This window comes from Arthrobacter rhamnosi (assembly GCF_054510855.1).
In genome coordinates, this window is record NZ_JBTNDT010000005.1 from 57,672 (window position 1) to 168,226 (window position 110,555).

Sequence of the window (110,555 nt, forward strand, 5' to 3'; positions counted from 1 at the left end):
CGACGACGGCGTCGCCGAGTTCATCCGCGAGTTGCGCGAGCTTCTCCTCGGACCGGCCGGAGAGCGTGAGCTGGGCGCCCTGGGCCGCCAACTGGCGTGACAGCTCCCCGCCGAGCACCCCGGTAGCGCCGACGACGAGGACGTGGGACCCGCTCAGCTCTGTCATCGCCCGAGTGTAGCAACGCCCTCCGGGCTTCTCCGCGCTTCGCAGCCACCGCTCATCGGTTGCGCCACCGGGCGGGAAGCGGGGCGCCGCTACAGTGGGGGCATGAGCGGAATGCGGAGCTGGCAGCCGATGGTGGACACGAATGCCGCGCGTCTCCTCCGCACGACGGGCCGGACGCCCGCGGAGTGGGCGACGGCGGCACGCGAGGCGGGGATCACCGGGCGCGACGAGCTGTCCCGCTGGCTGAAGGACCAGGGTGTCACCGGGTACAACCTGATGAGCGTGGACTGGGAGGTCTTCGGGCTCCCGGAGTTCTTCCTTCGAACCGCCGACGAACTCTACGACGGCCAGTACGCGGACCGGCCGCTCCTGAAACCCATCGCGGACCGGCTCCTCCTGTGGGCCGCCGAGACCCCCGGCACCGTCATCCAGATGCGCAAGACCTACGTGTCCCTGCAGACGTCGCGCCGGAAGTTCGCGCAGGTCACGCCCAGCACCAGGACCGCGGTGGACCTGTTCTTCCGCCTGGCGGTGCCGGATCTGCCAGGGCTCGAACCGGTCCGCACCAGTGATCCGTTCGCGTGGCGCATCCGGCTCCGCCGGGAGGAGGACGTCGACGACGCAGTCCTCCGGGCCCTCAGTGCTGCCCTGGAGGATAGCCTCGGGAGTTCCTCCGCTTGAGGTCCTCGAGCTCCTGCTGGGCGGCCGCCTCGGCTTCGAGCTCCTCGAAGGCCTGCTGGAGTCGCGGCGACGACGGGTCGGTCCACGACAGTTCCTCGCGTGCCTGGGCCTGCGCCTCGAAGCGCCGGACCTCGAGTTCGGCGCTGCGGCGCGCGGCGTCGATCGCCGCGGCCTCCCGCGACGAGGAGGCAAGCGCATCGTGGACGCCGATGGCCGCCTGTGCTGCCGCACGGCGGGCGCGCAGGGCGTCGTAGTCCATCGCGTTCTGCCTCACGCGCTCCTCCAGCCGCTGCACGTCGTCGTGGAGCCTGCGGGCCTGTTGCTCCGCTTCGCGCAGCTGGCCCGTGAGTGTCTCCAGGCGTCGCCGTGCGGTCATCGATTCACGGATCGCCGCGCGGGCGGCGTCGTCGTCACCGCGCTGCGCCGCGGCCGCAGCCGCCGCCTCGACCCGGTTGAGGTAGTCGGCAGCGTCATTGGCTGCCAGCCCTACGCGGTGGTGGTGGGCCGCGACGTCGGCCGCCCCGCGCCGCGCCTGGTCGAGCAGCCTGCGTTGCGCCAGCTGCGCGTCCTGCGCCTGGACGCTCGGATCCTGCTTGGACTCGGCCGCCGCGGAACGGTTGGCCTGCACGATGCGCGTGATACGGCGTCTGATCGACACGTCGGACCCCCCGGGGACTGGTTGGAAGAAGGCTACCTGGTGAAACCGATTACCAGGCCTGCCGGTTCCCGTAGCTGTCCCGCCAGGTGGTCATCGCGGAGATCTCCGTGCGCAGCCGATGCGTGGCCTGCTCGAGCTGGAGCGTGTCGATGGAGCGCGAGGTCTGGAGGAGGGAACGGCGCAGGTCGGCCGAGAGCTCATCGAGGGCATGTGCCTGTGCGGCGAGGTCCGCGGTCCATTCCTGCTTCAGCGCACGGTTGGGCTCGCGGTCCGCGGCCCGCAGGAGGTGGTCCAGCGATGCCGCTGCCTGGTCGATCTCCGCGGCGGCGCGCGGGAGGTCGCCGACGGGACGGCCCTGTGCCGTCGCCTCGGCCAGGGCCAGATGCGTCGCGCGGGAGGAGCGCTTGAGGTCACCGATGAGCCGCGCAGGCTCCCGGGTGAGTCGATCCGGTGCGTAGGCGCGTGCGGCGAGGAGACCCCGGTCCTTCGTGCGCTCGATGATCCTCGACCGCTTGACCTTCCGGACCACCAGCCAGCCGGCCACGCCCGTGCCCGCGCCCAGCGCGGTGAGTACGCCGGCACCGATCGCCAGGGCCTCGACGAAAACTTCAAACATGGGGCATCTCCGGGGTGGATTCCATCTGACCAGTCTGCCCGCGTCCCCTGACAAATTCCACCAGGGGCCGGCGTCGTGCTGACCTAGCGTGCCGTGCGGGCCGCGTCCGGTCGCCACACGACGAGCGCCTGGCTGCGCGGGCGCGGACGCTGGCCGCGGGCCAGCGTGACCACGTCGCCGGCGAGCCCGGCGGCGAAGATCCTGCTGGATTCGGCCTGGACCCGGCGCGCGGCCAGTTCGGAGGACAGCTCGGTGACGCGCGACTGCAGTGCTGACACCTGGTTCTCGAGTTCGAGGATGCGACGGATGCCCTCGAGCGACACCCCTTCCTGCGACAGCCTCTGGATCTCGCGCAGCGTGCTGACGTCCTTCGGGGAGTAGCGCCGGGCACGGCCCGGTGCCCGGCTGGGCGTCACCAGGCCCAGCCGGTCGTACTGCCGGAGCGTCTGCGGGTGCATGTCAGCGAGCTCGGCGGCCACGGAGATGACGTAGATGGGCACCGTGTGGTCCATTGCATGCCTCCTTCCGCTGCCGGTGCTCCCGGCGGTTGCTCAAATGTACTGTTACAGCCGAGCCTTCGCAGCGAGGCCGGCACGCGGATCGGCGTCCTTCGTCGCGTCCCGGAACGCCTCGACGGCGGCCTCGGCGTCCTTCGACAGATTCTGCGGGACGACGACGTCGACGGTCACCAGGAGGTCACCTGTCGCCTTCGCGGTCTTCACGCCTCGGCCCTTGAGCCGGAGGGTCCTTCCGGACGGTGTTCCGGCGGGGATCCTCATCTTCACCAGCTCACCGGTGAGGGTCGGCACGTCGATCTGCGCTCCGAGCGCCGCCTCGGGAAAGCTGACGGGCACGTGGACGCGGATGTTGTCGCCGTCGCGCGTGAAGAGCGGGTGGTCCTTCACGTGAACGGTGACCATGAGGTCACCCGGTCCGGCCTGGCCGGGTTGTCCCTTGCCCTTGACGCGCACCTTCTGCCCGTCCCGGATGCCGGCAGGGATACGCACGTCGATCTGCTCGCCCGAGGGCTCGCGGAGGCCGATCGTGGTCCCGTTGATGGACCCGCCGAACGAGATGGACGTGCTGGCGGTGCGGTCGGCGCCCTTCTGCGGACGCGTCGACTGGAAACCACCGGGGAAGCCGCTGCCACCCATGCCCCCGCTGCCGAACAGGTCGGCGAATTCGGGAGGCAGGTTGCCGTTCGAGAAGCCGGTGCGCTGGCGCGTGCCCGTGGTCTGGCCGAACAGGTTCCCGAAGATGTCCTCGAATCCGGCACCGCCTGCACCGCCGCCCGCGCCGCCCGCGGAGAACCGTGCACCGCCGCCCATCGCGCGGATGGCGTCGTACTGCTGGCGCTGCTCGGCGTCCGACAGGACGGAATACGCCTCCGATACGTCCTTGAACGTCCGCTCGGAGCCTGCATCACCCTGGTTCTGGTCGGGGTGATGCTTGCGGGCGAGCTTCCGGTAGGCCTTCTTGATATCGACGTCGGACGCATCTTTGGAGACACCGAGGATCTTGTAGAAATCCTTGTCGACCCAATCCTGACTAGCCAACTGGCGTCTCCTTTCGTAGTTCTTCCAATAGAGAGGTGAGTAAGCGGCGGGAGCCGGGGCAGTCCCCGAGGAAGGCGGCTTCAATATTCCAAGGGCCGCCAGGCCCGCAGGAATTTCGTTGCCGCCGTTCGGGGACCGTCCCGGCGCTCATGGTGCTGGTTACTCCGGAACCGCCACGATGACCTGCGCGGCCCGGAGGACGCGCTCGCCCTTGCGGTAGCCCGCACGGAGGATCTGGCTGACGCTGTCGGCCTGGACGTCCGCACTCGGCTGCTGCATGAGCGCTTCGTGGATGTTCGGGTCGAACGCGACGCCGACCTCATCGATGCGGGTGAGCTCGTACGCCTTGAGGACGTTCTCGAGCTTGCCCGCGATCGCCGCGAACGGGCCCTCGGCCAGGTCGCCGTGCTGGCGTGCGGCGTCGATGTCGTCGAGGACGGGCATCAGCGAGTTGATGACGCCGATGACCGCCTGGTCCCGGGCGACGTCGCGGTCACGCTCGACGCGCCGCCGGTAGTTCACGTACTCGGCCTGCAGGCGGAGCAGATCATCACGGAGTTCCGCGATGACCTGCTCGGTAGGGTCGGTCTCGCTGTCGGCGCCGGCCTCATTCAGGATGGCCTCGGCCTGAGCCAGGGCGTCTCCCTCGGAGGCATCACCGGTGGGGGCGGCCGGCCCTCCGGCCGCGGATTCCTCCGCGGCCGGAGCACCGGTGTCGTTCTGCTGCCCACGGACTTCGCCCGTCTCGGGGTCGATCTTCCGGTCGTCGGGTGAGCTCACCGGCTCCGACTGGTGCTCTTCTTCATTTCCGTGGTGCGGCATGGCTACTTCTTCTCGCTGGCGTCTTCGTCAACCACCTCGGCGTCGACGATGTCCTCGTCGCTGCCTGCGGAGGCTGACTGGTCATCGGCTGGGGCGCCCCCGGCGGAGCCGGCGTCCTGCTGGGCGGAGGCGTAGATCGCTTCGCCGAGCTTCGACTGGGAAGCCTGCAGTTTCTCGAAGGCCGACTTCACCTCGTCGTCGTTGTCCTGCGACTCGAGCGCCTTCTTCAGTGCGTCGACGTCGGCCTGCACATCGGTCCGGACGTCCTCGGGAAGCTTGTCCGAGTTGTCCGCGATCAGCTTGTCCACGGAGTAGGCGAGCTGCTCGGCGCCGTTGCGGGTGTCAGCGGCCTCGCGGCGCTTCTTGTCCTCGGCTGCGTGCTCCTCGGCCTCGCGCACCATGCGGTCGATGTCCTCCTTGGAGAGGGACGAGCCACCGGTGATGGTCATCGACTGCTCGGTACCCGTGCCCTTGTCCTTGGCGGACACGTGCACGATGCCGTTGGCGTCGATGTCGAAGGTGACCTCGACCTGCGGGACGCCGCGGGGGGCCGGTGCGATACCGGTCAGCTCGAAGGTGCCCAGCGGCTTGTTGTCCCGGGTGAACTCGCGCTCGCCCTGGAAGACCTGGATCGCCACGGACGGCTGGTTGTCGTCCGCCGTGGTGAAGGTCTCGCTGCGCTTGGTGGGGATGGCCGTGTTGCGCTCGATGAGCTTGGTCATCATGCCGCCCTTGGTCTCGATGCCGAGGGACAGCGGGGTGACGTCGATCAGGAGGACGTCCTTGCGCTCGCCCTTCAGGACACCGGCCTGCAGAGCGGCGCCGACGGCGACGACCTCATCGGGGTTGACGCCCTTGTTGGGCTCCTTGCCGCCTGCGAGTTCCCTCACGAGTTCGACGACGGCGGGCATGCGGGTGGAGCCACCGACGAGGACGATGTGGTCGATGTCGGCCACCTTGATGCCGGCCTCGGCGATGACGTCATGGAACGGCTTCTTGGTGCGATCCAGCAGGTCCTTGGTGAGGTCCTGGAACTTCGCGCGGGACAGGTGCTCGTCGAGGTGGACGGGACCGTCCGCCGTGACGGAGAGGTACTGCAGCGAGATGTTCGTGGACGTCGCCGAGGACAGTTCCTTCTTGGCCTGCTCGGCGGCTTCCTTCAGGCGCTGGAGGGCGATCTTGTCCTTGGACAGGTCGGCGCCCTTGGCCTTGGCCTGCGAGAGCAGGTAGTCGACGACGCGCTGGTCCCAGTCGTCGCCGCCGAGGCGGTTGTCACCGGCGGTCGAGCGGACCTGGATGGTGGAGAAGGCGTCCTCGTCCTTGCCGACTTCGAGGAGCGAGACGTCGAACGTTCCGCCGCCGAGGTCGAACACGAGGATCAGCTCGTCTTCCTTGCCCTTGTCGAGGCCGTAGGCGAGAGCTGCCGCGGTGGGCTCGTTGACGATGCGCAGGACCTTCAGGCCCGCGACCTCGCCCGCCTCCTTGGTGGCCTGGCGCTCGGCGTCGTTGAAGTACGCGGGGACGGTGATCACGGCGTCGGTGACCTTCTCGCCGAGGTAGCTCTCGGCGTCCGTCTTGAGCTTCTGGAGGATACGCGCGGAGATCTCCTGCGGCGTGTACTTCTTGTCGTCGATGGCGACGCTCCAGTCGGTGCCCATGTGGCGCTTGACCGACGAGATGGTGCGGTCGATGTTGTTGACGGCCTGGCGCTTGGCGATCTCGCCGACCAGGACCTCGCCGGACTTGGAGAAAGCGACGATCGACGGCGTGGTGCGTGCGCCCTCGGCGTTCGCGATGACGGTGGGTTCGCCACCTTCGAGAACCGAGACGACCGAGTTGGTGGTTCCGAGGTCAATACCTACTGCACGTGACATGCAATTTCCTTTCGACTGCCCGGGATTTGCGAGGCGCTCATCCGCCGGGCGCGTAGATTGAGCGTTCTGCACTCAAGTATAGGCGCAGGGCGTCACAGGTCAAAATGAAGTTGAGTCTGACAGACTCAACTTCTTCTGTTCAAGCTGCCGGCACCGCGGTGATGAGCCCCTCGCGGAAGGCGTCGACGAAGAGGGCGTGGTCCTGCCGCACGGTATCGGCGTAGGTCTCGCCGAAGTCGGTGATGTCCTCGATGAACTCGTCCCGCGAGGGGTCGACGGCGGCCAGGATGGCCGTCTCGGTGCGGAACGGCACCAGGTCGTGGTCGCTGTCCTCGTCCGTCGAGCAGTGGATCTTCGCCGTCGCCTTCCCGAGGGCCTCGAGGACGGGCTTCATCTGCTCGGGCTCGATGAGGTCGTCCCAGGACAGGTCCCGCTTGTACGGCGAGAGCTCGGAGACCACGAACGAGACGCCCCCGATGCTCGTGTAGCCGAGGAACGGATCGGTGTGCGGCTGCAGCGACCGCTGGCTGATGACGGCGCGGTGTCCGTCGTCCGTGAAGTAGCTGCGGACCCGCTCGTCCTGGACGATCCGGCTCGGCGCGGCGACGGTCGACTGCTTCATCGTCAGGATGATGTCGTTCTCCTGCGCCTCGTCGAACCCCTCGATGAGCACGTTGTAGGTCGGCAGCCCGGCGCTGCCGATCCCGAAGCCCTTCTTGCCGACGATGCCCTTGACCCGGTAGAACACGCGACGGCGCGATCGCCCGCTGTCGGGAATGGTTTCGAGGTAGCGCTCGAACGCGTCCGCCACCTCGGCGCGCTCCTCGTCGTCGAGGATCCGGATGGATCCGTCGTCACGGAACCGGCGCTCGTAGCCCTCGATCGAGGTCAGCGAGTCGAGCAGCCCTGTCCGCCGCGCCGCTCGGGCCTCCTGCAGCACCGTGTGGATGGTGCCCTCGGTGTTGTCCAGCCGAAAGGCGAAGGCCGACTGCTCGTCCTCCACATAGTCCTCGACGGCACCGAGATAGGCATTGAGATAGGTGTGCGCCAGATCGCGCACCGTCCGGGTCGGCAGGGCCTTCTGCCAGCAGAGCAGGGTCAGCGAGGCGACGAAACGGCGCAGGTCCCAGGAGAAGTGGCCCACGTAGGCCTCGTCGAAGTCGTTGACGTCGAACGTCAGCCGCCCCTCATTGCTCATGTAGGTGCCGAAGTTCTCGGCGTGCAGGTCGCCGTGGATCCAGACCCGCCCCGTGCGCTCGTCCGCCCACCGGTCGTCGAGTTCCCCCATGTCGGTGTAGAACAGCGACGCACTGCCGCGGTAGAAGGCGTAGGGGTCCGCCGCCATCTTGCGGAAACGTGCGCGGAAGGCGAGCGGATCCGCGCCCATCAGGTCCTGGTGGGCCTCGACGAGGGTGCTGACGATGTGCTGCTGACGCGGGTCTGGGGCGGTCATCCGCCCACGGTACGCGCAGCCGCAGAACCGGCATACCCCTGCGCCCTGATCTGCGCCCCTGTCTGCGGCGGCCACCTGCGGCCGGCCCGGCGGTGCACACTCGGACAGGACCGATGGCATACTTCCGGCATGGACCTTGAACAGTGGTGGACGGCCGTGATGCCCCGGACGCGGGACTGGCTCATCGAGAACAACGGGAGTGCCCTGACGCCGGAGGTGGCCGCCGACATCAGCCGTGCCGGCGGCCTGATCGCGTCCGACTCGTGGTGGATGGGCGAGCGCGGGCCCGACGGCCTCTTCCTCTCCGACGCGGCGATCGACTGGATCGAGGAACGGGCGAACGGCGAGCAGTAGGGCGAGCAGTAGTCAGGTGGACGCGCCGAGGGACGGTTGCCGGCTCTCCTCCCGTTGCTGATCCGCCTGCCGGACCGCGGCATTGGTCGGGGCGACGGCGAGGATCAGCAGCGCTCCGCCGATGATGCCCAGGCCGATCCATCCTGCGGCGGCGAGCCGTTCACCGACGATGACGACGGCGAGGACCGCCGCGATCGCCGGTTCCGTGAGGGTCATGGTGGTGGCGGTACTCGCGGAGATACGGGTGAGGCCGAACCCGAACAGCAGGTAGCCGAGGAACATCGGCACCAGCGCCATGTAGGCCGCGACCAGGAACGCCTCCGTGGTGGCGACGAGCGGGGCGCCGGTGATGAGGAGGACCGGCATCAGCAGGAGCCCTCCCCCGCCGAAGACGGCCCCCATCGAGGCGGCCCGGCTGGTCCGGCGGGTCATGAGGCGATGGACCGCCCACGAGTAGGTGGCGTAGGTGCCTCCCGCTATCAGGCCCAGCCCCGTGCCGATGACGGTCCCGGCGGCGTCCCCGGCCGGGCCCTGCATCTTCGACAGGCACAGCAGCGCGCTGCCCAGGACACCGAGCCCCGCGGCCAGCATCCACCACCGGCTCAGCGGGTGGCGGTCGATGAGCCGCTCGAGGACTCCGGAGGCCAGTGGCGCGGAGGCCAGGGACACCACCGAGCCGACGGCGACTCCGGCGTAGTGCATGGAGCTGTAGAACGCGAGGGGATAGATCCCCACCGCCACCGCGCCCAGGAGTACTGTCGGCAGGTTCGCCCGCAGCGCCGGGAGGGCAGCCCTCAGCGCCGGGAGGGCGATGAGGGCCTGCAGCAGGCCGCCGATGCCCAGAGCGGCGGCTCCGATCGCCAGGGGGCCGGCGCCCGGGGCGAAGGTCGCGGCAGTTCCCGTCGTCCCCCAGAGCAGGGACGTGGCACCGATGGCACCGAGGCCGACGAACCGGTTCCGGTTCACAGGGAACCGGCGAGTCCGCGGGCGACGGCCCTGGCACGCTCGAGGCGGTCCGGCCGGCCTTCGAGGTCCGCCCGGCTCATCGCCCCCTCGAGCAGGAACGTGCATCGAGGTACGCCGTCGGCGGAGAACAACCTCGACGCCGCACCCAGCGACCGCTCCCGCGCCGATCCCGTAGTCCCCTGCATTCGATCCCTTCCGGCCTGGGTAGACCAGTCTACCCAGGCCGCTGGCGGAAGGAGGGGGGAGGTCGGCATCCCCCAGTTCTACGGAGCGGCCCTGTGGCTGCCGTGTGCCGCTCTTATGTCGGGGCTGTGAGCCGCCCGCGGTGCCCCGGAGGACGAGCATCATTGCGGGTGCAATGGCACCACGGGCAAGGGGTAGACGTGCTCCCGCAGGTTGCTAAAATCATCGGGCGGGCAGCCGCTCGTCGATAAAGGCAAACCCGGTGTGAGCCGGGGACGCAAAGCCACGGGACCCACGAGGTCAGCCGGGCCGCCGAAGAGAACAGGTCCAGAGAATATGCCTCGGACACGCAAATCCATCAGCGTCGCCTCCACCATGGCCGCAGCAGCCGGCTACCGTGCCCTCGCACAGGCATCGCCGGCCGATCCACCGGGCGCAGCGCTCCAGCACCATGGGGAAGCATCAGGCCATGAGTAGCTCGAGCGATCGCCGTGCCGCCGTCGTCATCGAGGACGATCTCGACATCCGCAACCTCGTCTCCGCCGTCCTCGAGCAGGGTGGCTTCCAGGTCACCGGCGCGACCACGGGGCGCGAGGGCGTGGACGTGGTCCGCCAGGAACACCCCGTCGTGGTGACGCTGGACATCGGGCTGCCCGACATCGACGGGTACGAGGTCCTGCGGCGGATCCGCTCCACCAGCGACTGCTACGTGGTGGTCCTGAGCGGACGCACGGACGAGACGGACATCCTCACGGCCCTCCAGGCGGGCGCCGATGACTACATCCTGAAGCCGTTCCGGCCCCGCGAACTGAGGGCGCGCATCGACGCGATGCTGCGCCGGCCGCGTATCGCCCAGCACGCACACTCGACGCCTGCGCCGCCGGCTCCCGTCGCCGCCACCCCCTCGGCGGAGACCGGAGCCGGGACGTCGTCGGACCGTCTCCTGCGGAACGGCAGCCTGGTGGTGGACGGCGAGACCCGCACCGCGACCTGTTCGGGCATCGAGCTGCCGCTCACGAAGACGGAGTTCAACCTGCTGCACGAACTGATGCGCAGCAACGGTGCCGTGCGGACCAAGGAGGACCTGGTGCGCGTCTCCCGTGGCCGGGACTACCGCGGGTACAACTTCGTGAGCCGGACCGACGAACGGGCCATCGAGGTGCACATCGCCAACCTCCGCCAGAAGCTGGCCCGCGCCGACGGGAATCCGGAGCTCATCATCACGGTCCGCGGTGTCGGGTTCCGGATCCTGCCCGGGCAGGCCCGGTCGCGTTAGCGCCCCGCCGTCGGACGGGGTGTCGGGTCGGTCGTCGGTCAGGGACGTCCCGGATAGATCTCCTGCAGTTCGCGGATAGTGTCGTCGGCGCACGCCCGGAGGAGTGCCACCGACCGCTGCGCGGCCTCGAGGTCATCGGCCACGATGAGCCGCTGCGTCGCGATCGCGGCATGGGTGAGGCGGGTGGCGCCCACCATCGCCGCCGACGTCGAGAGGCTCAGGACGGCATCCTCGGCGCGGGGTGCATCGCCTTCGCCGACACGGAGGTCCAGCCGGTCGAGCTTCCCCACCAGGGTCTGCGCGAAGTCCCGGGCGAACCGCTCGACGACGGACGTGCCCGGGAAGTCCCGTTCCATGTCCCGGAGGATGGCAGGATCGAGGAGCGGTGCGGCCTTCCCGGGCGCGTTCGGAGCCGGGACGGCGTCGTTGCGCGAGGCTATCGTCCCGCCGTCCTGGCGCTGGCCAGGACGTGGCGGAGTCGGATGGGTGGGCACACTCCCAAGGGTAGCGACGGTCCGTACCCGTGGTGCTGCATCCACAGGTTCTTGCGCAAAGCTTGCGGAAGGACGGCGCAGGTGCCGCGAGAGGCTCGCGGGCATCCGCCCGTTCAGCCCCCGTCGTCGGCCAGGGCCTCCGTCCGCCGGATCGCCTGTCCCCGGCGGCGGTGATGGCAGCGGGAACGAGGAGCGGTGGGCGGGGCACCGTGTCCTTCAGGTTCGGCTGGTGAGATCCACCTCGACCCTCGCGGGTGTTGCTCTGCCGCCGCCATGCATTCCTGTACGGGAGGATGCAGCCGAACGGGCCGGCGTCGGAACGCGCGGAAGCCGGCTGAGGACCTCCTCGAGATCGTCGAGGACGGCGAGGAGCGGCGCGTCCGCAGCGATCCGGTGGAAGGAGGCCTGCTCGGGGAGCCCGAGATAGCCGTCCCGGTAGGCACGCAGGTCCTCGATGGTCTCGGTATCGGTGCCGCGTGCCACGATGCGGCGGTACGCCTCCTCGGGGCTGACATCGAGGAACACCACAGCGTCGACGGCCGGAAGCAGGCGCGTCATGGCCGCCACGAAGCGGCCGCGGCCCAGCCCGCGTGCGGCGCGCAGCGCCTGCTGGCAGTGCAGGTGCCGGTCCAGGATGACGACGCCCTCGAACGTCCGTGACCGGAGGTGGTTCGAGATCACATGAACCGATCTGATGACGGACTCCGCGAGGTCCAGGACCTGGGGCGGAACGGAGACGCCCGTCCTCTCGAGCCAGGACGTCATGGTGCGCCGTCCCGAGTGGTTGGCGAGGACGAGCGTCGGCGTGGTCGGCCCGAGGAGCCGGCTGAGGGCGCGGGCCGCCGTCGTCTTGCCGGCACCGTCGATACCCACGAGGACGACTACACGGCGGGCGGAGGAGCGGGATCCGGGGCGCATTGCTGACATGGTCATACTCCACTTGTAGTCGGCGAACCTAGGAATGCTCTTGGTCCGGGTCGTGACCAGCCTGTGAGACCGGGAGGTCCACGCGGAACCGCGTGCATCCCGGCTCGCTGGTCACACTGATGCTCCCGCCGTTCGCCTCGACGAGCGCCTGCACGATCGCGAGTCCGAGGCCCGTGCTGCCCGCGCTCGCGGACCGCGCTGCGTCCCCCCGGCTGAACCGGGTGAAGATGGTGCCGAGGAAGGCCGGATCGATGCCCGGACCCGAATCCGTGACGGTGATGCTCGCGCTCCCCTCCCCCACTGCGAGGGCTGTGGAGATTCCCGTGCCCGGCGGCGTGTGCTTGTGCGCATTGGAGAGCAGGTTGATGAGCACCTGGCGGAGCTCGGCCTCGACGGCCCGCACCTCGACGGGCTCGTCCGGCAGGTCCAGGCTCCAGGTGTGGCCCGGTGCGGACACCTGCGCATCGCTCGTCGTCTCGATCACGAGTTCGGTGAGGTCGACGTCGGATGCCTCGCCGCGCTGGCCCTCGTCGAGGCGCGCGAGCAGCAGGAGGTCCTCGACGAGGGACGACATGCGCTTCGACTCGCTGTCCACGCGTTCGAGCGCTGACCGTCCGGACGGGCTCACGGCCTCGCTCATGAGCACCAGCTCGGTGTAGCCGCGGATGGAGGTGAGGGGGGTGCGGAGTTCGTGGCTCGCGTCCGCCACGAACTGCCGCACCTTCAGCTCGCTCGCATGGCGTTCCCGCAGGGCGCACGTGACGTGGTCGATCATCTCGTTCAGGGCCAGCCCTACGGTGCCGACCTCCGTGCCGGGCTGGGCTGCGGCAGGGGGGACCCGTACGGGGATGGCCACTTCGCCGGAGGACAGGGGAAGCTGCGAGACGGACGTCGCCACAGCAGACAGTTCCTCGAGGGGGCGCAGTGACCGGCGGATGATCACGGTTCCGGCGAGCCCGGTCAGCGCCAGTCCGGCCAGCGAGAGCCCCGCCACGGTGAGGTCAAGGGAGACGAGGGTGCTGTCGCGCTCGGTGGTGGACAGGCCGGTGACGAGCACGGAGCCGTCGGGGGTGAGGCCGCTGGGCAGGGCCGCGGCATCGACGCGGTAGTGCCCGCTCGAGAGCTCCAGTTCCGCGGGTCCACTGCCGGGATCGACGGCCGCGAGCACGTCGAGGTCGGCGTGGGTGAGCGGTTCCGTGGTGCCGTCGTCCTGCACCAGCGCGGAGTTCTGCGCCTCGCCATCAGAGAAGACGGCGTTGAGCGTGCCCGGTCGCTGGCCTGCCGCGTTCTCCGGATCCACGTTCCGGAAGGGCCGGTCGCCGTCGCCGAATGGACGCCCGCCGGGGAAACCGGCGCGCCCGGCGGCGGGCGTGAGCGCGTCGTCGAGCTGCCCCGTGAGGTAGCTGCACATGGCGAGGTGGCTGAGGACGCCGATGGCCACGCAGATCGCCGTGAGCAGTGCGAGGGTCGCCAGGATCAGCTTCGTGCGGAGGTGCAGCGGACGGCGTCCCGGTCGGGGGCCCGCGGGATGCGGAGGGGTCACGGAGCCGCGGGTTTGAGCACGTACCCGGCGCCGCGGACGGTGTGGATCATGGGAGTGCGCCCGGCGTCGATCTTCTTGCGGAGGTAGGAGATGTACAGCTCGACGATGTTCGCCTGGCCACCGAAGTCGTAGTTCCACACGTTGTCGAGGATCTGCGACTTGCTGACCACGCAGCGCGGGTTCTCCATGAGGTAGCGCAACAGCTCCCACTGGGTGGAGGTCAGGGCGATGTCCTCTCCCTTACGGGTGACTTCGCGCGTGTCGACGTTCATCACGAGGTCCCCGACCACCAGTTCCGCGGAATCCGACGCCGCGACGCCGGAGCGCTGGACGAGGCGGTGGAGGCGCAGCAGAAGCTCCTCCATGCTGAAGGGCTTCGTGACGTAGTCGTCGCCGCCGGCCGAGAGCCCGGAGATGCGGTCCTGCACGGCGTCCTTCGCGGTGAGGAACAGGGCAGGGACATTCGGTGCGAACGTGCGGATCCTCCTGAGCGCCTCGATGCCGTCGACGCCGGGCATCATGACGTCGAGGACCAGGACGTCGGGGCGGAAGGTCCGCGCCGCGGACACGGCTGCGGCGCCGTCACCGGCCGTCGTCACGCTCCAGCCCGCCATCCGAAGGCCCATGCTGACGAGTTCCGCGAGGCTCGTCTCGTCGTCGACGACGAGGGCCCGGATCGGGCTGCCGTCGGGGTGTGCAAGGCGCGGCAGGTTGTCGGTCATGGAGTGGGAGGCGTCGGCCATCGGTCTTCCTGGTGTCTTGCGGGAGTACCGGCCGGAGCCGGAGTGGATTGCAGGCGGAGCGCTGCGGTCCAGTATCCCGTACGGGTCCTGCTGGGTTCCCCTACCTTCCCTCGCCGACTTGGGCCCCCGCTTTCCAGAACCTGTGCAGTTGCTGTGCAGGAAGCTTTCAGGAGGAGACGGGCGAAAGGACCGCCGGCAGGGTCCTTCTGCGTACTGCGCTACCGCGCCGACGGCACCGCGCCCAGCTTCGAGGGCCACCAGATCCTCGGACCGATGTCGTACGCCAGTGCGGGAATCAGCAGCGAGCGCACCAGCACGGTGTCCAGCAGGACACCGAACGCGACGATGAAGGCGATCTGCGCGAGGAAGAGGATCGGGATCACGCCGAGCGCCGCGAAGGTCGCCGCCAGCACCACGCCGGCGGAGGTGATCACGCCTCCGGTCACCCCCAGTCCGCGGAGGATCCCCGGCCGCGTACCGATCCGGAGCGATTCCTCCCGCACCCGCGTCATGAGGAAGATGTTGTAGTCCACGCCGAGTGCCACCAGGAACACGAAGGCGAAGAGCGGCACCGATGCGTCCGCGCCCTCGAACCCGAAGACGCCGTTGAACACCAGCGCGGAGACGCCCAGGGCCGTCGCGTTCGAGAGGGCGACGCTGGCCACGAGGAGCACCGGCGCGAGGATGGACCGCAACAGGACGACCAGCACTCCGAGGATGACGAGCAGCACGATCGGGATGATCTTCCCGAGGTCCGCCAGTGCGGTGTCATTGGTATCCACCGCCACCGCCGTGACTCCCCCTACCAAGGCATCCGGGCCGGCGTCGTCGAGGGCGGTCCGCAGGTCACGGACGACGTCCTCGGCCCGGTCCGAATCCGCCTGGTATTCGAGCGTCCCGCTGATGAGCACCCGCCCGTCCTCGACGACGGCGGCGCCACCGGGGTCCGTGGTCAGCGCGGCATCGGAGACGCCCTCCTGCGCGGACACGACGGCGAGCGCGGCGTCGGCATCGGCCTCCGGTGCGACGACGTAGACCGGGCTGCCGGACCCGGCGTCGAAGTGGCGGCCGAGCGCCTCCTGACCGTCGACCGCGTTCGACGGCGCCAGGATCAGGGCCGACTGCGGCACCCCACCGGCCTGCAGCTGGGTCAGTCCGAGGGCCCCGGCCACCAGGAGCAGCAGCGAGGCGATCCACAGGACGCGGGGGCGGCGGGCCACCAGCAGGGCAACCCTCCGCCACAGGCCTCGGACCTGCTCGAGTCCCCTGTCGGGTGCGGCGTCGGGTCCGGCGTCGGGTACGGCGTCGGGTACGGCGTCGTCTCCGGCGGCTGCCGCATGCCTGCCCCCGGGGGCGGCGGCCGCGGTCCGAGGACGGTAGCGCGGCCGCAGCGGCCAGAAAGCGCCCCTGCCGAAGAGGAGCAGGAGGGCCGGGAGGAACGTGAGTGCTGCGCCGAGCGAGAAGGCGATGCCGATCGCGGCGATCGGTCCGAGGCTCCGGTTCGAGTTGAGATCCGAGAAGAGCAGGCACAGCAGCCCGAGGATCACCGTGGCACCGGACGCGAGGATCGGCGCCACCGACGTCCGGTAGGCCACGCGCATCGCGTCCCACTTCAGCTCGTGCTCCGCCAGCGCTTCGCGGAAGCGTGCGACGAGCAGCAGCGCGTAGTCCGTGGCCGCGCCGATCACGAGGATCGACAGGATGCCCTGGCTCTGGCCGGTCAGCTGGATCACATCGAGCTTCGCGAAGGCGAAGACCAGCAGGATCGACGTCGCGAGCGCGAACACCGAGGTCAGGAGGACCAGGAACGGGAGGACGACGGAGCGGTAGACGGCCAGCAGGATGACGAACACGGCTCCGAGCGCCACGCCGAGCAGGATCCCGTCGATGCCGCCGAACGCATCCACCAGGTCGTTAGTGAAGCCTGCCGGTCCGGTGACGTATCCCGTCACGCCGTCGGGCAGTTCGTCCGCCAGGACCGCCCGCAGGTCTCCGACGACGTCGGCGAGTTCGGCGTCGGCCGAGACGAAGGCGATGTACTGCACCGCGAGACCGTCCTCGGACGGCACGGGCCCGGCGACGGCGGGCGCTCCGGCGGCCGGCGGTTCGAGTCCCTCCACCTTGCCCAGCTCCACCCCGATCTCCTCGTACAGGCCGAGGTTCCGCGGCTCGATGGCCGTGTCCGATTCGGCGACGATCACGCCAGGGATGGCATCCGAGTCGCTGAACCGCTGCTGCAGCTCGCCCGCCTCGGTGGATTCGGCGCTCGCGGGCAGGAAGGACGCCGCGTCGTTGCTGGAGACCTCGTCGAGCCGCCCGAAGGTCGGGCCGCCCACGGCCGCGCCCACCAGCCAGATCAGCACGACGACAACGGGCAGCAGCACCCTCAACCAGCTGTTCCTCATGACGCTCTCCACTCTTCGAAATTATCTCTGCGATAAAGTATATCCATGGTGGAGATAATAGGAACCGACCTAAACTGGAGGAAAAGGAGGCGGGACCCATGGCGACGAAGGACGAACTCCTGGCACTCCTGCGGCAGTTCACCATCGAGACGGACCGCTACGTCGAGGCCGCCAGCGAGCGCGACAGCCTCTACCGCACCGACCTCCAGGCCCTGGGCATCATGATGGGCGCGGCCAGCGCCGGGCTCACCGTCACCCCGGGGTTGCTCCGGGAGGAGCTGAACCTGAGCTCGCCGGCCACCACGGCGCTCGTCGACCGCCTCGATTCCGCAGGCCATGTCACGCGCCGCCGCAGCGACGTCGACCGCCGGCAGGTGCACCTGGAGATGACCGAGAAGGCGCGCGCCACCGGCGCGATGCTGTTCGCCCCGCTCGCCCGCCACATCAGCGGCGTGTTCGACCAGTACTCGGACGAGCAGCTCGCCCTGCTGCTCGACATGATGCGGAAAATAACCGACGCGACGGTTGCCGCCAAGAATGAGGCGCAGGACGACGTCGGTGCTGGCTGAGGCCCCTGCTCCGGGTTAGCCTTCCGGAATGAACGATGAGGTCTATTCCCACGGACACCACCCGAGCGTGACCACGGCGCACGCGGCGCGGACGGTCGCGTCCTCGGCCGCCTACCTCGAGCCCTACCTGGAGGCGGGCATGGACCTGCTGGACATCGGGTGCGGCCCCGGGAGCATCACCGCAGGGTTCGCTGACATCGTGGCACCGGGGTCGGTGATCGGCATCGACAGCTCGGCGGACGTCGTCGCCCAGGCGGCCGAGACGCACCGGGACCTCGCGAACGTGGAATTCCGTGAGGGGAACGTCTACGACCTCGACTTCGCGGACGAGTCCTTCGATGTCGTCCATGCGCACCAGCTCCTCCAGCACGTCGCCGACCCGGTGGCCGCGCTCCGCGAGATGCGGCGTGTGGTGCGTCCCGGCGGCATCGTCGCCGCGCGTGACGCCGACTTCGGGGCCATGGCCTGGCATCCGGCGGTCGAGGAACTGGAGGAGTGGAGGACGCTGTACCGCGACCTGGCCCGCGGCAACCGCGGCGAGCCGGATGCGGGACGGAGGCTGCCGGGCTGGGCGTCCGCCGCCGGCTTCGCGCACGTGGAGGTGTCGTCGTCGAACTGGACCTACGCCACCCCCGAGGAGCGCCGCTTCCACGCCGGGTCCTGGGCGGATCGCGTCCTGCACTCGGCCTTCGCGGAGCAGACCCTCGACCGCGGGCTCGCCGACCAGCAGACGCTCGAGCGCCTCGCCGAGGGCTGGCGCAGGTGGGCGCGGATGGACGCCGCCGTGTTCCTCATGCCGAGCGTCGAGATCCTCGCGCGGGACTGAGCGCGGGCCCCCGGTCGGGCGGCGATCGCCCCGCCCGGGCAGTAGGTGCAAGCGCGGGATCCGCGGCTAGGCTGGCGGGATGTACCGCATCGTCACCGTCTGCACCGGCAACATCTGCCGCTCCCCCATGGCCGAGCTCATGCTGACCCACGCCTTCGCGAAGGCCGGCATGGCAGGCGACGTCGTCGTGGATTCCGCGGGCACCACCGACTGGGAGGCGGGCCGCCCCATCGACGAGCGCGCGGCGACGAAGCTGACCGAACTCGGGATCGAGAGCCACCTGCACCGGGCCCGCCGTTTCGAACCGGGCTGGTACCGCGAGCGGCACCTCATCCTCGCCCTCGACCTGGACCACTACCGCCAGCTGCGGTCGGAAGCGCCGGACGACGACGCCCGTGACAGGATCCACCTGCTACGCGAGTTCGATCCCTCGACGACGGACACCGACCTCGAGGAGCTGGGCATCTACGACCCCTGGTACGGCGACGCGAGCGACTTCGACGCCACCTGGCGGATGGTCGACGGCGCGGTGGACGGCGTCGTCCGCTACGTCAGCAACGAGCTCGACGCCGACGGTTCGGACGGCTGACCCGCGGCGCTTACCATGAACGGGTGAATCCCTCCCTCTGGCTGGCGCTGCTCGGCGCCGGAACGCTGATCAGCTTCGTTCCCGGCGCCGGTGCCGTGAACACCATGAGCAATGCCCTGACGGTCGGCTTCCGCCGTTCCATCTGGGGCATCCTCGGGCAGCAGGCCGCGTTGCTCGTGCACATCGGTATCGCCGCGGCCGGCGTCGGGATCCTCGTCGCCAACTCACCCCTCGCCTTCAACCTCATCCGGTACTCGGGCGCTGCCTACCTCGCGTACCTCGGCGTGCGGAAGTTCCTCCAGAAGCCCGAGCACAGCGACATCCGTGCACTGCAGGGCGACGAGGGCGTCCTCTCGATGTTCCGGCGCGGCGTCTGGGTCAACCTGCTCAACCCGAAGGCCATCGTGTTCTTCCTCGCCCTCATCCCGCAGTTCATCCGGCCGGAGGAACCGCTGCCCGCCCAGTACGGAGTGCTCGCCGCGACCGTCATCGGCATCGACGTCCTGGTCATGTGGTTCTTCTACGCCGGAACCGCGCGCTCCTTCCGCCGCTTCACGCAGGACGACCGCGGGCAGGTCCTCCTGAACCGCACCTTCGGTTCCCTCTTCGTCGGCGTCGGCGCGCTGCTCGCCCTGGCCTGAGCCGTGCCTGCCGAGACACCCCTGCTCATCGCGATCGACGGCCGCTCCGGTGCCGGCAAGACCACCCTCGCCGTGGAACTCGCGGCACTCCTCCGCGAGCACCACACCGTCACCCTCTTCCACCTCGAGGAGATCTACCCCGGGTGGGACGGGCTCGATGACGGCATAGCCCGCTACGTCGACCAGGTGGTCCGCCCCCTGAAGGCGGGACGGTCCGCACGATGGAACGCCTGGGACTGGAAGGAGGGCCGGGACGGGCCCGAGCGCACGACGCCGGCCGCCGAGATCGTCCTCCTCGAAGGAGTCGGCGCCGCGGCCGCCGCTGCCCGCGCCCACCTGGACGTCGTTCTCTGGGTGGAGGCCGACGAGGAGATCCGGCGCCGCTCCGCCCTCGAGCGCGACGGCGAGACCTACGCGCCCTTCTGGCAGCGCTGGGCGGACCAGGAATCGGCATGGCTGGCCGCCGACGATCCGTGCGCCGCCGCCGACGTCGTCGTGCAGGGCCACAACGGCCCGCAGCCCCGCGCGATCCGGCTCGCGCTCACCGCCCTACCCGCCTGCGCCGCCCTGATGGCGCCGGAGCGTGCGGGACGGCGCGGGCTCACGGTCGACTGCGAGGGCATCGACGCGGTCCCGGACCCCGCCGCACTCTTCTCCGCGCTGTACGGCAGCGCCCCCGCCGCCGCATGGCTCGACAGCTCCGACGCCGGCACCGCCCCCACCACCGGGGGCCGCAGCAGGTTCAGCATCCTGGCCGATGCCGGCGGCGTCTTCGGGCAGCAGGCACTGCACCAGGCCGGAATCACGGAGGTCACCGCCGGAGCAGTGACCACCCGCATCCGCGAGCCCTTCTTCCGGTGGCTCGAGGACGTCTGGGGGCGCAGGGCCGTCCGGAGGCCCCAGGTGCCCGGATGCGAGTTCGGGCTCGGGTGGCTGGGCTACCTCGGGTACGAGCTGAAGCGGGAGACGGGGGGCTCGGACTCCGAGCAGGCCGGCGATGCCCTGCCCGACGCCGCGCTCCTCTTCGCAGGCCGCGCCGTCGTCATCGACCACGACCACGGCGCCGTCTTCCTGCTGTCCCTCTCGGACGGGCGGCCGGATCCGGAACGCGACGCCTGGCTGCGGCAGGCACGGGACGCCGTCGCGGCGCCGCCCCCCGCTCCGCCGTCGCCCCCGCTGGGCGTACCCCCCTTCGCCGTCCGCGACTCGCGCGAGGAGTACCTCGGCAAGGTCCGCCGGGCGCAGGACGAGATCGCGGAGGGGAACACCTACGAGGTGTGCCTGACGACGTCGCTGTCCGCCCGCGTGGAACGGGCCGACCCGCTCTCCGCGTACCTCCGCCTGCGCGCCGCGAGTCCCGCGCCGTTCGCCCACTTCCTCCGCTTCCCGGGCTTCGCCATCGCGAGCACCTCGCCCGAGCGTTTCCTGGAACTCACCGCCGACGGCCGGATGCGGGCGGAACCGATCAAGGGGACCCGGGGCCGCTCGGCCGACCCGGACGCCGACGCCGCGCTCGCCGAGGACCTCAGGACCTCGGAGAAGGACCGCGCGGAGAACATCATGATCGTGGACCTCCTCCGCAACGACCTCTCCCACCATGCAGTGCCGGGCTCGGTGACGGTCAGCAGGTTGTGCGCCATCGAGACCTATGCCACCGTGCACCAGATGGTCAGCACGATCGACGCCCGGCTGCGGCCCGGAAGCGCCCGCGCAGGCGTCATCGCGTCGGCATTCCCCGCCGGCTCGATGACCGGCGCGCCCAAGATCAGCACCATGGCCATCCTCGACCGCCTCGAGGGAGCCCCCCGCGGCCCGTACTCCGGAGCCGCGGGCTACTTCAGCCTCACCGGCGCCGCCGACCTCGCCGTCGTCATCCGCACCCTGGTCCTGCAGGACGACGACGAAGGCACCCGCCTGACGCTCGGCGTCGGCGGGGCGATCACCGCCGACTCCGACCCGGCGGAGGAGTGGGACGAGGTGCGCGTCAAGGCCCGCGGTGTCCTGTCGGCGCTGGGGGCCACCTTCCCCGCCCCCGACTGAGGCCGGTTCCACGGATATCCGTCCGATGCTTGTGCGAGGTCTCCTCCGTCCCCTACAGTGGTCCGAAATAATGAATGCCATTCATTTTAGGTCCCCGGCAGATCGGTCTGCCATGCGGCGGACCTCCGGCCCCGCGAAGGAATTCCCGTGAACTCCGTACGATCCCCCCGCCCCGCTCCGGCCGACGAGGTGCCGGACCTGGTGCCCGCCGGCGGAACGATCCCTGCCGGCGGAACGATGCCTGCCGAATGGGCGAGGCACGACCGCACGTGGATGGCCTTTCCCCCGGCCAATGACACCTTCGGGCAGCCCGGCAGCACCACGCTGCACCGGGCCCGGGCGGCGTGGGTCCGGGTCGCGGAGACTCTCGCCCGCTACGAGCCGGTCACGGTCCTCGCCGATCCAGCCGACGTGCAGACGGCGCGGACCATGCTGGGAGCGGGCATCGGCATCGAGGCCGTTCCCCTCGACGATGCATGGCTCCGCGACTCCGGACCGACGTTCGTCCACGGGCGCGACGGGGCAGTGGACGCGGTCGACTGGGTCTTCAACGGATGGGGAGCCCAGGACTGGGCCGCATGGTCCCGGGACGAGCACGTCGGCCGGGCCGTCGCACGGCTGGCCGGGGTGAGCGCCTCGCAGAGCGCGCTCGTCAATGAAGGCGGCGGATTCCACATCGACGGCCGCGGCACGGTCCTGCTGACCGACACCGTGCAGCTCGACCCCGGGCGGAACCCGGCGGCGACGAAGGAGTCCGTGGAAGGCGAGGTCCACGCGCGCCTGGGGACGCGCCACGCGGTCTGGCTTCCGCGCGGCCTGACGCGGGACTACGGGGACTTCGGCACCCGGGGACACGTGGACATCGTCGCGGCGTTCACCGCGTCCGGGACACTGCTCCTCCACCGGCAGGACGACCCCCGGCATCCGGACTTCGAGGTGACCCGCCTCCTGCGCTCCGCGCTCGGCTCGGCCGTCGACGCCGAGGGCGCGCCGCTGACGATCGTCGATGTGCCCGCACCCACGGTCATCCGCGACGACGACGGATTCGTGGACTGGTCCTACATCAACCACTACGTCGCCAACGGCGTCGTGCTCCTCTGCGCCTTCGACGATCCGAACGACGCGGTGGCCGCCGACATCCTGGCCGCCGCCTATCCGGACCGGACGATCGAACTGGTGGACGCCCGCGACATCTTCGCCTTCGGCGGAGGAATCCACTGCATCACCCAGCAGCAGCCGGCCCCGCGAACCCTTCAGGAGATGGACTGATGCCGATCGATGTCGTCGAGGCCACCATCCGGGACCTCCGCGAGGCCCTGGTGGCGGGCCGGACCACCAGCGAAGAACTCGTCACCGCCTACCTGCAGCGGATCCAGGCCTACGACCGGGACGGGATACGGCTCAACGCCGTCGTCGTGATGAACCCCTCCGCCCTCGATGAGGCATGCGCCTCGGACGAGCGGAGGGCGCGCGGCGAGGCACGGGGACCGCTGGACGGCATCCCGTACACCGCGAAGGACAGCTACAAGGTGAAGGGCCTGACCGTCGCCGCCGGGTCGCCGGCGTTCCAGGACCTCGTGGCCCAGCAGGACGCCTTCACCATCGGCCGGCTGCGCGACGCCGGAGCCATCCTCCTCGGCCTCACGAACATGCCCCCCATGGCAAACGGGGGCATGCAGCGCGGGGTGTACGGGCGGGCGGAAAGCCCCTACAACGCGGACTACCTGACCGCCGCGTTCGCCTCCGGATCGTCCAACGGGTCGGGGACGGCGACTGCAGCGAGCTTCGCCGCCTTCGGACTCGCGGAGGAGACCTGGTCCTCCGGCCGGGCGCCGGCCTCGAACAACGGCCTCTGCGCCTACACGCCCTCGCGCGGCGTGATCTCCGTCCGCGGGAACTGGCCCCTCGTGCCCACCATGGACGTCGTCGTCCCCCACTCCCGCACCATGGCAGACCTGCTCGAGATTCTCGACATCATCGTCGCCGACGACGACGAGGCACGCGGGAACTTCTGGCGCGTCCAGCCGTGGATCGCCATCCCTCCGGCGTCATCGCTCCGACCGGACTCCTACCCGTCCCTCGCCCCCCGCACTCCCGACGACGCGCACCGGCACCTCGCCGGGAAGCGCCTCGGCGTTCCGCGCATGTACATCAACAGGGACCCCGACGCCGGCACCGCCCCCGCGCCGGGACTCGGCGGACCGACCGGGCAGCGCATCCGGACGCGGGACTCGATCCTGGACCTGTGGGCGGCGGCCCGGGCCGACCTCGAACGCGCCGGAGCGGAAGTGATCGAGGTGGATTTCCCTGTCGTCTCCAACTACGAGGGTGACCGCCCCGGCGCACCGACCATCCGCACCCGTGGGCTGGTGAGCGCCGGATACCTGCGGAGCGAGATCATCGACCTCTCGGCGTGGGCCTGGCACGACTTCCTGCAGGCGAACGGCGACCCGGACCTCGATTCGCTCGCCGACGTCGACGGCGCCAGGATCTTCCCTCCGGACAGCCGCGCGCTGCCCGACCGGTACTCGGGCTTCGACGACGACATCGCAGGGTACCCCGCGCACATCCGGGTTCACGGGGCAGTCGATCTCACGGACATCCCGCACCTGGAAGAGGGACTGCAGGGGCTCGAGGAGACGCGACGGGTGGACCTCGAGTCCTGGATGGAGGGCCTCGGACTGGACGCCGTTCTCTTCCCGGCCGCAGCGGATGTCGGGCCGGCCGACTGCGACACGAACCCCGCGTCGGCGGACGTCGCCTGGCGCAACGGCGTGTGGGTGTCGAACGGGAACCTCGTCCCCCGACACCTCGGCATACCGACGGTCACCGTACCCATGGGGATGATGCACGACATCGGGATGCCCGTGGGGCTCACGTTCGCCGGACCCGCCTACCGTGACACCGAACTGCTGCGCCTCGCTGCGGCGTTCGAAGCCACGGGATCACCGCGACGATCAGCGCCACCGCGGACACCTCCCCTGGAACGGCCCGGACACCCCTGACCGGTGTGGGCCGGGGCGCTAGCTCGCGTCGGGGACGCTTCCCGGCAGGGCCATGTCGGGAGCCACCGAGGTGAGGTCCTCCAGGCTGGGCAAGGGCGGCTGGTCGACGGAGCCCTTCAGCTCGAGGACCTTCTCCGGCTCCAGATCAACCACCTCCGCGATGACCTCCGGGTCTTCGCCGTGCTCGAGCGCGACCACGATGGCTTCCTGGAGGTTCAGTTCGGCATGATCCAATTCGAACGCCGCTGCCTCCTTGTCCGCTGCTGCGACGGCAAGCCGGTGACGGTCCTCTGCTGACATGATGCGCCCAGCCCTTCTCTTCCAATGGCGAACACAGGGAGAGCGACGATGGGAACCGGAGGGCCCTGTCGTCGCTCGTGGCATTCGTTTGCACCTCCATTGTGCCTGTCCAGCCCTCCAACACCAGCGCGCGTCCCACTTCGTTATCGAAGCGGCGCTCCTCCCGGACGATGGACAGGCGCGACGCGCCGCGCCCGCCGGGCCCTGATGGCCGTTCAGCGCGCCGGGTCAGTAGGATGATGATCAACCGGCGGTGCCGGCGACGGTTCAGAAGCGAGCCGGGTATCCACCGTGCTCGTTTCCCGAAGACAGGTGCTATGAACTCCCGGCTTACCCCTTCCGAACCCTTCCCCGAGGATCTGACGCCCCTCGAGCTGTCCGAGGTCGAAGTCCTGAACAGCAGGATCCAGCGCGAGATGGCGCATGAGTACGTCCACGACGGCGAAGTCGACCCCGAGACGGATCAGCGCAACGAGGAGCTCACCGAGGAACTGGACCGACGCGACGACGCGGATGCCGCGCGTGCGTCGACCTCTACCGCCGACGCCGCCCAGCTCTAGCCACCCTGCGACTGCCACAGGTACGACCCGGGTACCTCAGGGAAGGCTTCGGGGGCCGTTGATCTCGTCCTCCACGGCACGCGCCAGGGCCCGCAGCTTCCTGCCGTCGCGGTGGGAGTAGTCCCGGGGTTCCTGGTCGATCACGCAGAGGGTGCCGACCGTCCACCCGCCCGGACCGCGCAGCGGGTAGCCGGCATAGAAGCGGATGTAGGGCTCCCCGAGAACGAGCGGGTTGTGCCGGAAACGATCGTCCTCGAGTGCGTTCCGCACGATCAGGGCGCCTGCGTTCCGGATGGTGGCATTGCAGAAGGAGATCTCCCTCGGCATGTTCTGCTGGATCGGGCCGATCACGGATTTGAGGAACTGCCGGTGGTCGTCGATCAGCGCGATGATCACCGAACTGCACTGGAAGTACTCCCTGGCTTCCCTCGTGATCCTGTCGAAGCGCTCCTCCTGCCCCGTATCGAGCAGTCCGGTGCGCGACACCGCGTCGAGCCGATCGACCTCCTGCTCCTCGTCGGTGAACAGGAAGGCTCCGGCGAGGCCGAGTGCCCGGCGGGAATCCAGCGAGGATTCCTCTGCTGCGTCCAGCCGGTGTTCGGAGCACCGGGGAACCCGGAAGCCTCCTTCCCCCGGAACCTCTGCCAGGAGTTCGTTCATCGCGTCGGCCAGCAGGTCGCACTCCTCGACGGGCAGCTCCAGCACGCCGCCCACATACGCTTCGATCTCGAACTGGGAGACGAGTCCGCCCAACGAGTAGTAGCGAAGCCACACGTCCTCGAAGCCCAGGCCCGTGCTGGACAACGCCTCCCTGATCCGCTGCACGTGTGCCTGCCGATTCATTCCCAGTCCTCCGCGCCGGCCGCCGGAAGTACGACGCCGCGACGCCTGTTGTGCGTCCCTGTCCCGCGATTCATCAGCAGGCTTTCTACTACCGTACTGCCGTATCGGGCAACGGATGACCGCGGGCAGCTTCGAACCCCTCGTTGCGAGGCACGTCCGTCCCATCCCGGCCGGGCCTCCAGCGGCCCGCGGGCACACGGTCGTCGTCGCACTTTCCGCTCGTCAGGCCACTGTCGGGGCCCCTACGATAGTGCCGGTGCCAGCGTCCGTCCGGCGCCCTACCGACCCGGCGGACGGGGACACGTCCGGCCGACACGAAGGGGGAAGCGCCATGAAGTCCTTTGCCTGCGGTGACGTGGTTCCCGGGTGTGATGCCCGTTGGGTCTGCGCCTCGGACGACGAGATCCTGTCCAACGTGCGGAGCCATGCGGCGACGGCCCACGGCCTGACGGATCTTCCCTCCGAGGTCAGGGACGCGGTCCGGGCCCACACGCTGCCCGCCTGACGTCGTTGCATCCGATCCCACGCGTCCGGTGCCTTCCATGACCGAGCCGGATGACCGCTGGAGCGAGCACCTTGCTGCGGCATGCCGGGGCGAGGGCATCGTCTCGATGTACCAGCCCATCGTGGACACGGCGCGGGGCACCATCGTCGGGTTCGAGGCCCTCCTGCGATTCCCGGGCTTCGCCGAGCAGGACCCGGAGGTCTGGTTCGCCCGATCCCGGCGAGCCGGCTGCCCCGCCGAACTGGAAGCGGCGGCCTTGCGGACAGCCCTGGCCCATCGTCCGTCGCTGCCCCGCAATTGCTTCCTCACGGTCAACGTGTCGCCCGACCTCCTGCCGGCACCGGCCATCCGGGACGTGTGGGACGAGACCGGACACCTGGGCGGCGTGATCATCGAACTGACCGAGCACGCAGAGATCGAGTCGTACCTGGAGTTGGAGCCGGACCTCAACAGGCTGAAGGCGGCGGGAGCGTTGATCGCGGTGGATGACGCCGGCTCGGGGTACGCGGGACTGCAGCATCTCCTGGCCCTCAGGCCGGCCTTCGTCAAGGTCGACAGGGACTTCATCACGGACATCCACCACGACGAAGCCAAGCGTGCACTGGTGGACATGCTGGGAGCCTTCGTGGGCAGGCTCGACGCCTGGATCATCGCCGAAGGCGTCGAGCGGATCGAGGAACTCGACGTCCTCGCCTCCCTGGGTGTCCCCCTCGTCCAGGGCTACCTGCTGGGCCGCCCGGCCCCGCCCTGGGGTGAGCTCGACCCCGAGATCGCCCATCGTCTCGCCCGCCGGGTCCCGGCCCGGCGCCCGTCCGTCGGTTCGGTCCTGGAAGTCGCGGCGACCGTGACGAGCATCGATGATGCGCGGGCCGCGTTCGCCGGGGACCCCTCGCTGACCGAGGTCGTCCTGGTGTCGGGGCGCCGGCCGGTCGCGGTGCTGACCCAGGACGCGGCGCTTCTGGGGGTGCTCGGCCAGGGCATGTGCGTGAACACGGACACCCCCATTCCCGAGGCCCTGGAGCGGTGCGTCACGCGCGATATCCCGACCCGCTTCGATCCGGTGCTGGCGACCGACGACGCCGGCAATTTCGCGGGCCTCGTGCGTGTGGAGCGGCTCATCACGGCACTCACCCGATCGGGGACTCCCGTCAGCTCCTGAGGGGGTTGTCAGGGACCGTACGGATGTTCGGTGAGCCAGGCCAGCGCCTCGGCCGGGCACTCGAAGTAGCGCGTGGGGTACGGGGGGTTGTGCACCCGGGCGAAGAAGTCCGCCAGTGTCCTGTCGACCGCGCTCGGGCCGACGATGGCCATGGCTGCGATGTTCAGCGCAGTCGCGAAACCGTGAAGAGCGCTCCGCGTGAGCGACACCATGCCGTTGAGCTCCACCAGCATCGGCGGGCAGACGTCCCGGCACAGCGCGTTGGACCGCTCGATCAGTGCTGCGGCATCACTGTCGCCGACGCTCGTATTGCGCCGCCACTGGACCCACAGGACCTCGGTGCGCAGCTCGGCCACGAAGGCTTCCGGGGCGGCATCCCGTTCTTCCGCCATGCTCCCCAACCCCCTGTGGTGATACCCGAGTGCCGGACATCCCCTCGCACACTACAGACAGGGGTGGTCGGGCGCGAGCGGATACGCTGGGGGCCATGACTGTTCTCGTGTTCCTCGACCCGGCCCACGACGACGGCAGGGTCGTCGATGCCTCGCAGCCCCAGCTCCTTGCCACGGACCTGGGCGCCACCCGCGGCGACGGGGTCTTCGAATCGCTCCTGGCCGTCGACGGGTCTCCCCGCAAGGAGCAGGCACACCTGACGAGGCTCGCGTCGTCGGCAGCGGCCCTGGACCTTCCGGTCCCCGACGCCGAGGCGTGGAGCCGGGCCATCCGCACCGGCCTGCGGGAATTCGCGGCAGCGGAACCGGAGCGCCATGACGCCGTCGTGAAGCTCATCGCCACGCGCGGGGCCGAAGGCGCCGGGCGGGCCACCGCGTGGGTCCAGGTCGCGCCCGTGCCGGCGTCGACGATCGAACAGCGCAGGACGGGACTCCGGGTCCTGTTCCTCGAACGCGGGTACGACAGCTCCGTGGCGCAGCGCGCACCTTGGCTGCTGCTGGGCGCCAAGACCCTCTCCTACGCCGTCAACATGGCGGCCATCCGTTACGCGAAGGCCCACGGGGCCGACGACGTCATCTTCACGTCCTCCGACGGCAAGGTCCTGGAGGGCCCCACCTCGACCGTGCTGCTGGCCTCCGACCGCGACGGACGGAAGACACTCCTGACACCGCAGCTCGAGAGCGGCATCCTCGCGGGCACCTCGCAGAGCGCGCTGTTCACGGCGGCCAAGGAGCAGGGGTGGGAACTCGGCTACGGCCCCCTGGAACCGCACCACCTCCTCGACGCCGACGCGGTATGGCTGATCTCGAGCATCCGGCTCCTCGCACCCGTGCTCTCGATCGACGGCCAGGCCGTCCGATCCTCGCCCGCCCTCACGGCCGAGCTGACCGACCTCGTGGACCGCTTCGTGTAATTTTCGCCACAAAAGCCTGCCCCACAGGCCGTTTACCGCGTCAAACGCCGATTTCCGCGCAATTTCGTTTTGACCGGGCACTTCGTGCTGCCATAGCGTTTTCTTGGAATCAAGAGCTCCAGCCCTCGGCCCTGGCCGGCTGGACAGCAACCCTCTCCCGTAGTGGGGTGCTCCAGGTGAAGATTCGGCCGCCGGGACCAGTCCCCCGGTTGGCAAGTACGGCGTCGTGCGGACCACCCCGAGGTAACCGGGACAGCAGCCGCCACACCGCGCCCGGCCAGAACAGCGAGCGTGTCACCAGCAGCCTCCCGGCACCTATTCGTTCCTCCCCGAGATCCACCTCATCCAGTCGGCCCGCACCCCGGGCCAGCATCGAAGAAGGACCCCATGAACATCTCCCGCAAAGTCCTCGCGGCACTCGCCGTCCCGCTCCTCGCGCTGACCGTCTCCTGCGGCAGCAACACCAGTAGCAGCAGCGAGCCGACCGCGACCACCGACGCCCTCGCCGGCAGCGACCAGCAGTCGCTCGACCAGTACACGACCGAGGACACCACGCCGGTCGACGAGATCGACACCTCCAAGCTCGGCCTCATCACGGAGGGGACCCTGCGCGTCGGCACCCTCTCGGACGCTCCGCCGAACATCTTCATCGAGAACGGCGTCTTCACCGGCTACGACAACGAGCTGCTCCGCGCCATCGGCGACAAGCTCGGTCTCGAGGTCGAGTTCGCGTCCACGGACTTCTCCGCACTGCTCGCCCAGGTCCAGAACAAGCAGTTCGACGTCGGATCCTCCTCGATCTCCACGACGGCCGCCCGCCGCGAGAACGTCGGCTTCACGAACGGCTACGACTTCGGGTACATGGCCGTCGTCACGAAGAACGGTTCCTCGGTCACGGGCTTCGACTCCCTCTCGGAGAGCACCCGCATCGGCGTGGTGCAGGGCACCGTCCAGGACGACTACGTGACCAACACCCTCGGCCTCGAGCCCGTGCGCTTCGCGGACTACAACACGGTCTACGCGAACGTGAAGAACGGCCAGGTCGACGCGTGGGTCGCCCCGTCCCAGCAGGCCACCGGCCAGGTGAAGGAGGGCGATGACACCACCATCGCCGAGACCATCATCAACACCGAGAACTTCACGGCCTATGCCGTGAACAGCGAGAACCAGCCCCTGATCGACGCGCTCAACTCCGGGCTCGACGCCGTGATCGAGGACGGCACGTGGACCGAGCTCACCAAGGAGTGGTACCCGGACCGCGAGATGCCCTCCGACTGGAAGCCCGGCAGCAAAGCCGTGGAAGTAAAGTAGCGGTCCCTGCATGAATGCCCTTGAACAGCTCTCGCAGACCTTCTTCGACTGGGGGGCGATGGCCGCCGTCCTGCCGGAACTCCTGGCGGTCGGACTGCGGAACACCCTGATCCTCGCGATCACGTCCGGCATCATCGGGTCGGTCCTCGGCATGCTCCTCGCGATCATGGGGATCTCCCGGAACCGGCTGCTCCGCTGGGTGGCGCGCATCTATACGGACATCTTCCGTGGCGTCCCCGCCGTGGTGATCATCCTGCTCATCGGCATCGGCCTCAGCCCGATCTACCGCCAGGCCACCGGCAGCACGAGCCCGTTCCCCATGGGCATCCTCGCGCTGTCGCTCATGGCGGCGGCCTACATCGGCGAGATCTTCCGCTCCGGCATCCAGAGTGTGGAAAAGGGACAGCTGGAGGCCTCGCGCGCACTGGGCTTCAGCTACCGCTCCTCCATGCAGCTCGTGGTGGTTCCCCAGGGCGTGCGGCGCGTGCTGCCCGCCCTGGTGAACCAGTTCATCGCGCTGATCAAGGAGTCCTCGCTGATCTACTTCCTCGGACTCCTGACCAGCGAGCGTGAGCTGTTCCGGATCGGCAACGATGCGGCCAGCAACACGGGCAACCTCTCGCCGCTCATCGCCTCCGCCGCCCTGTACCTGTGCCTCACGATCCCGCTGACCCACCTGGTCAACTACATCGACAACCGGCTGCGGGTCGGCAAGCGGGAGAAGCCCGAGCCCGACGAACTGGCCGCGAAGATCGGTGAAGGAGCGAAGGCATGAAGACTCTCGAATCGGGAACCCTGACCGGTAGGGACCTCCACCTCTCCTTCGGCTCCAACCATGTGCTGCGCGGCATCGACCTGCACGTGGAGCGGGGTACGACGGCGTCGGTCATCGGCCCCTCCGGGTCCGGCAAGTCGACGCTCCTGCGGGTGCTGAACCGCCTGATCGAACCGGACAAGGGCGACATCCTGCTCGACGGCCGGTCGGTACTGAAGGACAACCCGGACGAGCTGCGCCGCCGCCTCGGCATGGTGTTCCAGCAGTTCAACCTCTTCCCGCACAAGACCGTGGTGGACAACGTCTCCCTCGCGCTGCGCAAGCTCCGGAAGATGTCCGCCGACGAGGCCCGGGAGAAGGCCCTCGCGCAGCTGGACCTGGTGGGCCTCAAGCACAAGGCCGACGTCCGTCCGGGCAACCTCTCCGGCGGCCAGCAGCAGCGGGTGGCCATCGCCCGGGCGCTCGCCATGGACCCCGAGGTCATGTTCTTCGACGAGGCGACCTCCGCACTGGACCCGGAGCTCGTGAAGGGCGTCCTCGCCCTCATGGCGGACCTCGCCACGGCGGGCATGACGATGGTCGTCGTCACCCACGAGATGGGCTTCTCGCGCAACGTCTCGGACACCGTGACGTTCATGGACGGCGGTGTCGTCGTCGAGTCCGGTCCGCCGGCCGCGGTCTTCGACAACCCGCAGACGCCGCGCCTGAAGTCGTTCCTCTCGGACGTGCTGTAGGCGCCACCGCAGGACCAGCAGGACACGACGGCGGTCGTCCCGGTCAGGACAGGAGGAAGTTCCAGGTCCCGGCCAGGACGGCCGCCGTCACTGCACCTGCGGCGATCAGGAGGCCGACGGCGGCGACAGCGGCGTCGAGCGGAGCCAGCTTGCTCTCGCGCGCCCACGTGCGCGTTCCTCCGCCGAATCCGCGGGCCTCCATCGCCGTCGCCAGCCGGGTGGCCCGCCGGATGGCCTGCACGATCAGCCCGAAGGACTGCCCCAGCAGGTTGCGGGTCCGCGCGACGATCGAGCCGTCCGAGCCGATGCCCCGGGCGTGCCGGGCCAGCCCGAGAGCCTCCCACTCCTCGACCAGGAGGCCGACCAGTCGCAGCGACGCCAGCGCCCCCAGGACGAACCGGTGCGGCAGGTGCAGCTTCTGTGCGAGCGCGTCGGCGAGGTCCGTGGGGTCCGTGGTGAGCAGGAGGAAGATGCCCGGGAGCGCGAGCGCCAGTCCCCTCAACCCGACCGCGATGCCGGACGCCACCGACCCCTCGGTGAAGAGGAGCGGCCCGACGTCGAGCAGCACGCGCCCCGTCTTCTCCGCCAGCAGGGCGGTCCCGTAGCCGCCGATCGCCGCGGCGACCAGCAGCGGCCAGATCCGCCGCGCCAGCCCCAGCGCGCTGATGCCCAGCAGGGGCAGGAGGACGAGTTCGCAGGCGAGGACCACCGCGGCACTCACCCAGTCAATGCTCGCCATCAGCGCGAGCGTGATGACGACGGCGGCGAAGAGCTTGGACACGGGATTGGCCCGCAGCAGGGTCTTCCCGGTCAGCACCGGGGTCGGGTGGTCCGTGCTCATCGGGTCACCAGCCGTCCCGCTCCGCCCGAGATGTGCAGGGTGGCGCCGCCCAGTGCTGCGATGAAATCGGCGTCGTGCGTGACGGAGAGGACGGAGACGCCTCCGTCGATCAGCTCGCGCAGCAGGGTGACGAGTTCGGCCCACGTTCCCGCGTCCTGGCCGAACGTCGGCTCGTCGAGGATGAGGATGCGCGGGGCGGTCGCGAGCATCGTCGCGACGGACAGGCGCCGCTTCTCCCCGCCGGACAGCGTGAAGGGATTGGCCTTCAGCAGAGAGGTGAGGCGGAGTCGCTCGGCCACCTCCGCCACGCGGTGCAGGTCCGGGGCTCCGCTCACCCGCCGCGGCCCGAACTCCAGTTCGTCGGCGACGGTCGCCGTGAGGAACTGGTGCTCGGGCTCCTGGAAGACCGTCCCGATGCGCTGGACCAGCTCGGACGAGCGCCAGCGGAACGGGTCACCCGCGGCGGTCCCGGCCAGGGCCGCCGATGCCTCCAGCCGTCCCGCCCGCGGGCGGAGCAGGGCGCCGAGTGTCAGGGCGGCGGTCGACTTCCCGGCCCCGTTCGGGCCGGTGATGCTCAGCGCCCCGGCCGCGCGCACCTCGACGGCGAGGTCCTCGACGGCGGCCGGTCCCCGCTTGGTGCGGGCGACGGTGAGACCGGAGGCCGACAGCAGGGCCTCCCCGCCACCGGCGGGGAGCGGTCCGCCCACCACCGGCTGCCATCCCGGGACCCAGACTCCTGCGGCGGCAAGCCGGTCCCGGGTCGGGCCCCCGGCGAGCACGGTCGCGGGCGGCCCGTCGGCCAGGACCCCTCCGCCCGCATCGAGCACGACCACGCGGTCGACGACGTCGGCCCATACCGCCACGCGGTGCTCCACGACGACGAGGGTGGCTCCGGTGCGCTCGAGGACGCGGACGACGGCGTCGCGCACCTCGAGGACTCCCTCGGGATCGAGGTTCGCGGTGGGCTCGTCGAGCAGGAGCAGCCCCGGCTCCATCGCGAGGACGGACGCGAGCGCGAGTCGCTGCTTCTGGCCGCCGGAGAGCGCCGCCGTGGGGTGGCCGAGCGGGAGGTCGAGCCCGACGTCGTCGAGCCCCCTGCCCACGCGCCGCCAGATCTCCTCGCGCGGCACCGACAGGTTCTCGGCCGCGAAGGCCACCTCGTCGCCCACGCGGGCGAGGACCACCTGCGTCTCGGGGTCCTGCAGGACGAGCCCGGCGCGCCCCCGGGCGCCGGCCGGCTGCGCGCCGTCGAGCAGGAGTTCACCCTCCTGCTCGCCCTCGTCGCCGGTCCCGAGCAGGCCGGCCAGACCGGCGAGCACGGTCGACTTGCCCGCGCCCGAGGCGCCGAGGAGCAGGACGCGCTCCCCCGGCGGGATGTCGAGATCGAGCCGGCGTGCGGCGAAGGCCTTCCGGCCGGCGTGACGCCAGCCCCATTCCCGGGCGCGGACGTGCACGGGGCCCGGGAAGGGTGCCTGCGCTGGTGTCACACGTCCGCCGTGCGGCCCGCGGCGAACGAGGACAGGACGCCCGTCCGGGCGAGGCCCCGCATGGCGAGCCAGGACAGCAGCCCGGCGATCACGATGCCGGAGATGGCTGCGAACACCGTGTACAGGAGCTTGAATTCGAACGTCCACAGCGCGTTGTAGAGGATGTTCTCGCTGATCGCGAGCGCGAGGCCTGCACCGAGACCGGCGAGCAGCGCTACCGGGAGGTTCCACTTCCGGTAGAGGAAGAGCAGGAAGACGAGCTCCGCGCCGATCCCCTGGATGACTCCGGAGAGCAGCACGGTGATCCCGAAGTGGGAACCGAGCAGGGCTTCGACGGCCGCGGCGAGGACCTCGCAGTAGATCGCCGCGCCGGGTTTCCGGATGATGAGCCCGCCGAGGACGGCGGCAATGAGCCAGCCGCCGGAGTACAGGCCGGCCAGGGGCGGGAAGCCCGCCGTGAGCACGCTGATGCCCGAGTACCCCGCGGACCATGCGAAGAACAGGACGCCGACGGCGACCGCGATGACCGAGGCCACCACGATGTCGACGACGCGCCACTGGCGGGTGCGGGGAGAGGTGCCGTTGAGGGCGGTTGATGATGCCATGGTGATTCCTCCTGAGGTACAGGAGGGGAGGGTGCCGGGGACCGCCGGGGCAGTTTCCGTGCACTCTGAGAACTCGACTCCCTTCGCCGGTACTAGCCGGATCAGGTTCGAGGGTCTGCGGCGGTCCGCACTCTCAGCGCCCGTTCCCGCAGCATGCTGCCGGTCGGCGCTCCCCTGTCGTATGTTGGTTGAGCGCTACCGATCCTACACCGCAGGGGGAGCCCCGGCAGATGAGCTCCTCGTGCAGGGCCGGCCCCGTGCGTGCAGCTGTGCCGGGGGCCGCCCGCCGCGGCTAGGCTAGGCGGAGGACTACCGGACCAGAAGGAGAGACATGAACGTACTGTTCAAGCTGCTCGGCGCGGGCATGAGCGTCGGCGCCGGCTTCGTGGGGACCAAGCTCGTCGACTTCCTGTGGGAGAAGATCACGGGTGAAGCGCCACCGAAGAGCAAGGACGGGCTGGAGAACACCCTGCGCTCCGCCCTGGTGTTCGCGATCGTCTCGGGTGTGGTGAGCACCACCATCCAGGTGCTCACCAACCGTTCCACGCAGAAGGCGATCGACCGGTTCGCGAAGACCCGCGACCTCACCTGAGCGGTTCCACGCAGGAAGTTTCATCCAGTGACGAGGGGCACTCTTCGGGGTGCCCCTCGTTGTGTCCCCCGGCAGTACCGCTAGGCCGCCCGGCCTGTTTCCTGCTCCTGCCGGACGGCCTGCAGGATGCGGTGCAGGTTCATGCCGATCGCGGCCGCGGCACCGAAGGGGACGTCCTTCGACGAGGACTCGTACGCAGCGACCTCGAGCGCTTTCAGGCTCCGCTCGGCCACCCGCAGCGTCCCGGCGTCGTCCTCCTCCACCGTCCACAGGTCCAGGACGTCGCCGACGGCGGTGAAGGCCTGCTGGAGGGGCGGCCGGACCGCGGCGGGCAGGGGCTGCTCGCGGGATGTTCCATGGAGCGCGTCCTGCAGCATGTTGGTGATGTTCAGCGTGTGGGTCGCGACGGCTTCGAGGACCTCGACGTGCCGGTGGTCGCGGTCCGCGTCATGCGGGTGGAAGCGCCGCCGGACGTTGCCCTTCCTGCTCTCGTCCGCGTACTGCAGGGCCTCGCGGGCATTGCGTACCGTGGCGGTCAGGTCGTCCCGCCGCTGGGGCCAGCGCGGATCATCCGCCTCCCAGTCCTCCTCGAGCGCCTCGCCCATCTCCTGGAGCTGGCGGGACGCCGTCCTACGGAGCCGGCTCACCTGTCCCACGGCATCGTCCAGGTTCAGCGGCGGCAGGATCAGCGCGCTGACGGCAAGGCCCACGCCCACGCCCACGACGGTCTGGACGAAGTAGCCCAGCGAGTACCCGAGGTCATCGTTGCCGATGACCAGGACGAACAGCCCGGCGGACGCGATCCCGGAACCGCCGCCCGCCGTCCTCCGCAGGGCGCCCGCGAGGAGCACTCCCACGCCGACGACGAAGGCGATCGTCAGCCAGTCCGGGTCTCCCGCCCATCCGGCGATGTGGGCCAGGATGATCCCGATCGTGAGGCCGGCGACCGTCTGCAGTCCCGACCTGAGCGTTCCCGCGACGGTCGGGTACAGCGCGAGCAGGGCGCCCAGCGGGGCGTAGTACGGGTACCGGGAGGCCTCCCCCGGGATGGCGAGCGCGAAGGTCCAGGCGAGCGCGGCCGCGAGGGCGGCCTTGCCCGCGAAAAGGAGGTGGGGATGGACCACTGCGGCGCGCAGCCGCTCCTTCAGGTCGTCGTCGACGCGGGCGGCGAGGATGCGGCCGGAGGGAGTCCTGTTTTTGGCCATCCCTGCAGTATGGCATCCGCACCCGGGCCCATCGGTGTCCCCGCCGCTCCGCACTCCGGGAGGACGACGAAGGACCGCCCCCCAAGCGATTTCCAGGGGACGGTCCTTCGGTGCTTCCGCGCGGTGTTTCCGCGCGGTCTTGCGGAGCAGTCTTCCGGAGCGGTCTTCCGGAGCGGTGGTGCCGGGACCTAGCGGCCTGCGCGTGCCGCCTGCTCGGCCTGCACCGTGGCCTTGTGCTCCTCGATGCGGGCCTGCTGCAGCGGCGTCTTCCGGTTGGCGTACCAGGCCGCTCCGAGCAGGAGGAACCACACCGGCGTCACGACGAGCGCCAGCCGGGTGTCCTCGGCCTGCGCGAGGGCTACGAGCATGAACACGAAGAAGGCAAGGACCACGTAGGGCATGAACGCGGAGCCGGGCATCTTGAACGCGGACCGCTCATGCAGCTCGGGACGGCGGCGGCGGAACGCCAGGTAGCTGATGAGGATCATGGACCAGACGAACATCGTCAGGACCGAGGCCACCGAGGTGACGATCGTGAAGGCTCCGATCACGGAGTCACCCGAGTAGAGCAGGATCAGGCCGGCGAGCAGGAAGATGCAGGAGAACAGGAGAGCGTTCTGCGGCACCTGGCGGCGGCTGAGCGTGCCGAAGGCCTTCGGGGCGTTGCCGTCCTGCGCAAGTCCGAACACCATGCGCGACGTGGAGTAGATGCCGGAGTTCGCGCTCGAGGCGGCGGAGGTCAGCACCACCAGGTTGACGACGACGGCAGCGATACCGAGGCCGGCCAGGGTGAACATGCCGATGAAGGGGCTGTTCGCGGGATCGATGGTCCGCCAGGGGTTGACCGCCATGATGACGGTGAGCGCTCCGACGTAGAAGAGCAGCACACGGATGGGGATGGAGTTCACGGCGCGGGGAAGCGTCGTCTCGGGGTCCTTCGTCTCGGCGGCGGCGGTGCCGACCAGTTCGATGCCGGCGAAGGCGAAGATGGCGATCTGGAAGCCGAGGATGAAGCCGAACAGCCCGTGCGGGAACATGCCGCCGTCGTTCCAGATGTTGGCGAGGTTCGCGACTTGCCCTGCGGGAGAGGTGAAATGCGTGGCGATCATGACGATGCCGGTGGCGATCAGGGCCAGGATGGCCACGACCTTGATGATGGCGAACCAGAACTCGGCCTCGCCGAAAGCCTTCACCGTGGGCAGGTTCAGGAGCAGCAGCACCACGGGGGTGGCCAGCGCCGGGATCCACAGCGGGGTCCCGGGGGCGAGGATGTCCACGTAGCCGGAGATGGCGACGATGTCGGCGACGCCCGTCACGACCCAGAAGAACCAGTAGGACCACCCGGTGAAGAACCCGGCCCAGGGTCCGAGCAGGTCGCCCGCGAAGTCGCTGAAGGACTTGTACTCGAGGTTGGACAGGAGGATCTCCCCCATGGCGCGCATGACGAAGAAGAGCATGAAGCCGATGATCATGTAGACGAAGATCACGGAGGGACCGGCAAGCGAGATGGTCTTGCCCGAGCCCATGAAGAGGCCGGTGCCGATGGCACCACCGATGGCGAGCAGCTGGATGTGGCGGTTGCTCAGCGCCCGGGTCAGGTGGGGCGAGGAGCTGGAACGGCCGGTGGCGCGGGTCGAGGCCGGCGCCGAGAGTACGGGATCAGACATGGAGGAGGTGTTCCTTCCGCAGCCGCGGGGCAGGAAGGCAGCGGCGGTTGCGTGGGTAAAGACGGATATGACAGACATAAAACCCTGAACCGTAGGGAACTGAGAGTCAAATCACAGCCTCACCGGGCGGCCGTCGACTGCGTGGGCGGCAGACCTTCTCCTGCCTCTCCGACGGGGCCATACTGGCCGCATGACTATCCTCGGCACCCGCCAGATCCTCGACGCCGGCCTGGGCGACTGGCGGAAGCTGGCCCAGGCGCTCCACGCCCGTTTCCTGACCGGGAACTTCGCCACCGGCCTCGCCCTCGTCGCGGCCATCGGCGAGCTCGCCGAGGAGATGGACCACCACCCTGACGTCGTGCTGACCTACCGGCACGTCGACGTGAAGCTCCTCAGCCATGATGCGTCCGGCATCACGGAGCGTGACGTCCGGCTGGCCAGGGCGGTCAGCGAACTCGCCTCGGCGCATGGCATCGCCGCCGACCCCGCGGCTCCCGCCGTCGTCGAGCTCGCCCTCGACACCGCCGACCCGGCCGCGATCGGCCCGTTCTGGGCGGCGCTGCTGACCGGGGACGCCGGCGCGGTGGACGGCGACGACGTCGTCGACCCCTCCGGGCGCGTTCCGCTCCTGTGGTTCCAGCACACCGACGCGCACGAGACGCCGCGGCAGCGGTTCCACCTCGACCTTTGGGTGCCGCACGACGCGGCGGACGCCCGCATCGCGGCGGCGGTCGCCGCCGGAGGCACCGTGGTGGACGCCACCCGGGCGCCGTCCTTCACCGTGCTGGCCGACGCCGAGGGCAACCGGGCCTGCGTCTGCACGACCCTGGACCGCTGACCAGGACACCGGCGAGGAGGCCCGCGATGGAGCAGGACGAACGGCACGACCCCGGGAGCGTCGACGTCCTGGTGGTGGGAGCCGGCCCCACCGGCCTGATGCTGGCGAACTGGCTGGTGAGACTGGGCGTGCGCGTGGTGCTGATCGACGGCAAGGACGGCCCGACGGTGGAGTCCCGTGCCCTGGGCGTGCACTCGCGGTCCATGGAGATCTACGACCAGCTCGGCGTCGTGGACCGGGTGCTGGCCGAGGCCGTGCACGCCGAGTCCGTGCGGCCGGGGTTCGGGCGCAGGGCCTTCGCGCCGGTCCCGCTGGGCGGCCTCGGCAGGGGGCTCTCCCCCTATCCCGGCATGCACATGCTGGAGCAGAGCGCCAACGAGCGGCTCCTCGTCGACAACCTGCAGGCACTCGGCGGGTCCGTCCGCTGGGGGCACCGGCTGCGGTCCCTGGACCAGGTGGACGGCGGCGTCGGAGCCGTCGTCGAGGGGCCCATGGGCACGGCAACCGTGTCCGCGCGGTTCGCGGTCGGCTGCGACGGGGCGTCCTCACTCGTCCGTACCCTGTCCGGGATCGCGTTCGAGGGCACCACCAGCCGGCAGACCTTCTACCTGGTCGATGCGGTGGGAGTGAGCGGGCTTCCTCCCGCCACCGTCAACATCCGCCAGGAGGCGACCGAGTTCCTCCTGGCCTTCCCCATGCGGCCCGACGAGGAGGGCAGGAACGGCCAGCGGCTCATCGGCACCGCCGGCGACGACGACGCCCCGTCCGTCACCGAGGACTTCGCGCGGCGCCGGATGGCCGAGGCGTTCGGCGTGACCTACGAGGACTACCGCTGGTTCTCCACCTACCGCATCCACCACCGGATCGCCGCGCAGTTCCGCACGGGTTCCGTGTTCCTGGCTGGGGATGCCGCCCACGTCCATTCCCCGGTCGGCGCGCAGGGCATGAACACGGGGCTGCAGGACGCCCACAACCTCGCGTTCAAGCTCGCCGACGTCGTCGCGGGGCGTGCACCCGAGACGCTCCTCGGCCGGTACGAGGCGGAACGCCGGCCCGTGGCGGTGCGCCTGCTCACGACGACGGACCTGGTGTTCCGCGGCCTGACGTCCTCCTCGAAGGTCGTCATGGCCGTGCGCAGGTACGTGCCCCGGGTCGTACTGCCGGTCGCCGTCGCCCTGTTCCCCCGCCTGCCGGTCGGCCGGCGGCTCGCGGGTTACCTCGGCCAGATCCGCATCCACTACTGGATGGACGGGAGCACCGTGCGCCGACGCCGGGACGCCGTCGTCGGGAGGCGGCTGCAGTGGACCGGCGAGAACTTCGACGTGCTGCGCTCTGCGACCTGGCAGCTGCACCTGTATGCAGCGGACGAGGCAGGGATCCGGCACGCGGAAGCCGCAGCGCGGGAGTTCGGGCTCCCCCTCCACCGCTTTCCGACCACCGGATCGACACCCCTCCGGCCCGGCATCCTGTACCTCGTGCGGCCGGACGGGTTCGTCGCTGCCGCCTCGCGCCCGGAGGACGCCGCCCGGGCCCTGCACGCGGCCGGCGGATACCAGCCCGCGCCGAGCCGGGCCGACCGGCGGTCCTCCGGCTGACCTGCTGCGGGCCGCGCTCCGAGGGCATTGCCTGATCGTGCAGATCCTATAGAATGTAGGAAAACGACCAGGAGGAATCGCAATGACGCGACTGTTCAATGAGCCCGGAGACTTCGTCGACGAGATGATCAGCGGCTTCGCGGCCGCGGCATCGCGCTGGGTCCAGCAGATCCCGGGCGGCGTCGTCCGCGCCGGCCGCCCCGCAGCACCGACGGTCTCCCTCGTCATCGGGGGCGGCAGCGGACACTACCCGGCCTTCGGCGGCCTCGTGGGGCCAGGCCTGGCCCACGGAGCCGTGATGGGCAACCTCTTCGCATCGCCGTCGGCACACCAGGTCCGCACGGTCGCCCGGACCGCCGACCAGGGCCGGGGCGTCCTCCTGAGTTACGGGAACTACGCGGGTGACGTCCTGCACTTCGACGAGGCGCAGGCCGAGCTGCGCGAAGCCGGACTGGACGTCCGCACCGTGACCGTGACGGACGACATCTTCAGCGCCCCCAGGGGCGAGGAGCACAAACGGCGCGGCATCGCGGGGGACCTCACCGTGTTCAAGGTCGCCGGCGCAGCGTGCGAGGAGGGCTACGACCTCGACGGGGTCGAGCGCGTCGCCCGCCGCGCGAACGATCGGACCCGCTCCCTCGGGGTCGCCTTCGGCGGCTGCACGCTCCCCGGCGCCGACGCGCCCCTCTTCGAGGTCCCCGAAGGCCGCATGGCCGTGGGACTGGGCATCCACGGCGAGCCCGGCATCGACGAGGTGGACATCCCCACGGCGGCGGGCCTCGCCGAACTGTTCGTCAGCCGCCTCCTCGAGGAGGTCCCGGACGGGGTCGCCCTCGAGGGCGCGCGGGTCGTGCCCCTGCTGAACGGCCTCGGCAGCGTGAAGTACGAGGAACTCTTCGTCGTCTACCGCACCGTCCACCAGCTGCTCGGCGGACGCGGCATCAGCATCGTCGACCCGGAGGTCGGCGAACTGTGCACCAGCTTCGACATGGCCGGCTGCTCCCTCACCCTCCTGTGGCTCGACGACGAGCTCGAACGCCTCTGGACGGCGCCGGCGGACACGCCCGGCTTCCGCCGCGGACAGGTCGGCGAGCAGCAGCGTTTCGACGCGGAGGTCAAGGACGACGCCGAGGAGACGGTCGGCAGCTCGTCCGCCGAATCCCGCGCCTGCGCCGCTACCGTCGCCACGGCCCTCGAGGCCGTCGCGCGCATCGTGGACGAGCACGCCGACGAACTCGGCAGGCTGGACCAGGTGGCAGGCGACGGGGACCACGGCATCGGGATGCAGCGCGGCGCCCACGCCGCCCGGGACGCGGCGCGCGCCGCCGTCGGGCAGGGCGCCGGCGCCGAGACGGCACTGCGGCACGCGGCCAACGCGTGGAGCGACCGTGCCGGCGGCACCTCGGGGGCCATCTGGGCGACCATCCTCAAGGCCCTCGGATCGGTGGTCGGCGACGAGGCACGGCCCACCGCGGAGGACCTCGCACGAGGAGTGTCGGCCGCCAGTGACGCCGTCATGGCCTTCGGGAAGGCGAAGGTCGGCGACAAGACCATGATCGACGCGATCGTGCCTTTCTCCGACGAACTGTCGGCGCGGATCGGCGACGGGCAGGGGCTCGCCGAGGCGTGGTCGGGAGCCGCGTCCGCGGCCACGGCCGCGGCGGAGGCCACGGCGGCGATGAAGGCGACCCTCGGCCGTGCTCGGGCCCACGGGGACAAGTCCGTCGGTACATCCGACCCCGGTGCGGTGTCCTTCGCCCTCATCTGCACCACCGTCGCCGACGTCATCAGTAGCGCAGCGGGCACCAGCCCGCACGATTCCTAGGAGAGAACATGGCACTCAGGCTCATCATCGGCTGCGACGATGCGGGATACCAGTACAAGGAGATCCTGAAGAAGGACCTCGAACAGAACGACCTCGTCGAGTCGGTGGTCGACGTCGGCGTGGGACCGGACGGCCACACGCCCTACCCCACGGTCGCCATCGAGGCCGCCGAGCGGGTCGCCAGGGGCGAGGCGGATCGGGCACTGCTCATCTGCGGTACCGGGATCGGTGTCGCCATCGCCGCGAACAAGGTGCAGGGCATCCGGGCCGCCACGGCCCATGACTCCTTCTCCGTGGAACGGTCGGTCCTGTCCAACGACTGCCAGGTGCTCTGCATGGGCCAGCGCGTCGTCGGCATCGAACTCGCCCGCCGGCTCGTGCGGGAGTGGCTGACCTACACCTTCGACACCTCGAGCGCGTCGAAGGCCAAGGTGGACGACATCCTCGCCTACGAGGGCGTGTAGGGACCCATGCCGAGGTTCACCATCGGTTCCAGCCTGAAGATGTATTTCGGCCACCGGAGCCAGGTCGAGTGGACCCGCCGGGTGGCGGAGATCGCCTCCGCCCACCCGGCGGTACGGGACGGGGTGGTGGAGCCCTTCGTCATCCCGACCTTCCCGTCCATCCCCGCCGTCCTGGATCTGGCTGCTCCCGCGGGGCTGCTCGTGGGAGCGCAGGACGTCCACTGGGAGGACGCCGGCGCCTTCACCGGGGAGGTCTCGGCGGCGGAGCTGGCGGAGCTGGGCGTGGGGCTCGTGGAGATCGGCCATGCGGAGCGCAGGGCGATGTTCGGTGAGACGGATTCCTCCGCCGCCCGGAAGGTCCAGGCGAGCCTCCGTCACGGACTGGTGCCTGTGCTCTGCATCGGCGAGGAGGAACGGGGCGAGCACGCGGCGGCGGTCCAGGCGTGCCTGCGCCAGCTCGAGGCGTGCCTCGCCGTCGCCCGCCACGAAGGGACCGGCGGGACGATCATCGTGGCCTACGAGCCGGTCTGGGCGATCGGGCAGCCGGAACCCGCACCCGACGCCCACATCCGCGCCGTCACCCGCGCCCTCCGCGCACACCTCTCCGGGGACGCGTTGCTGCACCATCCACGGGTAATCTACGGAGGGAGTGCCGGCCCGGGCCTACTGACGCGCATCGCTCCGGATGTGGACGGCATGTTCCTCGGCCGCTTCGCACACGACCCGGCTGTGTTCGGGGCCATTCTGGACGAGGCGTGGAGAATTGGGGTTGGCGATGACAGCAGGGCTTTCTGACCGTTCCGTTCCGGACATCGACCGCCGCGGGCTGCGGGACCGGGTGTACGACCGGATCCTCGACATCCTCCTCTCGAGCGAGATGGAACCGGGGGCGAGGCTCTCGATCGACACGCTGGCGAAACAGCTCAAGGTCTCCCCGACGCCCATCCGCGAGGCCATGGTCCAGCTCGAACGCACGGGCCTGGTGACCCGCGAGGCCCTGAAGGGCTACCGCGTCGCGCCTCCCCTCGGAGCCGAGCAGCTCGATGAACTGTTCGAGGCCCGCATCATGCTCGAGGCCGAGGCCGCACGACTCGCGGCCCCCCGGGCCGCATCCTTCCTGCCCGCCCTGCAGCGGGCCCACGAACACCATCACCTGATGGGTGAACGGGTCACGGAGGCGATGCGGGGCGGCGACGTCCCCATCCGCACCATCCACGACTACTTCGACGCCGACAACGCCTTCCACCTGGTGATCCTCGACGCCGCCCGCAACCGGTACGTGCAGGACATGTATGCCAATCTCGGGGCCTTGACGCACCGGATGCGCCAGGCCGTCATCCGGGGGACGAGTGACGTCTCCGAGGCGGCCACCGAGCACGCCGCCATCCTGGCGGCTTTCGCCAGCGGGGACCTCTCATCGCCCGTCGCGGCCCTGCGGGCCCACATCGAGGGCGTGCGCGCCCGCTCCCTGGACGATTCTCCCGGCGCCTGACCGGCAACCTCGGAAACAGCCCGGAGAGGTCTTGCAGAGACGGATCGGTCCGTCTATATTTCCTATAGGATCTTTTCTTCCTCCCCATCCCGATTGCAATGGAGCAACGACATGCCTTCGCAGCCCGCGTTCACTGCCCAGGACTGGCCGGTCGCCACGTGCCTGCACGGCATCCCCACGGTGAGCAAGGAGGGCGTCGCCCTCCACGACGCCGCCCCCGAGGCGTGGGACGACATGTTCAGCCAGGTGGAACAGGTCGGCTTCTCGCTCGCCGAACTGGCCGACAGCCACGTCCGCCCGGCCGACCTCGAGCCGTCCCGGCGTGACGAGTTCCTGTCCATCGCAGCCTCGCACGGCGTGCGGATCCCGTCGGTCCACCTGCAGCGGCAGAGCGTCATCATGCCGGGCCACGAGGAACGCAACCTCGCCTACGCGCACCGCACGATCGACGCGGCAGCCGAATGGGGCATGGAGGTGTTCTCCACCGGACTCCACCAGCCCTTCAGCGAGGCGCAGCGCCGCGCCCTCTGGTTCTGGACCGCGCAGGGACCCAAGGACCCGGACGATCCGGAGGTCTGGCAGGCGGCGGTCACGCGCCTGCGGGAGCTCGGCCGGCACGCCGCCGACGTCGGCCTGAAGATGTCGCTGGAGCTGTACGAGGACACGTACCTCGGCACTGCGGACAGCGCCGTCCGGCTCGTGGAGGAGATCGGCCTCGACAACGTCGGCATCAACCCCGACGTCGCCAACCTCATCCGCCTGCACCGCCCGGTCGAGGACTGGCGTGAGCTCCACGCGAAGCTCCTCCCCTACGCCAACTACTGGCACGTCAAGAACTACACACGCGACGAGGCCGCCGACGGCTCGTGGGCCACGAGCGTCCCCAGCTCGATGGAGGCCGGCCTGATCAACTACCGCCAGGTGATCCGCGACGCCATCGAGCTCGGGTTCGACGGCATCTTCCTGTGCGAGCACTACGGCGGGGACAGCCTCGGGAACTGCGGCACCAACCAGACCTACATCCGCTCACTCCTGCCTGGGAAGAAGGACGCATGACACCGAAGAGAATCGCAGTCGTCGGATCGGGGTACATGGGCGGCGGCATCGCCCAGGTCCTCGCCCTGGCCGGCCACACCGTCCGGATCGCGGACGTGAGCGCCGAGATTGCGTCGTCGAACCTCGCACGGCTGCTGACCGAGGCGGACCAGTTCGCAGCCGACGGCCTGTTCCCCGCGGATGCGCGCCAGCGCATCGAGGCGAACGTCACCGCCGCCGACTCCATCGAGGACGCCGTGTCCGACGCGGAGTTCATCGAGGAGGCGGTGCCGGAACGGATCGAGATCAAGCACGAGACGCTGCGGCGGATCTCGGCGGCCGCCCGTCCGGACGCGATCATCGGCTCGAACACCTCCACCATCCTGATCGCCAGCCTCGCGGAGGCCGTGGAGCACCCGGAGCGGTTCCTCGGCGTCCACTTCTCCAATCCCGCCCCCTTCATCCCCGGCGTCGAGCTCATCCCGCACCCGGGAACCGATGACGGCATCATCCCGGTGGTCGAGGAGATCGTCGCCTCCACCGGCAAGGAGACGGCGCGTGTGAAGGACGCCACCGGCTTCGTGCTGAACCGGCTCCAGTACGCCCTGTTCCACGAGGCGACCCAGATCGTCGAGGAGGGCATCGCGACCGCGGACGACGTCGACACGATCGTCCGCACGACCTTCGGCTTCCGCCTTCCCGTCTTCGGTCCGTTCGCCATCGCGGACATGGCCGGACTGGATGTCTACGCGTTCTGCTACGCGTCCCTGCAGACCCGCTGGCCCGAGCGTTTCGCAACCCCCGATTCGCTGAAGCAACTCGTGGACGCCGGGAACTTCGGCACCAAGACTGGTTCCGGCTACCTCGACGTCCCGGCGGACCGCACCGCCGAGCTGATCGCCTACCGCAACAAGGCCTACGTGGCCATCAAGAAACTCATGGACGAACTCGGTCCTGCACCCATCCACTGATCGCAAGGAGGCCCTATCGTGGCACCAGCATTTCCCGACTCCCGGTCGGTCGTCCTGACCGGGGCGGCCTCGCCGCGCGGCATCGGCCGCGCCTCGGCCCACTACCTGGCAGGACTCGGTTGGAACATCGGCATCATCGACCTCGATGACGCCGCGGCGAAGGCCGTCGCCCGCGAGATCGCGGAGGAGCACGGCGTCACGGCGGCCGGGGCCGGGGCCAATGTCGCCAACGAGTCCGAGGTCCGGGCGGCCTTCGACACCCTGGAGGCCGAACTCCCGCAGATCGTCGCACTGGTGAACCTCGCCGGGGTCTCCAGTCCCGTGCCCTACCTCGAGGTCACCGCCGAGGAGTGGGACCGCGTCATGAGCATCAACATGAACGGTGTCCACTACGCCACCCGTCGGGCCGTCGAGTCCATGGTCGAGTACGGCGTCGGGCGGGTGGTCAACCTGTCCTCGGTCTCCGCGCAGCGCGGCGGAGGGACGTTCTCCAAGACCGTCTACTCCGCGGCGAAGGCCGGGGTCATCGGCTTCACCCGCTCCGTGGCGCGTGAACTGGGCGGGGCGGGCATCACCGTCAACGCCATCTCCCCCGGTCCCATCGACACGGACATCATGGGCGGAACGCTCACGGAGGAACGGAAGGCCGCTATGGCGGCCGACGGTGTCCTCCCGCGGATCGGCACCCCCCGTGACATCGCAGCAGCCATCGCCTACCTCATCAGCGAGGACTCCGGATTCGTGACGGGCCAGACCCTGAACGTCGACGGCGGCCTCTACATGCACTGACATGCGCGACTGGTCGAAGTCCCGCATCCTGTTCCTCGCCCTCGGCGTCGTCCTCGTCGTCATCGGGGCGTGGCTCATCTTCCCGGCACTCGTCGGGTGAGTCGCACCATCCACCACCAACTGCACTAAAGGAGAGGCCCATGTCCGCTACGGACGCGGTCAAAGACGACCTGGACAGCCCCGCGCTTGCCTCCGCCGTCAAGAAAGCTGCACGGCACCTGATGCCGATGCTCATCATCCTGTACTTCGTCGCGTTCCTCGACCGTACGAATGTCGGATACGCCCAAGATGCCCTCCAGGTCGACCGCGGCGTCTCCGCCGGGGCCTTCGCCCTCGGCGCGGGTATCTTCTTCATCGGGTACGCGATCTTCGAGATCCCGTCCAACCTGCTGCTGAAGAAGTTCGGCGCACGCTGGTGGCTCGCCCGCATCGCCGTCACCTGGGGCCTCGTGGCCGCGGCCTTCGCCTTTACGACCGGCGACACGATGTTCATCGTCCTGCGCTTCCTCCTCGGCGTCACGGAGGCCGGGCTGTTCCCGGGCGTGATCATGTTCCTCTCGGAATGGTTCCCCAACAAGGTCCGCGTCCAGATGTTCGCCCTGTTCTACCTCGCCCAGCCCTTCTCCCAGATGCTCGGCAATCCCCTCTCCGGCGCCCTGATCTCCTTCGGCGACACGTACACGCCGTGGCACGGGTGGCAGGTCATGTTCTTCACGGAGGGCATGCTGGCGGTCGTCGCCGGTATCGCCGCGATCTTCTTCCTCATCGACAGTCCCCAGAAGGCGAAGTGGCTGGACAACGACGAGAAGCGGGCACTGCTCCGGGTCATGGAGGCGGAGGATGTGGTCCGCAGCACGGATGGCCCGTCGGGCATCCTGCGTGCCATGGGGAACTGGAAGGTCTGGTACTTCACGGTGATCTACTTCTGCCTGCAGGTGGCGGTCTACGGCACCACGTTCTACCTCCCCCAGCAGGTCAAGCGCATCATCAGCCCCGACGCCGAGTTCTGGCAGGTCGGCCTGATCACGGCCATCCCCTGGCTCGTCGGCCTGTTCGTCTGCTACAACGTGGGCAAGCGCGCCAACACCATCCGGCGCCGCCGCACGTGGGGCGCGATGTTCTACACCCTCACCGGCCTGGCGACCATCGGAGCGGCATTCGCCGGCGAGAACGGGATGCCCGTCCTGGCGATCGCGTTCCTCGTGGTCTCGGTCTCGAGCTTCCTGGCCTGCGGTCCGATCACGTGGTCCTACCCCACGGCGTTCCTCACCGGCACGGCGGCGGCAGCGGGCATCGGGCTCATCAACTCGCTGGGCAACCTCGGCGGGTTCGTGGCCCCGATCATGCGCACCGCGATCGACGAGCGCTACGCGACCGAGACCGGCCTCTACGGCACCATCTCGGTCGGCGTCTTCGCCTTCCTCGCGGCTGTGATGTTCCTCCTGACCCGCAAGATGCGGTCCCGGTCGGACGACCTGCTGGTCGAGGACGAGAAGGTGGCGGCAGTACCCGGCCACTGACGGCAAGTGGTCCATCGGCGGCGGCGCGGACCTTTCGCCCGCCCCGCCGTCGGCGGTCCCGCGCCGGAATCCCAGGTTCCACCCGACACCACGACGGAGCAGCATGACCATCGAATCCGACCTCCTGTCCGCCTACCCGGCGGAACTGCCGATCTCCGCCCTCGAGGTGGCGACGGCGGTCCAGGCCGCCCAGCAGGACGACCCGCGGATCTTCGTGGTCCTCGACGACGACCCGACCGGGACGCAGTCCGTGGCGGACCTCCCGGTCCTGACGCGCTGGGACGTGGAGGACTTCTCCTGGGCCTTCGCCCAGGGCAAGCCGGCGGTCTACGTGCTCACGAACACCCGGAGCCTCGACGCGCCGGAAGCGGCGGCCCGGAACGAGGAGATCGTCCGCAACGCACTGACCGCAGCAGCAGCCGAACCGGCGGGTATCCACGTCAGCTTCGTCAGCCGGTCCGACTCGACCCTGCGCGGGCACTACCCCCTCGAACCCGACACCATCGCCGCGACCGTCCTCGACGTCGCGGGGGAAGCGACCGACGGCGTCGTCATCGTCCCGGCCTTCCCCGATGCCGGGCGCGTCACCATCGGCGGGGTGCACTACGTGCGAGCGCCCGACGCCGGCCGGCTCGTCCCGGTGTCGGACACCGAGTTCGCCCAGGACGCCACCTTCGGCTACCGCAATGCCTCGCTCGCGCACTACGTGGAGGAGAAGAGCGCCGGAAGGATCCCGGCGGACTCCGTGATCGTCCTGGACCTCGGCATCATCCGTGCAGGCAGCACGGGTGGGGGCGCGGCCGCATCGGCGAGGGCCATCGCGGACGCCATCGAGGGCGCGGCCGATGCCACGCCGATCGTCGCCGACATCGTGACCGAGAACGACCTGCGCGCCCTCGCCCTCGGGCTGGACGAGGCGGAACGGCGCGGCAGGAAGCTGCTGTACCGGGTGGGACCGCCCTTCATGCGGGCCCGGATCGGGCAGGACATCCGGGCCGAACTGACCGGGGACGAAGCCTACGCCGGCCACGAGCCGTCGACTGCCGGCGGGCTGATCGTGGTCGGCTCGCACGTCGGCGTCACGACCCGGCAGCTCCGCATCCTCATCGAGCAGCACCGGCGGGCGCACATCATCGAGATCGACGTCGAGCAACTGCTCGACGAGCGCGCGGCCCGCCACCTCGACGGGATCGTCGACGAGGTCGTGGCACGCCTCGCGGAGGGCGACGTCATCCTGCACACGAGCCGGCTGCTGGTCCGGACCAGCGATGCGGCCGCCAGCCTTCGAATCGCGCGCACCGTCTCCGCCGCCGTCGTCGCGGTCGTGAACCGTTCGCTGAAGATCTTCCCGCCCCGCTTCGTGATCGCCAAGGGAGGCATCACCTCCTCCGACGTGGCCGCGCACGGTCTGCAGATCCGGCGGGCGATCGTCCGGGGCCCGATGCTCCCGGGGATCGTGAGCCTGTGGGAGCCGGTGGACGGCCCCGCCAGGGGCATCCCGTACATCGTCTTCGCGGGCAATGTGGGGGACGATTCCTCCCTCGCCCAGGTCACTCGAAAACTCAGCGCGACCTTCTGACGCGCATCCCCCCCCCCCCCCCCCCCCCCCCCCCGGCAGCCCCCGCTCTAGCATTGGATGGCGATACCCATGACCGACAGCTACTCCGTCACAGTCCTCGGCCTCGGCGCCATGGGCCTGCCGATGGCCACACGCCTGGCCACCGGCCTCACGGTCCACGGCTTCGACATCGCCGAGCCGAGGCTCGCACTGGCCCGGGAGGCGGGAATCCGCACGTTCTCCTCCGCCCGGGAGGCAGCGACCGGTACCGACGCGCTGCTGCTCGCCGTGCGCAACGGCGAACAGCTCGACGACGTCCTGTTCGGCGAGACGGGAGTGGCTTCCGTCCTGCGGGAAGGGTCCGTCGTCATCCTCACCAGCACCGTGGGGACCGACGCCGTGCCGGCGACCGTGGAGCGGCTGGCGGGCTACGGTGTCGCACTGGTCGACGCACCGCTCTCGGGTGGCCCGAAGCGCGCCGGCGAGGGCGACCTCCTGATCGTGGTGGGAGCAGAACCTGCTGCCCTGGACGCGGCACGTCCCGTGCTCGAGCTCCTGGCCTCCACCCTGACCGTCGTCGGCGACAAGCCCGGGGACGGACAGGCCCTCAAGACCGTCAACCAGCTGCTGTGCGGCGTGCACATCGCGGCCGCAGCCGAGGCGATGGCCCTCGCGGACGCCCTCGGACTCGATCCGGCCCGGACCCTCGCCGCCCTCGAGGCCGGCGCAGCCGGGTCCTTCATGCTCTCGAACCGGGGGCCGCGGATGCTCGAGGCCTACTCGGACGAGGGAGCCGAGGTCCTCAGCCGCCTCGACATCTTCGTCAAGGACATGGGCATCGTGGGGAAGGCGACCCGCGCCGCCGGAATGGCTGCTCCCGTGGCCGCCGCCGCGGAACAGCTCTACCTGCTCGGCCAGGCGCAGGGACTGGCCGCCGAGGACGACTCCGCGGTCATCCGGGTCATCTCGCCCACCCGGCGCTCCGCCTAGCGCTGCCCGGGTTCTCCCCAAAGGGGTCCCCGGTTTGTGACGCGACGGCGCCTAGGCGGCACCCTCGCGCGGAAAGACGCCGTCCAGGTAGGCGCCGAGGAGGCGCGGGCTGAAGGGCTTCGCCATGAAGTGGTTGGACCCGGCCGCGAGGCACTGTTCCTCGGTGAGTTGAGGGGGCCGGGCCGAGATCGTCAGGATGTGCGCGTCCGAATCGGCCCGGAGCCTGCCGCAGAGATCGATTCCATCCACGTCCGGGAGATTGAGGTCCAGGGTGACGAGTGACGGATCGACGGCGTCCAGGAGGCGCTGCCCCTCGGCGCCCGTGACGGCCTCGTGCACCTCGAAGTCCCGCGAGGACAGGATGATGACGAGCAACTGACGGATGTCGGCGTCGTCCTCAATGACCACGGCGACCCGCTGCCGCTCATCCGACTCCGAAACCAGCCTCACACGTCACCGCTCCTCGATTCGAAGCAAGCTTACCGTCCGGGCCCGGACGTGACCACCTGATGCGGGCGAAATGACGCCGAGGATCGCGGTGCTCAGGAGAAGCTCAGGTCGCGTCGCCGGGCCCCTGCCCGCCGCCGCGTCCGCCGCTGTCCGGCTGCGGGGGCCCGTCGCGGTCGTCCGCCGCCCGCACCACGACGTCGTCGAGCTCGTCCAGTGTGAGCAGATCGCGCCGGAGGTGCCGGGTACGGTATCCGGCACGGCCGACCATGTGCGCCGAGACGGGGCTCGTCAGCAGCTGGAACAGCCAGCACAGCACCAGCAGCGGCACGAGCACCCAGCTCCCGGACTCGACCGCGAGCGCCAGGAGGAAGAGCAGGAGCCCGAGGACCTGCGGCTTGGTCGCGGCGTGCATGCGCGAGAGCAGGTCGGGGAAGCGCACCAGGCCGATGCCCGCAGCGAGGGACAGGAGCGCTCCTGCGATCAGGAGGACGGAGACGACGACGTCGGCCACGGCGCTACTTCCTGTCCGTGACGAAACGGGCCACGGTCACCGAGCCGACGAAGCCGATCAGTGAGATCGCGACGAGCAGGATCAGGTTGTCGAGGTGTCCGTGCACGACCATGTTCAGCACCAGCGCCGCACCGATGATGGCGAGGACGACGTCGAGCGCCAGGACGCGGTCGAGGATCGAGGGGCCCCGCACGGCCCGGTACAACGCGAGGGCAGCCGCGACGGCGATTATTCCTTGGACGACATATTCCACCGCCGTCATCTCCGCGCCTCCTCGGCCCGGAGTGCTGCCAGGTCGGCGCGGCTTCCCATGATCCGGATCAGCCAGGCTTCCGTCGCACGGACATTCCGGCGGATCGCGTCGGCGCCCGCGTCGTCCGTCACGTTCAGGCAGTGCAGGTAGAGCGTCGACGTGGAACGGTCCACCTCGAGGACGAGGGAGCCCGGGATGAGCGAGATCGCGTGACCCGTGGCCGTGACGAGGAAGTCCGAGGAGCTGCGCAGTTCCACGGCGACGACGGCGTTCCGCAGCGACGGCCCCTTGCTCACCGCGAGCCAGAACACCTGAAGGCTGGCCGTGACGAGTTCGTACAGGAACCGGCCGAGGAACGGCACCACCCACAGCACGTTGAAGCGGCCCGTGAGTTCGACGGGAGGCAGGTAGAAGAGATTCACCACGGCGTAGGCGATGAGGGCACCGAAGACGAGGTTGCCCGGGCCGAAATCCTGCCACAGGGCACCCCAGACGAGGACGAGCCAGATGACGAGGGGGAGCTCGGTGATGAGTGGTATGCGCTGTCGGGTCACCCGTCCGCCCCCGTTCCCAGGACTGCTTCGATGTACGGGGTGCGGTCCAGCATCTCGGAGGCCGCATCGTCGCTGAGCGTGAAGAGCGGACCGGCGAGGAGGGTCAGCGCCAGCCCGAGCGCCACGAGGCCGATCGTGGGCCCCGTCATGGTGCCGGGCAGGAGTGTGACCGGGTCCTTGCCGGCAAAACGCCCCGTGTCCTCGCCGGTGACGCGATGGGACGTCCCCACGCCGGAGCCGTCCGGCGTGCTCGCCAGGAGGATCGGATCGGGATCCTCCGCGTCCGCCGGGCTACGCCAGAACGCCCGGTTCCAGACGCGGGCCATCACCAGGAGCGTCAGCAGGCTCGTGACCACTCCTCCGGCCACCAGGACATAGGCGAGCGGGGTCCCGAGTTCGATGCCCGCCTGGATGAGTCCGAGCTTCCCGAGGAACCCCGAGAACGGCGGGATGCCCGCGAGGTTCATGGCCGGGAGGAAGAAGAGGACCCCCAGGAGCGGCGACAGCTTCGCGAGGCCGCCGAGGCGCTCGACGTTGGCCGTTCCCCCGCGGCGCTCGATCAGTCCGGTGACGAGGAAGAGGCTCGTCTGGACGGTGATGTGGTGGGCCACGTAGTAGACGGCTGCGCCGAGTCCGAGGCGGGTGGAGATGGCCAGCCCGAAGACCATGTACCCGATGTGGCTGACGAGGGTGAAGGACAGGAGCCTCTTGATGTCTGACTGTGCCAGCGCACCGAGGATCCCCACGACCATCGTGAGCAGCGCGACCACCATCAGGAGGGAGTTGATGCGGTCCCCCGGGAAGAGCAGTGTCTCGACGCGGACCATGGCGTAGACGCCGACCTTGGTCAGCAGCCCGGCGAACACCGCTGTGACGGGCGCGGGTGCCGTCGGATAGGAGTCCGGCAGCCAGAAGGAGAGCGGGAAGACGGCGGCCTTGATGCCGAACGCCACCAGCAGCATCAGGTGGAGCACCATCTGCGTGGCCGGATCCACGTCCTCCAGCCGGACCGCCAGATCGGCCATGGTGATGGTGCCGGTCGCGCCGTAGATCATCGCGATGGCGATAAGGAACAGCATCGATGACACCACGCTCACGACCACGTACGTCACGCCGGCCCGGATGCGGGGCGCGGTGCCGCCGAGGGTCATGAGGACGTAGCTCGAGGTGAGGAGGATCTCGAAGCCCACGTACAGGTTGAACAGGTCACCCGTCAGGAAGGCGTTGGACACCCCGGCGACGAGGATGAGGTAGGTGGGATGGAAGATCGACACCGGCCCTTCCTCGTCGCCGTCCGTCATCCCCTGCCCCGCGGCATAGATCAGGACGGCGAGGCTGACGGCGGACGAGACCACCAGCATGAGGGCCGAGAACTGGTCCACCACCAGCACGATGCCGAACGGGGGCTGCCACCCGCCGAGCGTCACGGCGTGCGTCCCGGCGCCGGGCGCGGCGAGGAGCATCCCGACCTCGATGAGCAGGGTGACGCTGAGCGTCGTGATGCTCACGGCCCGCTGTGCCCGCGCGTGCCGGATGAGGATGAAGGTGACGGCCGCTCCGAGGAACGGCAGGACGACGGCGAGCGGAGCCAGGTCGGCCGCGATCATCGCGCACCCCCGGGCCCGGCGGTGCGGCCGGCGGCGTCGCGCCCGTCCGCCGGGCGTTCGTCGTCGTCGCCGGGGAACTCGGAGGTATCTGCGGCGATGTCGGCGTCGTCCTCGTAGTCGTAGCTGTCCTGGTCGGCGACGCGGCGGTCCTCCAGGTCGTCCTGGACGTCGTCCTCCCGGCCCAGCACCCACGACCGGTAGATGATGCCCAGCATGAACGCGGTGACGGCGAACGTGATGACGATCGCCGTGAGGATCAGGGCCTGCGGCAGGCTGTCGGTGTAGTCCTCCGCCGCCGTCCCCGCGACGTAGAGGGGGGACTTCCCACCGCCTCCACTCATGGCCAGGATGAGGATGTTGGCCCCGTTCCCCATGAGGATCAGGCCGAGGAGCACCCGGGTCAGGCTGCGTTCGAGCAGCAGGTAGATCCCGGCGGCGAACAGGGCGGCCATGAGCACGATGAGCGTGATGTTGACCGTCATGGCCGGACTCCTTCAGTGGCGGGCGGGACGAGGGCATCGGGCCCGGCCTCTTCCTCGACGGGGCGATCGGCCTCGCTGCGCTCGTCGATCTCCGACCCGAGGCTCCGGAGGACGTCCAGGACGAGGCCCACGACGATGATGTACACCCCGATGTCGAAGATGGTGGACGTCACGAACTTCACGTCGCCGAAGACCGGCAGCCAGAATTCCAGGATGTAGCTCTCGAGGACCTCGCCGCCGACCAGCAGCGGCGCTGCCGCCGTGAGGGAGACGATGGCGAGCCCGACGCCGAGCAGGGCCCCGGCACTGATCGGGCTGGCCTCGGCGAGCTCGAACCGTCCGCCGGCGAGGTAGCGGATGGCGAGGGCGAGGCCCGCCATCAGCCCGCCGGCGAAGCCGCCGCCCGGCAGGTTGTGGCCGGCGATCAGCAGGTAGATCGACAGCACGATGATCGTGTGGAAGAGCAGCCGCGTGATGACCTCGAAGATGATGGAACGGCGCTCCGGCGCGAGGGTCCGCCCGGCGACGAGCCAGGGGTCCCGGGCGACGGCGGCGAACTGTGCCGCCAGTGTCCGCGCAGCGTGCTCGCGGCCGTGCAGGGGCTCCTGCCCCCGGTCGACCGATCCGTCCTCCACGCCGTCGGCCCGGCGCCGCTTGTCGCCGCGGCCGCGGATGAAGATGAGGCTGGCGATTCCCGTGGCGGCTGTCGCCAGGACCGTGATCTCCCCGAGGGTGTCCCACGCGCGGATGTCCACGAGCAGGACGTTGACGGCGTTGGCTCCCCCGCCATCCCTGTAGGCCAGCTCGGGGTAGGCGAGCGAGATGGGCGCCGCGGTCCTCGATGCCATGGCCGACATCGCGATGATCGCCATGATGCCCCCGAACGCTATCCCCAGCGCGGCGCGGAGGAGCCGGTGCCGGGTCTCCTCGCGGTTCCACAGCCGGGCCGGCAGCGAGCGCAGGGCGAGGACGAACGCGACGAGCACGATGGTCTCGACGAGCATCTGGGTGAGCGCGAGATCGGGCGCACCGTGGAGGGCGTAGATGACCGCCATGCCGTACCCGGTGATGCCGACCATCAGGACGGCCATGAACCGCTTGTCGGCCCGTAGCGCGGCGAGGATGCCCGCCAGGATGACAGCCGCGGCGACCACCTGGGCCGGGGACTCCGCGATGCGGAAGTCCGTGGGCAGCGGAGCATCGAACAGGATCAGGGCGGTCAGCGGTGTGACGACGGCTGTGGCCAGGATGACGAAGAGGTAGAAGGACAGCGAGCCGCGCTGGGTGCGGCCGGTGACCCAGACGGCGACGTCGTCGAGCACGCCGATGGCGGAGCGGTAGACCGCCTCGGCCTCCCGCACGGACGGCACCCCGCCCTGCACCCGTTCGACGGGAACGCGCAGGAGGTGGAGTGCGACGCCGGCCACGATGGTGACGACCGACAGCAGCAGGGGCAGGTTGAGTCCGTGCCACAGGGCGAGGTGCGGTGTGCCCCCGCCGGCGAAGAGCGCGGCATAGGGCTGGATCATGGCGTCGAGCGGTGCCGGCCAGATCCCGAACAGCACGGAGGCGACGGCGAGCACGGCGGGTGCCAGCAGGAAGGAGGCCCGGACCGGTTCGAAGGCCGTCCGCGGCCCGCCGTGCTTCAGCGCGAAGGCACCCCACACGAACCGGGCACTGTAGGCGAAGGTCAGGATGGAACCGAGCACGATCCCGCCCAGCAGGAGCACCCCGGCGGGGCCGTCCTCCGCACGGTGCGCGAAGGCCTCGAACACCGACTCCTTCGTGACGAAACCCAGCAGTGGCGGAATGCCCGCCATGGACCCGGCGGCTACCAGCGCGACGACGAAGAGGACGGGTGAGGAGCCTCCGATCCCGGACAGCACCCGGAGGTCCCGCGTGCCCGAGTGGTGGTCGATGATGCCGACCACCAGGAACAGCGTCGCCTTGAAGAAGCCGTGGGCGAGGAGCAGGCCGAGGCCGGCCACGGCCCCGTCGCGCCCGCCGAGGCCCACGACCATCATCAGGAATCCGAGCTGGCTCACCGTCCCGTAGGCGAGGACGAGCTTGAGGTCGAACTGGCGCAGGGCGCGCCATCCGCCGAGCAGCATCGTCGCCATGCCGAGGAGGAGGATCACGGGGTACCACAGGGCGGTGTCGGAGAATCCCGGGGCGAAGCGCGCCACGAGGAAGACGCCGGCCTTCACCATCGCCGCCGCGTGGAGGTAGGCGCTGACGGGCGTGGGTGCCGCCATCGCGCCGGGCAGCCAGAAGTGGAAGGGCACGAGCGCGGACTTGGTGATGGCCCCGACCAGCACCAGCCCGATCGCCACGTTGACGAGTGTCCCGTGCGCCACGAGGGACCCGGCACCGGCGAGGATCTCGGAGATCCGGTGGGTTCCGGCTTCCTGGCCGAGCATCACGAGGCCCACGAGCATGGCCAGGCCGCCCAAGGTCGTGACGATCAGTGCCTGCAGGGCCGAACGGCGAGCCGAGAGGCGGTGGCGCGCGTAGCCGATGAGCAGGTAGGACAGGATCGTGGTCAGTTCCCAGAAGATGAACATCAGGATCAGGTCGTCGGCCGTGACCAGCCCGACCATGGACGCCGCGAAGGCCAGGAGCTGCGCACCGAACGCGCCCACGTCCGGATCGTCGTTCTTGAAGTAGCGCGCGCAGTAGAAGAGCACGAGCGCCCCGACACCGAGGATCAGGATGCAGAGCACCGCGGCCAGCGCATCGAGCCGGAAGGCCAGCTCGAGCTGCAGGGTCGGGATCCAGGGGATCACGACCGACGGCGGGGCGCGGGGCCCGGCAAGAGCCTCCTGATCGGCTGCCAGGACTGCCGGCAGCTGGACGAGGAGCCAGGCGAAGCCCGCGGCGGGTGCGGCGGCCAGGACGAAGAACGCCGACCTGCCGAGCCGGGAAAAGAGAACAGGCGCCCCGAGTGCCAGCGCGAACATCGCGATGAGCACGGTGAGCATCGGAGTCTCGAACTTCCGCTGGGGGTCGGTCGGGCTCCTGCCAGTCTATCGAAGGATTCCCTCCGACCTGTCCCCGGCCTCCCCCGGCCCTCCCCTTCGGCGTCCCCGGGCCTTCCCTCCCGACGCCCGGACCGCCGCTCCGCGCGCCGCGACGGGTCGGGCGGAATGGGTGTCATACGGCGCTAGCATTCACCCTATGAGTACCCACGAGCAGCTTCCGCAGCCCGCGGAAGCCCCCGCCCCCCTTCCGGCGGTCGGCTCCGGCCGCATCTTCAGCAAGCCCGTCCTCGCGTGGGCCGCCTGGGACTGGGGCTCGGCCGCCTTCAACGCGGTCATGACCACGTTCGTGTTCACGGTGTACCTCACGTCGGAGGCGTTCGGCGGGGAGGAACGCGCCTCGCAGGTACTCGGGTGGGGCCTCGCCGTCGCGGGCCTGCTGATCGCCCTCCTCGCCCCGGTCACCGGGCAGCGCTCCGACAGCGGGGGCCGCCGGAAGCTCTGGCTCGGCGTGAACAGCCTCATCGTCGCCGTGCTCACCGCCCTGTGTTTCTTCGTGTTCCCGAGCCCCGGGATGCTGCTCCTCGGCGTGGCACTCATCGCCGCCGCCAACATCTTCTTCGAGTTCGCCGGGGTGAACTACAACGCGATGCTGACCCAGATCTCGACGCCGGCCACGATCGGCCGGGTCAGCGGGTTCGGCTGGGCGATGGGCTATGTGGGCGGCATCGTGGCGCTCGTGGTGGTCCTCGTCGTGTTCATCCAGCCGGTGGTGGACTGGCCGGGCGCCTCGAGCGACAACGGTCTGAATATCCGGCTGGTGGCCGTCTTCTCGGCGCTGTGGTTCGCGGCCTTCGCGCTTCCGGTGATGTTCGCCGTGCCGGAGGTCCCGCGCAGGGCCCGCGCGGCACAGCTCGGATTCCTCGCCTCGTACGGGCTGCTGGTGCGGCGCGTGAAGGCCATCTACCGGGAGAGCCCCCACACGATCTACTTCCTGCTGGCCAGCGCCATCTTCCGGGACGGCCTGGCCGCGGTGTTCACCTTCGGAGGCATCCTCGCCGCGGGCGCGTTCGGGTTCTCCGCGAGCGAGGTGATCGTCTTCGCGATCGCGGCCAACGTCATCGCCGCCGCCGGCGCCGTGATCGGCGGCTTCCTCGATGACCGGATCGGGCCGAAACGCGTCATCATGGGCGCCCTGGTGGGGCTGCTGGTCGCCGGGACGGCGATCCTCCTGCTCGGCACGGGAACGCATTCCTTCTTCGGCATGGAGTGGACCTCGGACACGACCTTCTGGGTCTTCGGGCTGCTGCTCACCCTGTTCGTCGGGCCCGCCCAGGCATCGTCCCGGGCCTACCTGGCACGCCTCGCACCCGTGGGGGACGAGGGCGAGCTGTTCGGCCTCTACGCGACCACGGGCCGCGCGGTGAGCTTCCTGGCCCCGACGCTCTTCGCCCTCTGCATCGGGATCTTCGGCTCGCAGCTCTACGGCGTGGTCGGCATCCTCGTGGTCCTGCTCGCCGGGCTCCTCGTCCTGCTGCCGGTCCGGCCGCCCTCCCGCGTGGTGCGCGCCGTCGTGCCCGAGGCCTGATCGCGCCCCCGGACGGGCCCAGCCAGGGAATGGGGCGTCAGATGTCCGTCCGGTGGAAGTTGAGGTGGCTGCGCGACGCCGTCGGGCCCCGCTGGCCCTGGTACCGGTTGCCGTATTCACCCGAACCGTAGGGGTGCTCCGCCGGGGAGGTCAGCTTGAAGAAACACAGCTGCCCGATCTTCGACCCCGGCCACAGCTTGATCGGCAGGGTCGCCATGTTGGAGAGCTCGAGGGTCACATGGCCGGAGAACCCGGGGTCGATGAACCCCGCGGTGGAGTGCGTCAGCAGTCCCAGCCGGCCCAGCGACGACTTGCCCTCGAGGCGTGCGGCGATGTCGTCGGGGAGGGTCACCGTCTCGTAGGTGGATCCGAGGACGAACTCGCCGGGGTGGAGGATGAACGGCTCGTCCCGGGCCACCTCGACCAGGCGCGTGAGGTCCGGCTGGTCCTCGGCGGGGTCGATGTGCGCGTACTTGTGGTTGTCGAAGAGGCGGAAGTAGCGGTCGATCCGGACGTCGACGCTGGAGGGCTGCACCATCGCGGGATCGTGCGGTTCGAGGACGATCCGGTGGGCGGCCAGTTCTGCTCGGATGTCGCGGTCTGAGATCAGCACCGTCCAAAACTACCAGTCCTGCAGGCGCCGGTTCAGCGCCCGATCTCGGTGCGCACGGCGAAGAGTTCGGGGAAGAACGTGAGCTCGAGCGCACGCTGCAGGAAGCCGACGCCGGACGAGCCTCCCGTCCCGGCCTTGAACCCGATGGTCCGCGCGACGGTCTTCAGGTGCCGGAACCGCCACAGCTGGAAGTTGTCCTCGAGGTCCACGAGTTCCTCGCACGCCTCGTAGATGTCCCAGTGGCCGGCGGCGTCCTCGTACACCTGCTTGTAGACGGCGACGAGGGCCGGGGTGAACTCGTGCGCCACCGTGACGTCCCGCCCCAGGAGCTCGTCGGGGATGGCGTAGCCCCGCCGCGCGAGGAGCGCGATGAACTCGTCGTACACGCTGCTCTGCGCGAGGAGGTCCGAGAGCAGGGCGCGGGCTGCCGGGTCGGAGTCGAAGACCTGGATCATGGCGGCGTTCTTGTTGCCCAGCAGGAACTCGACGGCGCGGTACTGGTAGGACTGGAAGCCGCTCGAGGACCCGAGGTCGCCGCGGAACTCCGCGTACTCGGACGGGGTGAGCGTCGCGAGCACGGACCACTGCTCGGTCAGCGAGCGCTGAATGTGCTTGATGCGGGCGATGCCCTTCATGGCGGCACGCAGGTCGTCCCCCTGGAGGTGGAGGCGCACGGCGCGGAGCTCGTGCAGCACGAGCTTGAGCCACAGCTCCGAGGTCTGGTGCTGGATGATGAACAGCATCTCGTCGTGATGCTCCGGCGAGCTCACGGGGTGCTGCGCGTCGAGCAGCCTGTCGAGCTCCAGGTAGGACCCGTAGCTCATCTTGTCCGAGAAGTCCCGCTCGATGCCCTGCTCCAGGTCGCGGGTGTTGCGCTCGACACTCATGCGGCAAGCCTACGTCCCCGGATTGTCGGTCCGCGCGGCTACGGTGGGACGCATTCAAGGAGGCCCATGCACCGAATCCACTGCGGCATCGTCCCGCCGCACCTTCTCGTCCGGCTCGCCGCGCTCCGTGATCCGCGGCTCTCGGTCGCGGCCCGCGCGGCACGCCATGCACTGCTGGAGCTCGACCCCGTCCTGCAGGTCCGTTCGGAGGCCCTCCGTGCCCCGGTCCGCCGCGGTTCGGCCGTCGCCGGGACCCTGACCCGGCGCATCTCCGACGCCGGCGGCCGGGAGGAACTCCCGGGGACCCCGGTGCGGGCCGAAGGGGCGCCGGCGACGGGGGACGCCGCCGCGGATGAGGCCTATGACGGCCTCGGTGCCACGTACCGGCTGTTCAGCGAGGAGTACGGCAGGTCGTCGGTCGACGGCGCAGGCAAGCCGCTGGAGGCCACGGTGCACTACGGCACCGGCTACGACAACGCCTTCTGGGACGGCGGGCGCATGGTCTTCGGGGACGGCGACGGAGAGATCTTCGGCCGCTTCACGGCGTCCCTGACGGTGATCAGCCACGAGCTCACGCACGGCTTCACGCAGTACACCACCAACCTGGAGTACCAGGGCCAATCCGGTGCGCTCAACGAGTCGCTGTCCGATGTGTTCGGCGTCCTCGTCGAACAGCGCGCCCTCGGTCAGGACGCCGCTGCCGCCTCCTGGCTCGTGGGAGCGGGCATCTTCACCGCGCACGTGGAGGGGAAGGCGCTGCGCTCCCTCGCGGCTCCCGGCACGGCTTACGACGACGACGTCCTCGGCAAGGATCCGCAACCTGCCACGATGGCCGACTACGTGGAGACGGCGTCGGACAACGGCGGGGTCCACATCAACTCCGGGATCCCCAACCACGCCTTCTACCTCACGGCCACCGCCCTCGGCGGCCCGGCCTGGAAGGGCGCGGGGCGCATCTGGTACGACGCCGTCCTCAATGGCGGCATCCCCCCGGACTGCGACTTCCCCACCTTCGCGAAGGCCACGCAGGATGCCGCCGGAAAGCGTTTCGGCGTCGACAGCCGCGAGGCCGACGCGGTGGCCGACGCCTGGTCGCGGGTCGGCGTACCGGTGTGAGGATCGAGATCACCCGCTCGGGCGGCTTCGCCGGGCTCACCCGGACCTGGACCCTCGAGGTCAGCCGCACCGAGGCCGAGCAGCGCTGGCTGCCGCTCGCGGAGGCCGAGGCCGCGGCCGAGGCCGGTGGCAGCGGAGCGGAGTCCGGGTCGCAACGGGACCGTTTCACCTACAGGATCACCATCGGGTACATGGAGGTGCACTTCTCCGAGAACCGGCTCGATGACCCGTGGCGGGAGCTGATCGAGCGGGCGCGGCCGGCCGATCCCGGGAAGCCGGACGATCTGTTGTAAGGTGATGGAGCGGTCCAACCGCACTGCGGGCGTAGCTCAATGGTAGAGCGCTAGCTTCCCAAGCTCGATACGCGGGTTCGATTCCCGTCGCCCGCTCTCCGCTCCCCTCCGTGGAGCTTCCGGTGGTCCTCCCATGTGCTCGAGGCCACCTCCTCTGCCCTGCTGACGGCCTGCGTTCCGCAGTATCCTTGAAGCGATGAATCGCTCAATGTTCAAGTCGAAGATCCACCGCGCCACGGTCACCCACGCCGACCTGCACTACGTAGGGTCCGTGACCGTGGATCTCGACCTGCTCGACGCCGCGGACATCCTGCCCGGCGAGCTCGTGTCGATCGTGGACATCACCAACGGCGCGCGTCTCGAGACCTACACCATCGCCGGCGAGCGGGGATCCGGCGTCCTCGGCATCAACGGTGCCGCGGCGCACCTGGTGCAGCGCGGTGACCTCGTCATCCTGATCACCTACGCGCAGATGACCACCGAGGAAGCGCGCGCCTTCGTCCCCACCGTCGTCCACGTGGATGCCGGGAACCGCATCGTGGAGCTCGGCTCCGATCCGGCAGAGGCGGTCCTGGGTGACGTCGAACGCCCTCCCTTCGCCCTGGACAACTCCACCGTCTCCGCCTGAACCCTTTCCTCCGACCCTGGCCCCTCCTTCCGGCCCCCTATCCGCCGCGAGATAGTAAGCTGGCTGTCTAGCGGTTTCGGCCGTCTAGGAATAGGGTCAAAAAGGAAGCATGCTTAGGCTGTCGATTCGATTGAATTGCCAGCCGGGTTGTCTACAAGGATGTGGAGGCTCGGTACGGATGCCGCTGAATCGAAGAACACGCAGGGACGCGAAGAACCGCCCGAAGGCCGCCGTCGTGGCGGGCCTGATGATGGGGACGCTGGCCATGAGCGGGTGCGGTCCGGCCCAGGCGGACAACACGCTCACCTGGTACATCAACCCCGACGCGGGAGGCCAGGCCCTCATCGCCCAGAAGTGCAGCGACGAGTCGGGCGGCCGCTACCGAATCGAGACCTCGCTCCTCCCGACCGACGCCGCCTCGCAGCGTGAGCAGCTCGCACGCCGCCTGGCTGCGGGAGATTCGTCGCTCGACATCTTGAGCCTCGATCCCCCCTTCATCCCCGAGCTGGCCGAGCCCGGCTTCCTGGCGCCGGTGCCCGACGACGTCGCCCAGGCCACGACGGAGAACGTCGTCGAGGGTGCCCTCGCCGGGGCCACCTGGAAGGACGAACTCGTCACGGTCCCGTTCTGGGCCAACACGCAGATCCTCTGGTACCGCAAGTCGGTGACCGAGGCAGCCGGCCTGGACATGTCCAAGCCCGTGACCTGGGAGCAGATCATGGAGGCCGCGAAGAGCCAGGAGAAGACGCTCGGTGTGCAGGGCGCCTCGGCGGAATCGATGACGGTGTGGGTGAACGCGCTCATCGAGTCGGCGGGTGGCTCCATCATCGTCGATCCCGAGGCCACGGCGGACACGATCGAGCTCGGCCTCGACTCGGACGCCGGCATCGCGGCGGCCGAGGTGATCTCGACGATCGGCAAGGACGGGCTGGGCGGCCCGGGCCTTCCCACGCAGGCGGAGAACGAATCCCTCATCAGCTTCCAGGGTGACTCCGGCTCCTTCATGGTGAACTGGCCGTTCGTCTGGCCGGCCACCTCCGGCGCCGTCGAGGCCGGAACGGTCGACAAGGCGGTCCTGGACGACATCGCCTGGGGCATCTACCCACGGATGACGGAGGACCAGGAGTCAGCACCGCCACTCGGGGGGATCAACCTCGGCGTCGGCGCCGAGAGCAGCAACCCGGAGCTGGCCTTCGAGGCGATCCAGTGCATCGTCTCGGTCGAGAACCAGGCGGAATACTTCGTGACCAACGGCAACCCGCCGTCGAACACGGAGGCTTACGAGGATCCCCGCGTCGAGGAGTCCTTCCCCATGGCCGAAACGATCAGGGACTCGCTCCAGCTCGCAGCACCCCGTCCGCAGACACCGTTCTACAACGAGGTCTCCACCGGCATCCAGCAGACCTGGGCGCCGCCCGGCGCCGTCGATCCCGAGAGCACTCCGGGATCGTCGAGCGACTTCATCACATCGGTCCTTCGAGGGGAGCAACTCCTGTGACCTCCGCCATTCCCGCCAAGACGACGACGGCGTCGTCCTCCGACCCCGGCCCGCGCCTCGACACAGGCAACGGCAGGGCCAACGGCAGGACCCGTCGGGCGCCCCAACAGTACAGCGACCGGGTACGTGCAGAACGGCGGCTCGGCTGGATGCTCGCAGGTCCGGCCTTCGTCATCATGCTGCTCGTCACGCTGTACCCGATCCTGCAGGCAATCTACGAATCCCTGTTCCGGTTCCGCCTCACGGCTCCGGATGAACGGGAGTTCATCGGCCTCGGGAACTACGGGGTGATCCTCAGCGACCCCGTCTGGTGGTCGGACCTGTGGACCACGGTGCTCATCACGATCGTCACCGTGGCCGTGGAACTCGTGCTCGGCTTCGCGCTCGCACTCGTCATGCACAAGGCCCTGAAGTCGGTCCGCGGGCTCCTGCGCACCGCGATCCTCGTCCCGTATGGCATCATCACCGTGGTGTCGGCCTTCGCCTGGTTCTATGCCTTCGACATCAGCTCCGGGTACGTCAACAGCTGGTTCGGCTGGCTCCCCGGTATCGACGAGAACCTGAACTGGTTCGCGCAGGGACCCACTGCCCTGTTCGTCATCATGGCGTCGGAGATCTGGAAGACCACGCCGTTCATCTCGCTGCTCCTCCTCGCCGGCCTCGCGCAGGTGCCGGACGAGCTCAGCGAGGCGGCCAAGGTCGACGGCGCCACCTGGTGGGAGCAGATGCGCAAGGTCATCATCCCCAACATGAAGGCCGCGATCATGGTGGCCGTGCTGTTCCGGGCGCTGGACGCCTTCCGCATCTTCGACAACGTCTTCATCATGACCAATGGTGCGTACAACACGGAGGTGCTGTCACTGCTCGCCTACCGGCAGTCCATCAGTAGGCTCGAGATCGGTCTCGGTTCCGCCGTCTCCGTCCTCCTGTTCCTCTGCGTCCTGCTGATCTGTTTCGTGGCGATCAAGCTGTTCAAGGTCGATCTCGCCGGCACGCAGGGAGGAAAGTAATGACGAACACCACCACCAGGGGCAAGGTCCTCTGGACCGTCGTCACGATCCTCGTCCTGATCTACGCGCTGTTCCCCGTGATCTCGATCCTCGCGACGTCCTTCAAGGCGCCGGGCGACCTGACGAGCGGCAAGTTCCTGCCGACCTCGGGCAAGGCCACCACCAGCAACTATGAGCAGATCCTCGTCGGCGACGCCCAGGGACTGTTCCTCTCGGCCCTGCGCAACTCGATCGGCATCTCGCTGATCGCCACGTTCATCGCCGTGGTGCTGGCTACCCTGTGCGCCTACGCGATCGCCCGGCTCGACTTCCCCGGCAAGAAGTTGGTGCTCACCACGGCACTGGCGGTCTCGATCTTCCCCGTCATCTCGATCGTGACGCCGCTGTTCAACCTGTGGCGCACCATCGGCCTCTACGACACCTGGCTCGGGCTGATCATCCCCTACCTGTCGCTGACCCTGCCGATCTCCATCTGGACCCTCGCCGCCTTCTTCCGGCAGATCCCGTGGGAGCTCGAGCAGGCCGCGCAGGTGGACGGCGCGACGACGTGGCAGGCCTTCCGCAAGGCGATCGTGCCGCTGGCCGCTCCCGGGGTGTTCACCACGGCGATCATCGCGTTCTTCATCGCCTGGAACGACTTCGTGTACGGGATCTCGCTGACCTCCACCGAGGCGGCACGGCCGGTCCCCGCAGCGCTCGCGTTCTTCACGGGCGCTTCGCAGTTCGAGGCACCGACAGGAGCCATCTCGGCGGCGGCGATCATCGTCACCATCCCGATCGTCCTCCTGGTGCTGCTCTTCCAACGCCAGATCGTCTCGGGCCTGACCTCGGGCGCCGTCAAGGGCTAACGCCCCCGGTTCAAGAAAAGGATTCGCACCATGGCTTCAATCACCCTCAACCACCTGGTCAAGAAGTACGGCGACGGCTTCCCCGCCGTCAACGACGTCAGCATCGACATCGCCGACGGCGAGTTCATCATCCTGGTGGGCCCGTCCGGCTGTGGGAAGTCGACGCTGCTGCGCATGATCGTGGGCCTGGAGGACATCACCGACGGCGACCTGCTCATCAACGGACAGCGCGTGAACGACAAGGCGCCGCGCGACCGCAACCTGGCGATGGTGTTCCAGAACTACGCGCTGTACCCGCACCTCACCGTGTACGAGAACATCGCGTTCCCGTTGCGCCTCGCCAAGGGCAAGCACTCCGAGGACCAGGTGAACAAGCTCGTCACCGAGGCCGCGGCCACCCTGGAACTCACGGACCACCTGCAGCGCAAGCCGGCCAACCTCTCCGGTGGCCAGCGGCAGCGCGTCGCGATGGGCCGCGCGATCGTGCGGCAGGCGGACGCGTTCCTCTTCGACGAGCCGCTCTCCAACCTGGACGCCAAGCTCCGCGGCCAGATGCGGTCGGAGATCTCCCAGATGCAGCGCCGGCTGGGCGTAACCTCCGTCTACGTGACCCACGACCAGACCGAGGCCATGACGCTCGGTGACCGCGTGGCCGTCCTGAAGAAGGGCGAACTGCAGCAGATCGCCTCACCACGCGAACTGTACGAGCAGCCCATCAACCTCTTCGTGGCCGGGTTCATCGGCTCGCCGTCGATGAACTTCCTGCCTGCCACCCTCGAGGGGAACGTCCTCCGGACGGCCGTCGGCGACCTGGAGATCCCCGCCGAGAAGGCCCGTAAGGCGGCGGGCAAGAGAGTGGTCCTCGTGGGTGTCCGTCCGGAGTTCTTCGAGGACGCCAAGCTCGTGGAGGACCACAAGCGCTCCAACGGCTCCACGTTCAACGCGACCCTGACGCACACCGAGTGGCTCGGCAACGAGCAGTACGGGTACATCAACTTCGACCCGGCACCCGAGATGCGCGAGCTGCTGAACAACCTCGCACGGGACATGGACGCCGACGAGCTGCGCCCGCAGGTGGTCGTCACCCTGGATGCCGCGAGCCGGATCCGTGGCGGGCGTGAGGCGGAGCTCTGGCTGGACACCCGCAAGCTCCACCTGTTCGACGCCGAGACGGGTGAGAACCTGACACGCGACGCGGAGGCGGGCGCGGAGCTCACACGCCAGGCCGGCGAGGAGCGGGCCGAGGAGATCGAGATCGCCCAGCAGGCGGACGGACACGGGAACGGGAACGGCACCGGTTTCAGCAGCGGCACATCCGGTCGGACGGACGGCGCACCGGTCGACGCCGGTGCCGGGCGCACCGGCGGTGCCACGGCGGCAGGCGGCGCGCACACCGCGGGCTGACCCGATTCCTGCCTGCTCCGGCAGGGCCCAGCAGGACCGGCATCCGCAAGGGTGCCGGTCCTGCTGTGTAGTGTGGCCCTATGCCCGAACAGGATGCCGCCGCCCGGATCGCCGACATCACCGCGGGATACGTCTTCGAGGGTCCCACCCTGCACCTCGGCGCAGCACTTGTGGACGGGACACTCCACGCCGACGCGCAGGTGCGCCTCCCGCTCGCCATGATGAACCGGCACGGCCTGATCGCGGGTGCCACGGGGACCGGCAAGACCGTGACCCTCCAGATCCTGGCGGAGCAGCTCTCTGCGCAGGGAGTCCCCGTCTTCCTCTCCGACATCAAGGGAGACCTGACGGGCCTGGCGCGTCCGGGCACCGCCTCCGACAGGCTGGCGGAGCGGGCCGCGAGCGTCGGCCAGGACTGGACCCCCACAGCATTCCCGGTCGAGTTCCTCTCCCTCGGCGGCGACGGAGACGGCATCCCCGTCCGCGCCACCATCTCCTCCTTCGGGCCCCTGCTCCTCAGCCGCGTGATGGACCTCAACGAGACGCAGGAATCGAGCCTGCAGCTCGTGTTCCATTACGCCGACCGGAACGGCCTCGAGCTCTACGATCTCGCCGATCTGCGCGCTGTCATCGGCTTCCTCACCTCCGACGAGGGGAAGGGCGCCCTCGCGTCACTCGGCGGCCTCTCGAGGGCCACGGCCGGCGTGATCCTGCGCGAACTGGTCACCCTCGAGGCGCAGGGCATGGACGCCTTCTTCGGCGAACCCGAGTTCGACACAGCAGACCTGCTGCGGACCGCCGCTGATGGACGCGGCATGATCACCGCGCTGGAGCTCGTCGCCGTGCAGCAGAAGCCGCGGCTCTTCTCGACGTTCCTGATGTGGCTGCTCGCGGACCTGTTCGCCGAGCTTCCGGAGGTCGGCGACGTCGACAAGCCCCGCCTCGTGTTCTTCCTGGACGAAGCGCACCTGCTCTTCGCGGGCTCCTCGAAGGCATTCCGGGAATCGATCCAGGCCACCGTGCGGCTCATCCGATCCAAGGGCGTGGGAATCTTCTTCATCACGCAGACCCCCCGGGACATTCCCGGGGAGGTCCTCGGCCAGCTGGCCAACCGGATCCAGCACGCCCTGCGCGCGTTCACGCCCGACGACGCGAAGGCACTGCGCGCCACGGTGTCGACCTTCCCGATGAGCCCGTACGACCTGGCGGAAGTCCTGACGTCCGCCGGGATCGGCGAGGCCGTCGTCACCGTCATGAACGAGCGCGGAGCCCCGACACCGGTGGCGTGGACCCGCCTGCGCTCCCCCGAGTCGGTTATGGGCCGGGCTCCGGAGGGAACCGTCCCCGCCGTCGTCACCTCGTCGTCCCTCCTGCCGGAGTACGGCCAGGCGATCGACGGCTACTCCGCCTACGAGAAGCTGACCGGTCGGCCGGTGCCCCTCCCCCTGCCGGGTGCTTCCACTCCCGTCCCTGCCGGCCCACCCGGCGACACGGCTCCCGATCGGTCGGCGGGCAGGTCCGGGGATGATCGCGACGCCGAGGCACAGCGCATCGAGGAGGAGATCCTCGGGATGCCGTCCCGGCCCTCGCCGGACGGCGGTCGGCGCTCAGGGCAGAACGGGCGGGAGCGCAGTGTCCCTCACGCCGATCGGGACGAGCGGGAGAGCGGCACGGGTCGGCCGTCGGCCCAGCGCGGACCGGACAGGGACGAGATGGCCGATCTTGCCCTGAAGGCCGCCGGCGTCATCGGCAGGGAACTCGCACGGGGTCTGTTCGGCACCAAGCGCCGGAAGCGCCGTTGGTACTGAGGCAGGGCTGCTACCCGGCAGCCGGGGGCACCGTCCGATGATGGTGCTCGAGATCGTGAGTTCCACCCTCACGGTGCTGGGGCTGGGGCTCCTCATCGCCGCCCTCGTGATCCGGCTGGTCTACGGCTCGTGGACCCGGACCCAGGCGATCACCTTCGAGCACGAGGGGCACCCCTATCTGCGCTGGCACGACCACCGCTATCGCATCGTGGAGGCCCTGTGGTCGAGCTGCGCGCACCAGCGGCGGGGACACGCCGTCCCTCCACCGCCGGCCCCCGGGAAGGACGTGGACATCTTCTATTCCGCCCGTGACGCCGGCCACTGGTCGCTGGAGAAGCCCTACCGGGGCACCCGCATCCTGGCCGTCGTAGGACTCGCGTGCTCCATCGGAGGGGTGGTGCTGGGCTTCCTGCCCGGCTGAACGTGCACAGCCGGTACCGTTGAGAGGTGCACACCCCCGTAGTGAAGGTCCTCGCGGCATGGCTGCTCGGCCTCATGCTCGTCGGCGCGGCTTTCGTCGCGACCGTGGTCCTCCTCAACGGACGGCTCTACGGCCCGGAACACCAGGTGGGCCTGTACCTCGAGGCCCTGCAGCAGGGCGACGGCGGCAAGGCTCTGGGTCTGCTCAACGCCTCCGTCCCGGAGGGCTCCAATCCCACCCTGCTCGACGGCGAGGCCCTGCGCCGGGCGTCCGCGTCCCTCGGGGACGTCGAGGTCGGCGACGCCCGCACGACGGACAGCGACCGGGTCGAGGTCCCGGTCACCTACAACGTCGACGGAGCGGAGACGACGACGGTCTTCCCGCTCCAGCAGACGGGCACGGAGTGGGGCTTCTTTCCTGTGTGGCGCTTCGAGCACACCGTCCTGCCCACGGTCGAGGTGTCGGCCCTGAACAGCGTCGAGGCCGCGGTGAACGGCGTCGACGTCGGACTGCCCGACGGCAAGGCCGCGCTGGCGTCCTTCTACCCCGCCGTCGTCGACGCGACCTACGAGGGGAAGTTCTTCTCCGCTCCCCCACAGCACGCGGCGGTCACGAGCCGGGACACGCCCCCTCCCGCACTGGCCCTCACCATGGAGGCGACGCCCGAGCTCGTCCAGGCGGTCGACGACCAGCTGCACACATTCCTCGACGGCTGCGCCGGCCAGACCGTCTTCCAGCCGACCAACTGCCCGTTCTACTACTTGACGAATGAGCGGCTGGCCGGCGGTATCGCCTGGTCCATCGAAGAGTACCCATCCGCGACGGTCACCCCGGACAACGGCCAGTGGTCGCTGGCTCCGCTGCGCGGGTCCGCCCGCATCGACACCCGGTTGCGTGATTTCTTCTCCGGTGCCGTCCGGGACGTGTCGGAGTCCGTCCCCTTCGAATTCGAGGCGGACCTCCTGGTGACCGAGGACACCATCACGGTCACACCCGTGGTCCGCTACTAGCCGTGTCGGGACGGCACGCAGATCAGGGGATGAGGTTGTCGGCGCGGTAGCGGTCGAAGAGCGAGAGGAAGGCGTCGGAGGTCCGCCGGTACCCCATGAAACCGGCGTCCCTGCTCTTGCCCATATCGGTCACCACCTCGATGTCCCGGCCCAGGTCGCCGTCCGTGTGCCACCAGGAGGCCACACGGTCCAGCCGCGGTTCGGCCAGCCCATGGCGCTGCGCGAGCTCCGCCCACTGGTCCTCCCGTCCGGCCATGGCCTGCTCGAGCGGTCGCGGTGCGCCGGCATAGCCCTCCCACTCGACCCCGAAGTAGGCGGCGAGCCTCGGCCACATCCAGCGCCACCGGAACACGTCTCCGTTGACGATGTTGAAGGCTTCGTCGGCCGCAGCGGGGGTCGTCGATGCCCAGAGCATGTGCTCGGCGAGCAGCCCGGCGTCCGTCATGTCGGTCAGCCCGTTCCACTGAGTCTCCGAGCCCGGGAAGACGAACGGCTCGCCCGACTCCCGGCAGAGGGTCGCCTGGGCCGCGAGCGTGAGGCCCATGTTCATGGCGTTGCCCACCGCGTGGCCGATCACCGTGTGGGAGCGGTGCACCGACCACGTGAACCCCTGCTCAGCCGCCGCAGCGAACAGCTCGTCCTCCTGCGCATAGTAGAAGTTCGGCACCGGCAGGCGCGGCTCCTCCTCGTGGAACGGGGTGTCCGCCATCTCCCCGGCCGCGTACGCCTCGAACGGGCCGAGGTAGTGCTTGAGGCCGGTCATGAGGGCCACATGGGCCACGTCCTTGCCGCGGAGGGCGGCCAGCAGGTCGCGCAGCATGCCGGCGTTGACCGAGATGTTCTCCTCCTCGGTGTTGCGCCGTGACCACGCTGTGAAGAAGACGTGCGTAGGGTTTTCCGGCTCGAGGACGGCGGCCAGGGACTCGGCCGATGTCAGGTCCGCCGACAGCCGGCGCACGCCGTCGCGCTCCGCTCCGGGCGTGCGGGACAGCGCCAGCACGGGCCATCCCTCGGCGGTGAGCTTCTCGACCAGGGCGGACCCCGCGATACCCGTGGCTCCCACCACGAGTGCCGTCCGCTGTCCGTCCGGTCGCACGGTTCCTGCCGTCATCCTGCGCTCCTTCTCGTCGTGCCGCCGCCCGTGCCCGCCTTCGCCGGTCCGGGCACTGCGCGTCCTTCCGGCCCGTCCGGGCCCCGAAGGCGACAAGCCCGCCTGCCGGCAGGATATTCCCGGTGGTGACCGGAGCAGCCGGTGTGCTCCGGCCGCGCCTCAGGGCTCCTGCGTCGCGGCCTCGCTACCCCATGCCTCGGTGTAGAACTGCTGGGAATTCGCGTCCAGCAGCTCTGCATAGAGGTCCGGCTTCAAGGCCTGGGCCGAACCGGCCGGGACCTCGGGGGCGAAGGCGGATACGCCCAGCCCGGCCTCGGAGTCCTGCAGGGTCAGGCCGGCGGCCTCCAGGATGGTGGGGTACAGATTCAGCTGGTCCACCCGCGGGCGGAGCGCAGGCGTGCCACCCGGAACCCAGACCCGGTTGAAAACGGTGCGGTTCTCGTGGTGGTCCAGCTGCTCGTGGAACGCATTGCCGGCACTCATGAGCTTGAGGTGGTCGCCGGTGATCACCACGGCGGTGTCCTCGAGGTAGCCCTTCTGCCGCATGTAGTCCACGAACCCGGCGACCTGCGTCATGGAGCAGGAGTACACGGAGGTGACCACGTTCTCGGTGTCCACGTCGCAGTAGTCGTAGACGAACACCGGCTCGTGGGTGTCCAGGGTCAGCATGGACAGGTTGAACGGCTCGCCGGTGCGCTCCGCCTCGGCATGCAGCCGGTCGATCTCGTCGCGGGCGTTCGCCATCAGGCGTTCATCGCTCAGGCCCCAGTCGCCGCGGAAGCTCCTCGCCGGCTCCCCGGCGGCACGCCAGTCCGCGAGGTCCTTCTCCTCGGAGTAGCCATGGGTCTCCAGGAAGACGTCCTTCGCGGCGAAGGAGGCGTTCGCACCGCCCAAAAAGGTGCTGGTGTAGCCGTGATCGGCCAGGACATCGCCCAGGCAGGTCAGCCCGCCCAGGTAGGTGTCGGCGCCGCCGCCGAGGTCGTTCGACGGGGCGCTGCCCGCGGCGGAGCCTCCGGCCTTCAGCGGGACGCCGCACTGCGTCCCGACGAGGCCGGCCATGGTCCAGCCCCCGCCCTCGTACTGCTGGAAGTCCTCCACGCCCTGCCAGCCGTCGGCGGCACGGGTGACCTTTTTGAGCGGGGCGAATGCGTCCTTCTCGAAGAGCTGCTCGTCCTCGAGGGTGGCCTCACCGGACTCGAGGAAGATCAGTACCAGGTTGCGCTTGTCCGCGTCGCCGGTCACAACCGGTTCCCGATAGTAGTCGCCGAGGTCGTAGTCGGAGTTCGCCGCCCTGATGTAGTCCCCGATGCCCACCGTGGTGGAGAAGGCCGTGACGCCGCCGAGGACCACGGCCGCCACCAGGGCGGTGGAGATGGCGCGCGCTACCCACGGCGGACGACGACGCCCCTGGTCACCGCCGTCCCGGTGGTGCCGACGCCGTCGGGAGTACTGCCACAGGGCGATCCCGACGGTGATGAGCACGGGCGCGACGCCGACGCCCAGGATGCCGACCCAGACGATGGACCCGCCGCCCCCGTCGGTCTCCACGGAGACGAGGTTCATGAGCATCTGGCTGACGGAGATCGTGCCCCAGTAGTAGCGGATGCCCAGGGCCGTGATGAGCAGAACGAGGCCGGCCCAGATCAGGAGGTAGACCAGGAAGCGTCCCACGACGACGCCGACCCGTCGGGTCGCGTGGAGGATCGGGGCAGACATGGCACACCTCGCGTTCCGGATGCCGTGATATCGCCGTACACCCTTGACAGCCGGCCCGTTCCCGGGCCCATCGAAGACTAGTACGGCTACGCTACCCCGTTCAACGGCCGTTCACCTTCAAGCAACCGCTTGTACATCCCGCGTCCGCGCCCCCGGCGCGGCGGCTCCCATCCGGGGTACCTGCGCCACGGCTCCGGGCACCCGGCGCGGCGGCCCGCCACCCGGGGTCGCCCGGTGCCTCGAGCCCTCAGGGGCGTCCGGCGGAGTGCGTCGCCAGGGCAGCGAGCTCGGCGAGCCGGTGGGCCCGTGCGGATTCGGCGGCCGTGAACGGCTCACCGGCCCGGGTGAACACCATCGGCTCCCCGACCGGGGAGGGGATCTTGAGGAGTTCGCTGCCCTCGACGAAGGACCGGACAGCGGGTGGCGGCGCCGGCACCGGGTCGGCGACGAGGAGTTCGGCGACGGCGTAGCGCAGCTCCGTGGGGTCCTGCACCACGCGGCAGGCGAGGGCGAGCGCCTTGGTCTGCCCGTCGGCCAGGGCCAGGGCGGTGGACGGCCACACCCGGGCGGACGTGCCGCCGCCGATCGTCAGGGCCCGGAGGAGGTCCTGCTCCCCGACCCCGCCGGGTGCTGCGAGGACGAATTCGTCGACACTGGAGCGTGCACCGGGGTGGATGTGGAGGGACAGGATGTTGACGCCGCGTCGTGCGAGCTGGTGGGAGATGCGTTCCAGGGCTCCGGGGGTGTCCTCGACCAGCACCCGTGCCCGCCACAGCTCCATCGTCGTGTCGAGGCGCCTGCGCTGCCTCAGGGCGGGCGCGTGCAGCCAGGCCCTCAGGAACCGCATCACGGAGGGCTCCGCCACCCAGATGACCAGGGCGGTCGCCGTGAGGGCGAGGAGGAGGACCTTGAGCGGATAGGCCAGGTGCGTCTGGACCACCGCGGCGTGGACGGCCAGTTCGATGGGGAGCATCACGGCGACGTTGGCGAGGGTCAGCCGTACCTTCCCGGGCTCGGGCAGCTGCCCGCAGGAGTCGCAGCGGAGGGAGGCGGCGGTAGAACCAGTGGAGCGTGTCATGACTCCACTGTCCGGAGCGCCCGTTTCGGGGACGTTGCAGGCGGGTTCCACGACCAAGAACTTGACGACGGCGTCCCGAGCAGTCCTCCGATCGCCGCCCGGTCGTCCCGGCCCGCCCTAGGCCGGGAGGAACGGAGGGCACCCGCCGATGCCCTCCGTTCCCCGACAGGTCAGTCGAGTCCGCGCAGGTCCAGGGTCAGGTCCGTGGCGCCGTCGGCCGTCACGGAGACGGGGATGCCCCAGTCCTGCTGGTACAGGTGGCACGCGGCGTGGTCGGGGATCTCGCCGCCCGGCTCGCCGTCGCAGGACGCGGCCCGCGCCGTGATGTGCAGGACACCGTCGCCCGCCCCGGGCGCGAGCACGAGCTCGCGGGTCAGCCCGGTCGACGTGCCGCCCCCGGACACCAGGAGGGATTCGGGCGAGGCGCTGATCTTCAGCTGGGTGGGATCGCCCCAGCGGTCGTCGAGCTTCTGCCCCTTGGGGGCCGTGAAACGCACGGTCAGGGCCACGGGGCCCGCGGACATCGGGGTCTTGGGCCGCTGCGTCTGGGACGCGCCCTCGTCGACGGCGAGCGCCTCCTTGGGCAGGGGCACCCGGACCAGCTGGTGCCGGTTCGTCTCGACGACGATGAGCAGCGGATCCCCGCCGTCGGCCACGGGCGTTATGTCCACGAGGACGTCGGACGGTTCGGAGAGGCCGCGCAGCAGCGTGGACACCTGGCGGGTGGCCGGGTCGTAGCGGCGGACCGCACCGTTGTAGGTGTCGGCGATGGCGATGGAGCCGTCGGGGAGCGCGGTGACGCCCAGCGGGTGCTGGAGGCGTGCCTGGTCCGCGTCACCGTCACGGAAGCCGAAGTCGAACAGACCGGTTCCGACGGCCGTCCCCACCTGCACCGTGCTGCATCCGTCCACCTCGGCAAAGGTCAGGAAGCGTACCGACGAGGTCTCGGAATCGGCGATCCAGACCGTGCCGTCCGCGCCTTCCGCGAGGCCGGAGGACTGGGCGAACCACGCCTCGGAGGCATCGCCGTCGAGCAGTCCCTCCAGGCCGGTTCCCGCCAGGACCTCGACGGCGGACGTGCGGGGGTCGTAGCTGAAGATCTGGTGCGTGCCGGCCATGGCGACGACCAGGCGGTCCAGCACCGACGAGTACAGCACGTCCCACGGGGAGGACAGCGAGACGTTCAGCGCGTCCGTGCCGAGCTGGGTCTCCGTGAGGCGCGGGGTCTCGCTCGGGGCGCCGACCTCGGAGGCGTTCTCCTGCCGCCCCGTCTTCGTGTGGTTCCCGGCGTCGAGCAGGCGCTGGGTCCCGTTGCCGGCGAGGGTGCGCACCTCGCCCGTGGCGAGGGTCACGCCACGCAGGCGGTGGTTGACGGAGTCGGCGACGACGACGTCGTACCCGACCTCGGAGGCCAGTTCGGCCGGCAGGAGGGCGACGCCCTGGGGCTCGTTGAACTGCGCCTCGTCGGCACCTCCGTCGCGGAAGCCCTTCGTGCCGGAGCCGATGGTGCGGCGCACGGTGACGAGGTCCGCCTCGAGCTCGACGAGCCGGTGGTGGCCCGTATCACCGGCGAGGAAGGTGCCGGTGGCGGGCAGGGCGAGCAGCTTGCCCGGGAACTTGAGGTCGCCCGCGGTACTCTCGGCCGGCACGTACGGGCCGTTCCCCCGGTGCAGCGTGCCCTTGGCCTCGTGCTCGGCGACGAGCTCCTCCACGAGGGACGTCAGGCCGGCCGCATGCCCCTCGCCGGAGAGGTGCGCCACGATGTAGCCCTCGGGATCGATGACCACGAGCGTCGGCCAGGCCCGCGCCGTGTAGGCCTGCCAGGTGGTGAGCTCGGGGTCGTCGAGGACGGGATGGTGGATGTCGTAGCGCTCGACGGCGGCTGCAAGGGCCACGGGATCCGCCTCGTGCTCGAATTTCGGGGAATGCACGCCGACGGTCACGAGCACGTCCGAGTACTGCTCCTCGAGGGGCCGCAGCTCGTCGAGCACGTGCAGGCAGTTGATGCAGCAGAACGTCCAGAAATCGAGGATCACGATCTTCCCCCGGAGATCCTCGAGCTGCAGCTGCCTGCCGCCGGTGTTGAGCCAGTTACGGCCGGTCAGCTCTGAGCCGCGCACGCGGTAGCCGGTGCGCACGGTGGTCTCGGTCATTCATCGTCTCCTGCTGTGGTGGCCCGCGCCGCGGGCTTGGCTCCCGGGCGGGGTCCGACGTCGCGCGCGGCGAGGTCGGCGAACATGTTGTTGTAAGCCTCGAGATCGGCGTCCTTATTCCTGTCCGCCGCCCGGTCCTTGCGCTTGGTCTCCCGCGCGTCCGATCGCGACCACATGACGGCCACGCCGATCGCGAGGAGGAGGGTCGGGATCTCCCCGACTCCCCAGGTCACCGCGCCGCCCACCTGCTGGTCGGCGAGGGCCGAGGCACCCCACTCGCGGCCCATGTTGCCGAACCAGGATGCCTCGAGCAGCGACGTGGAGCCCATCAGGGTCACACCGAAGAAGGCATGGAACGCCATGGTCGCGAAAAGGAGCAGGATCCGCAGGGGGTAGGGCGCGCGGAGCGGAACGGGGTCCGATCCGATCATCGAGAGCACGAAGATGTAGCCCGTGAGGAGGAAGTGCGTGATCATCAGCTCGTGGCCGACGTGCTCGCGCAGGGCGAAGCCGAACAGCGGGGAGTAGTAGAACACGATGATGGACGCCACGAAGTTGCCGGCGGCGACCAGCGGGTGCGTGATGATCCTCGACGGCCAGGAGTGCACGATCACGAGGATCCACTCCCGGAGCCCCCGCGTGCCGTCCCGGCGGGCGCCGAGCGCCTTGAGCGCGAGGGTAACGGGCGCGCCGAGCACCAGGAACAGCGGCACCACCATTGTGAGTGCCATGTGATCGATCATGTGGGCGCTGAAGAGCACCATGCCGTAGATGGCCGGCGCGCCGGACGTGAAGTAGGTCAGCAGTACCAGGCCCACGAGCCAGCTGATGAGCCGGGTCAAGGACCACGAGTCCCCGCGGCGGTGCAGCTTCGCCGTACCTAGGATGTAGGCGATGCCCAGCGTCAGCGCGACCGTGATCCACAGCCAGTCCGGCCGCCACTCGGTCAGCCAGCGGGCCGCGGTCGGCTCCGGCGGGAGGTCGTACCCGGACAGGATGCGGGCCGGACCGGCCTCGGTGGGGAGCTCCTCTGCACGCGGAGGCGCCGTCCGTCCGAGGGCGCCCGCCACACCGGAGACGGCGCCCATGATAACCAGTTCGACGGCGACGAGCTGCCACAGCACACGGCGCGCGGACAGCTTCGACGCTGCACTGCCGGAGGACGCCTCCAGCTGCGGGATGATCCACTGCCGGTGCATCCAGCCGATACCGCCGAGGAGCAGCGTGGCGATGGTCTTGAAGGTGACCAGCAGCCCCCACGAGGAGCTGAGCTGCGCGAGGTCCGTGATGCGGAGGCTGGCGTTCACCACGCCGGAGCCGACCACGAGGACGAAGGCAAATCCTGCGAGGGCCGAGAAGCGCTTCAGGACCGGCAGGGTCTGTCCGCCCAGCGTGCCGCTGACGACGGCCAGAGCGATGATCCCGCCCATCCACAGGCAGACTCCGACGAGGTGCAGCGCGATCGAGTTCACAGCGGCGTTGTGGTCGTCCCCGCTCGCGGAATGGCCGATCAGCGCCATGGGCAGGAGGTTGAGGAGCGCCAGCACCAGCGTCAGCGCCAGGCCGGTCTGCGACCGGACACCGAAGAGGATCGTGGCGAGGACGGCGGAGACGATGGAGGTCACCAGCCAGGCGCGGCCCGTGGAGAAGTCGGTGAGGAAGGCGGCGAGCCCCTGAGTGTACGCGGGGTCCGTGCTCAACGGCAGGCCCGCGGCGTCGGAGTAGGTGAAGATCATGACACCGAGCGCCCCGAGCGTCCATGCGACGGCCGAAACCGAGGCCAGGAGCAGCACGCGGGCGAAGGCGGGATGCTCGGCAGCACCGTCCTTCGGCTTCCGGCCGGTGTCGCCGACCCTCCGCGGCAGCAGGACCACGGCGAAGACGAGAGCACCGATGGTGGCGGCAGCCGCCGTGTTGTTGAGTACCTTGGCGACGGGCAGGCCCCACCTCGTCAGGGCGCCGGGGTCGCCGAGCTGCCGTGCGGCGGCCGCTCCCGAGTAGAACAGGGCCGCGACGAGGGCCGCGAAGACGACGACGCCCGCGAGGATCAGCCAGCCGGTGCCGATGGCGCGGTCCGGAGAGGCGCCGGTGCGCGTCTGGCGCGGGTTTTTCGCTGTTGTGGACACGTACACCATTCTCTACCCGGAGTAGAAAATAGGGCTAATCTCCGGGCGTTCCACGGAAGGCGATGGCGATGGCCGCAGCAGGGCAGCACGGGACGACGAAGGACCGCTGCCAGAACGGCAGCGGTCCTTCGAGGCACGTACTACGTGATGGACTACTTGGCGGAAGCCTTGAGCTTCGAACCGGCGGTCAGCTTGACGCTGTGGCCGGCGGCGATCTGGATGGTCTCACCGGTCTGGGGGTTGCGTCCGGTGCGGGCTGCACGGCTGGTGCGCTCGACAGCGAGCCACCCGGGAATGGTGATCTTCTCGTCCTTGGCGATGGACTCGGCGAAGACGTCGAACAGCGCGTCGAGGACGCTGTTGACTGACGCCTGGCTGGTGTCAGCCTTCGCTGCTACCTCGGCAACAAGTTCACTACGGTTTTTAGCCAATTTAGGTCCTCCTGGACGTCACTCTTCTGAACGAGCTTTCCACGGTATACGGAAAGCCTCTGTCCGAAAACCTATCAGCTTGGACGCCCCGCCCCGCGTGTTTGCGCGGCTTTTCGGCTTAAACACGACCATTTCGAGGATGTTTCGGGCCTGCGGGCCGCCGTGTGGGTTCCTCCCCGGTGGCTGCTCCTCCGAGGACGGCGTCCTAGCACCGCCGAGATGCCGTCCTCGGTTGAACCTCTGACCCTCGGTGAGAGGCACGCCACGGAATCCGGGGCACACGGCAGGCAGTGCCCGGGAATTGCAGGGCGCGTTCCGGCGGAGAGAACGAAGAAGCCGGCAACCCGAGGGTTGCCGGCTTCTCTGCTCACCGCGCGAGGCGGTGGGGAGTGCTGTGGGACGGGAGTGTCCCGGGGGCTGCTACCAGCTCGACTTGGTCACGCCGGGCAGTTCGCCCTTGTGCGCCATGTCGCGGAAGCGGATACGCGAGATACCGAACTTCTGGATGGTGCCACGGGGGCGGCCATCGATCTGGTCGCGGTTGCGCAGGCGTACCGGCGAGGCGTTGCGGGGAAGCTTCTGCAGGCCGAGGCGTGCTGCTTCGCGTGCTTCATCGGTGGCGTTCTCGTCGACGAGAGTCTTCTTGAGCTCGAGGCGCTTGGCCGCGTAGCGCTCGACGATGACCTTGCGCTGCTCGTTACGAGCAATCTTTGACTTCTTGGCCATGTTTAGCGCTCCTCTCGGAATTCGACGTGCTTGCGGATCTTCGGGTCGTACTTCATCAGGACCATGCGGTCCGGATCGTTACGACGGTTCTTGCGCGTCACGTAGGTGTAGCCCGTACCAGCGGTGGACTTCAGCTTGATGATCGGACGTACGTCCTTGTCCTTTGCCATTAGAGCTTCACTCCCCTCGCGAGGATGGACGCCACGACAGCGTCGATGCCGCGGACGTCAATCGTCTTGATGCCGCGGGCGGAGACCTGCAGCGTCACGTTGCGGCGCAGGGAAGGCACGTAGTAGCGCTTCTTCTGAATGTTGGGGTCGAACCGGCGCTTGTTGCGGCGGTGCGAGTGCGAAATGCTGTGTCCAAAGCCGGGCTCGGCTCCGGTCACTTGGCAGTGGGCTGCCATAACTCTCCTCCAGATTAGATGAACGTGACGGAATCACTTGTTGAGCGTCCCGCCACCAGTAATGACACCGTTATTACTGCAGCTTTCCGGAGGTTGACCTGGCAGGGTGAGAACCTGCCGAAGCGCCTCGCCGCGGGGAAGACGGTGAAGATTAGGCGGGCGCGGCCTTGCGGCCGGCACAGCCTTAAATTCTAGGTAGTCACGGGTAGCTGGGCAAATCCCGGCCCGTCCTGGAACGGGTCGGCATCGGCCACAGCCAAACGCCCTACCATACTACCGACAGGATCCGGCTCGACCAAACCGGGTCAGTCAGTGCGCCGCCCGTCCCGGTCGACGACGGCGGGAGCGTCCGGTCCGGCGCCCACGCGCTGCCCGGAGACGTCGGCACCCGAGTCGATGATCGCGTTCCTCACGTGCGCGCCCTCCCTCACCCGGACCCGGTTCAGCAGGACGGAGTCCTCGACGACGGCGCCGGCCTCGACCGTGGCCCCGGAGCCGATCACGCTCCTGCGGACGGTCCCGTACACCGCCGCGCCGGGGGCCAGGAGGGAATCGGCCACGACGGCGCCCTCCCCGAGGAAGGCCGGAACCACCTGCGGGGGCTCCGTGAGGATGGGCCAGTCCGGGTCCGCGAGGTCCAGGCCCTTGCCGTCCACCAGGTCGAGGTGGGCCCGCAGGTAGTTTGCCGGCGTGCCGAGGTCCCGCCAGTACCCCTCGAGCCTGTGCTCGACGACGGATCCCCGCTCGACGAGGTGCGGCACGAGGTGGTGACCGTAGTCCCCGAGCCCGTCCCGGTCGTCCTGCAGGTGTCCGAGCGCATCGAGGAGCGTCGCTGCCGTGTAGAGGAAGACCTCCGCCGCGACGATCCTCGTCTGCGGCTCCTCGGGCTTGTAGGCGAAACCTGTCACCCTGCCGTCGTCGTCCACCGCGACGACGCCGTGGTTGGAGGCGTCGCCGTCGAAATCGACCGTGACCATGGTCAGGGCCGCCCCCGTACGGAGATGGGTGTCGACGACGTCGCGGTAGTCCAGGCGGTACAGGTGGTCGGAGCTCAGCACCAGGACCAGATCCGGCGCGAAGTCGCGGATGAAGGCGGCCTGGCGGAGCAGGCCGTCGGCGTTCCCCTCGGCGAATCCCTCCCCCTCGTGGCCGCTGAAGGGAGGCAGCACCAGCAGCCCGCCGCGCGTACGGTCGAGGTCCCAGGGCCGGCCGTTGCGGAGGTGGTCGTTGATGGTCTTGGGCTGGTACTGCTCCATGACCCAGACATCGGAGATCCCGCTGTGGTGCAGGTTCGACAGGGAGACGTCGATCAGCCGGAAGCTGCCGGCCAGGGGCATGGCCGGTTTGGCCCGGTGGTGGGTCAGGGCGCCGAGGCGCCCTCCCGCTCCACCCGCCAGCACGATCGCGAGGATGCGGGGCTGGTGCCCGAACTGTGCGCGCTGGTCCATCTGCCGTCCTTGTCCTGCCGGGTCACTGCCCGGTGGTGAGTGCCTCATGATCGGAGGCCGGTCCCCCGTGGAGGGAGGGGGACGCGGGACCCAGAACGGCGGCCTCGGCCGCCGCTTCGCCGTCGGACAGGATCCAGTGGGCGCCGTCCATACCCCGGAGGATCTTGCGGCCCACCCTCTCCAGGTCCGCGACGTCCTGTCCGTCCAGGGCGTCGAACACCGTGGAGCGGACCTGCGCGACGTGGGACACGGCGAGTTCGGTGAGCGTCTCGAGCCCTGCAGGGGTGAGCGAGGCCGTGGTCACGCGCCCATCGGAGTCGGAGGGCAGCCTCGTGACCCAGCCCCGGGCCTCCAGCTTCTTCACCACGTGGCTCAGGCGTGAGAGCGACGCCGCCGAGCGGGCGGCGAGTTCGCTCATGGGCAGGCGCGTCCCTTCCGACTCGGAGAGCATCGCCAGCACGTGGTAGTCGAACAGGGTGATCCGGGCCTCACGGAACAGCTGGGCGTCGAGGGATGCCGGGAGCAGGGCCGTCAGCGCGTAGAGAGCCAGCCATGCCCGCCGCTCGTCGGGTGTGAGCCATTGCGCCGCCATCCGCTCATTCTGGCACACGCCCTCCCCTGCCCCGTAGAGGGCCTCCGGCCCCCTCGCCGGGTTGCGGCTGGGGCGGGGACCGTACTCGCGCAGGCCCTCAGGCCCGGGTGGATGCCCGGTGCGGGTGGACCGGGACGGGGTACTTCGCGGTCAGGGCATCTCCGGAGGAGACTCCGCGCAGGCGCCTGCCGACCCACGGCGTGACGTATTCGCGCGCCCACTGCGCATCCGCCCGCAGCTGCTCCATCCGCCGAAGGGCCGGGCGCGCATCGAGCTCCGGCAGGTCGATGGCATGCGAGGCCTTCATGGCCTCTAGGACCCGGGCGGCCATGAGCGTGTGTCCCGCCGTGGACATGTGCATCCGGTCGACGTCCCAGTACCTCCAGTCCTGGAACTCGCGCAGGCGCCAGTAGTCGACGATCGTGGCCTCGCGCCTGTCCGCGATCTCACGCACCCACTCGTTGTACACCGCGGTGCGCCCGCGGGTCTTGCCGAAGACGGCCGACCCCGAGGTATCGAAGCCGGTGAAGAGCACGACGTCGGCTCCCGCGTCGCGGAGCCTGCCGATGCCGTCGTCGTAGGAGGACATCAGCCGGTCGATGTCCACCCGGGGGCGCAGGATGTCGTTGGCGCCGGCGTAGAGGGTGACGAGCGTCGGCTCGAGCGCCAAAGCCGCGTCGACCTGCTCGTCGAGGATCTGGCGCATCTTCTTGCCGCGGATGGCGAGGTTCGCGTAGCCCCAGGACTCGTCGGCCAGGATGAGCTGCTCGGCCACCCGGTCGGCCCAGCCACGGACACCGTTGGGGGACCCCGGGTCCCAGTCACCCACCCCTTCGGTGAAGGAATCGCCAAGGGCCACATAACGCTGGGGAAAGGTCACCGTCAAAGATTACCCTCGGCACCGACGGCCCCCGGGATAAGCTCGACGGAGCCATCCGTTGACACCCGCACGAAGGACATCATGCCCGACGCATCCCCCGACGCGACTCCGGACGCGACTCCGGACACGGCTCCGGACACCGGATCGCGCGGCCGACGTGCCGCGCTCATCATCAATCCCATCAAGGTCACCACCGTCGACGTGCAGGGCGCTGTCCAGCGCATCTCCGCCGAGGACGGCTGGGAGGAGCCCCTGGTCATCGAGACCACCGCGGACGACCCCGGGCACGGCCAGGCACGCGAGGCCCTCGACGCCGGAGTGGACCTCGTGATCGCGGCAGGCGGGGACGGCACGGTGCGCTGCGTGGCCGAGGAACTCGCGGGGACCGGCACCATGATGGCCCTCGTCCCGCTGGGCACCGGCAACCTGCTGGCCCGCAACCTCGACATCGCCATCGACGATCCGGATGCCGCCGTCGAGGCCGCTTTCCGCGGGACCGAGCGCACCATCGACGTGGTGCACGTGACGGTGGACCGGGCGCAGGACGCGCACGTGTTCCTGGTCATGGCCGGCATCGGGTACGACGCCGCCATCATGTCGGACACGCGCGACGACCTGAAGGACAAGGTGGGCTGGCTGGCCTACGTCGACGCCGGGATCCGCAACCTGCCGGGCAGGCCGGCGCGCACCACCATCTCGGTGGACGGCGGCAGGTCCTTCGAGCGCCGCTTGCGCAGCGTGATGGGCGGCAACTGCGGCAAGATCATGGGCGGCCTCGAGATCTTCCCGGGCGCGAAGATCGACGACGGCCTGATGGACCTCATGACCCTGGCACCCCGGGGGAAGTTCGGCTGGCTCGCCGTCGCCGGGAAGCTGTTCACCCGCGGCAAGGGCAAGGACCCATCCCTGGAGTACTTCCAGTGCCGCACGGCCGAGGTCACGCTGCACGAACCGCTGGAGGTGCAGCTCGACGGCGATCCCCTCGGCAAGGCCACGCACATGGCGTTCGAGGTGAAGCCGGATTCGCTGCGCCTGCGGATGCCGCTGGGGTACAAGGACCCCGCCGTCGTCAGTGAGCCGCTGCCCTAGCAGGGGAGGATCGGCCGGCTACAGCCAGGGCTTCGGGTCGACCTTCTTGTCGTCGACCATCACCTCGAAGTGGAGGTGGCAGCCGGTGGAGTTCCCGGTGCTGCCGACCGCCCCGAGGGCTTCCCCGCGCTTCACCGTGGTGCCGGCCGGCACGTCGAGGGCGCTCAGGTGGTTGTAGGTGGTCTTCAGGCCGTCGCCGTGGTCGACCACGATGCGCTGGCCCCCGCCGTAGGCATGCCAGCCGGAGTCGACGACGGTGCCGGCATCCGCTGCCTTGACCGGCGTCCCGCAGGCGCCGGCGAAGTCCAGGCCCTCGTGGAGTTCGTCCGAGGCCCCACTCACGGGGTTGACGCGGTAGCCGAAGGTGGAGGCAACGACCGGGTTGTCCACCGGAGCCCCGAAGGCCTTGCGGTCCTGGAGCGCGGGAGTGAGTTCGGCGGAGAGGGCCCGGGCACTCGCGATGGCCGGGGCGACACCCTCCACCGCCCGACCGGCACCCTCGAGGGTGAAGGTCACCGGCGCTTCCGCAGCAGCCGTGACGGCCTGCATGCCTGCTGCAGGGGTGGCCGCCGTCGTTGCCGAGGGTGCGACGGCACCCAGCAGCAGTCCCGCCGAGGCAATGAAGAGGCCGGCCGTAGCGGCGTTTCCGCGCAGTCGCGCGAACGCCGTCGTACCTCCGGCTCTTTCGTGCCGGAGGTCGCGGCGCGTCGGCTGCGAAACCCACTGAAGGGCGCGATCGTCGGAGGCGCGATGGCGCTCGGGCAGAACGGTATGGAGCAACTGCTTACCTCTCTGGAACGCCGGCGAAGTTAGCTGTCGGATTCGAGCAAGAGTTGACTCGGCCCCTCTGCGCGGCCCTCCACCGCGGGAATGCCGCAGGCGGGGCCGGACTAGCATGGAAGGGCTTCACCCCGAGGCGGTTCAAGCCGCCGGAACGTGGGTCCTCCACCCCTGTCACAGTGTGTTCAGGCGGTCCGCTGACAGGGTTAGGCGTACGGACCTGGATCTGGAATCCAGCTTTGACTGCTTAAAACAGTAGGTCAGAGCGCACGAAGTTACAATTTCGTTATCGCATCTGGGGATAAATGTGATAAAGGTCGCCCGATACCCGACGTGGTGCAGGAAGCGGTCCGGAACGGTTCGACGGCTGGATCAGGCCAGTTCCGCGCGCCCCTTGCGCCAGTAGCCCATGAACGCGACCTGCTTCCGGTCCACGCCCACGTCCCGCACCAGGTAGCGCCGCAGCCCGCGCACGACGGCAGCCTCACCGGCGATCCACGCGTAGAAGGGCTGCGTGCCGGAGGGGCGCCCGGGATTGACCGTCGACTGCACGACGGCCGCGTCGAGCAGCTGCGGGGTCTCCCAGAGGATGGTCCCGTCGACATCGACATCCTCGGGCTCGCTTCCCCCCTGGACATCCGGGCCCGAGAGCGACACCCATCCCGGCACGCGCACCGCGTCCCGCACGGCTGCCTCCAGCAATTCGCCGTGCGGCTTCCCCGCCCGGGCCAGCCAGGTGACGGTCACCGCCGACCGCGTCGCGATCGGCTGGACGTCCTGCAGGTCCGGGACCTCGAGGAACGCGGAGCCGCTGATGTCCTCGGGGAGTGCCTCGAGGATGGCGCTGATGGCCGGTACTGCCGTCTCGTCCCCGGCGAGGAGGACGTGCTGGGCGAGGCCGGGGCTCCACTCGATGCCTCCGTACGCACCCGCCGTCCTGCACTGCGCCGCTGACGCGTTGGGGCCGATCATGCAGACCCGGTCGCCGGGCCGGGCAGCCGCGGCCCACTCCGACGCCGGGCCGCCGCGACCGTCGTCGTCGAGGTGCAGGACGAAGTCGACGTCGATCTCCGTCCGCGGGCCCCGCCGGCGCGCGGTGCGCACGGTGTAGGTGCGCATGAACCCGCGCTCCTCCGCCTCCATGCCGAGCCACAGCTGGTACCAGTTCGATGCGTTCCCGCGCTCCATGAGGCCTGCGATATCGGGGCACGGCCGGCCGGCCGACGGGATGATGACCTTGATCCGGAGGTCGAGGCTGTCCCCGGCCACCCCGAACGCCTCGAGGCACGCACCGCCGAAGGTGATGCGCCGGAAGGTGGCACCGAGGTCCTGCACGGCCGTGACGACGACGTCGAACGCCAGCACCATCGGTTCGGTGTCGGCGGCGGTACGCCGCGCGCTGCGCCGGGTCATCTCGGTCATGATGCTGCCTCCACGGGGGCCGGAACGGTGTCCTGGGGATTGGGTCGGTAGCACCGGGCCTGCTCGCCGGCGGGGGACGTCCGGGCACGGACGGGCGACGGGCCGTGGTACCTGCCGATGGGAACCACCATGGGTGTGCCGGACACGGGATCCTCGACGACCCGGCACTCCAGGTCGAACACGCCGGACACCGTCTCCTGGGTGACGACGGCGGCCGGCGGCCCCTCGGCCACGATCCGGCCGTCCCGCATGGCGATCAGGTGGTCGGCGTAGCGCGCGGCCAGGTTGAGATCGTGCAGCACCATGACGACGGTGGTGCCCGAACGCCGGTTGAGGTCGGTGATCAGGTCGAGGACCTCGATCTGGTGCGTGACGTCGAGGAAGGTGGTGGGCTCGTCGAGGAGCAGGATCCCCGTCTGCTGGGCGAGGGCCATGGCGATCCACACGCGCTGGCGCTGCCCGCCGCTCAGCTCGTCCACCGTACGGTCGGCGAGGGCGAGCGTGCCCGTGGCCTCGAGGGCGCTCGCCACGGCGTCGTCGTCCTCGGGCGTCCACTGGCGGAACCAGCCCTGGTGGGGGTACCGGCCCCGACCCACGAGGTCGGCGACGCTGATGCCGTCCGGAGCGACCGGGGTCTGCGGGAGAAGCCCGAGGACGCGTGCGACGGCCTTCGTGGGCTGCTCCTGGATGTCCGACCCGTTGAGCACCACGGTGCCCCCGGCCGGCTTGAGCAGCCGTGCGAGCCCGCGCAGCAGCGTCGACTTGCCGCACGCGTTCGCGCCGACGATCACCGTGACCCGTCCGGGCGGCAGGTCGACGGAGAGGGCGTCGACGACGGTGCGCTCGTCGTAGGCGAGCGTGAGGTCCTCGGCGGACAGTGCCGCCGCTCCGGGGTCCTGGCGCGGAGCCATTGTCAGCCTCCCTGGCCTGATCGGTTCGCCGTGGCGAGCAGCCACAGCAGGAACGGCGCCCCGAGCGCGCCGGTGACGACGCCGACGGGCAGCGACGTCCCGGGAACGAGGTTCGCGGCGACGAAGTCCGCCGCGAGGACGATGACGGCACCCACGAGGGCCGCCATCGTCAGCGACGGTCGGTTGCCGAGCAGCCGGCGTGCGATCGGCCCGGACAGAAAGGCGACGGAGGCGATCGGCCCGGCCGCGGCGGTGGCGACCGCCGCGAGGGCGACGGCGGTGGACATCAGTCCCAGCCGCGACGCCTCGACGCGTACCCCGAGACCGGCTGCGGCGTCGTCGCCCAGCTCCAGGCCCTGCAGGCTGCGCGAGAGGACGGCCGTGGCGGGCAGGAGGAACGCCAGGGCGGCAGCCAGCACGGTGGCGCGGTCCCAGTTGCTCGCATTGAGCGAGCCGGTGAGCCAGAGCAGCGCTTCGGTCGCCGTGCGGAGATCGGTGCGGGTGATCAGGAAACTCACCAGCGCGTGCATCAGCGCCGCGCACCCGATGCCGACGAGGATGAGCCGGTAGCCGGCCACTCCCCCGCGGCGTGCGATGAGGTAGATCGCCGCGGCGACCACCAGCGCGCCGGTGAGCGCCGAGAGTGACACCGCGGCGCCCGCGGCCCCGAAGAGGACGATGGCCGTGACGGCGGAGGCGCTCGCCCCGTAGCTGATGCCGATGATGTCCGGACTCGCCAGCGGGTTCCGCAGCATCGTCTGGAAGACCGCGCCGGCGACGCCGAAGGCCAGGCCCACCAGGACGCCGGTCACGGCGCGGGGCAGCTTGTTCTCGAGGACGATGAAGCTGGCCCCGGGGATGTCGGCGCCGCCGAGGATCCGGAAGAAGTCGGGGATGGTCACAGTGTAGGAGCCGAGCAGGACGGTGACGGCGAACAGCACGACGACGACGCCCGCGGCGGCACCGACGCGGACACCGTTGCTCCGTCGGCGGCGCGCGCGGACGAGCGCGAGCCGGGCGGCCGGGGCGGCCGGGGCGGCCGGAGGAGTGAACGGGGAACCGGGGCTGCGGTGGAGCGAGGTACTCACAGCTGCGCCATCCTTCGCCAGCGCACGAGCCAGATGAAGAAGGGGGCGCCGACCACGGCCGTCATGATGCCCACCTGCACCTCGCCCGGCGGCAGGATGACCCGGCCGAGGATGTCGGCCCCCAGCAGCAGGACGGGTCCGAGAAGTGCGGAGAACGGCAGGATCCAGCGGTAGTCCGCCCCGACCGCGAGCCGCACCATATGCGGGATCACGAGGCCCACGAAGGCGACCGGTCCGGCAGCGGCCGTTGCCGCGCCGCACAGGACCACGACGCCCAGTGCTGTGACGCCACGCGCCAGGTGCACGTTCTGGCCGAGTCCGCGCGCGACGTCGTCGCCCAGCGCCAGACTGTTGAGGACCTTGCCCGTTCCGAGGGTCAGCACGAGTCCTCCGAGGAGGAACGGGGCCACGGCGGCGATGACGTCCCACCCCCGCCCGGACAGCGTGCCGACCTGCCAGAAGCGGAAGGCATCCAGGGTCTCCTGGCTCGAGACGAGGACGGCGTTCGTGAGGCTCGCGAGTCCCGCCGCCAGTGCGGCGCCGGCGAGGGCGAGCTTCACCGGCGTCGCGCCCTCACGGCCTAGGCTCGCCACGGCGTAGACGGCGAGCGCCGCGGCGCCCGCGCCGGCGAAGGCGAACCAGATGTAGCCGGAGGCACTGCTGAGCCCGAAGAGGTAGATGCCGACGACGACCGCGAGCGAGGCCCCGGCGTTGAGCCCGAGGATGCCGGGGTCCGCGAGCGGGTTCCGGGCGATGCCCTGCAGGGCGGCGCCGGCGGTCGCCAGCGCTGCGCCGACGAGCAGCCCGACGACGGTCCGGGGGACGCGGGAGAGCACGACGGCCTGGTCGCCGTTGGCGGGATCGAAGGCGGTGACGGCGTCGATCATCGTGGGAAGGCCCACGGAACGGGCCCCGATGGTGAGCGAGGCGAGGCAGCATGCGAGGAGGACCACCGCCGCGAGAAGGAGTTTCACCAGGGCCCGCCGCGTTGAGGACCGGCGGACGGCGGGGCGGGAATCCCCGGCGGGCGCGGGGCGCAGGGAGGAGGCCTGGACTGCCATGGAGCCTCCCTCAGACGGACGATCGGTCTGAAGTAAGGCTAGCCTATGCTCCGTGCCATTAAGAAACGAGTTTGTTCCCTAATGCCCCGCGGCAGGGCCGCCGCGAATGCCGCGGCAGCCCTACGCGCCGGCGGGCGGCGTCCCGTCCCCGAAGGGCCGTCCGCCGAGGGACTCCCGGCCGTGCGCCGTGGTCCACCCCGCCAGGTCCGGGCCCTTGGGCACGATCCCGGTCGGATTGATGTCCTCGTGGACGATGTAGTAGTGCTTCTTGATCTGCTCGAAGTCGATCGTGTCACCGAACCCCGGGGTCTGGAACAGGTCCCGGGCGTACCCCCAGAGCGCGGGCATCTCAGTGAGCTTGTTCCGGTTGCACTTGAAGTGGCCGTGGTAGACGGGATCGAAGCGGACCAGTGTCGTGAACAGTCGGACGTCGGCCTCCGTGATGGTGTCCCCGACGAAGAACCGCTGCGTGGACAGGCGGCCCTCGAGCCAGTCCAGGGCCGTGAACAGCCGGTCGTAGGCGGCGTCGTAGGCCTTCTGGGAGCCCGCGAAACCGCAGCGGTACACGCCGTTGTTCACCTCGGTGAACACCCGCCTGTTGACGGTGTCGATCTCCCCGCGGAGCTCCTCCGGGTACAGGTCCGGCGCGCCCTCGCGGTGGAAGTCCTTCCACTCGCTGGAGAAGTCGAGCGTGATCTGCGGGAAGTTGTTGGTCACCACCGCACCCGTGGTGGTGTCCACGATCGCCGGGACCGTGATGCCGCGCGAGTAGCCGGGATCGCGCTTGAAGAACGCCTCCTGCAGCCGCTCGATGCCGAGCACAGGGTCGCGGCCGTCCGGGTCGAGGTCGAAGGTCCAGGAGCGGCTGTCGTGCGTGGGCCCCGGCGTGCCGAGGGAGATGGCGTCCTCGAGTCCGAGGAGCCGCCGGACGATGATGGCGCGGTTGGCCCAGGGGCAGGCCCGGGCGGCGATGAGGCGGTAGCGCCCGGCCTCAACCGGGTAGCCGTCGGCGCCGTCGCGCGTGATCCTCGTCTCGATGTACTGGGTGTCGCGGGTGAACTCCTCCCCGGAGGTCACGTAGGACCCTTTGGTGCTGTGCTCGGACGTGTCAGCCTGCTGGGTGTCGGACATACCGCCAGTCTAGGACGGCGGACATGCAGGAGGCCCGGCCGTTGACACGTCCGGGCCTCCTGTGCGTCGAGGGTCGCCTACCGTCCGGCGGCCTCGCGACCGTACTTCTCGCGCAGCTCGCGTCCCGCGTTGACGAGCTTGCGGTGCTTCTCGTGCTTCTTTTCGGCGGCCTTGCTGTCGCGGGGCGGCAGCTGGATGCTGTCCTCGGCCTCGAGGCCTGCCTGAAGTTCACGGCCGCGTTCCGTCTCGGCGTCGAACTCGACACCGAACAGGAGCGACAGGTTCGCCAGCCAGATCCAGAGGAGCAGGACGATCACGCCGGCGATGGCGCCGTACGTCTTGTCGTAGTTGCCGAAATTCGCGACGTAGAGAGAGAACGCCGCCGTGGTGATCGCGAGGACGAGCAGGGCGATGAAACCGCCCAGGCTCATCCAGCGGAACTTGGGCTGCTTGATGTTCGGTGCACCGTAGTACAGCACGGCGATCATGAGCACGGCGAAGAACACGATGACGGGCCACTTGGCGATGTTCCAGATGGTGAGTGCGGTTCCACCGAGGCCGATGGTGTTCCCCACCGCTTCGGCAACCGGACCCGACAGGACGAGCATGAGGCCCATGATCACGATCAGCACGAGCACGACGACGGTGATGAGGAGCATCTGCGGGCGGAGCTTGAAGAAGCCACGGCCCTCCTCCACCTCGTACACCCGGTTCATGGCGCGGGAGAAGGCGTTGACATACCCCGAGGCCGACCAGATGGCACCCAGGAGGCCGATCACGAAGGTCAGCCCGGCCGCCTGGTTGGAGGCGAGGCCCTCGATCGTCGGCTTGATCGTCTTCACGGCGTCGGCCGGGGCGAACTGGCCGACGATCTCCAGGACTTGGTTCGTCGTGTTCTGGGCCTGACCGAACAGACCGAGGAGGGACAGCAGGGCGAGGATGCCCGGGAATATCGCGAGCACCGCATAGTAGGTCAGCGCGGCGGCCAGGTCGGTGCACTGGTCCTTGCCGAACTCGTTGAGCGACCGCTTGAAGATGTATTTCCAGGCCGGCTTCGCGACGTCACCCGGATCGTCGGGCTTGCGGGGATCATTGGGGTCGGGCGCGGCCTGCGCCTTCTTGCCCGCCTCACTCTGCGGGTCGCTGCTTACCCTGCTGTTACTGCTCACGGATTCCTCCCGGTCAGGCCCTGACATCGATGTCAGCCGCCATCGACGGCTGTACGTTTCCTTCCACTGCACCATAAGCTTACTTAGTAGTCCAGTTCGGATCAGCACACACCCCATCTCCCGCAACCGCCCGCCAGGAGTACAGCATGCGCATCGCAGTCATCGGCGCCACCGGAAACGTGGGCACGGCGGTCCTCTCCCGCCTCCAGCGGGCAGCCCGCGACCGGGAGGCGATCCAGCGGTCCGGCTACGACACGGCGGAGGACGCGGGCGGCATCTCGCTCACCGCGATCGCCCGTACCATCCCGGATACCGCGCAGGAACCCTACGACGGCGTGGACTGGCACGCCATCGACGTCGGGACGGACGAGGGCCGGGATGCCCTGACGCTCGCGCTCGCGGGGGTGGACGCCGTAATACACCTCGCCTGGGCTATCCAACCGAACCGGGACGAGGCCGCCATGCGCCGTACCAACGTCACCGGTACGGCCAACGCGCTCCACGCCGCCGGCACCGCCGGCGTGCGTCATTTCGTGTGTGCGTCCTCCGTCGCCGCCTATTCCCCCTCGGACAAGGACACCCGCAGGGACGAGTCCTGGCCGACCGACGGTGTGCAGTCTTCCCAGTACAGTCGCCAGAAAGCCGAGCAGGAACGCCTGCTGGATGGCTTCGAGCGGGACCACCCCGAGATCCGCGTGGCACGCCTGCGCCCCTCACTGATCTTCCAGGACCCCGCGGGCAGCGAGGTGGGCCGCTACTTCCTGGGGCCGCTCGTCCCGAAGATCCTGCTCGGCGGCCTGCCCCTGCCCCTCCTGCCGATCCCGTCGAGCTTCATCTTCCAGGCCGTCCACGCCGCGGACATCGCGGAGGCCTACTGGCGGGTGGTGGCGCGGCGCGCGTCCGGAGCGTTCAACATCGCCGCCGAGCCCGAACTGACACCGGAGCGCCTCGCCGACCTGCTCGGCGCGCGCCGAGTGATCGGACTACCGACACGCCTGCTGCGGTGGATCGTCGGCGCGAGTTGGAGGCTCCACATCCAGCGCACCGACCCGGGCTGGATCGACCTGGCGGCACAGAGCCCCGTCCTGGACACCACCAGGGCCAGGACGCAGCTGGGGTGGGAGGCACAGCATTCCTCGCGTGAGGCGATGGCCGAGATCCTGGCCGGGATACGCAGCGGCAGGGGCCACGCCGGCTCTCCCAAGATGTACCCGCGCCGGGCCCCGGACGCGACCTGACGCCGCGGCAGCCGGGAAGCCTCCGACGGCGGAGCGCAGCCTACGGCGCCGGGACCCGGGGGGCGTCGTCCGCGTCGACCAGTGGGATGCCCTCGGGTAGCTGATCCGGCGACCCCGGCAGGCTGACAGTGAATTCGGCGCCGCCCTCCTCCACGTTGCGGACCCTGATCCAGCCGCCGTGGCTCTCGGCGATGCGGCGGCAGATGGCAAGGCCGAGGCCCGTCCCCGTGGCCTGGCCGAGCCCGTTCTCCGAGCGGTGGAACTCCTCGAAAACGCGATCGAGATCGCCCTCGGGGATACCAATGCCGTTGTCGCGCACCTGGACGAGGGTCCTGCCGGTGGCCGGGTCGGCCGACGTCGCCACACTGACCCGTCCCGTGCCGTCGGTCCGCCCGTACTTCATGGCATTGCCCACGAGGTTCTCCATGAGCTGCAGGAAGAGGCGCTCGTCGGCGTAGACGGGGCGCGTCGCATCGACGTCGAACCGGACAGCGGGAAGCTGCGTGCCCGGGAGCACCGCCCGCAGGTCGAAGATGCCCTCGACCACGCGGGCCACGTCGACGCGGGAGGCCGTGAGCTTCTCCTCCTTGGCGAGGCTGTAGGCCAGGAGGTTGCGGATGAGATTGCGCATGCGGACGCTCGCCTGCTGCAGGCGCTCGATGCTGGCCTGCCGCTCGGCCGGCGGCAGGTCCGGATCCTCGAGCATCTCGAGCCACCCGTCGAAGACCGTGAGCGGCGTCAGGAGGTCGTGCGCCACGACGGACGCGAAGCGCCCGAGGTCGCGCTGGTACGCGCGCTCTTCGGTGACGTTGCGCATCACCACGACCGCGCCACGCTCACCGGGCAGGGGCATCGCGTCGACGGACAGGTGCAGTACCTCTCCGGAACAGTGCGTGAGGTCGATGTCCATCCGCTCCGTCACCGTCCCGTCCAGTGCGAGAAGCAGGGGATTGTCGGCCTCGTCGATCTGCCCTCCGCCGGGGGTTGTGGCCTCGTAGTCCCGCCGCCACACCTCACCGGGGCGGGCGGTCCCCGGGCCCAGCCAGCGTTCGCTCGCCGCGTTCTGGAAGATCAGCCGCTTGTCCGGTCCCGCGACGAGGACGCCATCGTTCATCCTGCCGATCACGAGGTCGCGGAGGTCCGCCGCGGCCCGCGCCTCCTCGTTGGCACTGTAGAGGCGGTCGATGAGGCGGCGCCGCTCGTCCATGCTGAGCGCCAGGACGGCGGACAGCGAGAACGCGATGAACATGAAGGACTGCGCCACGTAGGCGGAGACGTCGGCATCGAGGTCCTGGAAGGGACCGCGACCCGCAAGGGTGAAGAAGACCAGGAACGCGCCGCACACGAGGCCGTGCAGCATGGCCCATCCGGACCGGAGCCGGAGACCTGCCCACATGTGGGCGGGGATGGTCGTGTAGGCGATGGGCAGGGTGGCGCTCGCCCCGAACGTGGCGACGTAGAGGATCACGGAGGCCAGGACCAGGAGTGCGTACTCGCCACGTTGCGCGACGGTGAGGGGCGGGCGGGGACCGCCCGTCGCGCGGCTTCTGATGCTCGAAGCCGCCACGATCCCGAGGGAGCCGATCGCGGTCAGGGACACCGCGTGGCGTACCAGCCACGGAACGAAGGCGGAGAACGGCTCCACCGAGCCCTCCAGGGCGATGCCGACGACGATGAACAGCGCGCCGACCGAACAGGCGCCGAGGGCTATGACACCCAGACGGAGGTACTCCCCCACACTCTGCACGCGCAGGGCAGGGACCAGCCGACGGAAGAAGTAGGCGGCGACGGCGGTCTGCGCCACACTCCCCAGCGCCACGGCCAGGGCAAGGGTGACACTGAGGCCGGTCGAGAGGTTGACCGCGGCAAGGACGGGAACGGTCGCGGTCAGTGCAAGGGTGAGGTCGCGCCGCGACCTGGAGGCCCACAACCCCCAGAGGAAATTGATGCCCGCCGCGGGCCACACGAGGGCGAGGCCCGAGGACTCGAGGGTGCTGTGGCGTCCGAAGACGGCGGCCATGGCGAGCATCAGGGCGAACAGGATGTGGAGGGTCGCCGGGGACAACGCTGCCAGTCTTCCCGCGACCGCCTGCATCCGCCCCACGCCCATGCCCTTACCCGTTCAGAAGAATCCTGCCGCGGTCTGACCGGAACCGGCGGCGCGGGGCCGGAATTGGCCACCGCCGCTCAGCTTACTGGCTGGTACCTTCCTGCGTGTGCTCCCCCGCGGGGGAGCACACGCCGCCGCCGCGCCCAATGAGTGCGCTCAGGCGAGGGTGGCCGCGTCGATCACGAAGCGGTAGCGCACGTCGGAGGCGAGCACCCGCTCGTAGGCCTCGTTGATGGCATCGGCCGGAATGAGCTCGATCTCGGGCGCGATGCCGTGCTCGGCACAGAAGTCCAGCATCTCCTGGGTCTCCCGGATGCTGCCGATGCCGGATCCCGCGAAGGAGCGCCGCTGGTTGAACAGCGTGAACACGTGCAGGGGAAGGGCGTCCGCCGGAGCCCCCACGTTGACCATGGTCCCGTCCAGGCCGAGGAGCGAGAGGTAGGCGTCGAGGTCGATCTTCGCGCTCACGGTGTTGATGATGAGGTCGAAGGTGTTCGCGAGCTGCTTGAAGGTGTCGGGGTCGCTCGTGGCGTAGTAGTACTCGGCCCCGAAGCGCTTGCCGTCGTCCTCCTTGCTGAGGGTCTGGGACAGGACGGTGACCTCGGCGCCCATGGCGTGCGCGATCTTGACGGCCATGTGCCCGAGTCCGCCGAGTCCCACGACGGCGACCTTCTTTCCCGGTCCCGCGTTCCAGTGCGCGAGCGGCGAGTAGGTTGTGACACCCGCGCACAGGAGGGGCGCGGCGGCCTCGTAGGGGATGCTCTCGGGGACCGACAGCACGAAGTCCTCGACGACCACGATGTGGGTGGAGTAGCCGCCCTGGGTGATCGAGCCGTCGCGGTCCACTCCGGCATAGGTCCCGGTGTTGCCGTTCAGGCAGTACTGCTCCTCCCCCTGCCGGCAGTTCGCGCAGGTGCGGCAGGAATCCACCATGCAGCCGACACCCACACGGTCTCCGACCGCGTGCAGGGTGACCTCGCTACCGGCCTCCTCGACGACGCCGACGATCTCATGACCGACGGTGAGGGGGTACTGCTGGGGTCCCCACTCGCCCCGCACGGTGTGGATGTCGGAGTGGCAGATCCCCGCGTACGCGATCCTGATCAGCACGTCCTTCGGTCCGACGTCGCGGCGCTCGATGGTGGTCGATACGAGCGGATCCGTTGCGGACGGGGCGGCATAGGCGTTGACGGTCTTCATGGGTTCCTCCTGGAGGATCGGTGGCAACGAGCGGGGCGCTACCGGTCCCAGGGCCCGCGCGTCACCGCTGTCCAGCCGGACGGGGTCGTCCTACTGATTCGCTGACCGAACCACCCTAGGACGAAATGGGGCGGGAGCGGGAGTTCCGCGAGGGCTTGCGACGCCGGCGTTGTGGGTCCTGCCGTGGGCGGGGAGGATGGCAGGAGACACCCGGACGGACTGAAGGAGCTTCTCATGGACTACCTGTTCGACGTCCTCGTCATCGGTGGTGGCCCGGCGGGCATGGCAGCCGCCACCCGTGCGGCGGAACTCGGAGCCCGCACCGCCGTCGTCGAGCGTTCGGCACTCGGCGGCACCTGCGTGAACTCGGGCTGTGTCCCCACGCGCGTGCTCGCCAAGACCGCCCGCCTGTTCCGCGAGGTCCGCACGGCCTACGACTACGGAATCGTGGTGGCCGAGCCCAGTGTCGACTGGGACCGGACGGTGCAGCGGGTGCGCTCCACCGTCGCGCGGGTCCTCGAGGCCAAAGGGTACGGGCCCACCATGGAGCGCCTGGGCATCGAACTGATCGAGGGCGACGCCGAACTCACCGGGGCGCACAGCGTCTCCGTGGGCGGGCGGGAGGTCACGGCCGCGTCGATCATCCTCTGCATCGGCGGCAGCGGCCGGCGCCTGCCGATCGACGGGGCCGAGCACGCCGTGCTGCCCCACGAAGTGCTGACGCTGGAGAGCCTGCCAGGCTCGGTGGCCATCATCGGCGGCGGGCACACCGGCGCGCAGCTGACCACCATCTTCGATGCGATGGGCTCGGACGTCCTCCTGCTCGACCTTGCACCCCGGATCCTGATGACGGAGGACGAGGACGTCGCGGCGACCGTCACCGCGAGCTTCAGGGGCAAGGGGATCCGGGTGGAGACCGGGATCGGCGGGATCGACAGCATCCGGAAGGAGGCGGACGGCCTCAGCCTCGCCTGGCGGCGCGACGGCGAGCCGCAGTCCCGGCGGGTGGACGCGGTTCTCATGGCGGCCGGGTGGCCGGCGAACCTCGCAGGGCTCGGCCTCGACGCGGCCGGGGTGCAGGCCGCGCGCTCCTTCATCCCGGTGGACGAGTACCTGCGCTCCAACGTCCCGCACATCTTCGTGGCCGGCGACGCCAACGGCAGCAGCATGCTGGTCCAGGCGGCCGTCTTCGAGGGCGAGACCGCAGCCGAGAACGCCGTGCTGGGTGCCACGCGCACCACGCCGCACCACCTCCTGCCCGAGGGTGGCTTCACCGACCCGGACTACGCGGGAGTGGGGCTCACCGAGGCGAAGGCGAGGGAACGGGACGCGGAGTGCCACGCCGTCACGGTCCCGTACGCCGCCGTCGAACGGCCCATCATCGACGATCGCGAGCAGGGCTTCCTCAAGCTGGTCGTCGACCGGCGCCGCGAGCTGATCCTCGGCGCCCACGCCGTCGGCGAGAACGCCGTCGAGGTCATCACCGCCGTGGCTTCCGCCATGGCGGCCGGCACCGACCTCGCGACGCTCGCCCGCGTGAAGTTCGCCTACCCCACGTACAGCGCGGTCATCGGGCAGGCGGCGAGGTCGGCCCTGCACGGTCAGGTGCAACCCTAGCTGCGGACGAGCACCAGCTCCTCCAGCGGAAGACGCCTGCGGGGTGCGGTCTCGCGCTCGGCCAGGGCTTCGGGGAGCTTGTCCGCCTCGTCGACCGTGCCCACCGCCGTGATGGTCATGGGCTTCATGTTGTCGGGCAGGTCGAACGCGGCGACGATCCTGTCCCACTCGACCCCTGCCATCTGGTGCGTCACGAGGCCCTCCGCCTCCGCCTGCACGCTCAGGTGCGCCACTGCCTGCCCGAGGTCGTACTCCGCGTAGGGGCGCACGTCGCCCTCGACGGAGGACGTCTCGGCGATTCCCACGATCAGGGCCGAGGCGTTGTGCGCCCAGGCGGCGTTGAAGCCCACGAGGGCCGAGACGATCGTGTCGAAGGCTGAGGTCCCGCGGCGGGCGACGATGAAACGGCGGGGCTGGTTGTTGCTCGCCGACGGCGCCCAGCGCGCCGCTTCGAGCAGCGCATCCAGCTGGTCCTCCGAGACGGTGGCCTGCGGGTCGAAGGACCGCGGGCTCCAGCGCTCGGCCAGCTCGGGAAGGATGGGAACGCGGGTATCCGCGCTGCGGGTGGTGATGGCAGAACCGAGTGTCATGCGTGCTCCTGTGCTTGATCCGTACGTGTTCGACGGCGCACCGTTGAGCCTCGTGTCGCACAACAATGAAGCCCCCCGTGACATTCCGCCCCGGAACAGCAGGTTCCGCGGAGGAACACCACGCATCCCGATCATCGAATACATGTTCTATTCTTGGTCGGTACGCAGGAGACGGACAGAAGGACACCGGGCATGGCAGCACAGGCGGTTGGCGCAGGCGACGATGCACCGCGGGCACTCGACGAGCCGGCGGCGGTCCGCTTCACGTCGGCGGCTCGCCCCCTCGCGTTGCGGTGGCACGGCTCCATCTGGCAGGTCGTCGGGGACCCCGTCCCCGAACCCGTAGCCCGTGCCCGGACCGCTACGCCGCCCGCCTGGCTGTTCACCGCCCAGACCGGGCCAGCCTCCCCCGTCCTGCACTTCAGGATCCGCTTCAACGCCCGGCGCGACGAGTGGCGGCTGCTCAGCGTCGGGAGCAACTGACGGCGGCCCTCGCGCTACGTTCTTCTGCGTCCTGCGGCCGGGGCGTATCGATGCTTATTGTTAACCGGATACCACGTGCTGCCCTACGGAACGCACTGCTACAGTGGCTGTCACCCGGAAGGAAAGGGTACTTGGTTCCCCAACGGGAGGTAGGACGATGGCGACGACCGACAGGAAATTCACCGCCACCGAGGAGTCGACGAGCAAGCACCCGCATGATTGGGGGCGCGCCATGGCGGTTGCCATCTGCCGGCTCGCGGACATGGCGCGGGAAGCCGGCGACCCCGTGCACCACGAAGCGCTGATCGGTGAAGACCTCCACCTCTTCGTGGAGGACACAGAGGACGGCGTGAACATCACGATGTCCTGGACCCCTCGCGAGCAGGGCACGGTGCCGCCGGCGCTTCCGGCTGGAGACAGCGCGGACGGCGACGAATCGGGTGACGACGATCCGCACAGCGCCTTCGGCCAGCGGTTCGACCCGACGGGCGGCAGCACCGCGGGACTGGGCCAGTAACACCGACGCGGCGTGGGGGACAGCCCCCGTATCGCTAAGCAGCCTTAGTTTCTGCGGGGTAGGGTGAGGGGAACGACCCGACCAGCCACGCGGAGGACAGCATGAGTGAACGCCCGGACCCGTTAAATGCAGGAAATCCCGACCCGCTGGAGAGCCATATCACCGGCCTCGAGCCCGGTGGCGGTGTGCCGCCGGGCGAAACGCCGCCGGCAGAGTCCAGCACGGCGTGGCAGCAGCAGGGACATGCGGACGAGGAGAAGACCTCGAAGGGCCGCCAGGCACTCTGGGTCACCATCATCGGGATCGTGGTCGTGCTGGCGCTGCTCTACTTCGTCGGCTACATCGTGGGAATCGTCAACCTCTTCTAGGTCTTCCGGCACTACACGAAGCCCCCGTCCGCCGGAGCGGACGGGGGCTTCGTGGTCCAGCCGAGGCGCCTAGGGTGCCTCGGCGCCGTCGCGGAGCCGGTAGTAGTCGATCAGCGCCGACTCCTCCTCCGCCGAGAGTTCGATATCGCTGAGGGCGCCCGGCGCATTGGTGATCTGGTCCTTCGTCCACGCGAGATGGAGGGCGTCGCCCTCGAAGTGCGAGTTCGCCAGGGGCACATAGTGCTTGCGTGAATTCAGCAGTCCGGTGGACACCGTGACCCAGGCCGGGATGCCCGACTCCTTCTCGAGGTGCACCTGGTTGACGTCACCGAGCTTCTTGCCGTTGCTGTCCCACGCCGTCGCGGCCTGGAGCTTGTTGATTTCCGCCTGAGCCATTGGAATTCCCTTTCATCGCACCAAGAGTCGGTTCATCGTCCATTCCAGCCCAGATGCAGCCGGAGGGCAATCGGCAGGTTGCGTCAGGCCTTGTCCGCGGCCTCGCCGAGCATCGGCAGGAAGCGGTCCAGCGCCCAGACCAGGCTCAGGGGGTTGGCAGCGGAGATGGAGAGCGTCAGGGTGTTGTCGCTGTCCGCGACCAGCGCGCCCTTCTCCACGGCCGGGATCTGACCGAGGAGCGCATCGCCGGCAATGGCATCCTTGGTGGCCTCGTCCGCGACCCAGGTGACGAAGATGTCCGAGTCCAGTTCGTTGGCGCGCTCCGCGGACCAGGGGATGAAGAACTCCTCGGACCCCTTCGTGTTCTCGGTGACGACGTCTGCCTGCACCATCCCGAGCTCGGCCAGGAACCTCGGCCGGTTGTCGTTCGCCGTGTAGACGCTGACACCGTCCGCGCTGCCGGGCTCGAGGTTGCCGTAGATGAAGGTCTTGCCCTCGAGCTGCGGGTACTCGGCAGCAGCGTCCGCGATGGCCTGCTCCGTCTCCGACACCAGCTGCTCGGCGTCCGCGGACAGGCCGAGCGCCTTCCCGATGATGCGCGTGGAGTCCTGCCACGCGGTCCCGTAGGCCACCTCCGGGTAGGCCACGACGGGCGCGATCTTGCTCAGGGTGTCGTAGTCCTCCTGGGACAGTCCGGAGTAGGCAGCGAGGATGACGTCGGGGTTCGTGGCCGCGATGTCGTCGAAGGCGATGCCGTCGGTCTCGGAGTACTGCACGGGGGTGTTCTCGGTCCCGATCGCCGCATCCAGCTCCTCGAGCTTGGCGTCCTTCCACGGCGTCGACTGGTTCTCGTTGCCGCCGTAGGAGTCGGCGGGCATGCCGACAGGAACGACGCCGAGGGCGAGGGACACGTCCGCATTGACCCAGGACACCGTCGCCACGCGCTCGGGCTTCTCGGCGAGGGTGGTCTCACCGAAGGCGTGCTCGATCGTGACGGGGAAGGCGTCGGCGGAGGCGCTGGTGCCGCCGGTAGCTGCGGTTCCACTGTTGGCCGGGCCGGTGGAACAGGCGGAGAGGGACAGGACGGCGATGGCAGCAGCGGCGAACAGGCTGCGCAGGCGGGAGGGGGCCATGAGGCTCCTTGGCTTCTACGGCCTCGCGGAGGCCTGGGGGACGGGATAGAAGTAAGGGTAGCCTAAGCGCGAGTCAATTAGGAAATGCTTTCGTTGCGTAATAGCTATTGTTCGCGCGCCCTGCGCGTCTCCCGATCGTTCGCCTTCTGCAGTGCCTCGACGAGCTCTTCCTTCGACATCCGCGAGCGGCCCGGCACGTCGAGCTTTTTCGCGAGGTCGTAGAGGTGCTTCTTCGAGGAGTTCGCGTCGACACCACCCGCCGTCGGTCCGGCCTGGCCGCCTCCTCCCGCGGCCTGCGCGTCGGACGGGCCCTTCTTCTCCTTCGGCTCCCAGCGGTCCCCCACTTTCTCGAAGCCGTGCTTGAGCGAGGCGAAGGCCGTCCGTCGGGCGCGCTCCCCGTCGCCGTACTGCTCCTCCGCGGCGTCCAGCGTCGCCGCGAACGTGTCCTGGGCCTTCTCGCCGGATCGCTGCAGCGTGCTCGGGAGCGTGTCCGTTTTGACCTTGCCGTCCTTCGTGAAACGGGACATCGCGGCATCCTTCCGGGAGGTTGTGCCGGCCCCTGCGGGCCCGCAGTGCCGGTACGAGAACGCTACCGCCCGTCAGCCGAGCGTCGCGAGGTAGCGGACCAGTTCGCGGGGTGCGGACTTCGGCGCTACCGCTTCCACGGCCGCGTTGTAGTTGGTGTTGGTATTGACGTCGTAGGTCAGCACGCGGCCGTCCGCGGTCTCGATGAACTCGATGCCGCACACCTCCAGGTTGTTCCGCCGCGCGAACTCCTCGAACTGGGCGATGACGGGGTGGTCGAAGTCCTCGCGCAGGCTGAAGAGCTGCTGGCCCGGCTCGGGGGCGATGGTGGCGCCGGGCGGCATGATGGGCCTGCCGGTCTCCGGATCTATCGCGCAGGCGTCCGCAGGGCACAGCTGGAAGCCGCCGCGCGCCGTGTCCGCCGCGATGGCGTACACGAACCTGCCGCCCACGATCTCCGCCCGGGTGATGAAGGGCTTGGCGGCCTGGATGAATTCCTGAACCAGGGTGATGCCGTCCTGCGGCTCTTCGAACGCGCTCGAGGCGACATAGTCGGCGAGTTCCCCGTGCGAGTCGAACCTGCGCACGCCGAGGCCCTTGCCACCCTGGTTGTGCTTGACGATGAACGGCGTTCCGAATCCCTCGGCCGCTTCGAGGATGCGGTCCCGCCCGACGGCGGCAACGGTGCGCGGCGTGTCGATGCCCGCAGCCTTCAGTGCGGTGAGCTGGTCCACCTTGCTCATCTCGAGTTCGAGCACCCGCCGCCCGTTGACGGTACGGCGGCCGTGCGCCTCGAGCCAGGACAGGACCGAGCGGGCATAGTCCTTGGACAGGCCGTGGTCCCGCGTGTGGGCGGAGGCGCTGATCCGGGACCAGAAGATCCCTTCCGGGGGGACGGAGTCGAGATCCAGCACGCCGTCCGTGAGCAGCCACTCCACCACCTCGATGCCTTCGGCCTCGAAGGCGCGGGCGAAGGGCGGGAACCACTCGGGGTTCTCGTGCAGGGCGTAGACCGTTGTCACGGAGGTCCTTCCGATCGGCAGTGGAGATGCAGTGGAGATAGAGGCCAGACTAGCGGTCCGCTGCTCCGCCCTCGCCTCCGGTGCTGCCGTTGTCCCCCGTTCCGGCTCCGCCGAACAGGGTGCCCCGCAGGGCGTAGGCCTGGCCGCCGGCGAGCACGACGGTGATGAGGACGGCCATGGGCCAGGACAGGCTGGTGGCGTAGACGAGGACGAACGCGATGGATACGGCGAAGACCGCGATCGCGACCAGCAGGGCCATCCTCACCCCCGACCCGCGAGCGCCCGCCCCCGGCGGCGTCTGCCGCGGTGCATCGGAATCATCGTCGTCGTCGACCACTGCGTCCTCCCCCTGGTAGATCCCCTGCACGCCGCCCGGTCGGCGTTCCGGCATGTCGCCCGGAAGGGCACCGGAAACGGCCGAATCGACTCTGTACCATCCTGACCCCGATGGCGGAGCCTTGACCACCCCTCCGAACGGCAGTGCCACGCGGAACCGCACCGACGACGGCGCGCCGCCCCGGGAGGGTCAGGCGAAATAGGACGGCACGTCGATGGCGCCGCCCTGGTGCTGGAACTCCTCATGCACCGCCCTGCGCAGGGAATCGTCGCAGAGGTAGTCGAGCGCGGTGAGGGCGAGGCCGACGGCGCCGTCGAGCGCCCCCCGCTCCGCATCCTCGCTCCTGGCCGCTGCGGCGAACCCGCGCGTGTGCAGGGCCGTGGCCGGGTCGGCGATGCGGATCAGCGGGTGGATACCGGGAATGCGATAGCTCACGTTCCCGAAATCCGTCGAGGCGGCAAGGGTCTCCGAAACCACCCCGAGGGGAAGCGGAGCACGTCCGCGCCGCTGCTGGGACACGATCCACCGGCCGGTGAGGGCCTTGTTGGTGCGGATGGGGAGAGACGGCGGGTGCTCGTCCCAGTGCAGTTCCACCCCCGTTCCCGTCATCAGGGCAGCACCCCGCGCCACGTCCTCGAGCCGCGCACTGAGGTCCCTGAGGGTGGCGGGCTGCTGGGAGCGCGCGTAGAGCTTCAGGACGGCGCGGCCCGGGATGATGTTGGGGCTCGTCCCGCCCTCCGTGATGGTCGCATGGACGCGGTCGGACGGCGGCAGTTGCTGGCGGAGCAGCCCGATGCCCTGGTAGGCGAGGTTCGCGGCGTCGAGGGCGTTACGGCCCATGAAGGGCTGCGCGGAGGCATGCGCCTCGATACCGGTGAAGGCGACGGTGAGCAGTCGCCTTCCGAGCCAGACCTGGTCCGCGAGGTCGTAGCCGTAGGGGTGGACCATGATGGCGGCGTCGACGTCGTCGAACGCCCCGTTGCGGGCCAGGACCTCCTTGCCGGAGTGGCCCTCCTCCGCCGGCGTGCCGAGGAACAGGACGCGTCCGGGCAACCGGTCCGCCACCGAGGACAGCGCCAGGAAGGCACCCAGCGCCGCTGCCGCGATGACATTGTGTCCGCAGGCATGGCCGATCCCGGGAAGCGCGTCGTACTCGGCGAGGATCGCGATGGTCGGGCTCCGATCCACGCGGCCCGCCGCCGCCCGCACCGACGTCTCGACGCCGTACTCGCCGAGGACCGCGTCCGCGCCGTGGGCAGCGAGGGTCTCCTGCAGGAACGCCGCACTGCGGTACTCGCGGAACGCGGTCTCGGGATGGTCGTGCAGTTCGCGGACCACCCGCCGCAGGTCCGGGGCCAGCCCGTCCACGTGCCGCTCGACGTCCGAGGACAGGCCGGCCGGCGCTCCGCCGAACGGCGAAGGATCCGGCACCGCTCCGGCTCCGAGCCTGAGGGTCCGCTCGTCGATCGACTGCAGGTAGGCCCGGTCCGGCTCGGTGGGTTCGCTCATCGCAGTAGCTTAGGCACGATCGGCAGGCGGACGAGTTTCCTGTGCACCCCGGGTAACACTTCCGCGGGCCCCGGAAAGATAACCTTCCGGAAATATCCCGGCAACACCGCTCCCCGACTATGGAGTCATCAGCCCGCAAGTCTCAGCGGGCCGCACTCTCAAGGAGCACCGATGACCGTCATGGCCACCCCCAGCACCGCCCGCATCCTCGACCTCGGCGTCCTCAGCGCCGGGACCGTCGTCGAGGCACGCCGCAAGAACGAGGTGCACTACCGCGGGTGCGTCGAGGACACCGCTCCGGGCCTCGGCGTCGTCTGGATCCGCGACGACATGGCAGGGCACCGGGCCATCCTCCACCTCGACGAGTACAGCATCTGGCAGCTCGGCGCGTGAGCCGCCTGACCGGCGGGGAGCCTGCCCCTCCTAGACTGGAGGAATGACTGCAACCCTCGTGGCGAAGGACCTGTCCGGGGGCCACGCCCACCGCACCCTCTTCTCGAAGCTGGACCTCATGGTGGCCCCGGGCGACGTCGTCGGCGTGGTGGGCGCCAACGGCGCCGGGAAGACCACGCTCCTGCGACTGCTCGCCGGAGCGGACACGCCCCTCGGCGGAACCGTCCGGACCACCCCGCCCGACGCCTTCGTCGGCTGGCTGCCCCAGGAGCACGAACGCCTGGAGGCGGAGACGGTCGCCGGGTACATCGGCCGCCGCACCGGGACGACGTCGGCGACCCTCGCCATGGAGGACGCCGCAGCAGCGATGGGCAGCGGGGACAAGGGCGCCGACGACGAGTATGCGGCGGCACTCGACCACTGGATGGCGTCGGGGGCGGTGGACCTCGAGGACCGCATGCCCGGAGTCCTGGCCGACGTCGCCGGCGGCATCGATCCGGGTACCCCGACCGCAGCCCTCTCGGGGGGCCAGCTCGCGCGGGTCGCGCTCGCAGCGCTGCTGCTGAGCCGCTTCGACATCGTGCTCCTCGACGAGCCGACCAACGACCTGGACCTCGCCGGGCTCGAACGGCTCGAGGGGTTCATCCAGAACCTGCGCGGCGGCGTCGTCCTCGTCTCCCACGACCGCGAGTTCCTCGCGCGCTGCGTGACCACCGTCGTCGAGCTGGACCTCGCGCAGAACAAGGTGGCCGTGTACGACGGCGGCTACGACGCCTTCCTCGAGGAACGCGCGGTGGCACGGCGCCACGCCCGCGAGGCCTACGAGGAGTATGCGGACAAGAAGCAGGACCTCGTGGGGCGTGCCCGGACGCAGCGTGAATGGAGCTCGCAGGGCGTGCGCAACGCCATGAAGAAGAGCCCGGACAATGACAAGATCCGGCGGAGGGCGAGCATGGAATCCTCCGAGAAGCAGGCACAGAAAGTGCGCCAGATGGAATCCCGCATCGCGCGCATGGAGGAGGTCGAGGAGCCGCGCAAGGAGTGGCAGCTGCAGTTCACCATTGGATCCGCTCCCCGGTCGAGCTCCGTCGTCGCCACGCTGAGCAGCGCGTCCACCACCCAGGGAGGCTTCACCCTCGGTCCGGTGTCACTCCAGGTCAACGCTGGCGAGCGGATCGGCATCACCGGCCCCAATGGCGCCGGGAAGTCGACACTGCTGCGCCTCCTGCTGGGACACCAGGAGCCCGACCACGGCGCTGCCTCCCTCGGTTCCAACGTGGCGGTCGGCGAGATCGACCAGGCGCGGGGACAACTCGACGAGGACCTCCCCCTCGGTGAGGCCTTCGAAGCCCTCGTGCCGGAGCTGGCACAGGGCGAGGTGCGGACCCTGCTGGCGAAGTTCGGGCTCAAGGCGGACCAGGTGCGTGCCGCCGTCGGCTCCCTCTCCCCCGGTGAGCGGACGAGGGCGGGGCTCGCGCTGCTCCAGGCGAGGGGGGTCAACCTCCTGGTGCTGGACGAACCGACGAACCACCTCGACCTTCCGGCCATCGAACAGCTCGAGGAAGCCCTGGAGGCCTACACGGGCGCACTCCTGCTCGTCACCCATGACCGCAGGCTCCTCGAGAACGTCCGGCTCGATGGGCGCTGGCAGGTCGAGGACGGACGGGTCACCGTCGGCTGAAACTGCGCGCCTGTCGTTCCGTGGCACCATGGGAGGCGAGGCGGGCATCAGCCGCCTCCCGGACGAGGTGCCGTACCCGGTCTTCAGCAAGTCGGCCCGGAGAAGAGAGTCATGGCCTGGATCGTCCTCGTAGTCTCCGGAGTGCTCGAGGCCGTCTGGGCCACAGCCCTGGGCAGGTCCGACGGCTTCAGCAAGCCGGCGCCGACCCTCGTGTTCGCCGTGGCCATCATCGCCAGCATGGCCGGACTCGCCTACGCCATGCGCACCCTTCCGATCGGCACGGCCTATGCCGTCTGGGTAGGCATCGGTGCCGCCCTGACCGTTCTCTACGCGATGGCCACCGGGGGCGAACCCGCGTCACTGCTGAAGGTCGTGTTCCTCCTCATGATCGTGGGCGGTGTGATCGGGCTGAAGCTGGTCCACTAGCAGCCCTGCGCGTCGTCCTGCCCGGTGCCGGCCTCGCTGCCGGCAGGACGCGCTCCGGCCCGACGAGCACGTGTCCTGGTCAGTCCGGCGCGCCGTTCCGCTTCTCGTACTCGGTGATCGCCGCGACCTTGGTCGCGGACGCCGACTGCTCGTCGAAACGGTAGCCGAGCCACTCCCGAACCAGCCGTTTGGCCAGTTCGAGTCCGATCACCCGCTCTCCGAGGCACAGGACCTGCGCGTTGTTGGAGAGCACCGCGCGTTCCACCGAGAAGGAGTCATGGGCCGTCACAGCACGGATGCCCGACACCTTGTTGGCGCTGATGGCGACACCGAGGCCCGTGCCGCAGATCAGCAGGGCCCTGTCGGCGCGTCCCGCAGCGATCTCGCCGGCTGCCGCGAAGGCCACGCTGGGGTAGGCGGTATCTTCATCTGCCTGGACCCCGACGTCCAGCACGGTGTCCACCTGGTCGCTCGACTCGAGGAGGCGCTTCAGCTCCTCCTTGTAGCGCAGTCCCGCGTCGTCACAGCCGATCACCAGTCGTAGTGGTTCCATTCCTTCTCTCCTGTCAGCATCCGCTGCCGCGATCGGTGGACCACGTCCCGTTCTTCAGTGTTTCCCTGCGGCAGGTGGCTGTCAACGAGACAGAATCCCTTCCGGGGACGCTCACGCGTTAATGTTGACTGTCAACACTGGAGTGCGTAATGTGCTTGACGTCACGTTCGGCAACAGTGAGGTCAATGACGATGTTCCATCCCCGCGTGGTGTGCTCATCCATCAGCTTCCGGCACCAGGATCTTCCGACGGCACTCAGAACCATGCAGGGACTGGGGTTCAGGGAGCTGGATCTCGGGGCCCTTCCTGGGGTGTGCAACCACGTCCCGTTCGTCCTGGATACCCAGGCCGTCGACGAGGTCAGCCAGGACGTTCTGCGCTCGGGCATGCGCGTGCGTTCGGTCAACGGTGATATCGGGGACCTCAACGCCCGGTTGACCCGAGCCGAGCGGACCGACAGAGACAGGCACCTCGACATGCTCCTGGCGCTTGCGTCGAACATCGGCGCGACTGCACTGGTCCTGCCCTGCGGTGCCCAGTCGCACGATCCGCTCGTGTCATTCGACGAGGATCTGGACCTCATCGCTGCTGCCCTGACCGAGGCGGCCGACCGCGCAGCCGCGGCCGGCGTCGAGATCTGGGTCGAAGCACCCCATTTCTTCCGCCTCTGCTGGGACATCGATCGCACCCGGCACTTGCTGGACAGGGTGCCCCAGGAGTCCGTGGGCCTCGTCATGGATTTCAGCCACATCGTCGCGTCCGGAGGGGACCCGGTGGAATTCGTTCCGCTCTTCTCGGACCGCATCCGCCACGTCCACCTTCGGGATGCGGTACCCGGCAACATCAATCTGAGTATCGGCAACGGGCAGGCGGACTTCGCCGCCGGCTTCCGGGCCCTCACTGATGCCGGGTACCAGGGGCGTTTCGCCCTCGAGCTCGAAACGCGGGATGTCACCGACGACCAGCGACCCGAAGCCACGGCAGCGGCCGCGCGCTTCGTCTCCCACCTCATCACCAGCAGCACGTCCGGCGTCCTATCCGTCACCGGCGACCAGAACCCGCACTAGGAGAAGTCATGTCCAGCATTCAACGAACCGCCGTCATCACCGGAGCCACCTCCCCTCGCGGAATCGGCGTGACGACCGCCCGCCGCTACGCCCGGGATGGGTGGGCCGTCGTCGTCCTCGACCTCGACGGAGAGACGTCCGCCAAGGTGGCCACGGACATCGGCAACGAATTCAGTGTCCCCAGCTTCGGCTACGCGATCGACGTCACCAGCGAGGCCTCCGTGACTGCAGCACAGAGCGCCGTGGCGGCCGAAGTCTCCGCCGGCAACCTTCCTCCCGTCGGGGCACTGGCGAACATCGCAGGTATCACCTCCCCCGTACCGTTCCTCGAGACGACCCTCGAGCTCTGGAACAAGGTCATGGCCGTCAACGCCACCGGTACCTACCTGGTGACGAAGGCCTTCCTGCCGGCCATGCTCGAGAACGGCTGGGGACGGATCGTCAACATGTCCTCCGTGTCCGCGCAGCGCGGTGGTGGCGTGTTCGGGAAGGTCCCCTACTCCGCAGCCAAGGCAGCGATCCTGGGGTTCACCAAGGCATTGGCGCGAGAGCTGGCGGACAGTGGAGTCACCGTCAACGCAGTCACTCCCGGTGCCGTGGACACCAATATCCGCGTCGGCAGCACACCGGAGCAGGAAGCGGCACTGGCACGGGACATCCCCCTGGGCCGCACCGCGACCACGGAGGAGATTGCAGGAG

The 110,555-nt window shown here is 69.5% G+C and carries 114 protein-coding genes, 1 tRNA gene and 4 riboswitches (2 of these 119 cut by a window edge); of the genes, 54 read left to right on the plus strand and 61 right to left on the minus strand.

Translation table 11 applies throughout. The features are described 5' to 3' along the window. A protein-coding gene (locus ACX80I_RS11255) for an SDR family NAD(P)-dependent oxidoreductase (protein WP_459345215.1) crosses the window boundary here: on the minus strand, positions 1-166 show its beginning. Its footprint begins 518 nt before the window's first position; the window shows 166 of its 684 coding nt (coding positions 1-166); the start codon lies at positions 164-166; the stop codon falls past the left edge of the window. Positions 167-268: 102 nt separating this feature from the next. On the opposite strand from ACX80I_RS11255, the gene ACX80I_RS11260 reads away from it, so the two are divergent. After that, the gene (locus ACX80I_RS11260) at positions 269-847 is read left to right on the plus strand and encodes a DUF5655 domain-containing protein (protein WP_459345216.1); all 579 of its coding nucleotides are present in this window, start codon (positions 269-271) and stop codon (positions 845-847) included. Here the strand turns inward: ACX80I_RS11260 and ACX80I_RS11265 are convergent. From ACX80I_RS11265 to ACX80I_RS11295, 7 genes are all read right to left on the minus strand, one after another. Further along, positions 804-1,505 carry a PspA/IM30 family protein gene (locus tag ACX80I_RS11265; protein WP_459345217.1) on the minus strand — a complete coding sequence of 234 codons (702 nt, stop codon included), beginning with the start codon at positions 1,503-1,505 and terminating at the stop codon, positions 804-806. The two genes, ACX80I_RS11260 and ACX80I_RS11265, sit on opposite strands and share 44 nt — an antisense overlap. A 49-nt stretch (positions 1,506-1,554) precedes the next feature. Beyond that, positions 1,555-2,121, minus strand: coding sequence for a hypothetical protein (locus ACX80I_RS11270; protein WP_459345218.1), 567 nt, complete (start codon positions 2,119-2,121; stop codon positions 1,555-1,557). An 83-nt stretch (positions 2,122-2,204) separates the two neighbouring features. Then, entirely contained in the window at positions 2,205-2,633 is a 429-nt protein-coding gene (locus ACX80I_RS11275; protein WP_459345219.1) for a heat shock protein transcriptional repressor HspR, read from the minus strand. 51 nt (positions 2,634-2,684) lie between these two features. Beyond that, entirely contained in the window at positions 2,685-3,677 is a 993-nt protein-coding gene (locus ACX80I_RS11280; RefSeq protein WP_459345220.1) for a DnaJ C-terminal domain-containing protein, read from the minus strand. 159 nt (positions 3,678-3,836) lie between these two features. After that, positions 3,837-4,499, minus strand: coding sequence for a nucleotide exchange factor GrpE (locus tag ACX80I_RS11285; RefSeq protein ID WP_459345221.1), 663 nt, complete (start codon positions 4,497-4,499; stop codon positions 3,837-3,839). Between the two features lie 2 nt (positions 4,500-4,501). Beyond that, positions 4,502-6,373, minus strand: a complete 1,872-nt coding sequence (dnaK, locus tag ACX80I_RS11290; protein WP_459345222.1) for a molecular chaperone DnaK — start codon at positions 6,371-6,373, stop codon at positions 4,502-4,504. A 139-nt stretch (positions 6,374-6,512) separates the two neighbouring features. Next, positions 6,513-7,826 carry a DUF2252 domain-containing protein gene (locus tag ACX80I_RS11295; RefSeq protein WP_459345223.1) on the minus strand — a complete coding sequence of 438 codons (1,314 nt, stop codon included), beginning with the start codon at positions 7,824-7,826 and terminating at the stop codon, positions 6,513-6,515. A 129-nt stretch (positions 7,827-7,955) separates the two neighbouring features. Here ACX80I_RS11295 and ACX80I_RS11300 point away from each other — a divergent pair, with 129 nt between their 5' ends. Then, positions 7,956-8,180 carry a hypothetical protein gene (locus tag ACX80I_RS11300; RefSeq protein WP_459345224.1) on the plus strand — a complete coding sequence of 75 codons (225 nt, stop codon included), beginning with the start codon at positions 7,956-7,958 and terminating at the stop codon, positions 8,178-8,180. Between the two features lie 12 nt (positions 8,181-8,192). Here ACX80I_RS11300 and ACX80I_RS11305 read toward each other — a convergent pair whose 3' ends face one another. Both ACX80I_RS11305 and ACX80I_RS11310 read right to left on the minus strand, forming a co-directional pair. After that, positions 8,193-9,146, minus strand: a complete 954-nt coding sequence (locus ACX80I_RS11305) for a DMT family transporter (protein ID WP_459345225.1) — start codon at positions 9,144-9,146, stop codon at positions 8,193-8,195. Then, positions 9,143-9,331, minus strand: a complete 189-nt coding sequence (locus ACX80I_RS11310) for a hypothetical protein (protein ID WP_459345226.1) — start codon at positions 9,329-9,331, stop codon at positions 9,143-9,145. The genes ACX80I_RS11305 and ACX80I_RS11310 overlap by 4 nt, the downstream gene beginning before the upstream one ends. Positions 9,332-9,571: 240 nt before the next feature. Further along, a riboswitch (cyclic di-GMP riboswitch) is annotated at positions 9,572-9,646 on the plus strand. A gap of 19 nt (positions 9,647-9,665) precedes the next feature. Here ACX80I_RS11310 and ACX80I_RS11315 point away from each other — a divergent pair. Both ACX80I_RS11315 and ACX80I_RS11320 read left to right on the plus strand, forming a co-directional pair. After that, entirely contained in the window at positions 9,666-9,806 is a 141-nt protein-coding gene (locus ACX80I_RS11315) for a hypothetical protein (protein ID WP_459345227.1), read from the plus strand. After that, complete coding sequence (locus tag ACX80I_RS11320) at positions 9,799-10,605, plus strand: response regulator transcription factor (RefSeq protein WP_459345228.1); 807 nt, start codon at positions 9,799-9,801, stop codon at positions 10,603-10,605. The genes ACX80I_RS11315 and ACX80I_RS11320 overlap by 8 nt, the downstream gene beginning before the upstream one ends. Positions 10,606-10,643: 38 nt before the next feature. Here the strand turns inward: ACX80I_RS11320 and ACX80I_RS11325 are convergent, their stop codons facing one another. The 5 genes from ACX80I_RS11325 to ACX80I_RS11345 form a co-directional block, all read right to left on the minus strand. Continuing rightward, on the minus strand, positions 10,644-11,099 hold the full coding sequence (locus ACX80I_RS11325; protein WP_459345229.1) for an Hpt domain-containing protein: 456 nt from the start codon (positions 11,097-11,099) through the stop codon (positions 10,644-10,646). A gap of 216 nt (positions 11,100-11,315) precedes the next feature. Continuing rightward, a complete protein-coding gene (locus ACX80I_RS11330; protein ID WP_459345230.1) occupies positions 11,316-12,032 on the minus strand; it encodes an AAA family ATPase in 717 nt (238 codons plus the stop codon). Between the two features lie 22 nt (positions 12,033-12,054). After that, the gene (locus ACX80I_RS11335; protein ID WP_459345231.1) at positions 12,055-13,569 is read right to left on the minus strand and encodes a HAMP domain-containing sensor histidine kinase; all 1,515 of its coding nucleotides are present in this window, start codon (positions 13,567-13,569) and stop codon (positions 12,055-12,057) included. Next, positions 13,566-14,312, minus strand: a complete 747-nt coding sequence (locus ACX80I_RS11340; protein ID WP_459345232.1) for a response regulator transcription factor — start codon at positions 14,310-14,312, stop codon at positions 13,566-13,568. Before ACX80I_RS11340 ends, ACX80I_RS11335 begins: the two co-directional genes overlap by 4 nt. A gap of 218 nt (positions 14,313-14,530) precedes the next feature. Then, complete coding sequence (locus ACX80I_RS11345) at positions 14,531-16,717, minus strand: MMPL family transporter (protein WP_459345233.1); 2,187 nt, start codon at positions 16,715-16,717, stop codon at positions 14,531-14,533. A gap of 98 nt (positions 16,718-16,815) precedes the next feature. On the opposite strand from ACX80I_RS11345, the gene ACX80I_RS11350 reads away from it, so the two are divergent. From ACX80I_RS11350 to ACX80I_RS11380, 7 genes are all read left to right on the plus strand, one after another. Next, positions 16,816-17,286, plus strand: a complete 471-nt coding sequence (locus ACX80I_RS11350; RefSeq protein WP_459345234.1) for a MarR family winged helix-turn-helix transcriptional regulator — start codon at positions 16,816-16,818, stop codon at positions 17,284-17,286. Positions 17,287-17,314: 28 nt separating this feature from the next. Continuing rightward, complete coding sequence (locus ACX80I_RS11355) at positions 17,315-18,112, plus strand: methyltransferase domain-containing protein (protein WP_459345235.1); 798 nt, start codon at positions 17,315-17,317, stop codon at positions 18,110-18,112. 79 nt (positions 18,113-18,191) lie between these two features. After that, positions 18,192-18,701 carry a low molecular weight protein-tyrosine-phosphatase gene (locus tag ACX80I_RS11360; protein WP_459345236.1) on the plus strand — a complete coding sequence of 170 codons (510 nt, stop codon included), beginning with the start codon at positions 18,192-18,194 and terminating at the stop codon, positions 18,699-18,701. Between the two features lie 23 nt (positions 18,702-18,724). Then, positions 18,725-19,342: a LysE family transporter gene (locus tag ACX80I_RS11365; RefSeq protein WP_459345237.1), complete on the plus strand. Its 618-nt coding sequence runs from the start codon at positions 18,725-18,727 to the stop codon at positions 19,340-19,342. A 3-nt stretch (positions 19,343-19,345) separates the two neighbouring features. Next, positions 19,346-21,382: an aminodeoxychorismate synthase component I gene (gene pabB, locus ACX80I_RS11370; RefSeq protein ID WP_459345238.1), complete on the plus strand. Its 2,037-nt coding sequence runs from the start codon at positions 19,346-19,348 to the stop codon at positions 21,380-21,382. A gap of 237 nt (positions 21,383-21,619) precedes the next feature. Then, the gene (locus ACX80I_RS11375) at positions 21,620-22,651 is read left to right on the plus strand and encodes an agmatine deiminase family protein (protein WP_459345429.1); all 1,032 of its coding nucleotides are present in this window, start codon (positions 21,620-21,622) and stop codon (positions 22,649-22,651) included. Beyond that, the gene (locus tag ACX80I_RS11380; RefSeq protein WP_459345239.1) at positions 22,651-24,387 is read left to right on the plus strand and encodes an amidase; all 1,737 of its coding nucleotides are present in this window, start codon (positions 22,651-22,653) and stop codon (positions 24,385-24,387) included. The genes ACX80I_RS11375 and ACX80I_RS11380 overlap by 1 nt, the downstream gene beginning before the upstream one ends. 18 nt (positions 24,388-24,405) lie before the next feature. Here ACX80I_RS11380 and ACX80I_RS11385 read toward each other — a convergent pair whose 3' ends face one another. After that, a complete protein-coding gene (locus ACX80I_RS11385; protein WP_459345240.1) occupies positions 24,406-24,687 on the minus strand; it encodes a hypothetical protein in 282 nt (93 codons plus the stop codon). 317 nt (positions 24,688-25,004) lie between these two features. Here ACX80I_RS11385 and ACX80I_RS11390 point away from each other — a divergent pair, with 317 nt between their 5' ends. After that, complete coding sequence (locus tag ACX80I_RS11390) at positions 25,005-25,247, plus strand: hypothetical protein (RefSeq protein ID WP_459345241.1); 243 nt, start codon at positions 25,005-25,007, stop codon at positions 25,245-25,247. 36 nt (positions 25,248-25,283) lie between these two features. Here ACX80I_RS11390 and ACX80I_RS11395 read toward each other — a convergent pair whose 3' ends face one another. Beyond that, complete coding sequence (locus ACX80I_RS11395) at positions 25,284-26,090, minus strand: GAF domain-containing protein (protein WP_459345242.1); 807 nt, start codon at positions 26,088-26,090, stop codon at positions 25,284-25,286. Between the two features lie 331 nt (positions 26,091-26,421). Between ACX80I_RS11395 and ACX80I_RS11400 the strand changes: the two genes are divergently transcribed. Together ACX80I_RS11400 and ACX80I_RS11405 are read left to right on the plus strand one after the other, a co-directional pair. Next, on the plus strand, positions 26,422-26,595 hold the full coding sequence (locus ACX80I_RS11400; RefSeq protein WP_459345243.1) for a DUF1059 domain-containing protein: 174 nt from the start codon (positions 26,422-26,424) through the stop codon (positions 26,593-26,595). Between the two features lie 37 nt (positions 26,596-26,632). After that, positions 26,633-27,754 carry an EAL domain-containing protein gene (locus ACX80I_RS11405; protein WP_459345244.1) on the plus strand — a complete coding sequence of 374 codons (1,122 nt, stop codon included), beginning with the start codon at positions 26,633-26,635 and terminating at the stop codon, positions 27,752-27,754. A gap of 8 nt (positions 27,755-27,762) precedes the next feature. Here ACX80I_RS11405 and ACX80I_RS11410 read toward each other — a convergent pair whose 3' ends face one another. Further along, a complete protein-coding gene (locus ACX80I_RS11410; RefSeq protein ID WP_459345245.1) occupies positions 27,763-28,146 on the minus strand; it encodes a DUF7793 family protein in 384 nt (127 codons plus the stop codon). A gap of 95 nt (positions 28,147-28,241) precedes the next feature. Here ACX80I_RS11410 and ACX80I_RS11415 point away from each other — a divergent pair, with 95 nt between their 5' ends. The 4 genes from ACX80I_RS11415 to ACX80I_RS11430 all read left to right on the plus strand — a co-directional run bounded on the left by ACX80I_RS11415 (position 28,242) and on the right by ACX80I_RS11430 (position 31,940). Beyond that, positions 28,242-29,120, plus strand: a complete 879-nt coding sequence (locus ACX80I_RS11415) for an aminodeoxychorismate lyase (protein ID WP_459345246.1) — start codon at positions 28,242-28,244, stop codon at positions 29,118-29,120. Between the two features lie 107 nt (positions 29,121-29,227). Beyond that, positions 29,228-29,345: riboswitch (SAM riboswitch) on the plus strand. A 162-nt stretch (positions 29,346-29,507) separates the two neighbouring features. Further along, positions 29,508-30,431, plus strand: coding sequence for an ABC transporter substrate-binding protein (locus tag ACX80I_RS11420; RefSeq protein ID WP_459345247.1), 924 nt, complete (start codon positions 29,508-29,510; stop codon positions 30,429-30,431). Positions 30,432-30,441: 10 nt separating this feature from the next. Beyond that, entirely contained in the window at positions 30,442-31,206 is a 765-nt protein-coding gene (locus ACX80I_RS11425) for an amino acid ABC transporter permease (protein WP_459345248.1), read from the plus strand. Beyond that, complete coding sequence (locus ACX80I_RS11430) at positions 31,203-31,940, plus strand: amino acid ABC transporter ATP-binding protein (protein ID WP_459345249.1); 738 nt, start codon at positions 31,203-31,205, stop codon at positions 31,938-31,940. The genes ACX80I_RS11425 and ACX80I_RS11430 overlap by 4 nt, the downstream gene beginning before the upstream one ends. Positions 31,941-31,983: 43 nt before the next feature. Here ACX80I_RS11430 and ACX80I_RS11435 read toward each other — a convergent pair whose 3' ends face one another. From ACX80I_RS11435 to ACX80I_RS11445, 3 genes are read right to left on the minus strand one after another with little or no spacing between them, the layout of a single operon-like run. Beyond that, positions 31,984-32,781 (minus strand): energy-coupling factor transporter transmembrane component T family protein, encoded by a 798-nt coding sequence (locus ACX80I_RS11435; RefSeq protein ID WP_459345250.1) that lies wholly within the window; start codon positions 32,779-32,781, stop codon positions 31,984-31,986. Then, entirely contained in the window at positions 32,778-34,268 is a 1,491-nt protein-coding gene (locus ACX80I_RS11440) for an ABC transporter ATP-binding protein (protein ID WP_459345251.1), read from the minus strand. The genes ACX80I_RS11435 and ACX80I_RS11440 overlap by 4 nt, the downstream gene beginning before the upstream one ends. Further along, positions 34,265-34,873 (minus strand): ECF transporter S component, encoded by a 609-nt coding sequence (locus ACX80I_RS11445; protein ID WP_459345252.1) that lies wholly within the window; start codon positions 34,871-34,873, stop codon positions 34,265-34,267. The genes ACX80I_RS11440 and ACX80I_RS11445 overlap by 4 nt, the downstream gene beginning before the upstream one ends. Positions 34,874-34,934: 61 nt before the next feature. After that, a riboswitch (TPP riboswitch) is annotated at positions 34,935-35,059 on the minus strand. Between the two features lie 145 nt (positions 35,060-35,204). Between ACX80I_RS11445 and ACX80I_RS11450 the strand changes: the two genes are divergently transcribed. Further along, entirely contained in the window at positions 35,205-35,465 is a 261-nt protein-coding gene (locus ACX80I_RS11450; protein WP_087074208.1) for a DUF4235 domain-containing protein, read from the plus strand. An 80-nt stretch (positions 35,466-35,545) separates the two neighbouring features. Here the strand turns inward: ACX80I_RS11450 and ACX80I_RS11455 are convergent, their stop codons facing one another. Next, positions 35,546-36,670 carry an FUSC family protein gene (locus ACX80I_RS11455; RefSeq protein WP_459345253.1) on the minus strand — a complete coding sequence of 375 codons (1,125 nt, stop codon included), beginning with the start codon at positions 36,668-36,670 and terminating at the stop codon, positions 35,546-35,548. Positions 36,671-36,858: 188 nt separating this feature from the next. Then, entirely contained in the window at positions 36,859-38,337 is a 1,479-nt protein-coding gene (cycA, locus tag ACX80I_RS11460) for a D-serine/D-alanine/glycine transporter (protein ID WP_459345254.1), read from the minus strand. Positions 38,338-38,527: 190 nt separating this feature from the next. On the opposite strand from cycA, the gene ACX80I_RS11465 reads away from it, so the two are divergent. The 12 genes from ACX80I_RS11465 (at position 38,528) to ACX80I_RS11520 (ending at position 51,414) form a co-directional block, all read left to right on the plus strand. Continuing rightward, entirely contained in the window at positions 38,528-39,175 is a 648-nt protein-coding gene (locus ACX80I_RS11465; protein ID WP_459345255.1) for a 4a-hydroxytetrahydrobiopterin dehydratase, read from the plus strand. Between the two features lie 26 nt (positions 39,176-39,201). After that, positions 39,202-40,770 carry an FAD-dependent monooxygenase gene (locus ACX80I_RS11470; RefSeq protein ID WP_459345256.1) on the plus strand — a complete coding sequence of 523 codons (1,569 nt, stop codon included), beginning with the start codon at positions 39,202-39,204 and terminating at the stop codon, positions 40,768-40,770. 82 nt (positions 40,771-40,852) lie between these two features. Next, complete coding sequence (locus ACX80I_RS11475) at positions 40,853-42,595, plus strand: dihydroxyacetone kinase family protein (RefSeq protein ID WP_459345257.1); 1,743 nt, start codon at positions 40,853-40,855, stop codon at positions 42,593-42,595. Between the two features lie 8 nt (positions 42,596-42,603). After that, positions 42,604-43,059, plus strand: coding sequence for a ribose-5-phosphate isomerase (locus tag ACX80I_RS11480; protein WP_459345258.1), 456 nt, complete (start codon positions 42,604-42,606; stop codon positions 43,057-43,059). A 6-nt stretch (positions 43,060-43,065) separates the two neighbouring features. Then, positions 43,066-43,854 carry a triose-phosphate isomerase family protein gene (locus ACX80I_RS11485; RefSeq protein WP_459345259.1) on the plus strand — a complete coding sequence of 263 codons (789 nt, stop codon included), beginning with the start codon at positions 43,066-43,068 and terminating at the stop codon, positions 43,852-43,854. Continuing rightward, positions 43,835-44,551, plus strand: a complete 717-nt coding sequence (locus tag ACX80I_RS11490; protein WP_459345260.1) for a GntR family transcriptional regulator — start codon at positions 43,835-43,837, stop codon at positions 44,549-44,551. Before ACX80I_RS11485 ends, ACX80I_RS11490 begins: the two co-directional genes overlap by 20 nt. 111 nt (positions 44,552-44,662) lie before the next feature. Beyond that, complete coding sequence (locus tag ACX80I_RS11495) at positions 44,663-45,607, plus strand: sugar phosphate isomerase/epimerase family protein (protein ID WP_459345261.1); 945 nt, start codon at positions 44,663-44,665, stop codon at positions 45,605-45,607. Then, positions 45,604-46,557, plus strand: a complete 954-nt coding sequence (locus ACX80I_RS11500; protein ID WP_459345262.1) for a 3-hydroxyacyl-CoA dehydrogenase family protein — start codon at positions 45,604-45,606, stop codon at positions 46,555-46,557. The genes ACX80I_RS11495 and ACX80I_RS11500 overlap by 4 nt, the downstream gene beginning before the upstream one ends. Before the next feature lie 18 nt (positions 46,558-46,575). Continuing rightward, positions 46,576-47,346 (plus strand): SDR family NAD(P)-dependent oxidoreductase, encoded by a 771-nt coding sequence (locus ACX80I_RS11505; RefSeq protein WP_435868645.1) that lies wholly within the window; start codon positions 46,576-46,578, stop codon positions 47,344-47,346. Positions 47,347-47,486: 140 nt separating this feature from the next. Next, positions 47,487-48,866 (plus strand): MFS transporter, encoded by a 1,380-nt coding sequence (locus ACX80I_RS11510; protein ID WP_459345263.1) that lies wholly within the window; start codon positions 47,487-47,489, stop codon positions 48,864-48,866. Between the two features lie 103 nt (positions 48,867-48,969). Then, on the plus strand, positions 48,970-50,445 hold the full coding sequence (locus tag ACX80I_RS11515) for a four-carbon acid sugar kinase family protein (RefSeq protein ID WP_459345264.1): 1,476 nt from the start codon (positions 48,970-48,972) through the stop codon (positions 50,443-50,445). A gap of 69 nt (positions 50,446-50,514) precedes the next feature. After that, entirely contained in the window at positions 50,515-51,414 is a 900-nt protein-coding gene (locus tag ACX80I_RS11520; protein ID WP_459345265.1) for an NAD(P)-dependent oxidoreductase, read from the plus strand. 51 nt (positions 51,415-51,465) lie between these two features. On the opposite strand, the gene ACX80I_RS11525 is transcribed toward ACX80I_RS11520, so the two are convergent. The 7 genes from ACX80I_RS11525 to ACX80I_RS11555 all read right to left on the minus strand — a co-directional run bounded on the left by ACX80I_RS11525 (position 51,466) and on the right by ACX80I_RS11555 (position 58,252). Then, on the minus strand, positions 51,466-51,864 hold the full coding sequence (locus tag ACX80I_RS11525; protein ID WP_459345266.1) for a response regulator transcription factor: 399 nt from the start codon (positions 51,862-51,864) through the stop codon (positions 51,466-51,468). A gap of 103 nt (positions 51,865-51,967) precedes the next feature. Continuing rightward, a complete protein-coding gene (gene mnhG / locus ACX80I_RS11530) occupies positions 51,968-52,375 on the minus strand; it encodes a monovalent cation/H(+) antiporter subunit G (RefSeq protein ID WP_459345267.1) in 408 nt (135 codons plus the stop codon). 4 nt (positions 52,376-52,379) lie between these two features. Then, positions 52,380-52,637 (minus strand): MrpF/PhaF family protein, encoded by a 258-nt coding sequence (locus ACX80I_RS11535; RefSeq protein WP_459345268.1) that lies wholly within the window; start codon positions 52,635-52,637, stop codon positions 52,380-52,382. Then, positions 52,634-53,182: a Na+/H+ antiporter subunit E gene (locus ACX80I_RS11540; protein WP_459345269.1), complete on the minus strand. Its 549-nt coding sequence runs from the start codon at positions 53,180-53,182 to the stop codon at positions 52,634-52,636. The genes ACX80I_RS11535 and ACX80I_RS11540 overlap by 4 nt, the downstream gene beginning before the upstream one ends. Further along, positions 53,179-54,789 (minus strand): Na+/H+ antiporter subunit D, encoded by a 1,611-nt coding sequence (locus ACX80I_RS11545; RefSeq protein WP_459345270.1) that lies wholly within the window; start codon positions 54,787-54,789, stop codon positions 53,179-53,181. The genes ACX80I_RS11540 and ACX80I_RS11545 overlap by 4 nt, the downstream gene beginning before the upstream one ends. Further along, the gene (locus ACX80I_RS11550) at positions 54,786-55,271 is read right to left on the minus strand and encodes a Na(+)/H(+) antiporter subunit C (RefSeq protein ID WP_459345271.1); all 486 of its coding nucleotides are present in this window, start codon (positions 55,269-55,271) and stop codon (positions 54,786-54,788) included. Before ACX80I_RS11550 ends, ACX80I_RS11545 begins: the two co-directional genes overlap by 4 nt. After that, positions 55,268-58,252, minus strand: coding sequence for a Na+/H+ antiporter subunit A (locus tag ACX80I_RS11555; RefSeq protein ID WP_459345272.1), 2,985 nt, complete (start codon positions 58,250-58,252; stop codon positions 55,268-55,270). The genes ACX80I_RS11550 and ACX80I_RS11555 overlap by 4 nt, the downstream gene beginning before the upstream one ends. A 196-nt stretch (positions 58,253-58,448) precedes the next feature. Here ACX80I_RS11555 and ACX80I_RS11560 point away from each other — a divergent pair, with 196 nt between their 5' ends. Beyond that, positions 58,449-59,837: an MFS transporter gene (locus tag ACX80I_RS11560; protein ID WP_459345273.1), complete on the plus strand. Its 1,389-nt coding sequence runs from the start codon at positions 58,449-58,451 to the stop codon at positions 59,835-59,837. 37 nt (positions 59,838-59,874) lie between these two features. On the opposite strand, the gene dcd is transcribed toward ACX80I_RS11560, so the two are convergent. Together dcd and ACX80I_RS11570 are read right to left on the minus strand one after the other, a co-directional pair. Then, a complete protein-coding gene (gene dcd / locus ACX80I_RS11565; RefSeq protein WP_459345274.1) occupies positions 59,875-60,450 on the minus strand; it encodes a dCTP deaminase in 576 nt (191 codons plus the stop codon). Between the two features lie 32 nt (positions 60,451-60,482). After that, a complete protein-coding gene (locus tag ACX80I_RS11570) occupies positions 60,483-61,337 on the minus strand; it encodes a tryptophan 2,3-dioxygenase (RefSeq protein ID WP_459345275.1) in 855 nt (284 codons plus the stop codon). 66 nt (positions 61,338-61,403) lie between these two features. Here ACX80I_RS11570 and ACX80I_RS11575 point away from each other — a divergent pair, with 66 nt between their 5' ends. The 11 genes from ACX80I_RS11575 to ACX80I_RS11625 all read left to right on the plus strand — a co-directional run bounded on the left by ACX80I_RS11575 (position 61,404) and on the right by ACX80I_RS11625 (position 71,373). After that, positions 61,404-62,453 carry a M4 family metallopeptidase gene (locus ACX80I_RS11575; protein ID WP_459345276.1) on the plus strand — a complete coding sequence of 350 codons (1,050 nt, stop codon included), beginning with the start codon at positions 61,404-61,406 and terminating at the stop codon, positions 62,451-62,453. Beyond that, the gene (locus ACX80I_RS11580) at positions 62,450-62,746 is read left to right on the plus strand and encodes a protealysin inhibitor emfourin (protein WP_459345277.1); all 297 of its coding nucleotides are present in this window, start codon (positions 62,450-62,452) and stop codon (positions 62,744-62,746) included. Before ACX80I_RS11575 ends, ACX80I_RS11580 begins: the two co-directional genes overlap by 4 nt. A gap of 25 nt (positions 62,747-62,771) precedes the next feature. Further along, positions 62,772-62,842 (plus strand) — tRNA-Gly (locus ACX80I_RS11585). A gap of 100 nt (positions 62,843-62,942) precedes the next feature. Continuing rightward, positions 62,943-63,374, plus strand: a complete 432-nt coding sequence (gene panD / locus ACX80I_RS11590) for an aspartate 1-decarboxylase (protein WP_459345278.1) — start codon at positions 62,943-62,945, stop codon at positions 63,372-63,374. Positions 63,375-63,552: 178 nt separating this feature from the next. Next, entirely contained in the window at positions 63,553-64,872 is a 1,320-nt protein-coding gene (locus ACX80I_RS11595) for an extracellular solute-binding protein (RefSeq protein ID WP_459345279.1), read from the plus strand. Next, positions 64,869-65,882: a carbohydrate ABC transporter permease gene (locus tag ACX80I_RS11600; RefSeq protein ID WP_459345280.1), complete on the plus strand. Its 1,014-nt coding sequence runs from the start codon at positions 64,869-64,871 to the stop codon at positions 65,880-65,882. Before ACX80I_RS11595 ends, ACX80I_RS11600 begins: the two co-directional genes overlap by 4 nt. Then, positions 65,882-66,730 (plus strand): carbohydrate ABC transporter permease, encoded by an 849-nt coding sequence (locus ACX80I_RS11605; protein WP_459345281.1) that lies wholly within the window; start codon positions 65,882-65,884, stop codon positions 66,728-66,730. The genes ACX80I_RS11600 and ACX80I_RS11605 overlap by 1 nt, the downstream gene beginning before the upstream one ends. Positions 66,731-66,760: 30 nt before the next feature. Further along, positions 66,761-68,134 carry an ABC transporter ATP-binding protein gene (locus ACX80I_RS11610; RefSeq protein ID WP_459345282.1) on the plus strand — a complete coding sequence of 458 codons (1,374 nt, stop codon included), beginning with the start codon at positions 66,761-66,763 and terminating at the stop codon, positions 68,132-68,134. An 80-nt stretch (positions 68,135-68,214) separates the two neighbouring features. Then, on the plus strand, positions 68,215-69,942 hold the full coding sequence (locus ACX80I_RS11615) for a helicase HerA-like domain-containing protein (protein WP_459345283.1): 1,728 nt from the start codon (positions 68,215-68,217) through the stop codon (positions 69,940-69,942). Between the two features lie 55 nt (positions 69,943-69,997). Beyond that, a complete protein-coding gene (locus tag ACX80I_RS11620) occupies positions 69,998-70,363 on the plus strand; it encodes a hypothetical protein (protein ID WP_459345284.1) in 366 nt (121 codons plus the stop codon). A 26-nt stretch (positions 70,364-70,389) separates the two neighbouring features. Next, positions 70,390-71,373, plus strand: a complete 984-nt coding sequence (locus ACX80I_RS11625; protein ID WP_459345285.1) for a hypothetical protein — start codon at positions 70,390-70,392, stop codon at positions 71,371-71,373. Positions 71,374-71,395: 22 nt separating this feature from the next. Here ACX80I_RS11625 and ACX80I_RS11630 read toward each other — a convergent pair whose 3' ends face one another. From ACX80I_RS11630 to ACX80I_RS11685, 12 genes are all read right to left on the minus strand, one after another. After that, on the minus strand, positions 71,396-72,484 hold the full coding sequence (locus tag ACX80I_RS11630; RefSeq protein ID WP_459345286.1) for an SDR family oxidoreductase: 1,089 nt from the start codon (positions 72,482-72,484) through the stop codon (positions 71,396-71,398). 159 nt (positions 72,485-72,643) lie between these two features. After that, entirely contained in the window at positions 72,644-74,200 is a 1,557-nt protein-coding gene (locus tag ACX80I_RS11635) for an LTA synthase family protein (RefSeq protein ID WP_459345287.1), read from the minus strand. A gap of 247 nt (positions 74,201-74,447) precedes the next feature. Next, the gene (locus ACX80I_RS11640) at positions 74,448-75,278 is read right to left on the minus strand and encodes an acetolactate synthase small subunit (protein WP_459345288.1); all 831 of its coding nucleotides are present in this window, start codon (positions 75,276-75,278) and stop codon (positions 74,448-74,450) included. Positions 75,279-75,448: 170 nt separating this feature from the next. Further along, entirely contained in the window at positions 75,449-77,431 is a 1,983-nt protein-coding gene (locus ACX80I_RS11645) for an NHL domain-containing thioredoxin family protein (RefSeq protein WP_459345289.1), read from the minus strand. Continuing rightward, positions 77,428-79,566, minus strand: a complete 2,139-nt coding sequence (locus ACX80I_RS11650; protein ID WP_459345290.1) for a bifunctional copper resistance protein CopD/cytochrome c oxidase assembly protein — start codon at positions 79,564-79,566, stop codon at positions 77,428-77,430. Before ACX80I_RS11650 ends, ACX80I_RS11645 begins: the two co-directional genes overlap by 4 nt. Before the next feature lie 143 nt (positions 79,567-79,709). Beyond that, positions 79,710-79,988, minus strand: a complete 279-nt coding sequence (locus ACX80I_RS11655) for an HU family DNA-binding protein (protein WP_087074140.1) — start codon at positions 79,986-79,988, stop codon at positions 79,710-79,712. A gap of 420 nt (positions 79,989-80,408) precedes the next feature. Next, positions 80,409-80,714 carry a 30S ribosomal protein S14 gene (rpsN, locus tag ACX80I_RS11660; protein ID WP_087074136.1) on the minus strand — a complete coding sequence of 102 codons (306 nt, stop codon included), beginning with the start codon at positions 80,712-80,714 and terminating at the stop codon, positions 80,409-80,411. 2 nt (positions 80,715-80,716) lie between these two features. Then, on the minus strand, positions 80,717-80,884 hold the full coding sequence (gene rpmG, locus ACX80I_RS11665; RefSeq protein ID WP_019481734.1) for a 50S ribosomal protein L33: 168 nt from the start codon (positions 80,882-80,884) through the stop codon (positions 80,717-80,719). Further along, positions 80,884-81,120, minus strand: a complete 237-nt coding sequence (gene rpmB / locus ACX80I_RS11670) for a 50S ribosomal protein L28 (protein ID WP_043441573.1) — start codon at positions 81,118-81,120, stop codon at positions 80,884-80,886. Before rpmB ends, rpmG begins: the two co-directional genes overlap by 1 nt. A gap of 305 nt (positions 81,121-81,425) precedes the next feature. Beyond that, positions 81,426-82,568: a glucose-1-phosphate adenylyltransferase family protein gene (locus ACX80I_RS11675; protein WP_459345291.1), complete on the minus strand. Its 1,143-nt coding sequence runs from the start codon at positions 82,566-82,568 to the stop codon at positions 81,426-81,428. Positions 82,569-82,590: 22 nt separating this feature from the next. Then, entirely contained in the window at positions 82,591-83,160 is a 570-nt protein-coding gene (locus tag ACX80I_RS11680; RefSeq protein ID WP_459345292.1) for a MarR family winged helix-turn-helix transcriptional regulator, read from the minus strand. 97 nt (positions 83,161-83,257) lie between these two features. Beyond that, complete coding sequence (locus ACX80I_RS11685; RefSeq protein ID WP_459345293.1) at positions 83,258-84,040, minus strand: SGNH/GDSL hydrolase family protein; 783 nt, start codon at positions 84,038-84,040, stop codon at positions 83,258-83,260. Positions 84,041-84,121: 81 nt separating this feature from the next. Here ACX80I_RS11685 and ACX80I_RS11690 point away from each other — a divergent pair, with 81 nt between their 5' ends. Then, entirely contained in the window at positions 84,122-85,129 is a 1,008-nt protein-coding gene (locus ACX80I_RS11690) for a diacylglycerol/lipid kinase family protein (protein ID WP_459345294.1), read from the plus strand. 18 nt (positions 85,130-85,147) lie between these two features. Here the strand turns inward: ACX80I_RS11690 and ACX80I_RS11695 are convergent, their stop codons facing one another. The 7 genes from ACX80I_RS11695 to ACX80I_RS11725 form a co-directional block, all read right to left on the minus strand. Further along, complete coding sequence (locus ACX80I_RS11695) at positions 85,148-85,909, minus strand: M23 family metallopeptidase (protein ID WP_459345295.1); 762 nt, start codon at positions 85,907-85,909, stop codon at positions 85,148-85,150. 3 nt (positions 85,910-85,912) lie between these two features. Then, a riboswitch (cyclic di-AMP (ydaO/yuaA leader) is annotated at positions 85,913-86,111 on the minus strand. A 170-nt stretch (positions 86,112-86,281) separates the two neighbouring features. After that, positions 86,282-87,331, minus strand: a complete 1,050-nt coding sequence (locus ACX80I_RS11700) for a siderophore-interacting protein (RefSeq protein WP_459345296.1) — start codon at positions 87,329-87,331, stop codon at positions 86,282-86,284. After that, the gene (locus tag ACX80I_RS11705) at positions 87,328-88,242 is read right to left on the minus strand and encodes an ABC transporter ATP-binding protein (protein WP_459345297.1); all 915 of its coding nucleotides are present in this window, start codon (positions 88,240-88,242) and stop codon (positions 87,328-87,330) included. Before ACX80I_RS11705 ends, ACX80I_RS11700 begins: the two co-directional genes overlap by 4 nt. A 2-nt stretch (positions 88,243-88,244) precedes the next feature. Beyond that, on the minus strand, positions 88,245-89,183 hold the full coding sequence (locus ACX80I_RS11710; RefSeq protein WP_459345430.1) for a FecCD family ABC transporter permease: 939 nt from the start codon (positions 89,181-89,183) through the stop codon (positions 88,245-88,247). A 143-nt stretch (positions 89,184-89,326) separates the two neighbouring features. Beyond that, positions 89,327-90,391, minus strand: coding sequence for a FecCD family ABC transporter permease (locus ACX80I_RS11715; protein WP_459345298.1), 1,065 nt, complete (start codon positions 90,389-90,391; stop codon positions 89,327-89,329). 120 nt (positions 90,392-90,511) lie between these two features. Continuing rightward, positions 90,512-91,522 carry a glutathione S-transferase family protein gene (locus ACX80I_RS11720; protein WP_459345299.1) on the minus strand — a complete coding sequence of 337 codons (1,011 nt, stop codon included), beginning with the start codon at positions 91,520-91,522 and terminating at the stop codon, positions 90,512-90,514. Between the two features lie 77 nt (positions 91,523-91,599). Continuing rightward, positions 91,600-92,718: a YihY/virulence factor BrkB family protein gene (locus ACX80I_RS11725; protein ID WP_459345300.1), complete on the minus strand. Its 1,119-nt coding sequence runs from the start codon at positions 92,716-92,718 to the stop codon at positions 91,600-91,602. 119 nt (positions 92,719-92,837) lie between these two features. Between ACX80I_RS11725 and ACX80I_RS11730 the strand changes: the two genes are divergently transcribed. Beyond that, positions 92,838-93,929, plus strand: coding sequence for an NAD-dependent epimerase/dehydratase family protein (locus ACX80I_RS11730; protein ID WP_459345301.1), 1,092 nt, complete (start codon positions 92,838-92,840; stop codon positions 93,927-93,929). 40 nt (positions 93,930-93,969) lie between these two features. Here the strand turns inward: ACX80I_RS11730 and ACX80I_RS11735 are convergent, their stop codons facing one another. Next, positions 93,970-95,994 (minus strand): sensor histidine kinase, encoded by a 2,025-nt coding sequence (locus ACX80I_RS11735; RefSeq protein ID WP_459345302.1) that lies wholly within the window; start codon positions 95,992-95,994, stop codon positions 93,970-93,972. A 201-nt stretch (positions 95,995-96,195) separates the two neighbouring features. Beyond that, positions 96,196-97,239, minus strand: a complete 1,044-nt coding sequence (locus ACX80I_RS11740; protein WP_459345303.1) for an NAD(P)-dependent alcohol dehydrogenase — start codon at positions 97,237-97,239, stop codon at positions 96,196-96,198. A gap of 234 nt (positions 97,240-97,473) precedes the next feature. Here ACX80I_RS11740 and ACX80I_RS11745 point away from each other — a divergent pair, with 234 nt between their 5' ends. Further along, positions 97,474-98,856, plus strand: coding sequence for a dihydrolipoyl dehydrogenase family protein (locus tag ACX80I_RS11745; protein ID WP_459345304.1), 1,383 nt, complete (start codon positions 97,474-97,476; stop codon positions 98,854-98,856). Here the strand turns inward: ACX80I_RS11745 and ACX80I_RS11750 are convergent. Beyond that, the gene (locus ACX80I_RS11750; protein ID WP_459345305.1) at positions 98,853-99,446 is read right to left on the minus strand and encodes a nitroreductase family protein; all 594 of its coding nucleotides are present in this window, start codon (positions 99,444-99,446) and stop codon (positions 98,853-98,855) included. The genes ACX80I_RS11745 and ACX80I_RS11750 overlap by 4 nt on opposite strands. Before the next feature lie 192 nt (positions 99,447-99,638). On the opposite strand from ACX80I_RS11750, the gene ACX80I_RS11755 reads away from it, so the two are divergent. From ACX80I_RS11755 to ACX80I_RS11765, 3 genes are all read left to right on the plus strand, one after another. Further along, positions 99,639-99,929 (plus strand): hypothetical protein, encoded by a 291-nt coding sequence (locus ACX80I_RS11755; RefSeq protein ID WP_459345306.1) that lies wholly within the window; start codon positions 99,639-99,641, stop codon positions 99,927-99,929. 157 nt (positions 99,930-100,086) lie between these two features. Further along, the gene (locus tag ACX80I_RS11760) at positions 100,087-100,446 is read left to right on the plus strand and encodes a hypothetical protein (RefSeq protein WP_459345307.1); all 360 of its coding nucleotides are present in this window, start codon (positions 100,087-100,089) and stop codon (positions 100,444-100,446) included. Between the two features lie 101 nt (positions 100,447-100,547). Beyond that, positions 100,548-100,814 (plus strand): DUF6480 family protein, encoded by a 267-nt coding sequence (locus ACX80I_RS11765; RefSeq protein WP_459345308.1) that lies wholly within the window; start codon positions 100,548-100,550, stop codon positions 100,812-100,814. A gap of 69 nt (positions 100,815-100,883) precedes the next feature. Here the strand turns inward: ACX80I_RS11765 and ACX80I_RS11770 are convergent, their stop codons facing one another. From ACX80I_RS11770 to ACX80I_RS11795, 6 genes are all read right to left on the minus strand, one after another. Next, positions 100,884-101,210, minus strand: coding sequence for a PRC-barrel domain-containing protein (locus tag ACX80I_RS11770; RefSeq protein ID WP_459345309.1), 327 nt, complete (start codon positions 101,208-101,210; stop codon positions 100,884-100,886). An 83-nt stretch (positions 101,211-101,293) separates the two neighbouring features. Next, positions 101,294-102,343, minus strand: coding sequence for an iron-siderophore ABC transporter substrate-binding protein (locus ACX80I_RS11775; protein ID WP_459345310.1), 1,050 nt, complete (start codon positions 102,341-102,343; stop codon positions 101,294-101,296). Positions 102,344-102,447: 104 nt separating this feature from the next. Further along, positions 102,448-102,870, minus strand: a complete 423-nt coding sequence (locus ACX80I_RS11780; RefSeq protein ID WP_459345311.1) for a ChaB family protein — start codon at positions 102,868-102,870, stop codon at positions 102,448-102,450. 72 nt (positions 102,871-102,942) lie between these two features. Then, positions 102,943-103,890 carry an ATP-grasp domain-containing protein gene (locus ACX80I_RS11785; RefSeq protein WP_459345312.1) on the minus strand — a complete coding sequence of 316 codons (948 nt, stop codon included), beginning with the start codon at positions 103,888-103,890 and terminating at the stop codon, positions 102,943-102,945. Positions 103,891-103,939: 49 nt separating this feature from the next. Further along, entirely contained in the window at positions 103,940-104,281 is a 342-nt protein-coding gene (locus tag ACX80I_RS11790) for a hypothetical protein (RefSeq protein ID WP_459345313.1), read from the minus strand. A gap of 135 nt (positions 104,282-104,416) precedes the next feature. Next, complete coding sequence (locus tag ACX80I_RS11795; protein WP_459345314.1) at positions 104,417-105,736, minus strand: M20 family metallopeptidase; 1,320 nt, start codon at positions 105,734-105,736, stop codon at positions 104,417-104,419. 171 nt (positions 105,737-105,907) lie between these two features. Between ACX80I_RS11795 and ACX80I_RS11800 the strand changes: the two genes are divergently transcribed. The 3 genes from ACX80I_RS11800 to ACX80I_RS11810 all read left to right on the plus strand — a co-directional run bounded on the left by ACX80I_RS11800 (position 105,908) and on the right by ACX80I_RS11810 (position 108,236). After that, positions 105,908-106,129 carry a hypothetical protein gene (locus ACX80I_RS11800; RefSeq protein WP_459345315.1) on the plus strand — a complete coding sequence of 74 codons (222 nt, stop codon included), beginning with the start codon at positions 105,908-105,910 and terminating at the stop codon, positions 106,127-106,129. 43 nt (positions 106,130-106,172) lie between these two features. Then, on the plus strand, positions 106,173-107,810 hold the full coding sequence (locus tag ACX80I_RS11805; protein ID WP_459345316.1) for an ABC-F family ATP-binding cassette domain-containing protein: 1,638 nt from the start codon (positions 106,173-106,175) through the stop codon (positions 107,808-107,810). A gap of 111 nt (positions 107,811-107,921) precedes the next feature. Then, positions 107,922-108,236, plus strand: a complete 315-nt coding sequence (locus tag ACX80I_RS11810; RefSeq protein WP_459345317.1) for a DMT family transporter — start codon at positions 107,922-107,924, stop codon at positions 108,234-108,236. Between the two features lie 79 nt (positions 108,237-108,315). Here the strand turns inward: ACX80I_RS11810 and ACX80I_RS11815 are convergent, their stop codons facing one another. Further along, positions 108,316-108,789 carry a ribose-5-phosphate isomerase gene (locus ACX80I_RS11815; protein ID WP_459345318.1) on the minus strand — a complete coding sequence of 158 codons (474 nt, stop codon included), beginning with the start codon at positions 108,787-108,789 and terminating at the stop codon, positions 108,316-108,318. 191 nt (positions 108,790-108,980) lie between these two features. On the opposite strand from ACX80I_RS11815, the gene ACX80I_RS11820 reads away from it, so the two are divergent. Further along, complete coding sequence (locus tag ACX80I_RS11820) at positions 108,981-109,856, plus strand: sugar phosphate isomerase/epimerase family protein (protein ID WP_459345431.1); 876 nt, start codon at positions 108,981-108,983, stop codon at positions 109,854-109,856. A gap of 8 nt (positions 109,857-109,864) precedes the next feature. Next, on the plus strand, positions 109,865-110,555 hold the 5' portion of the coding sequence (locus tag ACX80I_RS11825) for an SDR family NAD(P)-dependent oxidoreductase (RefSeq protein WP_459345319.1). It continues 83 nt past the right edge of the window; only the first 691 of its 774 coding nucleotides appear in the window; the start codon lies at positions 109,865-109,867; its stop codon lies beyond the right edge, outside the window.

Coding starts and splice junctions, on each gene's coding strand:
- ACX80I_RS11260 (WP_459345216.1), top strand. CDS start 269: ATGAGCGGAATGCGGAGCTGGCAGCCGATGGTGGACACGAATGCCGCG.
- ACX80I_RS11270 (WP_459345218.1), bottom strand. CDS start 2,121: ATGTTTGAAGTTTTCGTCGAGGCCCTGGCGATCGGTGCCGGCGTACTC.
- ACX80I_RS11275 (WP_459345219.1), bottom strand. CDS start 2,633: ATGGACCACACGGTGCCCATCTACGTCATCTCCGTGGCCGCCGAGCTC.
- ACX80I_RS11285 (WP_459345221.1), bottom strand. CDS start 4,499: ATGCCGCACCACGGAAATGAAGAAGAGCACCAGTCGGAGCCGGTGAGC.
- dnaK (WP_459345222.1), bottom strand. CDS start 6,373: ATGTCACGTGCAGTAGGTATTGACCTCGGAACCACCAACTCGGTCGTC.
- ACX80I_RS11295 (WP_459345223.1), bottom strand. CDS start 7,826: ATGACCGCCCCAGACCCGCGTCAGCAGCACATCGTCAGCACCCTCGTC.
- ACX80I_RS11300 (WP_459345224.1), top strand. CDS start 7,956: ATGGACCTTGAACAGTGGTGGACGGCCGTGATGCCCCGGACGCGGGAC.
- ACX80I_RS11310 (WP_459345226.1), bottom strand. CDS start 9,331: ATGCAGGGGACTACGGGATCGGCGCGGGAGCGGTCGCTGGGTGCGGCG.
- ACX80I_RS11315 (WP_459345227.1), top strand. CDS start 9,666: ATGCCTCGGACACGCAAATCCATCAGCGTCGCCTCCACCATGGCCGCA.
- ACX80I_RS11320 (WP_459345228.1), top strand. CDS start 9,799: ATGAGTAGCTCGAGCGATCGCCGTGCCGCCGTCGTCATCGAGGACGAT.
- ACX80I_RS11330 (WP_459345230.1), bottom strand. CDS start 12,032: ATGACCATGTCAGCAATGCGCCCCGGATCCCGCTCCTCCGCCCGCCGT.
- ACX80I_RS11340 (WP_459345232.1), bottom strand. CDS start 14,312: ATGGCCGACGCCTCCCACTCCATGACCGACAACCTGCCGCGCCTTGCA.
- ACX80I_RS11345 (WP_459345233.1), bottom strand. CDS start 16,717: ATGAGGAACAGCTGGTTGAGGGTGCTGCTGCCCGTTGTCGTCGTGCTG.
- ACX80I_RS11350 (WP_459345234.1), top strand. CDS start 16,816: ATGGCGACGAAGGACGAACTCCTGGCACTCCTGCGGCAGTTCACCATC.
- ACX80I_RS11355 (WP_459345235.1), top strand. CDS start 17,315: ATGAACGATGAGGTCTATTCCCACGGACACCACCCGAGCGTGACCACG.
- ACX80I_RS11360 (WP_459345236.1), top strand. CDS start 18,192: ATGTACCGCATCGTCACCGTCTGCACCGGCAACATCTGCCGCTCCCCC.
- ACX80I_RS11375 (WP_459345429.1), top strand. CDS start 21,620: ATGCCTGCCGAATGGGCGAGGCACGACCGCACGTGGATGGCCTTTCCC.
- ACX80I_RS11380 (WP_459345239.1), top strand. CDS start 22,651: ATGCCGATCGATGTCGTCGAGGCCACCATCCGGGACCTCCGCGAGGCC.
- ACX80I_RS11385 (WP_459345240.1), bottom strand. CDS start 24,687: ATGTCAGCAGAGGACCGTCACCGGCTTGCCGTCGCAGCAGCGGACAAG.
- ACX80I_RS11390 (WP_459345241.1), top strand. CDS start 25,005: ATGAACTCCCGGCTTACCCCTTCCGAACCCTTCCCCGAGGATCTGACG.
- ACX80I_RS11395 (WP_459345242.1), bottom strand. CDS start 26,090: ATGAATCGGCAGGCACACGTGCAGCGGATCAGGGAGGCGTTGTCCAGC.
- ACX80I_RS11400 (WP_459345243.1), top strand. CDS start 26,422: ATGAAGTCCTTTGCCTGCGGTGACGTGGTTCCCGGGTGTGATGCCCGT.
- ACX80I_RS11405 (WP_459345244.1), top strand. CDS start 26,633: ATGACCGAGCCGGATGACCGCTGGAGCGAGCACCTTGCTGCGGCATGC.
- ACX80I_RS11410 (WP_459345245.1), bottom strand. CDS start 28,146: ATGGCGGAAGAACGGGATGCCGCCCCGGAAGCCTTCGTGGCCGAGCTG.
- ACX80I_RS11415 (WP_459345246.1), top strand. CDS start 28,242: ATGACTGTTCTCGTGTTCCTCGACCCGGCCCACGACGACGGCAGGGTC.
- ACX80I_RS11420 (WP_459345247.1), top strand. CDS start 29,508: ATGAACATCTCCCGCAAAGTCCTCGCGGCACTCGCCGTCCCGCTCCTC.
- ACX80I_RS11425 (WP_459345248.1), top strand. CDS start 30,442: ATGAATGCCCTTGAACAGCTCTCGCAGACCTTCTTCGACTGGGGGGCG.
- ACX80I_RS11430 (WP_459345249.1), top strand. CDS start 31,203: ATGAAGACTCTCGAATCGGGAACCCTGACCGGTAGGGACCTCCACCTC.
- ACX80I_RS11435 (WP_459345250.1), bottom strand. CDS start 32,781: ATGAGCACGGACCACCCGACCCCGGTGCTGACCGGGAAGACCCTGCTG.
- ACX80I_RS11445 (WP_459345252.1), bottom strand. CDS start 34,873: ATGGCATCATCAACCGCCCTCAACGGCACCTCTCCCCGCACCCGCCAG.
- ACX80I_RS11450 (WP_087074208.1), top strand. CDS start 35,205: ATGAACGTACTGTTCAAGCTGCTCGGCGCGGGCATGAGCGTCGGCGCC.
- ACX80I_RS11455 (WP_459345253.1), bottom strand. CDS start 36,670: ATGGCCAAAAACAGGACTCCCTCCGGCCGCATCCTCGCCGCCCGCGTC.
- cycA (WP_459345254.1), bottom strand. CDS start 38,337: ATGTCTGATCCCGTACTCTCGGCGCCGGCCTCGACCCGCGCCACCGGC.
- ACX80I_RS11465 (WP_459345255.1), top strand. CDS start 38,528: ATGACTATCCTCGGCACCCGCCAGATCCTCGACGCCGGCCTGGGCGAC.
- ACX80I_RS11470 (WP_459345256.1), top strand. CDS start 39,202: ATGGAGCAGGACGAACGGCACGACCCCGGGAGCGTCGACGTCCTGGTG.
- ACX80I_RS11475 (WP_459345257.1), top strand. CDS start 40,853: ATGACGCGACTGTTCAATGAGCCCGGAGACTTCGTCGACGAGATGATC.
- ACX80I_RS11480 (WP_459345258.1), top strand. CDS start 42,604: ATGGCACTCAGGCTCATCATCGGCTGCGACGATGCGGGATACCAGTAC.
- ACX80I_RS11485 (WP_459345259.1), top strand. CDS start 43,066: ATGCCGAGGTTCACCATCGGTTCCAGCCTGAAGATGTATTTCGGCCAC.
- ACX80I_RS11490 (WP_459345260.1), top strand. CDS start 43,835: ATGACAGCAGGGCTTTCTGACCGTTCCGTTCCGGACATCGACCGCCGC.
- ACX80I_RS11495 (WP_459345261.1), top strand. CDS start 44,663: ATGCCTTCGCAGCCCGCGTTCACTGCCCAGGACTGGCCGGTCGCCACG.
- ACX80I_RS11500 (WP_459345262.1), top strand. CDS start 45,604: ATGACACCGAAGAGAATCGCAGTCGTCGGATCGGGGTACATGGGCGGC.
- ACX80I_RS11510 (WP_459345263.1), top strand. CDS start 47,487: ATGTCCGCTACGGACGCGGTCAAAGACGACCTGGACAGCCCCGCGCTT.
- ACX80I_RS11515 (WP_459345264.1), top strand. CDS start 48,970: ATGACCATCGAATCCGACCTCCTGTCCGCCTACCCGGCGGAACTGCCG.
- ACX80I_RS11520 (WP_459345265.1), top strand. CDS start 50,515: ATGACCGACAGCTACTCCGTCACAGTCCTCGGCCTCGGCGCCATGGGC.
- ACX80I_RS11535 (WP_459345268.1), bottom strand. CDS start 52,637: ATGACGGCGGTGGAATATGTCGTCCAAGGAATAATCGCCGTCGCGGCT.
- ACX80I_RS11545 (WP_459345270.1), bottom strand. CDS start 54,789: ATGATCGCGGCCGACCTGGCTCCGCTCGCCGTCGTCCTGCCGTTCCTC.
- ACX80I_RS11550 (WP_459345271.1), bottom strand. CDS start 55,271: ATGACGGTCAACATCACGCTCATCGTGCTCATGGCCGCCCTGTTCGCC.
- ACX80I_RS11555 (WP_459345272.1), bottom strand. CDS start 58,252: ATGCTCACCGTGCTCATCGCGATGTTCGCGCTGGCACTCGGGGCGCCT.
- ACX80I_RS11560 (WP_459345273.1), top strand. CDS start 58,449: ATGAGTACCCACGAGCAGCTTCCGCAGCCCGCGGAAGCCCCCGCCCCC.
- ACX80I_RS11570 (WP_459345275.1), bottom strand. CDS start 61,337: ATGAGTGTCGAGCGCAACACCCGCGACCTGGAGCAGGGCATCGAGCGG.
- ACX80I_RS11575 (WP_459345276.1), top strand. CDS start 61,404: ATGCACCGAATCCACTGCGGCATCGTCCCGCCGCACCTTCTCGTCCGG.
- panD (WP_459345278.1), top strand. CDS start 62,943: ATGAATCGCTCAATGTTCAAGTCGAAGATCCACCGCGCCACGGTCACC.
- ACX80I_RS11595 (WP_459345279.1), top strand. CDS start 63,553: ATGCCGCTGAATCGAAGAACACGCAGGGACGCGAAGAACCGCCCGAAG.
- ACX80I_RS11605 (WP_459345281.1), top strand. CDS start 65,882: ATGACGAACACCACCACCAGGGGCAAGGTCCTCTGGACCGTCGTCACG.
- ACX80I_RS11610 (WP_459345282.1), top strand. CDS start 66,761: ATGGCTTCAATCACCCTCAACCACCTGGTCAAGAAGTACGGCGACGGC.
- ACX80I_RS11615 (WP_459345283.1), top strand. CDS start 68,215: ATGCCCGAACAGGATGCCGCCGCCCGGATCGCCGACATCACCGCGGGA.
- ACX80I_RS11630 (WP_459345286.1), bottom strand. CDS start 72,484: ATGACGGCAGGAACCGTGCGACCGGACGGACAGCGGACGGCACTCGTG.
- ACX80I_RS11635 (WP_459345287.1), bottom strand. CDS start 74,200: ATGTCTGCCCCGATCCTCCACGCGACCCGACGGGTCGGCGTCGTCGTG.
- ACX80I_RS11640 (WP_459345288.1), bottom strand. CDS start 75,278: ATGACACGCTCCACTGGTTCTACCGCCGCCTCCCTCCGCTGCGACTCC.
- ACX80I_RS11645 (WP_459345289.1), bottom strand. CDS start 77,431: ATGACCGAGACCACCGTGCGCACCGGCTACCGCGTGCGCGGCTCAGAG.
- ACX80I_RS11650 (WP_459345290.1), bottom strand. CDS start 79,566: ATGGTGTACGTGTCCACAACAGCGAAAAACCCGCGCCAGACGCGCACC.
- rpsN (WP_087074136.1), bottom strand. CDS start 80,714: ATGGCCAAGAAGTCAAAGATTGCTCGTAACGAGCAGCGCAAGGTCATC.
- rpmG (WP_019481734.1), bottom strand. CDS start 80,884: ATGGCAAAGGACAAGGACGTACGTCCGATCATCAAGCTGAAGTCCACC.
- rpmB (WP_043441573.1), bottom strand. CDS start 81,120: ATGGCAGCCCACTGCCAAGTGACCGGAGCCGAGCCCGGCTTTGGACAC.
- ACX80I_RS11675 (WP_459345291.1), bottom strand. CDS start 82,568: ATGGACCAGCGCGCACAGTTCGGGCACCAGCCCCGCATCCTCGCGATC.
- ACX80I_RS11680 (WP_459345292.1), bottom strand. CDS start 83,160: ATGGCGGCGCAATGGCTCACACCCGACGAGCGGCGGGCATGGCTGGCT.
- ACX80I_RS11690 (WP_459345294.1), top strand. CDS start 84,122: ATGCCCGACGCATCCCCCGACGCGACTCCGGACGCGACTCCGGACACG.
- ACX80I_RS11700 (WP_459345296.1), bottom strand. CDS start 87,331: ATGACCGAGATGACCCGGCGCAGCGCGCGGCGTACCGCCGCCGACACC.
- ACX80I_RS11705 (WP_459345297.1), bottom strand. CDS start 88,242: ATGGCTCCGCGCCAGGACCCCGGAGCGGCGGCACTGTCCGCCGAGGAC.
- ACX80I_RS11715 (WP_459345298.1), bottom strand. CDS start 90,391: ATGGCAGTCCAGGCCTCCTCCCTGCGCCCCGCGCCCGCCGGGGATTCC.
- ACX80I_RS11720 (WP_459345299.1), bottom strand. CDS start 91,522: ATGTCCGACACCCAGCAGGCTGACACGTCCGAGCACAGCACCAAAGGG.
- ACX80I_RS11725 (WP_459345300.1), bottom strand. CDS start 92,718: ATGTCAGGGCCTGACCGGGAGGAATCCGTGAGCAGTAACAGCAGGGTA.
- ACX80I_RS11730 (WP_459345301.1), top strand. CDS start 92,838: ATGCGCATCGCAGTCATCGGCGCCACCGGAAACGTGGGCACGGCGGTC.
- ACX80I_RS11740 (WP_459345303.1), bottom strand. CDS start 97,239: ATGAAGACCGTCAACGCCTATGCCGCCCCGTCCGCAACGGATCCGCTC.
- ACX80I_RS11745 (WP_459345304.1), top strand. CDS start 97,474: ATGGACTACCTGTTCGACGTCCTCGTCATCGGTGGTGGCCCGGCGGGC.
- ACX80I_RS11750 (WP_459345305.1), bottom strand. CDS start 99,446: ATGACACTCGGTTCTGCCATCACCACCCGCAGCGCGGATACCCGCGTT.
- ACX80I_RS11755 (WP_459345306.1), top strand. CDS start 99,639: ATGGCAGCACAGGCGGTTGGCGCAGGCGACGATGCACCGCGGGCACTC.
- ACX80I_RS11760 (WP_459345307.1), top strand. CDS start 100,087: ATGGCGACGACCGACAGGAAATTCACCGCCACCGAGGAGTCGACGAGC.
- ACX80I_RS11765 (WP_459345308.1), top strand. CDS start 100,548: ATGAGTGAACGCCCGGACCCGTTAAATGCAGGAAATCCCGACCCGCTG.
- ACX80I_RS11770 (WP_459345309.1), bottom strand. CDS start 101,210: ATGGCTCAGGCGGAAATCAACAAGCTCCAGGCCGCGACGGCGTGGGAC.
- ACX80I_RS11775 (WP_459345310.1), bottom strand. CDS start 102,343: ATGGCCCCCTCCCGCCTGCGCAGCCTGTTCGCCGCTGCTGCCATCGCC.
- ACX80I_RS11780 (WP_459345311.1), bottom strand. CDS start 102,870: ATGTCCCGTTTCACGAAGGACGGCAAGGTCAAAACGGACACGCTCCCG.
- ACX80I_RS11790 (WP_459345313.1), bottom strand. CDS start 104,281: ATGCCGGAACGCCGACCGGGCGGCGTGCAGGGGATCTACCAGGGGGAG.
- ACX80I_RS11795 (WP_459345314.1), bottom strand. CDS start 105,736: ATGAGCGAACCCACCGAGCCGGACCGGGCCTACCTGCAGTCGATCGAC.
- ACX80I_RS11800 (WP_459345315.1), top strand. CDS start 105,908: ATGACCGTCATGGCCACCCCCAGCACCGCCCGCATCCTCGACCTCGGC.
- ACX80I_RS11805 (WP_459345316.1), top strand. CDS start 106,173: ATGACTGCAACCCTCGTGGCGAAGGACCTGTCCGGGGGCCACGCCCAC.
- ACX80I_RS11810 (WP_459345317.1), top strand. CDS start 107,922: ATGGCCTGGATCGTCCTCGTAGTCTCCGGAGTGCTCGAGGCCGTCTGG.
- ACX80I_RS11815 (WP_459345318.1), bottom strand. CDS start 108,789: ATGGAACCACTACGACTGGTGATCGGCTGTGACGACGCGGGACTGCGC.
- ACX80I_RS11820 (WP_459345431.1), top strand. CDS start 108,981: ATGTTCCATCCCCGCGTGGTGTGCTCATCCATCAGCTTCCGGCACCAG.